Genomic DNA, 113,841 nt, shown 5'->3' with positions numbered 1-113,841 from the left:
AAGGCAATCGGCAAGGCCATCGATCTGCTACAAAAGAATGATCGTTATCTGAGGAGGGTTGAGTCCAAGCTTAAGAAGCTAACTACCTGAACGAGAATGGAAAAAATCAAAAATTGGGTTCGTTCTGCGATCTGCTGTTTGGGGCGCTTGTCGATTGCGCGTCGCATTACTTGCTCCTAGGTGCGCTCGTCCGCAATCACCTTGCCATCGTTCGGCAGCGAGCCTGCGCCGACCAGCTCCACGGCGCCGCCGAGTTTTGTCACGGCACGCAGCGTGGCCGCAACTTCGTTCAGCAGGGCATCCGGCGCTGAAGCACATTCGGCCTTCAGCGTCATCGCGTCAGCCTCGCCGGCGCGCGTGACCACGAGGCGCAGCCGTCCGAGCTCCGGATGGCGCTTGGCGATCTCGGCGATCTGCTCGGGGCGCACGAACATCCCCTTCACCTTGGTGGTCTGATCGGCGCGGCCCATCCAGCCCTTGATGCGCATGTTGGTGCGTCCGCACGAGCTGGCACCGGGCAGGGCGGCGGTCAGGTCGCCGAGCGCGAGGCGGATCCAGGGATGATGCGGATCGAGCGAGGTCACCACGATCTCGCCGACGTCCCCCGGCGTAACGGGATCGCCGGTGCCGGGCTTGACGATCTCCAGGATCAAATCCTCATTGACCGTCATCCCCTCGCGCGCCGGCGTCTCGAACGCGATCAGGCCGAGATCGGCGGTGCCGAACGCCTGGTAGGCCTCGACGCCGCGCGATTTCATCTCCTCCTGCAACGATTTCGGAAAGGCGGCGCCCGAGACCAGAGCGCGCTTGATCGAGGACACGTCGCGGCCATCAGCTGCGGCGGCGTCGAGCAGGATCTTCAGGAAATCGGGTGTGCCGCTATAGCCGACCGGGCGATAGGCCTCGATCAGCTCGAATTGCTGCTCGGTATTCCCTGGGCCAGCCGGGATCACCGCGCAGCCGAGCGCTCGCGCGGAGGTGTCGAAGATGAAGCCGCCGGGAGTGAGGTGATAGCTGAACGTGTTGAGCACCACGTCCCCCTCGCGAAAGCCCGCCGCAAACAGCGCCCGCGCGCCGCGCCAGGGGTCCGCCTGACGGCCTTCGGGCTCGAAGATCGGCCCGGGCGAGGTGAACAGCCGGGCGAACGCGCCGGGCTTGTCGGCCACGAAACCGCCAAAGGGCGGCGCTGCCTTGTGCAGGGCCGGCAGTTCCGATTTGCGCAGCACCGGCAGCCCCGCCAGCGCCTTCCGGCTGGCGATGGAGGCGGGATCGATGCCCCTCAGCAGGTTGGCGTAGGCGGGCGCCGCCATCGCCTTGCGCAGCACGTCCGGCAGCCGGGCGAACAGGGCGGCCTCGCGCTGGGCCGGATCGCGCGTTTCAAGGGCATCGTAATGATCGGTCATGGCAGGTCCTTGAGAGGATTTGCGCAGGTGGCGTGCCCGTCCGCCCGTGCTATCAAACGATGAGCGCTGACATGGGGACGGTTCCAGGGAGCACGATGGCTGAGGCAGAGAGCGTTGCGGCGGACGGGGCCGCCGACGTCGTCGCGAGGTTGAAGCGCCGCATCATCGACCACGCCTTGCCGCTGTGGTCGACGGTCGGCTGGGACGCCACGGCCGGCGGCTTTGTCGACCGGCTGCACCAGGATGGGACAGCCGACAACGCCGCGCCGCGCCGCCTGCTTGTGCAGGCGCGCCAGATTTATTGCTACGCCAAGGCGGCCCAAATGGGCTGGTATCCCGAAGGCCGCGCGATCGCGCTGAAGGGGCTGGAATATTTGCTGGCCAAGGCCAAGGCGCCGGATGGCCGGCCGGGCTTCGTGTTCAGCCTGACGCAGGATGGCGCCGTGCATGACCCGCTGCGCGACACCTACGGCCATGCCTTCGTGCTGCTCGCGCTGGCGACCGCCTACGGTCTCGACCAAGACGTCCAGATCCGCGCCGAGATCGACGCGCTGCTGTCGTTCCTCGACACCCAGCTGCGCTCGCCCCATGGCGGCTTCCAGGAAGGCCTGCCGCCGTCGATGCCGCGCCGGCAGAACCCGCAGATGCATCTGTTCGAGGCGATGATCGCCTGCTTCGACGCGACGCATGATTTGTCGTTCCAGAACCGCGCCGGCGATTTCTTCGCGCTGTTCCTGGCCAACCTCTACGACAAGCAGACGCACACGCTCGGCGAATATTTCGAGGAGGACTGGTCGAGGATCCCGCCGGTCAGCGTCGAGCCCGGGCATCTCGCGGAATGGGTCTGGCTGCTGAAGGGATTTGAGCGGATCACCGGCTGCCCCACGGGACGCCCGCGCGGCGAGCTGCTGGCCTCTGCGCTGCGCTATCGCGACGCCACCGGCTGCCTGATCGACGAGGGCGATACCGAGGGCAACATCCGCCGCCACAGCAGGCGGCTGTGGCCGCAGAGCGAGCTGGCGAAGGCCTGGATCGCGCAGGCGGAGTCGGGCGAAGTCGGTGCGGCGGACGAAGCCCGCGCGGCGCTGGTGCTGCTGGAGCGGCACTATCTCAGCCATCCCGTGGCCGGCGGCTGGTACGACCAGTTCGATCGCGACGGTAGCTCGCTGGTCGCCACGATCCCGGCGTCGTCGTTCTACCATGTGCTCTGCGCGGTCACCGAAGCCGAGCAGGTGCTCGGATAGAACCGCCTTCCTGGTCTGATGCGTTTTCTGCACACGCAACTCCGCCCGAAAACCCCCGATATCCTCACAGCCAGCGCTTGCGCCGCTTGAAGCTCTTCAGGTTCTTGAAGCTCTTGCGCTGGTCGCCGGCGCCGCCGAGGTAGAATTCCTTGACGTCCTCATTGTCGCGCAGCTCGTCGGCGGAGCCGTCGAGCACCACCTTGCCCTGCTCCATGATGTAGCCATGGCTCGCGACCGACAGCGCGGCGCGGGCATTCTGCTCGACCAGCAGGATCGTGACGCCGAGATCGCGGTTGATCTCCTTGATGATCGCGAACACTTCCTTGACGAGCAGGGGCGACAGCCCCATCGAGGGCTCGTCCATCAGGATCATCTTCGGGCGCGCCATCAGCGCACGGCCGATCGCGAGCATCTGTTGCTCGCCGCCGGAGAGATAGCCGGCCAGGCCCGTGCGCTCCTTCAAGCGTGGGAAATATTTGAACACCATGTCGATGTCGGACGAGACCTCGCCGTCGCGCCGGGTGAAGGCGCCGAGCCGCAGATTCTCAAGCGAGGTCATGTCGGCGACGATGCGGCGGCCCTCCATCACCTGGAAGATGCCGCGGCGGACGATCTTGTCCGGATCGATGCCGTTGATGCGTTGGCCCTCGAACAGGATCTCGCCGCGGGTGACTTCGCCGTCCTCGGTTTTGAGCAGGCCGGAGATCGCCTTCAGCGTCGTCGACTTGCCGGCGCCGTTGGCGCCGAGCAGCGCCACGATCGCGCCCTTCGGCACCTCGAGGCTGAGGCCGCGCAGCACCAGGATGACGTCGTCATAGACGACCTCGATATTGTTGACGCTGAGCAGTGGCGGCGGCGGGACGGCCGTCGGCACCGGGCGGGTGGCTTCGAGGGTTTCGTTCATGGTCTTGATCACTCTCCACTGTCGTCACCCGCGAAAGCGGGTGACCCAGTATTCCAGAGGCGCCAGCGATCAATCGACAGGCCGCGGCGTACTGGATCCCCCGCTTTCGCGGGGGATGACGACTTCCTGAGTTACAACCTCACCAGCCAAACCATTCCGGCTTGCGCGGCAGTTCGACGGTCTTCACCTTCTCAAGCTTGATCGTGCCCTTGCCCATCAGGTCGTTGATGTCGCCATCGGTCGCCCCGGAAACCTTGGCGCGATAGAGGTCGACCTTCGTCGTCGGGCGATGATCCTTTTCGGTCCAGGTCGAGGGATTGCAGACGCCGTCCATGCCGGCCGGCACCCAGTCCTTCTTCTGGTAGTAGCCCTTGGCGACGTTCTCGCCGGTGGCGCCGCCGTTCTTGGCGGCCCAATCCAGCGCTTCCTTCATGTAGAGCGCGCTGCAGACTGCGGCGATGTAGTGCACCGGGCGATAGACCTTGCCCGCCGGATCGGACATCTTCGAGATTTCCATCACCGTCTTCATGCCGGGCGCATTGCCGCCCCAGCCGACCGCCGTGCGCAGCGGGAAGATCACGCCGTCGGCGGCATCGCCCGCGGTCTTGGCGGCATTCTCATCCATGCCCCACACGTTGCTGAGGAACTGGACGTCGACGCCGGCGGTCTTGCAGGCCTTCATGACCGAGATGTTGGAGGCCGCGGTGTTGCCGAGATAGGCGTAGTTGGCGCCGGAGCTCTTCAGGCTCAGGCACTGCGCCGAGTAGTCGCCGGGCGACAGTGCGAACACCAGCGGCGGCAGCACCTCGAAGCCGAGCTCGGTCGCGAGCGCTTCGCCTGCGGCCTTCGGCGCGTTCGGATAGGGGTGGTTGGCGCCCATGTGGACGAACTTCGGCTTGCCGGGCTTGCCCTTCGCCTTCCAGTCCTCGGCCGCCCAGGTCAGTTCGGCGCGCAGCGCATCCGAGTAGCTCGGGCCGTAGAAGAAATTGTACGGCGCGGGCTTGGCCTTGCCGCTGGTGCCTTCGGGATCGGTCAGTGCGGCGGCGTAGGAGCCCGACATGTCGGGGATCTTGTCCTGCGCGAGGAAGCCGGTCAGCGCCTCGGTGTCCGCCGTGCCCCAGCCCATGATCGCCGCGACCTTGGCGTCGGACGCCGACCACTTCTTGTACAGCGCGATCGCGCGCGGCACCTGATAGCCGTAGTCGTTGCTGTCGACGCTGAGCTGCTTGCCGCCGACGCCGCCGTTCTTGTTGACCCAGGCGAAGGTGTCGGCGACGCCCTGGCCATAGGGCGTGCCGACGTCGGAGGTGCCGCCCGAGAGGTCCTGCAGATGGCCGATGGCGATCTGCGCCTGCGCGGTGGCGGCCGCGCTGCTGATCAGCAGCGCAAGTGAGACCGAGCTCAAAAGGGATCTAATCGTCATTGTTGTTTCCTCCTGCTTTTATTCGTTGAACCGAATTTGAGTTGTTCCAAGCGTCAGTGCGAGAACGGATAGAGCTTCCAGTAGGCCTTGATCTGCCTCCAGCGATGCGCGAGGCCATCAGGCTCGAACATCAGGAAGCCGATGATGATCAGGCCGATCGCGATTTCGCGCAGGAAGGTGATGTTGTTGTTGAGCTGCAGCGCCTTGTCGATGGCGCTGCCCTTCAGCCAGGCGCTCAGCCATTCCATCGATTCCGGCAGCAGCACCACGAAGGCCGTGCCCATCAGCGTGCCCATCACCGATCCGGTGCCGCCGATGATCACCATCGCGAGGAACAGCACCGAGCGCTCGATGCCAAAGCCTTCCTGGGAGACCACCAGCTGATAGTGCGCGTAGAGCGCGCCGGCGATGCCGGCGAAGAAGGCGGCGAGTCCGAACGACAGCGTCCGGTACTTGGTCAGGTTGATGCCCATGATCTCGGCGGAGAGATAGTGATCGCGAATCGCAACCAGCGCACGGCCGTCGCGGGTGCGCATCAAATTGGTGACCAGCAGATAGCTGATCACCATGTAGGCGAGCACGACGTAGAAATACTGTTTGTCGCCGCGCAGCGTGTAGCCGAAGATCGAGAACGGATTGGCGCTGGCCGGCACCGAACCGCCCGAGAACCAGTCGGCGCGCGAGAAGAAGTCGAGCAGGATGTACTGCGCGGCGAGCGTTGCGATGACGAGGTAGAGCCCCTTCAGCCGTGCCGCCGGCACGCCGAACACCAGGCCGACCAGCGCCGTGATCACGCCGGCGAGGGGGATCGCGAAGAACACCGGGATCGGTGCGTTGTTGGAGATGTAGGCCGAGGTAAAGGCGCCGAACAGGAAGAACGCGGCGTGGCCGATCGAGATCTGGCCGGTGAAGCCGACCAGGACGTTGAGGCCGAGCGCTGCGATCGCGAAGATGCCGATCTGGATCGCGATCGAGAGCAGGTAGTTGGACAGCAGCATCGGCGCGCAGCAGGCGAGCGCGATGCCCAGAATCGCGAAGTTGCGGCTGGTCGCGGTCGGGAAGATCGTGGTGTCGGCCGCGTAGCTGGTGCGGAAATCGCCCGACGGAATGAGGGTGCTCGTTGCCATTGATCAGACCCGCTCGATGTCCTTGGTGCCGAACAGCCCGTACGGCTTGATCATCAGGATGATGATCAGGACGTAGAACGGCGCGATCTCGTACAGATTACCCCAGTGCAGATATTCGCTGTCGATATACTGGGCGACGTTTTCCAGCAGCCCGATGATGATGCCGCCGAGCACGGCGCCGCCGACCGAGTCGAGCCCGCCGAGGATCGCGGCCGGAAACACCTTGATGCCGTAGGCGGAGAGGCCGGACGACACGCCGTTGACCACGGCGACCACGACGCCGGCGACCGCCGAGACCGTGGCCGAGATCGCCCACGCCATCGCAAACACGTTCTTCACGGAAATGCCGAGCGACTGCGCGACCTGCTGGTTGAAGGCGGTGGCGCGCATCGCCAGGCCGTATTTGGATGCACGGAAGAACCAGGCCATGCCCACCATCATGGCGAGCGAGACCACGAGGCTCATCACATAGACGGTCTGGATCTGCAGTCCGAACAGGCTGACCGACTGGCTCTGGAACACGCGTGGGAACGGCTGCGGGTTGACGCCGAAGATCCACTTCAGCGCGGCCTGGAACACGGTCGAGAGGCCGATCGTCACCATGATCACGGAGATGATCGGTTCGCCGATCATCGGCCGCAGGATCACGACCTGGATCGCGATGCCGAAGATGAACATGAACACCAGTGTGATCGGCATGCCCACCCAGAACGGCACCTGGTACTTCGTCAGCAGCGCCCAGCACACCCAGGCGCCGACCAGCAGCAATTCGCCCTGCGCGAAGTTCACGACCTGCGTCGCCTTGTAGATCAGCACGAACGACATCGCGACCACGCCGTAGAGCGTGCCGACCACGAGGCCATTGACGATCAGCTGGATCAGGAACTGGATGTTCATGGGGTGTTGCCAATCTTGCAGATCGTCATCGCCGGGCTTGACCCGGCGATCCATCGCGAAAGAGGACCCTTGCGAAGGGGATGGATGCGCGGGTCAAGCCAACGCACGACGGCCGAATATGCGGATCGCGCGGCTTGAATGGTCATTCCGCGGCCTCCGCGATCACGGCACGGCCGAGATCGACGACCTCGAGCGTGGTGCGGATGCGCTGCGTGGTGCCGTCCTGGAAGCGGATCACGGTGTCGACGGGAATGTTGGCCTTGCCGCGGTAGATCGCCTCGATGATGTCGGCGTATTTCTCGTTGATGACGCCGCGGCGGACCTTTCGGGTCCGCGTCAGTTCGCCGTCGTCGGCATCGAGCTCCTTGTAGAGCAGCAGGAAGCGCGAAATGCGTTGCGCCGGCGGCAAAGTGGCATTGACCGTCTCGACCTCTTTCTTCAGCAGCGCGTAGACTTCGGGCCGCGAGGACAGATCGGTATAGGTCGTGAACGAGATCCGGTTCTTCTCCGCCCATTTCGAGATGATCGAGTAGCGGATGCAGATCATCGCGGCCAGCGCGTCGCGGCCGGCGCCGAGCACGACCGCCTCGGCGACGTAGGGCGAGAACTTCAGCTTGTTCTCGATATATTGCGGCGAGAAGCGCTCGCCGCGCGAGGTCTCGGCGAGATCCTTGATGCGGTCGATCACGACAAGCTGTCGATTGTCGTTGTAGTAGCCGGCATCGCCCGAATGCATCCAGCCGTCCTTGATGTCGGCGATCGATGCTTCGGGGTTCTTGTAATAGCCGTGGAACATGTTGGGATGCCGCACCACGATCTCGCCGACGCCGTTGACATCGGCATTGTCGATGCGGATCTCGATGTCATCCGCCATCGGAACGCCCGTGGTATCGGGATCGACCTTGCCTTCGGGATGCAGCGTGTAGGCGCCGAGCAGCTCGGTCTGGCCGTACAGCGTGCGCAGTGGCACGCCCATGGCCTGGAAGAACTTGAAAGTATCCGGCCCGAGCGCCGCGCCGCCGGTTGCCGCCGAGCGCAGCCGCGTGAAGCCGAGCCGGTCGCGCAGCGCACGGAACAAAACCTTGTCGGCGAACATCGAGTGCTTGCCTTCGGCGAGCGCCGCGAGCCCGGCCTTCATGCCGAGATCGTAGAGCTTCTGCTTGAACGGCGAGGCATCCATCACACCGGCGCGGACATCCGCCGCGATCGATTCCCAGACCCGCGGCGCGAACAGCACGAAGGTCGGCGCGATCTCGCGGAAGTCGTTCATCATGGTGTCGGGCTCTTCGACGAAGTTGACCTTCATCCGGGAGAGCAGCGCTTTGCCCAGCGCGTAGATCTGTTCCATGATCCAGGGCAGCGGCAGCACCGAGACGTATTCGTCGTCCGGCCCCTTCGGATCGAAGGCGAGATAGGTCGCGCAGTGCCGCAGCACACGTCTGGCCGAGAGCATCGCAAGCTTCGGATTGGCTGTCGTGCCCGAGGTCGTGCAGAGGATCGCGACGTCTTCGCCACGCGTGGCGTCGACCAGCCGGTCATACAGTCCGGGCTCGCGCGCGGAGCGGTCGCGGCCCAGCGTGACGAGCTTGCTCGCCTCCATCAGCCGCGGATCGTCGTATTTCCGCATACCCCGCGGGTCGGAATAGACAATGTGCTTGAGATTGGGCACGCGGTCGGCAAGGGCGAGCAGCTTGTCGACCTGCTCCTCGTCCTCGGCGAAGACCAGCTTGGCCTCGCCATAGATCAGGAGATAGGAAGCTTCCTCGTCCAGCACGTCGCGGTAGAGGCCGAGGCTCATCGCGCCGATCGCGTGGGCCGCGATCTCGGCGGCGACCCAGTCCGGCCGGTTGTCGCCGATGATGCCGATCACGTCGCCGCGGCCGAGGCCGAGCTCGACCATGCCGAGCGCGAAATCATGGGTGCGGGTCTGGTAGTCGCTCCAGGTGAATTCGCGCCACAGCCCTAAATCCTTCTCGCGCAGCGCGATCTCGCCGCCGTGCTCCCTCGCGTTGAGGCGCAGCATCTTGGGAAAGGTGTCGGCCTGCGCGGCGCGACCGGCATAGTCCATCATGCCGCGCTCTCCCGCACCGCCGGCTTGTCGTCGGGATCGACCAGCACCTCGTCCTCTTCGCCGAGATAGGCGCGCTTGACGTGGGGATCGGCGAGCACGGCGGCCGGATCGCCCTCGGCGATCTTGCGGCCGAAATCCAGCACCATGACGCGGTGGGAGATGTCCATCACGACGCCCATGTCGTGCTCGATCATCATCACCGTCATGCCGAACTCTTCGTTGAGATCGACGATGTAGCGCGCCATATCTTCCTTCTCTTCGAAGTTCATGCCGGCCATCGGTTCGTCGAGCAGGATCAGCTGTGGCTCCAGCGCCATCGCGCGGGCGAGCTCGACGCGCTTGCGCAAGCCGTAGGGCAGGGTGCCGGCGGTCGCCTTGCGCACCGACTGCAGATCGAGAAAGTCGATGATCTCCTCGACCTTGCGGCGGTGCTCCAGCTCCTCGCGGCGCGCGCCGGTCAGCCAGTACAGCGATCCCGTGATGAAGTTGTTCTTCAAGAGATGATGGCGGCCGACCATGATGTTGTCGAGCACGCTCATATGGTGGAACAGCGCGAGATTCTGGAAGGTCCGGCCGATGCCGAGACGGGGCCGCGCATTCGGGGTGAGGGCGGTGATGTCCTGGCCGCGATAGAACAGTTGGCCTTCGGTCGGCCGGTAGCGGCCGGAGATGCAGTTGACGATCGAGGTCTTGCCGGCGCCGTTCGGGCCGATGATGGAGAACAGCTCTCCCTCGTTGACGCCGAAGCTGACTTCGGTCAGCGCGCGGACGCCGCCAAAGCGCAATGAGACTCCGCGCACCTCGAGACTGTTGGCCACCCTGTTCCCTCCAGATAGGGGCGCTTCGGCGCGCTCTTTATCTTCGCTTCGATCTTACACTTCGATCTTACATGGGCCACCGGAGGGAGACCATCCGACTAATGAAGCCGGCGTTCGGGAGCATCGCTCGCCCCGATCGCCTGCGTCATGCGCGGTAACGCCGCACCCCGCCTGCAAGCCCGTCTCTCGCGTCATCCGTGGTCAGCGATCCATCAAGGCGCTGCACGCGGCGTTAGGCGAGGTGGCTCTGAATACGAGAAAGCGATAGGTTGAATTGTCATGTGCCCGACAATTGGTCAGGAATTTTCGTTGGCATTCCAGGAAGCGGGTTCCTGGCTTCGCACGGCGTTGCTGCGGTGCAATATCGTGCCAGTATGTTGGTCAGTATCTTGGGGTGGGATGCCGTCGCTAGAATGATTGCTGCTGATTACCTGAAGCGCATCGCGGCCTGGTCGCGCGAGCTGAGCGAGCAAGAGATCGAAATCGCGCGCGCCGGCATTTCCGAGAAATCCTATCGCGCCAACGAATTCATCTTCATGCGCGGCGACAATTTCCAGTACTGGACCGGCATCGTCACCGGGCTGGCGCGGATGGGCATCGTCTCGCGCGGCGGCAAGGCGGCGAGCTTCGCGGGCCTGACCGCCGGCGCCTGGTTCGGCGAGGGCACCGTGCTCAAGAACGAACTGCGGCGCTACGACGTGGTCGCGCTGCGCGACACGCGGCTGGCGATGATGGATCGCCGGACCTTCGTCTGGCTGTTCGAGAACAGCGTCGGCTTCAACCGCTTCCTGGTGGGACAACTCAACGAGCGGCTCGGCCAGTTCATCGCGCTGCTCGAATATGGCCGCACGCTGGACGCCACCGCGCGGCTGGCACGCTCGATCGCCTCGCTGTCCAATCCGATTCTCTACCCCGAGCTCACCTTGCACCTGGAGATCACCCAGGAGGAGATCGGGGCGCTGTCCGGCATCTCCCGGCAGAATGCCAACCAGTGCCTGAAACGGCTCGAGCGCGAGGGCCTGCTGCGGCTCGAATATGGCGGGGTGACGATCATCGAGCTCGACCGGCTGCGCCACTACGGGGAGTGACCGGGGCCCGACCGCACCTGGCTATTTCGCGATGCTCTAAAGTCCTGATTTCAAACGATTATGCCATTAGACTTGAAGCAGATCGGATGCTACAGACCGGCCTCGTCGGGACCGCGCGGTTTTCGCGCTCTCTGGAGATGACATGGCGGTTAAGGATTCGGCGGCTCAGGACTCAAAGCGGCGCGTTGCGCTGATCACTGGCATCACCGGGCAGGACGGCGCGTACCTCGCCGAATATCTGCTCGGCCTCGGCTATACCGTGCACGGGATCAAGCGCCGGTCCTCCTCGTTCAATACCGCGCGCGTCGACCATCTCTACCAGGATCCGCACGCCGGCAACGTGCCGTTCCTGATGCACTACGGCGACATGACTGATTCGACCAATCTGATCCGGTTGGTACAGCAGATCCGGCCGACCGAGATCTACAACCTCGCCGCTCAGAGCCACGTCCAGGTCAGTTTCGAGAGCCCGGAATACACCGCCAACGCAGATGCCATCGGCGTGCTGCGCCTGCTGGAGGCGATCCGCATCCTCGGCATGGAAAAGGAGACCCGGTTCTACCAGGCCTCGACCTCGGAGCTCTACGGCCTCGTGCAGGAGGTGCCGCAGAAGGAGACCACGCCGTTCTATCCGCGCTCGCCCTATGGCGTCGCCAAGCTCTACGGCTACTGGATCACGGTGAACTACCGTGAGGCTTACGGCATGTTCGCCAGCAACGGCATCCTGTTCAACCATGAGAGCCCGATCCGCGGCGAGACCTTCGTGACGCGCAAGATCACCCGCGCCGTCGCCCGCATCGAGGTCGGCCTGGAGAACAAGCTCTTTCTCGGCAATCTCGATGCCAAGCGCGACTGGGGCCACGCCCGCGACTATGTCGAGGGTATGCACAAGATCCTGCAGGTGGACGAGCCCGGCGACTTCGTGCTCGCGACCGGCGAGACGCGCTCGGTCCGCGAATTCGTCGAGCTGGCGTTTGCGGAGGTCGGCCGCAGCATCGAATGGCGCGGCAAGGGCGTCGAGGAGATCGGCGTCGACAAGGCAACCGGCAACACCGTCGTGCAGATCGACCCGGTCTATTTCCGTCCGACCGAGGTCGATCTTCTGATCGGCGACGCCAGCAAGGCGCGCGCCAAGCTCGGCTGGACGCCGAAGACGCCGTTCGCGCAGCTGGTGAAGGAAATGGTCGCCAGCGATCTCGTCGAGGCCAGGCAGGATGCGGCCAATGGCAAGCACGGCGTTTGAACTGAAGGGCAAGACGGTCCTCGTTGCCGGCCATCGCGGCATGGTCGGCTCGGCGCTGATGCGCCGGCTGGCGCGCGAAGGGGCCGAGCTGCTGACGGTGTCGCGCGGCGAGGTTGATCTGCGCGACCAGGCTGCGGTCAGCGCCTGGTTTGCCGCGAAGCGGCCGCAGGCCGTGTTCCTCGCCGCCGCCAAGGTCGGCGGCATCGTCGCCAACAACACGCTACGGGCGGAATTCCTCTACGACAATCTGGCGATCTCGACCAACGTGATCCAGGCGGCTCATGCCAATGGGTGCGAGAAGCTGATGTTCTTCGGCTCGTCCTGCATCTATCCGCGCCTGGCGCCGCAGCCGCTGCGCGAGGATTCGATGCTGACCGGCCGGCTGGAGCCGACCAACGAGCCCTATGCCATCGCCAAGATCGCCGGCATCAAGATGGCCGAGGCCTATCGCAGCCAATACGGCGCCGATTTCATCAGCGTGATGCCGACCAACCTCTACGGTCCCGGCGACAATTATCATCCCGAATACAGCCACGTCGTCGCCGCGCTGATCCGCCGTTTCCACGAGGCCAAAGTCTCCGGTGCCAGCAGTGTCGTGGTGTGGGGCACCGGCACGCCGCGCCGCGAATTCCTCTATGTCGACGACCTCGCCGACGCCTGCATCCATTTGATGAAGACCTATTCCTCCCCGGAGCTGGTCAATATCGGCACCGGCGAGGACATCACCATCGCGGAATTCGCCCGCGTGGTCGCCGCTACCGTCGGCTATCGCGGTGAGATCAGTTTCGACACCTCGCGCCCTGACGGCACGCCGCGCAAGCTGCTCGACGTCAGCCGGCTCGCAAAGCTCGGCTGGCGTGCCACAACCTCGCTCGAGGATGGCATCAAGCTCGCGTACCAGGCCTATCTGAACGAGACCAAGCAGGCTGCGGAGTAGCGCCGAGCGTTACTTCGCCGTCGCGCGCGGCGGAGCCTTCGACAGCGCCGTCGCCATCGCCGAGATCAGCGGCTTCATAAAGAACGCATCGTTCGGCGGGTAGATGTCGGTGCGCAAGCCGTAGGTCTTCAATTCGTCCGACACCACGGGCCCAACGGAGGCGATCGGGGTCTGCTGCAGGCCCTCGCGCAATTGCGCCTCGCATTTGTGCGCCTGCGCCACCTCGAGCAGGCGGCGAACCTGGCCGGAACTCGTAAGCGCGATCGCGTCGATGCGGCCATGCGCCATCTCCTCGATCGCGGTCACGATGTTGGCGTCGGCGGCTTGCGCGTCATAGACATAGGGCAGCACCGTATCGACCTCGACACCCTGCGCCTTGATCGCGCCGATCAGGGTGGCGTGATCCTTGTCCGGATAGAGCTGCAGGCCGAGCCGATGGCCGGCGAGGTCGAACTTCGACAGCATCTCGGTGACGCCTTCCGAGGTCGGCTTCTCCGTCGTCATTTGCGGCTCCAGGGCGATCTCGCGCAGCGCGCGGCCGGGCTTGGGGCCGCGGGCGAATTTGCGCGCCTTGCCGAGGCTCGCGACGAACTCCGCCTCGACCCCGATCCGGCGCACCACCTTCATCAGCCGCCGCAGGCCCTCGCCGGTCATCAGCACGAGGTCGTCGAGCGGCCGCTCGATGGCGCGGCGAATCCAGGCCTCGATCGGCGCCGGATCCGGCGCGTCGTGGATGGTGAACATCGGGCATTGCAGCACGTCGGCGCCCTGCTCGGCGAGCAGGCGGGAAAACTGCGCCTCCTCGCGCGTCTCGAGGATCAGGATGCGGTAGCCGTTCAGCCGGTCAGCCATGATGGTCCCTAACAAACATTGTCGTCATTTGTTCGATTTGACCCCCGCGCCGGGATTGGCGCAAGGCCGCCTGCGGTGTAGACGAGGGCCGAAAATGACCGTTCCACATATCTGCTCAAGCTTTGGTCAATTGGCATGCCCGACCATCAATTCGTTCTGACCCTGTCCTGTCCGGATCGACCGGGGATCGTCTCTGCGGTCTCGACGTTCCTGGCGCATAACGGCCAGAACATCCTGGACGCCCAGCAATTCGACGACATCGAGACCGGCAAGTTCTTCATGCGCGTGGTGTTCACCGCGGCCGATCTTGCGGTGGAGCTGGCTGCGCTGCAAACCGGCTTTACTGCGATTGCCGAACGCTTCGGCATGGATTGGCAGATGCGCGATCGCGCCAGCCGCCGCCGGGTCATGCTGCTGGTGTCGAAGTCCGATCACTGCCTGGTCGACATCCTTTATCGCTGGCGCACCGGCGAGCTCGAGATGATCCCGACCGCGATTGTCTCCAACCATCCGCGCGAGAGCTACGGTTCGCTCGATTTCGGCGATATCCCGTTCCATCATCTGCCGGTGACCAAAGAGACCAAGCGGCAGCAGGAAGACGCGGTGTGGAAGCTCGCCCAGGACACCAACACCGATCTCGTGGTGCTGGCCCGCTACATGCAGATCCTGTCGGACGAGATGTCGGCGCGGCTGTCCGGCCGCTGCATCAACATCCATCATTCCTTCCTGCCGGGCTTCAAGGGCGCCAAGCCCTACCACCAGGCGCATGAGCGCGGCGTCAAGCTGATCGGCGCCACCGCGCACTATGTCACCAGCGATCTCGACGAGGGGCCGATCATCGACCAGGACGTCGAGCGGATCAGCCATCGCGACACGCCCGAGGATCTCGTGCGCAAGGGCCGCGACATCGAGCGTCGCGTGCTGGCGCGGGCGATCCGCTACCATCTCGCCGACCGCGTCATCCTCAACGGGCGCAAGACCGTGGTGTTCGTGGACTGATCCGCCGTTCACCCGGTTGTCGTGCTGACGGCCGTGGTGTCGCCCTGCATCGAGGTGCTGCATGAAACTCATCCACATGAGCGACATTCATCTGACGGCGCCGGGGCGGACGATCTTCGGCCGTGATCCTCTGCTGAACCTCGAGCGTGCGCTCGACCATGTGCTTGCCGATCATCGCGATGCCGAGCTCATGGTGATCTCGGGTGATCTTTCCGATCTCGGTGACCTCGCCGACTATCAATTGCTGCGCGAGCGCCTGAGCCGGTTTCCGATCCCTGTGCGGCTTTGTATCGGCAACCACGACCATCGCGAGACGTTTCTCGGCGTGTTTCCCGAATGCGCCGACGCCGACGGGTTCGCTCAAGGTGCGCACGACGCCTCGTTCGGCCGCTGCCTGCTCCTTGACACCTACGAGCCGCAGACCGCCGCCGGCAGTTTCTGCGAGAGGCGGCAGGCCTGGCTGGAGCGGGAGCTATCGCAGCATGACGGTCCGTTCTTCCTGTTCATGCATCACAATCCATTCCCGACGCATATCGCCCCGGTCGACCGGATCGGCCTGCTCGACGATGCCGCGTTCCGGTCGATCGTCGCGAAGCACCGGAGCAAGATCAGGCATATCTTCTTCGGTCACTGCCACATGGTGCTGAGTGGTTCGGTTGCCGGTGTCCCCACGACCTCGCTGCGCGGAACGAACCACGCCGGCGACCCCGTGTTCGCGGAGGTCCTGACCGTCGCCGATCTGCCGGAGTCCTACGGCGTGGCGTTCATCGGCGCGAACTACGTCACCGTGCATATGGTGGAGTTCGGTTACCGCGGCGAAATCCTTAGCGAGGATTCGCCGGGCTAGGCAGTCATTGGGTCGGGTTCTGCGCGGGCGCCGCCGCGGCCGGCTTGGAGCCATCGCCGCGCTCCGCCGCCGGCATCAGGCGCTTGCGTTCCCGCTCCTGCATGAACTTGTCGTATTCCGGGGTGCCCGCCCGCGGCGGCGCGTCGGCAGGCAGGCCGCCGGCCCAGGCCGGAATGTAGTCGGCCATGCCGGCCGAGACCTTTTGATTCACGGTGCTGCATCCCCCGAGCGCGCAGGCCGCGAGCGCGAGGGCAGTCAGGACAGGGACGTGGCGTGTGAAGATCGGCATTGGCGGCAGCATACAGCCCTGGTCTTTATGGATGATGATCTCAGGCGCGACCGTTCGGCTGCAATTGTGCTTGTTTGTTGACATTGCTGCTTGATTTGTACGATCGTACAAATGAAATGAGCTGGCGGCCGCCTGAGCGAGCGAGACCGGTACTCGTGGCGGCGTTGAGTTTTGGGAACGGATTCTGGTATCCTGATACTTGTTTCTGCGACTGGGCCAAATCGCGGCGCGCGCGACCCACGCCCATCGTCCGATTGACAGAGGACGCGGGGAAACGCCTTGTCGCGTTACGGCTCGGCCGTGACTTGGTTGGGCTAAGGTAAGGCAAGGGCCGGGCACTCGGCTCGACGCAGAACAATGGAAGGGGGAGGGATGCCGATGTTCAATCGTCGCAAAATGTTGCTGTGGGGCGCCGCTTCGGCCGTGCTTCCGGGTTTGTGCGCCAGCATGCCGGCGTGGGCGGACGACGCCGTCAAGATTGGCCTGATCCTGCCGATGACCGGCGGCCAGGCCTCGACCGGCAAGCAGATCGATAACGCGATCAAGCTCTACATGCAGCAGAAGGGCGACACCGTCGCCGGCAAGAAGATCGAAATCATCCTGAAGGATGACGCCGCGGTGCCCGACAACACCAAGCGGCTCGCGCAGGAACTGATCGTCAACGACAAGGTCAATTTCATCGCCGGCTTCGGCGTGACGCCGGCGGCGCTGGCCGCGGCACCGCTGGCGACGCAGGCCAAGATCCCGGAAGTCGTGATGGCCGCCGGCACCTCGATCATCACCGAGCGCTCGCCCTATATCGTGCGCACCAGCTTCACGCTGGCGCAGTCCTCCACCATCATCGGCGACTGGGCGGTCAAGAACGGCATCAAGAAGGTCGCGACGCTGACCTCCGACTACGCGCCCGGCAATGATGCACTGACCTTCTTCAAGCAGCACTTCACCGCCGGCGGCGGCGAGATCGTGGAAGAGATCAAGGTCCCGCTCGCCAATCCTGACTTCGCGCCGTTCCTGCAGCGTATGAAGGATGCCAAGCCCGACGCGATGTTCGTGTTCGTGCCGGCCGGGCAGGGCGGCAACTTCATGAAGCAGTATGCCGAGCGCGGGCTCGACAAGAGCGGCATCAAGGTGATCGGCCCCGGCGACGTCATGGACGACGACCTGCTCAACAACATGGGCGATGCCGCGCTTGGCGCGGTGACCGCGCATCTCTATTCGGCGGCGCATCCGTCCGCGATGAACAAGGACTTCGTCGCCGCCTACAAGAAGGCATACGGCAACCGTCCGGGCTTCATGGCGGTGAGCGGCTATGACGGCATCCATCTGATCTACGAGGCGCTGAAGAAGACCAATGGTGCGACCGATGGCGACAAGCTGATCGAGGCGATGAAGGGCATGAAGTGGGAGAGCCCGCGCGGCCCGATCTCGATCGATCCGGAAACCCGCGACATCGTCCAGAATATCTACATCCGCAAGGTCGAGAAGGTCGACGGCGAGCTCTACAACGTCGAGTTCGCGACCTTCGAGGCCGTCAAGGATTCCGGCAAGACCAAGAAGTGACGCGCGAAAGCTCCGCTCGCTGCACATCATGGCCGGGACGAGTCCGGCCATGACGATCCTGTTGACGTGGTGTCGTTTGCGCCCTCTCGCTTAAGCTGACTTCATGGCCTCAATTCTCACCAATTTGTTCGACGGCGTCGCCTACGGCATGCTGCTGTTCGTGCTGGCCTGCGGGCTTGCGGTGACGCTCGGACTGATGAACTTCGTCAACCTCGCGCATGGCGCCTTCGCGATGGCCGGCGGCTACATCTGCGCCGTGCTGGTCAATAATTCCGGCTGGCCGTTCTTCGCAGCGTTGCCGCTTGCCTTTGTCGGGAGTGCCGCGATCGGCGTCGCGCTGGAGCGCACGCTGTACCGCCATCTATATGCCCGCAGCCATCTCGACCAGGTACTGTTCTCGATCGGCTTGGTGTTCATGTCGGTCGCGGCGGTCGACTACATCATGGGATCGTCGCGGGTCTTCATCAAATTGCCGGCGGTGCTGGAAGGGCAGATCGATCTGTTCGGCGTCGGCATCGGACGCTACCGGCTGATGATCGTCGTGATCTGCGGCCTGCTGACGCTGGCGCTGCAGCTCATCCTCGCCAAGACGCGGTTCGGCAGCCGCCTGCGCGCCGCGGTCGACGATCCGCGCGCCGCGATCGGGCTCGGCATCAACGTGCCGCAGGTGTTCGCGTTCACCTTCGCCTTCGGCTGCGGCCTCGCCGGGCTCGGCGGCGCGCTGAGCGCGGAGATCCTCGGGCTCGATCCGTACTTCCCGCTGAAGTTCATGATCTACTTCCTGATCGTCGTGACGGTCGGCGGCTCCTCCTCGATCACCGGGCCGTTCCTGGCCTCGCTGCTGCTCGGCATCGCCGACGTCGCCGGCAAGTATTACGTGCCCAAGGTCGGGCCCTTCGTGATCTACACTGTCATGATCGTGATCCTGCTCTGGCGCCCGAACGGTCTGTTCGGCCGCACCGCGGCGCGGTGAGACTGATATGACCGCGCTGTCCGACGTCTCCACTCACGCGATGGCCAGCGCGCGCTGGCGGATCAGCGAGGTCGCCTTCTGGGTGCTGGCGCTCGCCTGTGCGTTCCTGTTCCCGTCGCGCTATCTGATCATGACCGACATCGTGCGGCTCGGCCTGTTCGCGCTCTCGCTCGACCTGATCCTCGGTTATGCTGGCATCGTCTCGCTCGGCCATGCGGCGTTCTTCGGCGTCGGTGCGTATTCGGCCGGCTTGCTGGCGCTGCACGGCATCATCAACGAGCCGGTCATTGCGCTGGTCGCCGCCGGTCTCGTTGCGGCGGTGCTCGGCTTTCTGACCAGCTTCCTCGTCATCCGCGGCGTCGACCTGACCCGGCTGATGGTGACGCTCGGCATCGCGCTGCTGCTGGAAGCGCTCGCCGAACGCTTCTCGGATGTCACCGGCGGCACTGACGGCCTGCAGGGCATCGAGATGCAGCCGATCCTCGGGCTGTTTGCCTTCGATATGTTCGGCAAGACCGGGTTGTTCTACTCGCTCATCGTGCTGTTCATCCTGTTCCTGTTTGCCCGTCGCGTGGTGCATTCGCCGTTCGGCCTGTCGCTGCGCGCGATCAGGAACAATCCGCTGCGCGCGGCCGCGATCGGCATACCGGTCAACCGTCGTCTGATCGCGGTCTATGCGCTCGCCGCCTTCTATGCCGGGATCGCCGGCGCGCTGTTCACCCAGACCACGGCGTTGGCCTCGCTCGACGTGTTTTCCTTCGAGCGCTCCGCCGATTTGATGCTGGTGCTCGTGATCGGCGGCACCGGCTATCTCTATGGCGGCCTGATTGGCGCCGTCGTGTTCAAGATGCTGCAGGAGCTGTTTCAGAGCATCACCCCGCAATACTGGCTGTTCTGGATCGGTCTCGTGCTGGTCGTGATCGTGATGGTCGGCCGCGCGCGCATCCACCGCTGGGTGCTGTTCGTGCCGAACCTGATCATCCGCCAGTTCGCCGGCCGCAAGGCCGCCGTAGCCATGCCCGAGGGCGACGCGCCATGACGATCGCGCTCGAAACCCGCGGCCTCGAGAAAGCCTTCGGCGGCCTTCGCGTCACCCGCGACCTCTCGCTGAAGGTGATGCAGGGCGCCCGCCACGCGCTAATCGGACCGAATGGCGCCGGCAAGACCACCGTCATCAATCAGCTCACCGGCGTGCTGATGCCGAACAGCGGACGCATCCTCCTCGAAGGCAGCGACATCACCGGCCTCTCCGTGCACAGGCGGGTGCTGCGCGGGCTGTCGCGCACCTTCCAGATCAACCAGCTTTATGCCGACCTGACCCCGCTCGAAACCATCGGGCTTGCGGTCTCCGAACGGATGGGCCGCGGCGGCGACTGGTGGCGGCGGATGGGAACGCGTAGCGACGTCAACACCGAGATCGCCGAGATCCTGTCGCGCTTCCATCTGCTCGATGTGATGACCGAGCTCACCTCGACATTGCCCTACGGCAAGCAGCGCCTGCTCGAGATCGCGGTCGCGATCGCCGCCAGGCCGCGGGTGCTGCTGCTCGACGAGCCCGCGGCCGGCGTGCCCGAGAGCGAGCGCCACGATATCCTGGCGGCGGTCGCGGCGCTGCCGCGCGACGTCACGGTGCTGCTGATCGAGCACGATATGGATCTGGTGTTCTCCTTCGCCGACCGCATTTCGGTGCTGGTCAATGGCGGCCTGCTCACCGAGGGTGCGCCCGACGAGGTCGCGCGCGATCCGCAGGTGAGGGCGGTCTATCTCGGCGAGGCCGCCGATGCCTGACCTGCTCTCCATCAAGGGCTTGCGCGCCGGGTACGGCGAGGCGGTGGTGCTGCCTGACATGTCGCTGGCGCTTGCCGAGGGACAGGTGCTCGCGCTGCTCGGCCGCAACGGCACCGGCAAGACCACGCTGATCAATTCGATCGTCGGCATCGTCAGGCGCCTCAGTGGCAGCGTCGTACTTGCGGGCCAAGACATCACGGCGCTGCGGCCCGACCAGCGCGCCCGCGCCGGGATCGGCTGGGTACCGCAGGAGCGCAACATCTTCCGCTCGCTGACGGTGGAAGAGAACATGACCGCGGTGGCGCAGCCCGGGCCGTGGACGGTCGAGCGGGTGTATGAGATGTTTCCGCGGCTGAAGGAGCGGCGCGGCAATTTCGGCAACCAGCTGTCGGGCGGCGAGCAGCAGATGCTGGCGATCGGCCGCGCGCTGACGTTGAACCCGAGGGTGCTGCTGCTCGACGAGCCGACCGAGGGCCTCGCGCCGATCATCGTTGAGGAATTGTTAAAGGCGATCGGGACTATCACGCGCTCGGGTGGCATCTGCTCGATCATCGTCGAGCAGAATGCACAAAAGATTCTCGGGCTCGCCGACCGCGTTGTGATATTGGAACGCGGGACGATCGTGCACGATGCAGCAAGCAGCGCGCTGAAGGCCGATCCCGCCGTCCTCGAGCGCCATCTCGGCGTCGCCGGGACCAAAAAACACTGACGCCCTCAGGGAGTTCACCATGCAGCGAACCAAGCCACCGTTCCGCGCCGACGAGGTCGGCAGCCTGTTGCGTCCGCCGAAGATCAAGGAAGCGCGCGCCAGGCTGGAGAAGGGCGAGATCTCGGCCGACGAGCTGCGCAAGATCGAGGACATGGAGATCGAAAAGGTCGTGCACAAGCAGGCCTCGGTCGGCCTCAAGCTTGCGACCGACGGCGAGTTCCGCCGCTCCTGGTGGCACTTCGATTTCCTCAGTCATCTGACCGGCTGCGAGCTGTTCCACCCCGACATGGGCATCCAGTTCGCGGGCGTGCAGACCCGGCACGACGCCATCCGCGTGATCGGCAAGTTGGACTTTTCCGATCACCACCCAATGCTCGATCACTTCAGGTTCCTGAAGAAGTACGCCGACCAGGCGCATGTCACCCCGAAGATGACGATCCCGTCGCCGGCGGTGCTGCACTTCCGCGGCGGCCGCAAGCTGATCTCGAAGGAGGTCTATCCGGACCTTGAGGAGTTCTATCAGGACCTCGGCAAGACCTATCGCAAGGCGGTGAAGGCGTTCTACGACGCCGGGTGCCGTTATCTGCAATTCGACGACACGGTGTGGGCCTATCTGTGCTCGCAGGAGGAATTGCAGAAGTCGCGCGACCGCGGCGACAATCCCGATGGCCTGCAGGAGATCTATGCGCGCGTCATCAACTACGCGATCGCCGATCGTCCGTCTGACATGGTGATCACGACGCATGTCTGCCGCGGCAATTTCCGTTCGACCTGGATTTCTTCCGGTGGCTACGAGCCGGTCGCCGAGACCATGCTGGCCGGCACCAATTACGACGGCTATTTCCTCGAATATGATTCCGATCGTGCTGGCGGCTTCGAGCCGCTGCGCTTCCTGCCGAAGGGCAACAAGGTCGTGGTTGTCGGCGTCATCACCTCGAAGTTCGGTGAGCTTGAGAAGAAGGACGACATCAAGCGGCGACTGGAGGAGGCATCGAAGTTCGCCCCGATCGAGCAGCTTGCAGTGTCCCCGCAATGCGGCTTCGCCTCGACCGAGGAGGGCAACATCCTCTCCGAGGAAGAGCAGTGGGCCAAGCTGCGGCTTGCGGTCGAGGTCGCGAACGAGGTGTGGGGGAAATAGGTTTCGCTCTATCCCCGCGTCATTGCGAGGAGCGATAGCGACGAAGCAATCCATCGTTCCTATTTCTGGAGGCATGGATTGCTTCGCTTCGCTCGCAATGACGGGGAAGGAGTTCTGCATCACTGCTCCGCCAGATAGACCTCCCCGAGCAGCGAGGAGTTCGACCACGGCACCTGCTTGCCCTTGGTCGCGGCGACGACTTCGGCGCGGACCCGCGTCAGCATCTGCTGCACTTCGAGGCCGGGCGTGCCGACATGGCGTGACAACGCCGCCGAGAACGGGCTGTTGGCGCCTTCGCCGTCGAGCGCGACCTGGCCCGGTGCGGTCGCGAACGCGATCAACGTGCCCGCGCCGAGCGTCGAGCCCGATCCGAGCGACGCGGGCGCGGCAAGGCCTGAGCCGGCTTCGATACCGCGGCTCGGCCCTGCGGACGCCACCTGCGGCGCCATCGGATTGTTGCGGCAGGCATCGAGGATCAAAATGTTGGTACGGATCTGATCGTCGAGGCCGGCCATGATGGTGTCCATGTCGACCATCGCGTCGGTCATACGGGCTCCCGCCTTGAACGCGATATCGACCGGCACAAGGTAGTTGCGGCCGTCGACCTGCACGCCGTGACCGGCGAAGTAGACCACGGCGATCTGTGACCGCGCCGCCTCGCGCAGGAAGTCATGGATCGTCGTCTGCATCGCGTCGCGATCGAGATCGAGACCCTCCGAGACGGTGAAGCCGATGTCGCGCAGGCTCTTGGCGATGGCGCGGGCATCGTTCGGCGGATTGGGCAGCGCCTTCACATGCGCATAGGCGCCGTTGCCGATCACCAGCGCCACGCGCCGGACGGTAGCTGCGGCCTGCACGCGTGCCGCTGGTGCGGCAGGAGCTGCTGCCGCCGGCGCTGGCGGTGCAGGCGCAGGGCTGCTCTCGGCAGGCGCCGCCGCGGTCTTGCGCGGCGCCGCGTCGGTCTCCTTCAGCAGCGCGAGCCGCACCTTGGCGGTGGCCTGGTTGGCCTTGCTGCCGGCGTCGGATGCCACGCCCTCGAGCACTGACGCGTAATCTTCCTTGGCGTGCGCAGCGTCGCCCTTGGCCTCATAGGCGAGACCGCGCTGGGTGTAAGCCGAGATCAGCACGCTGCCGGGCGGCGTCATGATGTTGACGGGCGCCTTCGCCTTCGCGAGCCGGATCGCTTCCGTCGTGTCCGCAATCGCGCGCGCGATGTCGCCTTTGGCGCGCCAGATCACGGCGCGGCTGATCAGCGGCTGCGGCAGCGACGGGTCGATCCTGACGGCCTCGTTGATGTCGGCGAGCGCGCCGTCGAGATCGCCAAGCGCCTGCTTCGAGGCGCCGCGGTTCTGATAGGAGAACGCCGATTTCGGGCCGGCCTTGATCGCGGCGTCGTAGTCGGCGATCGCCCTCGCGTAGTCCCCCTTGCCGCGATAGGCATTGCCGCGGTTGTGAAAGATGATGCCGCTCAGCGGCCCCATGCGCAGCGCGTCGTTGAAGTCGGCGATCGCGATGTCGTACTCGCCCTTGTCGTAATAGGCCGAGCCGCGCAGATTGTAGACGGGGGTGCTGGGCTTCAGATGCAGCGCCTCGGTGGCGTCAGCGATCACCTGCGCGTAGTTGCCCTTCTTGTTCCAGCCGACTGAGCGCCAGAAATAGATCGTCGCAAGCTTCTCGCCGGAAAACACCTTCAACGCGATGATCTTGGTGCAGGCGTCGATCATCTGGTCGGCCGGCGTGGTGTCGGTCGTGCAGAGTGGGCCGAGCTGGGAGCGCGCCTGCGCGAAGCAGGGTGCCGACCACAGGGTGGCCGTGAGCAGGCAGGGGATCAGGAGCAGGCGGCGCATTGGTCATCCAGGGGTAAGGGCATCACGGTGGTCGGCGGCGAGGCGGTCCGGGAGATTGTCCATGACTGTTTGGTGATTGGCCGTGGAGGGGGGTTCAACTGGTGGGAAAATGGTGATAAGACATCGCCGCACACTATCTCTGCCCACTCTTGTCCCACTGGCCGCTGCCCACTCCAGGCACCATGAAGAACGACGAAATCCTCAGTCAGATCACGGATTTCTGCCGTCACTCCGACATGGCGGAGACGACGTTTGGCCGCCGTGCCGTCAACGACGGCAAGCTGGTGCACCGGCTGCGCGAGGGCAAGCGCATCACCATCGATACGCTCGACCGCATCAATGCGTTCATCGCGACCTCGACGCCGGGCGGCGTCGCGCCGCCGCGCGGCCTCGTGGTGCCGCCGGAAAAGCGCGATCCGAGGGGCAATTTCCGCTTTTTCGAGAACCGCCAGCGCTATCTGCTTTTCGTGCACACCTGCAGCGAGAAGCGGGTGATCGCCGACCGGGTCGCTCTGGAACTGGCCGCGATCCACCCGCGGCCGCCGGCGCTGCGGGTATTCGATGCCGGGATGGGCGACGGCACGGTGCTGGCGCGGGTCCTGCGTGCCATGCATGGCCGCTTCCCACATATGCCGTTCTATGTCGCCGGCAAGGAACTGAGCCTGGAGGACGTCCGCCTCACCCTCGACAAGGTGCCCGACCGCCTGTTCGAGCATCCGGCGAGCGTCTTCGTGTTCACCAACATGTATTACGCCGAGGCGCCCTGGCTGACGCCCAAGAACTCGGCGGCGGCCGCCAGCATGATCTGGCACGAGGTGGCCCTGCGGGGCGCGTCCTCGGGGGAATTCGAGACCCAGATCGCGGAACTCGGACCCTTCCTGGAGCAGAACTGGCGGGCCAATCTCAGCCCCGGCAATGCGATGCCGATCTATGAGCGGCCGGTAGCGCTGGTGCTGTACCGCGACGATCACCGGTTCCTGCTCGATTCCATCATTCCCCGCGCCGGCCGGACCGAGGCCAATTTCGACCTGGTGATCGCCTCGCAGCCCTATCGCGCCAAATCCTCGGTGAATTTCCGCGCCAAGCGGATCATCGCGCCGCTGGCCCGCGCGCTGCGCGGCGGCGGGCGGCTGATAGGAATCCACTCCCACGGAAGCGATCCCGGACTTGAAATCATTCAAGCCGTCTGGCCCGGAGAAAATCCTTTCGCCGTCAGCCGTCATGAGATACTGCGCGCGGTGAAATACGAGCTGGGCTCGGCCGGCCGCGAGCTGAATTTCAACGCCTACGCCGATAACCGTTCGATCTTCCGATATGATATGGAAGCGCTGCCTAATGAGGTGACCGGCTCGATCGGAACCTCGACCGCCTTCGCCGCCTGGAACGCAGCAGTGTATGTCGCGCAGATCGAAGATGAGCGGTTGACTGAAACGACCGAAAACGGACGAGCTCTCGAGGCCACACGCGAGGTTCTCCGTAAACACAACGGGCTGTGGTTTTACGACGAATCCTACGTCATCTCGCGGCGACGAGACTGACATTCCGGGGACATATTCACCAACCAACGTCGGACTTCGACGAAACAAGGGGTTTGCTTGATGCGCGCGTCTTATCTCTTCACCAGCGAGTCGGTCTCGGAAGGCCATCCGGACAAGGTCTGCGATCGCATCTCGGATGAGATCGTCGATCTGTTCTATCGCGAGGGGCCGAAGGCGGGCATCGACCCGTGGCAGATCCGCGCGGCGTGCGAGACGCTCGCGACCACCAACAAGGTGGTGATCGCCGGCGAAACGCGCGGTCCGGCCTCGGTCACCAACGAACAGATCGAGGGCGTGGTTCGCTCTGCGATCAAGGACATCGGCTACGAGCAGGACGGCTTCCACTGGAACACCTGCGACATCGAGATCCTGCTGCATCCGCAGTCGGCCGATATCGCGCAGGGCGTCGACGCGCTGCAGCCGGGCGAGGTCAAGGAAGAGGGTGCCGGCGACCAGGGCATCATGTTCGGTTACGCCACCAACGAGACGCCGGACCTGATGCCGGCGCCGATCTTCTACGCCCACAAGATCCTGCGGCTGATCTCCGAAGCGCGCCACTCCGGCAAGGAGAAGGTGCTGGGTCCGGACTCCAAGAGCCAGGTCACGGTGCAGTACGAGAACGGCAAGCCGGTCGGCGTTCGCGAGATCGTGGTGTCGCATCAGCATCTGGTCGAGGACCTCTCGTCCAGCCAGATCCGCGACATCGTCGAGCCGTATGTCCGCGAGGCGCTGCCGAAGGAGTGGATCAACGGCAAGACGATCTGGCACATCAATCCGACCGGCAAGTTCTTCATCGGCGGCCCCGATGGCGACTCCGGCCTGACCGGCCGCAAGATCATCGTCGACACCTACGGTGGCGCGGCTCCGCATGGCGGCGGCGCGTTCTCCGGCAAGGATCCGACCAAGGTCGACCGCTCGGCCGCCTACGCCGCGCGCTATGTCGCCAAGAACATCGTTGCAGCCGGTCTCGCCGATCGCTGCACGTTGCAGCTCGCCTACGCGATCGGTGTGGCGCGTCCGCTGTCGATCTACATCGACACCCACGGCACCGGTAAGGTGTCCGAGGATGAGCTCGAGAAGGCGGCAGCCAAGGCGATGGATCTGACGCCGCGCGGCATCCGCACCCATCTCGACCTCAACCGTCCGATCTACGCGCGCACCTCGGCCTACGGCCATTTCGGCCGCACGCCCGACAATGAGGGCGGCTTCTCCTGGGAGAAGACCGATCTCGTCGAGCCGCTGAAGCGCGCGCTCTGACACTTGCGTCATTCCGGGGCGCTCGTGCGAGCGAGCGAACCCGGAATCCCCTTTCATCAATTCGAGATTCCGGGTTCGCCGCTGCGCGGCGCCCCGGAATGACCAGTTCAACAATAGGACGCTCAAATGAACGCCCCCACGAAGCCCGGCTTCACCGACTACATCGTCAAGGACATTGCGCTCGCCGATTTCGGCCGCAAGGAGATCTCGCTGGCCGAGAGCGAGATGCCCGGCCTGATGGCCACCCGCGAGGAGTACGGCCCCAACCAGCCGCTGAAGGGCGCGCGCATTGCGGGCTCGCTGCACATGACGATTCAGACCGCCGTGCTGATCGAGACGCTGGCCGCGCTCGGCGCCGATATCCGCTGGGTCTCTTGCAACATCTATTCGACCCAGGATCACGCCGCGGCCGCGATCGCCGCCGCCGGCATTCCGGTGTTCGCGATCAAGGGCGAGACCCTGACCGAGTACTGGGACTACACCGCAAAACTGTTCGACTGGCATGGCGGCGGCACGCCCAACATGATCCTCGATGACGGCGGTGACGCCACCATGCTGGTGCATGCCGGCTATCGCGCCGAGCAGGGCGACACCGCCTTCCTCGACAAGCCGACCTCCGAGGAAGAGGAGATCTTCTACGCGCTGGTCAAGCGCCTGCTGAAGGAGAAGCCGAAGGGTTACTTCGCGGAGATCGCCAAGAACATCCAGGGCGTCTCGGAAGAGACCACCACGGGCGTGCATCGTCTCTACGAGATGGCCAACAAGGGCACGCTGCTGTTTCCCGCGATCAACGTCAACGACAGCGTCACCAAGTCGAAATTCGACAACCTCTATGGCTGCCGTGAATCGCTGGTCGACGGCATCCGTCGCGGCACCGACGTGATGATGTCGGGCAAGCTCGCGATGGTCGCGGGCTTCGGCGACGTCGGCAAGGGCTCGGCTGCCTCGCTGCGCCAGGCCGGTTGCCGCGTCATGGTCTCCGAAATCGATCCGATCTGCGCGCTGCAGGCGATGATGGAAGGTTATGAGGTCGTGACCATGGAAGATGCCGCGCCGCGCGCCGACATCTTCGTGACCGCGACCGGCAACAAGGACATCATCACCATCGAGCATATGCGCGCGATGAAGGATCGCGCCATCGTCTGCAACATCGGCCACTTCGACAACGAGATCCAGGTCGCGACCTTGAAGAACCTGAAGTGGACCAACATCAAGCCGCAGGTCGACGAGATCGAATTCCCCGACAAGCACCGCATCATCCTGCTGTCGGAAGGACGCCTGGTGAACCTCGGTAACGCGATGGGCCACCCGTCGTTCGTGATGTCGGCGTCGTTCACCAACCAGACGCTGGCGCAGATCGAACTCTGGGCCAACAACAAGAGCGGCAAGTACGAGAAGAAGGTCTACGTGCTGCCGAAGACGCTCGACGAGAAGGTTGCCCGCCTGCACCTCGCCAAGGTCGGCGCCAAGCTGACCGAGCTGCGCAAGGACCAGGCCGACTACATCGGCGTCAAGCAGGAAGGCCCGTTCAAGTCGGACCACTACCGCTACTGATCTGCGCTGACCGCGATCGATGAAGTGAAGAGCCCCGGCGTCGTCCGGGGCTTTTTGCTGTGCTGACTTGCAGCGGCTCTCTCCATTCGTCGTCTTGGTGAAAGTTAGGACCATAGCCACCGCACTTGATTGTGAAGGGGATCGCGGCCCCAGCATCGCGCAACAATTGGGATTTGGGGTAGTGGGTCCTGGCTTTCGCCAGGACGACGATGAAGATGAGGCGCAATTCAAGATGTCAAACAGTGCGGTGTCATCACCCGCGCATGCGGGTGATCCAGTATTCCAGAGACGCCTGTGCTTGAGCCGAGAGGCCGCGGCGTACTGGATCGCCCGGTCGAGCCGGGCGATGACAGATGGGTGCTGGGACGCAGCTTCGCATTCGCACCGGGGAATAACGGCGGAAACGCTGGAGTATTATCCCGGCACCCGCACCGAGCCGTGCCCGAGCTGCCGCGAAATGTCGTTCGCACAATCACGTAGTGCGGCTGCGATCGCGCTGTCCCAGCCGGCGTCGAAGGTGCCCTCCGGTCCCATCGCCGTGATGACCAGCGCGACGTGGCCGGCGTGGTCAAACACCGGCGCGGCGAAGGCGTTGACGCCGGGCAGGGGATCGCCGATCGCGCGCGCGAGACCGCGGCTCTGCACCTCGGCAAGCATCTCCGTGGTCTTCGCGGTGATGGTCTCGCGTTTCGGATTGTAGCCGACGCCGAGGCGATCGAGGCCGCTCTCGAGCGCCGTCTTGACGGCGTTCGGCGGCATGAAGGCGGCGAAGGCGCGGCCGGTCGCGGTTTCGAGCAGCGCCACCACCGATCCGACGCGCATCGCGATATGCACGGGGTGGCTCGGCTCCTCGAGCCGCACCACGGTCGCGCCGTGGGTGCCCCACACCGACAGCGACACCGCATGATTGATGCTGTCGGCGAGTGTTGCGATCCGCGGCGTTGCGATCCGAACGGCGGACAGCCGGCGCAGGCTGATCAGCCCGAGCTCGAGCGCCAGCGCTCCGATCTCATAGCGACCGGTGGTCTCGTCCTGCTCGATCAGGCCGATGCGGGAAAAGCTGACGAGATAGGGATGCGCCTTGGCCGGCGGCATGCCGGCCTCGCGGGCGAGATCGCGCAGCATCATCGGCTCGCCGCTGCGGGCGAGCGCGCGGAGCAATTCTCCGCCGACCTCGATCGATTGGATGCCGCGGCTTTCTCTCGTCATGTCGCCCTGTCAGTTCTTCGACAATGTGCTTATACGGCGAGAAACCCTCCGTCGACCGGCAGGGTCACGCCGTTCACATAAGATGCCAGCTCCGACGCCAGGAACACCACCGGGCCGACCAGCTCCTCCGGCTGTCCGACGCGGCCGAGCGGCGTGCGGCCCAGAAAGCCGGCGAGCCGGGCAGGGTCGTTGCGGGTTGCTTCGGTCATCGCGGTTTCAATCACTCCGGGCGCGATCGCATTGACGCGAATGCCGTCCGCGGCAAGCTCGCGGGCCAGCGCCTGGGTGAGGAGCTTTACGCCCCCCTTGGACGGCGCGTAGCCCAGCGTATCGGCAACGCCGAGGAAGGAGGCGATCGAGCCGAGATTGATGATCGCGCCGCGTGTCTCGCGCAGTGCCGGCAGGAAGGCGTGGGTGACGTTGAATGTGCCGGTCAGGTTGACGTCGAGCACCCGCCGCCAGTTCTCCTGCGCACGGGGCGAAGAGATGCCCTCACGGATGATGATGCCGGCATTGTTGACCAGGATCGCGATCGGCCCGACCTCGCGCGCTACGTTCTGCGCGAGAGCGTGACAGGCTTCGGCATCGGTCACGTCGAGTTCGAACGGCCACGCTGCGCGGCCGCGCTGGCGAATGTCGGCTGCGGTCTGCTCGGCGCCGGCGCGATCGATGTCGGCGACCACGATTTCGGCGCCGTGCGCCGCGAGGCCGAGCGCGATGGCGCGTCCGTTGCCGTGCGCGGCGCCGGTCACCAATGCGCGCTTGCCCGCCAGCAGCGTCGCCATCGTGCTCATGCCGCGTTGCTTTCTGCCGCCGCGCCGGCGATGTGCTTGCCCGCGATATAGCCGAAGGTGAGAGCAGGGCCGAGCGTGATGCCGGCGCCGGGATAGTTGCCGCCCATGATGCTCGCCATGTCGTTGCCGGCGGCATAGAGTCCGGCAATCGGCTGGCCGTCGGCGTCGAGCGCGCGGGCATTGGCGTCGGTGCGGATGCCGGCATAGGTACCGAGATCGCCGACCACCATCTTGATGGCGTAGAACGGCCCGTGCTGGATCGGCGCGATGCATGGATTGGGGCCGTGCAGCGCATCGCCCTGGTAGCGGTTATAGGCGCGAGAGCCCTTGCCGAAGGCAGGGTCGCGGCCCTCTGCCGCGGTCGTGTTGAACGCCGCGACCGTCGCCTCGAGCGCTTTCGCATCGATGCCGGACTGCGCGGCAAGCTCGGACAGCGTCGCGCCGCGCTTGAGATAGCCGGTCTTCAGATGGTGGCCAAGCGGCATCGGGCGCGGCGGCACGCAGCCGAGGCCGTATTTGCGCAGCGTCTCGTGATCGCAGACGAGATAGGCCGCGATCTCCTCGCCCGGCTTCGCCGCCTTGATCATCTCCTGCACGAAGTCGTGGTAGGAGTTGCCCTCATTGGCAAAGCGCTTGCCGTCGCGCATCACCGCGATCACGCCGGGCTTGGCGCGGTCGATGAAATGCGGCATCACGCCCTTCGAGCCGTCCTTGCGGGTGGTGACCGAGACCGGCACCCAGGCCGCGGCATTCGGCAGCGAGTCCTCGACACGGCCGCCGGCCGATTCCGCAAGGCGCAAGCCGTCGCCGGTGTTGCCGACAGGGCCCGGCGAATAATGTTCCTTGCCGGTCGGCGCGTGCGGAAACATTTTCTGCCGCCGCGCGACGTCATGCGGGAAGCCGCCGCAGGCGAGCACGACGCCACGCTTGGCGTTGACGCGGATGGTGCGGCCTTCGCGCGCGATGATCGCGCCGCGCACCACGCCGTTCTCGACGATCAATTCGCGCACCGGCGAATTGAGCCAGAGCGGGATCTTCAGGTCGAAAGCGGATTTCGCCAGCCGGCCGGCCAGTGCATTGCCGTTGGTCAGCGTCATGCCGCGGCCGTTGCGCATCACGTCGATCGCATGCTTCGACAGCCGCTTGGCGACATAGGCTGCCGAGGTCAGCGACCGCGTCGCGCGCATGAAGTGGACGATCTCCTTGCCGGAGCCGAGCATCATGCCGAACACGGTGAGCTCGGGCAGGGGGCTGCCGAGATCCTTGATGGCATCGCCGAGCTCGTGGCCGTCGAACGGCCGCGTCACCATCGAGCGGCCGCCCTGCGCGCCGCCGGGCGCTTCCGCGTGATAATCCGGGAAGGTCAGCGGCATGTCGAAGCGCACCGCGGTCTTGGTCGTGAAGAAGTCGACCGCCTTCGGCCCTTCGGTCAGGAACGCATCGACGCGCGCGGCGTCAAAGCTGTTGCCGGCCTCGTGGCGCAGATAGGTTTTGGCCTGGTCGGGGCTCTCCTCGATGCCCCAGGCCTTGGCCAGCGAGGTGCCGGGAATCCACAGCCAGCCGCCGGAGCGCGCGGTGGTGCCGCCGAAGCGCGGCTCCTTCTCGACGACGAGGACCCTGAGGCCGTGATGGCCGGCGGTGACCGCCGCCGACAGCCCGGCGCAGCCGGAGCCGACGACGAGCGCGTCGCAGTTGTACGTTTCTTGCGTTTCTTCGTTGGCCACGCGATCGATCCTATTTCTTGAGCAGCGGGCACTTGGATTCGGAGACCGGGCGGAAGGCGTCCTCGCCCTTCACCGTCTTGATGATGTCGAGATAATCCCACGGCTCCTTGGATTCCGAGGGCTTCTTCACCTTCGCCAGATACATGTCGCGGATGACGCGACCGTCCTCGCGCAGCTTGCCGCCATGCACGAAGGTGTCCTCGATCGGCAGCTCGCGCATCTTGGCCATCACCTTTTGCGGATCATCGGTGCCGGCGGCCTGGATCGCCTTGAGATAATGCAGCACCGAGCCATAGACGCCGGTCTGGATCATGGTCGGCATTACGTTGGTGCGGGCGTAGAATTTCTTCGACCAGGCGCGGGTCTTCTCGTCCATGTTCCAGTACGACGCCGTCGTCATGTAGGTGCCTTGCGCAGCGTTGAGGCCGATCGCATGCACGTCGGTGTCGAACATCAGGAGGCCGACAAGCTTCTGGCCGCCCTGCACGAGGCCGAATTCGCCGGACTGCTTGATCGAATTGTCGGTGTCCTGGCCGGCATTGGCGAACGCCACCACATCCGCTTTCGAGCTCTGCGCCTGCAGCGCGAACGAGGAGAAGTCGGCGGTGTTGGTCGGATGGCGCACGCTGCCGAGCACCTTGCCGCCCATCTCGTTGATGAAGCGCGTCGCGTCCTTCTCGAGCTGCTGGCCGAAGGCATAGTCCGCGGTGATGAAGTACCAGGACTTGCCGCCTTCGGCGATCACGGCCGAGGCCGTCACCTTCGACAGCGCGTAGGTGTCGTAGGTGAAGTGCACGGTATTGGGGCTGCACAGCTCATCGGTCAGCGAGCTTGCGCCGGGGCCGGACAGCAGCGCGATCTTGTTGCGCTCGCGCACCATGTTGTGCACGGCGATCGCAATGCCGGAGTTGGGGATGTCGACGACCGCGTCGACCTTGCCGTTGTCGAACCAGCCGCGCACGATCTGGACGCCGACATCGGTCTTCATCTGGTGGTCGGCGGAGATGATCTCGATCGGCTTGCCGAGCACGGTGGGGCCGAATTCCTCGACCGCCATCTTGGCGGCTTCGACCGAGCCCGGACCGGAATTGTCTCGTCCCCAGCTCGACAGGTCGGTGAGCACCCCGATGCGCACGACGTCATCGGAAACCTGGGCGTGAGCGGCCGTCGTCATCGCCGCGAGAATGGCTGCCGCCAAATAATGTCTCATCATTCCTCCCTCTGGATGTCCGCATTCTCAGGCGGAGCGTCCTTCGATTAGGAATTATCTAATCAGTTTGTCAATGGCGAATTAGACGTGTGTGAATGATGTCACACGGTTGCCCGCTCGAATGTGACGGTGCTTCACATCTGGTGAGTAGACGCTTACATGGCTCATCCGGGATGGCATCGCGGCTGGGCCTCGGGCTCGCGCCAGAATACAGCGGCAATGCCAAGTCACTATGAAACAAGGGGAATTTTCGCGGACGGCGTTGCTATTCGCCGCCCGGGGCTAAGCCGCCCATCAAGGGTCCAGGCTGCTACGGGACGGTGTATGGAGAGCATCGGCGGGCCGTGATCATAGGCGGATCATGTTGAGACAACTCTTCGCGCCGCAGCTCGTCATTCTCTACGTGCTGGTGGCCTCTACACTCTACGTCCACTTCCGCGGCAAGCAGCGCCTGCGGTTCGCCCGCCAACTCGGCGATCACTCGACCTACCTCGCGCCCTACAATGTGCTGATGTATGCGGGCTCCGCCGTGCCCAACACGCCGGTGATTCCGGTCGAGCAGTTTCCCGAGCTCAAGCACCTCTCCGACAATTGGGAGACGATCCGCGACGAGGCGACTCGCCTGTTCGACGAGGGCTTCATCCGCGCCGCCTCCAGGAACAACGACTGGGGTTTCTATTCGTTCTTCAAGAGCGGCTGGAAGCGCTTCTATCTGAAATGGTACGACGACTTTCTGCCGTCGGCGCGGACGCTGTGCCCGAAGACGGTGGAGCTGTTGAATTCGATCCCGAACGTGCACGGCGCGATGTTTGCGATGCTGCCGCCCGGCGGCAAGCTCGGGGCGCATCGCGACCCCTTCGCCGGCTCGCTGCGCTATCACCTCGGCCTGGTGACGCCGAACTCGAACGCGTGCCGCATCCTGGTCGACGGCGTCGAATGCGTCTGGCGTGACGGCGAAGCCTTCATGTTCGACGAGACCTTCATCCACAGCGCCGAGAACAAGACCGACGTCAACCGTATCATCCTGTTCTGCGACGTCGAGCGCCCGATGAAGTACGGCTTCATGACCCGGATCAATCGCTGGGTCAGCCACAACATCGTCAAGGCGTCAGCCACCCAGAACGTCGACGGCGAGCATGTCGGCGCGCTGAACAAGGTGTTCGGCAAGCTCTACGAGGTCCATCTCGCCAGCCGCAAGGTCAAGGAATGGAATCGCAACGTGTATTACACGCTCAAATATTCCGCGACCGCGCTGATCCTCGGGCTGATCGTGGTGTCGGCGCTGCGGTGATGTGAATGCGGAGGGCGGATCAGCCCACCGGGTCCGCGCGAAGCGCGGCCCGTTGCTCCGCGTCATCGATAGTGAAGCATGGCGGATCAAGCCTCGCGGCTAATCCGTGCCTCGATCCCTGAATAGCGCTGGACAAGGACAAGGCCTGGAGCGAACTCCAGGCCTTGCTTCTGACGCGCATGGTTCCGGGGCTGCGGCGCGATGCGCTCAGAACCTGAGCATGGACAGTCCAGGGAGTGAAGAGCGCCGCTGCTCAGTCCAATTCGTTCGGCCGGATCGAAAGTCTGCTTCGTGCCGATGCGCGGCCGTTTCGGTGATATCGCCAGTTCCGCAAATACAAGCTGAGCCGCAATGGCTGAAATCAGTCGCGTTCGAAGACCTTGGCGCCGGGGTAGACGCGCCTGGCGTATGCGACGACCCACTCGCGGTTCTGGGTTTCCAGGAACGGAGTCCGGATCGTGCACGACCCGACGATGAGGTGCCACAGGCCATTCAGCTTCTGAATGTTGACGATCATGTGAGTGTTCCTCGAGAACCCGCGTTCCAGTCGGCACTTGCTACGCGTGATAATCCTGCGATTCACGCCTCGGGGCAGTGATCCCGATCACAGATTTCGGATCGCAGTTCGCGCCGCTCAGAATTGCTATCGTTCGTCGCACCCCGGAGAGAAGTTGTGAGCTGCACATCCGTTGGAGTAGTCGCGAGTATAAAAGTCGCGCGCCATCGCTCAACTGTACGAGGGTAAGCACGGGGCATCACAAGGAGTCAGAGAGGCTATACCAAGGTATATTCTGTCCGGAGGTGCGGCGGGAGTGCGTTGCCTTGTGCGGGCGGACGCCGATGGCTCCTTAGCCAAAATTCGGCGGGGCTGCTCCGGTCTTCCACGGGGTCCATCTCGCCAGCCGCAAGGTCGGGCGCCGTTCAACTTTGTGCGGCGCGGGGCCTTCGCACTCCGATCCGTTACACGGGCGTGATAGGGTCTCATCAGGTATTTCGCATTGAGGGGGCCTTGTCATGTCCGAGACCACTGGAGCTTTTGCCACCACTGCGCTGAGCGGCTACGAGCTGTTGGCCGATCCGCAGTTCAACAAGGGCACGGCGTTCTCCGAGGCCGAGCGCGAGGCGTTCGACCTGCATGGCCTGCTGCCGCCCAATATCCTGACGCTGGACGAGCAGGTCTCGCGCCGCCTCGAGGCGTTGCGCGGCTACGAGACCGACATTGAGCGTTATGCCTTTCTGCGCGAATTGCAGGACACCAACGAGACGCTGTTCTACGCGCTCCTGGTCGGCAATCTGGAAGAGCTGCTGCCGATCGTCTACACGCCGACGGTCGGCGAGGGCTGCCAGAAATTCAGCCGGCTGTTTCGCAAGCCGCGCGGGCTGTTCCTCAGCATTCCGCACCAGCACCGGATCGACCGCATTTTCGCTCATCCGCGCTTCGATCATGTCGAGGCGATCGTGGTGACCGACGGCGAGCGCATCCTCGGCCTCGGCGATCAGGGTGCCGGCGGCATGGGCATCCCGATCGGCAAGCTTTCGCTCTATACCGGCTGCGGCGGCCTGCATCCGGCAACGACGCTGCCGATCCTGCTCGACGTCGGCACCGACAATCCGGACTGCCTGGCCGATCCGCTCTATATCGGCTGGCGCAACGAGCGCGTCCGCGGTCAGGCCTATGACGACTTCATCGAGGCGTTCGTCTCGGCGGTGGTGAAGCGCTGGCCGCGCGTCCTGCTGCAATGGGAAGACTTTGCCAAGAACAACGCGACGCGCATGCTCGAGCGCTATCGCGACCGCCTCCTGACCTTCAACGACGACATCCAGGGCACGGCGGCGGTCGCGACCGGCGCCTTGCTCTCGGCCATCAACGTCACCGGCGTGCCGCTGACCGAGCAGCGCGTCGCGGTGTTCGGCGCGGGCTCCGCCGGCTGCGGCATCGCCAGCCTGATCCGCGCTGCGATGGTCGATGCCGGCCTTTCCGAGAGCGAAGCGGCGAAACGCTTCTTCATGGTCGATCGCGATGGGCTGCTGCTCGAGGGCATGAGCGGGCTCGCGCCGTTCCAGCTTCCGTTCGTGCAGAGCAAGCAGGCGATCGCGGGCTGGCCGCTCAGCCATCCCGACAAGATCGCGCTGCTCGACGTCGTGCGCAACGCCAGGCCGACCGTGCTGATCGGCGTCTCCGGCCAGGCCGGCGCGTTTTCCGAGCCGATCGTCCGCGCGATGGCCGAGTGCAACCAGCGGCCGGTGATCTTTCCGCTGTCGAACCCGACCTCGCGCGAGGAAGCGACGCCTTCCGACATCGAAGCCTGGACCGAGGGACGGGCGCTGATCGGCGTCGGCAGCCCGTTCCCGCCGATCACGCGCGACGGCGCGCGGTTCAAGGTCGACCAGACCAACAACTCCTACATCTTCCCGGGCGTCGGCGTCGGCGCGCTCGCGGTCGGCGCCAGCCGGATCAGCGACGGGATGTTCATGGCGGCCGCCAAGGCGCTGGCCAGCGTCTCGCCGGCCCGCAACAACCCGAAGCACAATCTGCTGCCGCCGGTCAGCGCGCTGCGCGATGTGTCACTGACGGTGGCGCTGGCGGTCGCGCTGCAGGCGCACAAGGAAGGGCTCGCCAAGGATATTCCGATCGACCAGGTCGACGCGCGCATCCAGGCCAAGGTCTGGACGCCGCGCTACGTTCCGTATCGGCGCACGGGAGCCGGCGCTTCCTGATCGCGGATGCAGGTTGCATTTTGCGGTGCGTGTATCCTAGCAGCCGCGGCAAATGCCCTTGATCTTGCGGTCGACGATCGCGTCTTCCTGATCGATGATCTGCTGCGATGACGCCGCCGCTGCCGGAATGTCGGCGGCGCGCGGCTGCCGATGACCGACCGGCGCCAACCATGGCCGCGTCGCGGTTTCATTTGATGCAAATACACCGGGCTCCTGCACCGTCGCCTGTGCGAAGCAAGATGTCGCCATGGCTGCGGACAGGATTGCGGCCAGGCCAAGTGCTCTGCCAAGTCGTCGAAGATCGCTCATCAGAATCTCCATACCGTCATCGCCGCGTTTGTGCGCGGCCTTGATGAAATGGAGTGGCTCTCGCGTTCCGGTATTCCCCGGTCGATCTGATGTGATCAGGCGCTCGCGGTTCGGTGATCGCGCGTGATGAAATAATTCTTCGGAATCCACACTCATTGATCACAGGAGCCGAGCTTGTCGGCTTCATCCACGTGCGGAGAAACCCAATGACCAAATTGACCTTCGTGACGCTTGCCCTGGTTGCGGCAGCTGCGTATTCGGCTCAGGCGTCCGCGGCCAGCAACAATGCTGCGGTGCGGCGCGCTCATGCTTCGATGACGACGACAACGACGACACCGGTCAGCAGCAAGACGACCGATTGCGTGCGCGCGCCGAACGTCGGATCGTTCGCGACCGCTCCGTTCACCGAACCGCCCTGCATGCCCGGCACGATGCGCTGATCGCGCGCAGCAAAAAAGCCCCGGACCGAGGTCCGGGGCTCTTGGCTTGAGCTCAAGTCTTGAAGTCGGTTATTCCGGCTTGCCGATCGACACCTTCAGCGTACCGACGCCGTCGACGCCGCATTCGAGCTTGTCGCCGGGCTGCAGCTGCGACACGCCGGCGGGCGTGCCGGTCATGATGATGTCGCCGGCGGCGAGCTTCACCTGCTGCGAGAGCTGCCAGATGATTTCAGGCACGTTCCAGATCAGTTCGGTGAGGTCGCCCTTCTGCGCTTCCTTGCCGTTGACGGTGAGCCAGATCTTGCCCGCGGCCGGGTGGCCGATCTTCGAGGCCGGCTGGATCGCCGAGCAGGGCGCCGAATAGTCGAACGACTTGCCGATCTCCCAGGGCCGCTCCTTCTTGCGCGAGGCGATCTGCAGGTCGCGGCGGGTCAGGTCGATGCCGACGGCATAGCCGTAGACATGCTCGAGCGCCTTGTCGGCGGGAATGTTGAGCCCGCCGCTCTTCATCGCCACCACCAGCTCGACCTCGTGGTGCAGGTCCTTGGTCAGCGGCGGGTAAGGGATCGTCGCACCGTCCGGCACCAGCATGTCGGCATGCTTGCCGAAGAAGAACGGCGGCGCACGCTCGTCATTACCCATCTCCCTGATATGCTCGAGATAGTTGCGGCCGACGCACCAGATGCGGCGGACCGGATAGGTGCCGGATTCGCCGACGACGGGAAGCGAGGGCTGCGGGGGAAGCGGAATGACGGTGGAGGCGGCGTTCATGAACGGGTCCCGGAGGGTTGAAGGAGGGAGCGCGGGCCGTATTTACGCGGTTACGGCGCTGGGGGCTAGGGGCTGCGGCTGCACCCGGCGCAGAGGTGAGGCCAGCTTTCCGCCGAGCGCGGCCGGCCTTGGCCGGCGAGAGCGGTGATGCCGATGCGCAGATGGCTTTCGGTCGGCCTGGCGCTGGTTGTCGCGGTCCTGTTCGCTTCCGCTGTTCGCTTCTTTGTGGTGACCCCGGAACGGATCGACCGGGGCCAGAACAACGTCCAGCGCGTGGCGCTGGAGATCACGCCGGCCGCGCAGGCCTTGCAGGCGACGCTCGATGTGGCGGACATGCACGCGGACAGCCTGTTGTGGAAGCGCGACCTGATCGCGCGATCCGATCGCGGCCATATCGACCTGCCGCGGCTGATCGAGGGCCGCTATGCGCTGCAGGTGTTCTCGTCGGTCACCAAGTCGCCCAAGGGCCAGAACTATGATGCCAACGCCGGCGACACCGACACGATCACGAACCTAGCCATCATCGATCTGCAGCCGGTGCGGACATGGTTCTCGTTGCTGCAGCGCTCGCTATGGCATGCCGAGAAACTGCGCAGCTTCGCCGACAAGTCCACTGGGCGGCTTCGCGTGATTACGACACCGGCCGACATCGATCGCCTGCTGGCGGATCGCAAGAACGGCACGACGGTGGTCGGCGGAATGCTGTCAATCGAGGGCCTGCAGGATCTCGAGGGCAACATCGACAATCTCGACGTGCTCTACGCCGCCGGATTCAGGATGGCCGGTCTCGCGCACTTCTTCGACAACGATGTCGCCGGCTCGATGCACGGTGTGGCAAAGGGCGGACTGACGCCGCTCGGCCACCAGGTGGTGCAGCGGATGGAGACGAAGGGAATGGTCGTCGATCTCGCCCATGCGAGCCACGCGGCGGTCGCCGACGTGCTGGCGATAGCGACGCGACCGGTGGTCTCGAGCCATGGCGGCGTTCAGGCGACCTGTAAGGTCAACCGCAATCTCACCGATGATGAGGTCAGGGGTGTCGCGCGGACCGGCGGCGTGGTCGGCATCGGCTTCTGGCAGGGTGCCGTCTGTTCGCTCGATCCAAAGAATGTGGCGCGGGCGATTGCCCATGTCCGCGACCTGGTCGGGATCGACCATGTCGGCCTCGGCTCGGATTTCGACGGCTCGACCACCACGGGATTCGATGCGAGCGGGATTGCCGCCGTGACCCAGGCGCTGATGTCGAGCGGGTTCTCCGAGGATGACATCCGCAAGGTCATGGGCGGCAATGTCCTGCGCGTGCTGCGCGCAGGCATTGCGGCCAAGGAATGAAAAGCAATGAGCCCTAGCCGGTGGCGCTGATCGGCGCCAATGCCAGCGGCGACGGGTCGTGGTGATGCTGCAGGCGGAAGAACGAGGCGTAGCGGCCGCCGCGGCGCAGCAGCTCCTCGTGACGTCCGCGCTCGACGATCGTGCCGCCCTCGACCACCAGGATCGCATCGGCGTGCATGATGGTGTGCAGGCGGTGCGCGATCACGATCGTGGTGCGGCCCTGGCAGAGATGCTCGATCGCCTCCTGCACCTGTTTCTCGGACTCCGAGTCGAGTGCGGCGGTGGCCTCGTCGAGCAGGATGATCGGCGCGTTCTTGATCAGCGCGCGCGCGACCGCGATGCGCTGGCGCTGTCCGCCGGACAGTTGCGCGCCGTGCTCGCCGACCGGCGTGTCGTAGCCCAGCGGGAAGCTCATGATGAAGTCGTGCGCGCAGGCGGCCTTGGCGGCGTCGACGATCTCGGCCTCGGTGGCGCCTGGCTTGCCGAAGGCGATGTTGGCGCGGATGGTGTCGCGGAACAGGTAGACATCCTGGCCGACATAGGCGGTCTGCCGGCGCAGCGACTTGCGCGAGACCGACAGGATCGACTGTCCGTCGATCAGGATGTCGCCCTCGCGCGTCTCGTAGAAGCGCAGCAGCAAAGCGAGCACCGTCGATTTGCCGCCGCCGGACGGACCGACCAGTGCGGTGACCTTGCCGGGCTCGGCCATGAAGCTCATGCGGCTCAGCACCGGCTCACCGGGGCGATAGGCAAAGCTGACGTCGCGCAGTTCGATCCGCGCATCGGAGAGTTTGAGCGCCGGCTTGTCGTCGTCGGCCTGCTCGCTTGCGGGACTGTCGACGACCTCGAGCAGCATCCGCGCGCCGACCAACTGGCTGTTGAGGTCGATGTTGAGCCGCGCCAGGCGCTTGGCCGGCTCGGTCGCCATCAGGAAGGCGGTCAGGAAGGTGAAGAACTGGCCCGGCGTGGAGCCGAGCGCCACAACGCTGTAGCCGCCATACATCAGGCAGCCGGCGACCGCGAAGCCGCCGAGCATTTCCATCAGCGGATTGGAGCGGTTGGCGACATGCGCCATCTTGTTGGCGTTACGCTCGACGATCGCGATGTTCTCGTCGATCCGCTGCTGCATGGCGCCTTCCAGCGTGAACGCCTTCACGGTGCGGATCCCCTGCAGCGATTCCTGCATCGTCTCCATGATGTCGGCGGTGCCGGTGAACTGGTTGTAGGCGAGGCCCTTGATCCGCTTCACCAGCTTGCGCAGCACCAGCATCGCCGGCGGCACGGCGACCAGCCCGATGAACGACATCAGCGGGTCCTGCCACACCATGACGGCGACCATGCTGATCAGCATCAGGAAGTCGCGGCCGATCGCATTGACCAGCATGTTGAGCACGTCGGTGATCGACTTGGCGCCGGCGGTGAGCCGCGCCAGGAATTCCGACGAGTGCCGCTGCGAGAAGAAGCCGATGCTTTCGCTCATCAGCTTGGCGAACAATTGCCGCTGGTTCCGCGCCAGGATGGCGTTGCTGATCTTGGACAGGATCACCATGTGGCCGTAGGTCGCCACGCCCTTGATGAACAGCAGCACAACCGTGACGCCGGCAAACATCGCGATGCCGGGGATGTTCTTGTCGACATAGGCCTGGTTGATCACCTGGCCGAGCACGTAAGTGGCGCCGGCCGTCGAGCCGGCCGCAACGGCCATCAGGGCGAACGCCGTCAGATAGCGTCGCCAGTAGGTGATCCCCTGTTCCGTGACCAGGCGGCGAATCAGGATCGCCGCGCCATAGGGATCGTCGGTAATTTTCTTTGGAAACTGAGCCATCCGCGTTCCATTGACGGCGGGCAGCGCCGGCCATCAGGGTTGCGGACCTCCTTGCCCGCTTGGCGGGGCTTTTTCAAGCATAATAACAGCGTGATAACGGCTTGATTTTTAGGCCGATTCTGCCTGTCGCGCGGAGCCTCCGCGGTCCCGGAACAGCTTCTCCTCCCAAGCCAGCGCATGGCTCGCGATGGTCTCGAGATCGTCATACCGAGGCGTCCAGTCGAGCAGCGAGCGGATCCGGGTCGTATCGGCCACCATGGTCATGATGTCGCCGGGCCGGCGTGCGGCATAGGCGACCGCGAAATTGCGCATCGAGACCCGGCGCACCGCCTCGATCGTCTCGAGCACGGAATAGCCGCGGCCGTAACCGCAGTTCATCGTCACCGATTGCCCGCCGCCGCGCAGATAGGACAGCGCCGAGCGATGCGCCTCGACGAGGTCGCTGACATGGATGAAGTCGCGCACGCAGCTGCCGTCCTGGGTCGGATAGTCGGTGCCGAACACGTCGATCTTGGCGCGCTGGCCGGTCGCGGCCTCGACCGCGATCTTGAGCAGATGGGTAGCGCCGATGGTGGCAAGACCGACGCGGCCCTTCGGGTCGGCGCCGGCGACATTGAAATAGCGCAGCACGACGTAGCTCATGCCGTGGGCGGAGGCGACATCGTGCAGCATGATCTCGGTCATCAGCTTCGACGAGCCGTAGGGCGACAGCGGACGGGTCGGCGCGATCTCCGGCACCGGCACCTGGTCGGGATTGCCGTAGACGGCCGCGGTCGAGGAGAAGATGAAGCGGTTGACGCCGCCCTTCACCGCCGCGTTGAGCAGGCTGCGCGTCGTCATGGTGTTGTTGCGGTAGTAACCGAGCGGATCGCGCATCGAATCCGGCACCACGACAGAACCTGCGAAATGGATGATGCTGTCGATACCGTGCTGTGCGATCACGCCCTCGACGAGGTTCTCGTCGCCGGCATCGCCGATGAACAGCGGAACACCTTCGGGCAGGAACGCGGAGAAGCCGGTGGAAAGATTGTCGACGACGACGACGCTCTCGCCGGCATCGACCAGCGCATGAACCATGTGACTTCCGATATAGCCGGCACCGCCGGTCACAAGCACGGTCATGGATAGAGCTCTCCCGATATCTTTAACCGACGATGCTAGCGGGAGTGCGGTGAAGAGGGGGTTTCGCGGCGGCCGAACTGGCCACTATGCTTAATGTTGCGTATAGGAACTGGCACGAAACGGAGACTTGCGTGCCGATCGAGAACACACCTGCCGGCGAGCTCGTGCTCATCGTGCCCAATCTGCACCGACGCTATTCGGGTGTCACCGCGACCAATCGCATGGTCGCGCCGAAGCTTGCCAAGATGTTTCGCGCAGGCTGGCTCGGCTCGCATCGGCCGGACGGCATCGACGCGATCGGATTTGTCGATCTGATGCGGCTGTGGCGGCGCGCCCGGCCTGTGATCTGGCACTCGCGACGCAATAACGAGATGATTGTCGGGCTCGCGCTGCGCGCGCTCGGCTGGCCGCTGAAGCTGCTGTTCACGTCAGCCGCGCAGCGCCATCACACCTGGCTGACGCGCTGGCTGATCCGCCACCAGGATGCGATCATCGCCACCAGTCCGCTGTCGGCCTCCTATCTGAAACGCGACGCCACCGTGGTGATGCACGGCGTCGATACCATCAGTTATGCGCCGCCGGCTGACCGCTCCAGTGCCTTCGCCGAAAGCGGCCTACCCGGGCGCTATGCGATCGGCTGCTTCGGGCGGGTGCGCGCGCAGAAGGGCAGCGACGTGTTCGTCGAGGCGATGTGCAGGCTGCTGCCGCGCTATCCCGAATTCACTGCGGTGATCGTCGGCGCGGTGGTGCCGGAGCAACTGGCCTTTGCCAATGAGCTGAAGCGGAAGATCGAGGCCGCCGGCCTGCAATCGCGCATCATCATCACCGGCGAGCTGCCGATCGAGGATGTCGTGCGCTGGTATCAGCGGCTGACGATCTACGCGTTCACCTCGCGCAACGAAGGTTTCGGCCTGACCTTGATCGAGGCGATGTCGGCAGGCGCGGCGCTGGTGGCCGCGCGCGCGGGCGCCGCCGAGTTCGTGGTCGAAGACGGCGCGACCGGCGTGCTGACGCCTGCAGGTGATGCCGACGCGCTGGCGGCCGCGCTCGAGCCGTTGATGCGCGATCCGGCGTCGGCCGCGGCAATGGGGGCGCGGGCGCGCCAACGAGTTGTGGATAAGTTCAGCCTCGATGCGGAGGCGAACGCGATCGCCGCGGTCTATCGCACGCTGATCTGAGCCAGCACGCGCTCGGCGATCCCGACGACCTCTTCGGGGGCGATGTCGCGCATGCAGCGATGGTCGTTCATGGTGCAGACCGTGCGCTGGCACGGCTGGCATGGCAGCTTGCTCCTGGTCTGCTGCACCGTGGCGGCGAGGCCGTTGAGGGGCGCCCAGAGATAGGGATCGGTCGGGCCGAAGATGCCCATCGTCGGCGTGCCGATCGCGGCTGCGATGTGCATCAGCCCGGAGTCGTTGGTAATGGCGACGCTGGCCGCGGCCATCGCCAGCGCGCCGTTGCGTAGGTCGGTGCCGGTGAGATCGCGGACCCGCGCGCCGGCGGCGGCGGCGATCTCCTGCGCCAGCGCCTTCTCGCCGGGGCCGCCGACCACCCAAACGTCGAAGCCGTGTTCGACGAACAGCCGCGCGGCTTCCGGATAATAGGTCCAACGCTTCGAGACGCCGACCGAGCCGGGTCCGAGTGCGATGGCCGGACCGGTGCCGAGGCCGTTGGCCTGCCGCCATCGGTTGACCTCGTCGGTGGGAACTCGCAGCTGCGGCACCGGCCATTCGGGCGGCCGAGCAGTGCCATCAGGCAGCGCCAGGATGGCGTTCTTGTCGATGAAGCGCGGCTGCTTCTTTTCGCCCCATCGCATGGCGTTGATCAGGCCGAACCGCGCTTCGCCGAAGAAGCCGACCCGCTCCGGGATGCCCGCCAGGGCCGGCGCGATGGCAGCCTTCCAGGTGCGCGGCAGCACCAGCGCGGTGGCGTAGTTCCGCTTCCGAAACTCGGCCGCCAGCGCCCGCTGCCGGGCCAGCGCCAGCCGGCTGCGCGGCAGGTCAAACACGACGGCGGCGCGGACGCCGGGCATATAATCGACCAGCGGGGCGCAAAGCCTAGATGTCAGGAGGTCGACCGGCCTGTTGGGCCAGCGCTTGCGGAGCACCCTGACCACGGTGTGGCCGCGCACGAAATCGCCGATCCAAACATAGGGCACGATGAGGATCGGTCTGGTATCCTCGGTATCCTGTGTTTCGATGTCAGATATTGAATCAATATTCATTTCTAAACGGGCCAAAGCCGGATCGGTGCGGCCAAGTCGGTAACCGGTTCGCGATGTGAGGTAAAGCCGTCGTTGCCTGCGGCGCAGGAGTGGGGCAAAGCTGGCGGCTGCAAAGGAATCTGGCGGGATTTCATCATGTTTCTGGTAACCGGGGGCGCCGGTTTTATCGGATCGAACGTCGTGGCCGCGTTGAATGACGCCGGGCGCAGCGACGTGACGGTCTGCGACTTTCTTGGGGACGACGGCAAGTGGCGGAACCTGGCCAAGCGCCAGCTCGCCGATTTCGTGCCGCCGGCCGAGTTGATGGCTTGGCTGCAGGGCCGGCGGCTGGATGCCGTCCTCCATCTTGGTGCGATCTCGGCGACCACCGCGACCGACGGCGATCTGGTGATCGAGACCAATTTCCGTCTCTCGATGCGGCTGCTCGACTGGTGTACCGCGAGCGGAACCCCGCTGATCTATGCCTCGTCGGCCGCGACCTATGGCGACGGCGACCAGGGTTTTGACGACGACGGTTCCGTTGAGGCGTTGAAGCGGCTGCGGCCGATGAACCTGTATGGCTGGAGCAAGAACCTGTTCGATCTCGCCGTCGCCGAGCGCGCGGCGAGAGGCGAGCCTCTGCCGCCGCAATGGGCAGGGCTGAAATTCTTCAACGTGTTCGGCCCCAACGAATATCACAAGGGCACGATGATGAGCGTGCTGGCGCGCCGCTTCGACGACATCAAAGCGGGCCGCGTCGTGCAGCTGTTCAAGTCGCATCGCGAGGGCATCGCCGATGGCGATCAGCGCCGCGACTTCATCTATGTCGACGACGTCGTGCGGGTGATGATGTGGCTGGTCGCGACGCCGCGGGTCTCCGGCCTGTTCAATGTCGGCACCGGCAAGGCGCGCAGCTTCAAGGATCTGATCGTCTCGGCCTATGGCGCGCTCGGCCAGCAGCCGAACATCCAGTATGTCGACATGCCGGAGCAGATTCGCGGCAGTTACCAATATTTCACCCAGAGCGTCGTCGATCGTCTCGGGCGCGCCGGATACAATGGCGGTTTTACGCAGTTGGAAGACGCGGTCGGGGCCTATGTGAACGGCTTTCTCGATTGCGCGGATCGCTATCGCTAGAGCGGATGACGGTGACTGATGTTCGATTTTGAAGCGATCTCGCGTGCAATGTCCGGCCAGACCGTGCTCTGCGTCGGCGACCTCATGCTCGACGAGTTCGTGTATGGCGAGGTGTCGCGGATCTCGCCGGAGGCGCCGGCGCCGGTGATCGCGGTCAGGCGCAGCGAGATCAATATCGGCGGCGCCGGCAACGTTGCACGTAATATCGCCGCGCTCGGCGGCCGCTGCATCTTCGTCGGCCTGATCGGCGAGGATGCCGCCGGGACGGTGTTGACCGAGGCGCTGGCGAAAGAGGCGGGGATCGAGACCGTGCTGGTGCGCGACGCCGCGCGCCCGACCACGCGCAAGGTGCGCTTCGTCTCCGAACAGTTCTCGACCCACATGCTGCGCTCCGATTGGGAGCTGGCCGCGCCGGCCGCGCCCGCCATCGAGCAGCAGCTGATCGACGCGATCCTGCCGCACCTTGCGCGCGCCGACATCGTGCTGCTGTCCGACTATGCCAAGGGCGTGCTGACCGCGCGCGTGATCCGCAATGTGATCGACGCCGCGCGCCAGGCGGGCAAGCGCGTGATCGTCGATCCGAAGAGCGCCAATCTCGCGATCTATCGCGGCGCGACCGTCTTGACGCCGAACCGCAAGGAATTCGCCGAGGCGACCCGTAGCCGCGCCGACAGCCAGGACAGCATCGCGCAGGCCGCGCCCGATGCGATGGTCCTCGCCGATTGCGAGGCGATGCTGGTGACACAGGGCGAGCGCGGCATGACGCTGGTGACGCGGACAGGGGAGTCGATCCATGTGCCGGCGCTGCCGGTCAAGGTGCGCGACGTCTCCGGGGCCGGCGATACCGTTGCTGCCGCACTGGCGCTGGCGCTGGCGGGTGGTGCCGACTGGGACGGCGCGCTGCGGATCGCGAGTGCCGCAGCCGCGGTTGCGGTCGGCAAGACCGGTACCGCGATCGTCAGGTCCGCCGAGTTGCGGCGAAGGATCCTGCCGCACGCTACGTTGGCCGCCGAGGACAAGATCGTCCCGGCCGGCGGCGATGTCGACGCGTCTCTCGAGGAATGGCGCAGGCAGGATCTGCGGATCGGCTTTACCAATGGCTGTTTCGACATCCTGCATCCCGGCCACGTCAAGGTGCTGACCGCCGCGCGCAGCGCCTGTGACCGCCTGATCGTCGGATTGAACAGCGACGCCTCGGTGAAGCGACTGAAGGGCGAAGGGCGTCCAGTGCAGAACGAGCGCGCCCGGGCCGAGGTGCTGGCGGCGCTGGAAGCCGTCGACCTCGTCGCAATCTTCGAGGAGGACACGCCGATCAATTTGATCACGAAGGTGCGGCCGAGCGTGCTGGTCAAGGGCGGCGACTACACCCGCGAGCAGGTGGTCGGCCACGAGATCGTCGAGGCCGCCGGCGGCGAGGTGGTGCTGGTCGAGATCCTGCAGGGCCACAGCACGACGTCGCTGGTTGCGCGGGCCCGCGAGGGCAATGCGTGAGCGCGAGCATGGCATCGCCGGCAGGCGCCGCGGCGTGCCCGGCCTGGCGCGATCCGGCGCGCTGGCAGACCACGACCGATGTGGTCGCGGTCCTGATTGCGGTGTCGCTGCCGTGGTCGACCTCGCTGGTCGGCATCTTCGGCGTGATGCTGCTGATCTCGATTGCGCCGACCGTCGACCTGCGGGCGTTCTGGACGCTGCTGAAGCGGCCGATCTGCGTGGCGCCGATCGCGTTGTTTTGCCTCGCGCTCACCGGCACGCTTTGGTCGGACGCCGCCTGGGGCGCGAGATTGTACGCGGTCGGGCCGACCGCAAAGCTCCTGGTGCTTCCTGTCCTGCTCTATCACTTCCAGCGCTCGAGCCGCGGGACATGGGTGTTCGTGGCCTTCCTCGTCTCCTGCACGCTGCTGATGCTGATGTCGTGGCTGGTGCTTGCCTATCCCCACCTCGCGCTGCGGGCGCCGGCCCCCGGCGAGCAGGGCGTCTTCGTCAAGAACTATATCGACCAGAGCCAGGAATTCACGCTGTGTGCGGTCGCGCTGGCCTATCCGATCGTGATGCTGTTGCGGGCCAATCGCGTCCTGCCGGCCGTGCTGCTGGTCGGGATCGCGCTCAGCCTACTTGCCAACATGGCGTTCGTGGTGGTGTCGCGGACCGCGCTGGTGACCATTCCGATCATGTTCGCGGTGTTTGCGCTGCTGCATTTGCGCTGGCGCAGCATCGCCCTGATCCTGTGTGCTGCCGGCGCGTTGTCCGTTGCGGCGTGGTATGCATCGCCACAACTGCGCGCGACGGCCGATTCATTCCAGCGCGATTACAAGCTCTACATGGAGCGCAACGAGCCGACGTCGCTTGGTCTGCGGCTCGAATTCTGGCGCAAGTCGCTCGGCTTCTTTGCCGAGGCTCCGGTCATCGGCCACGGCACCGGCTCGACGCGGGGCCTGTTCGAGCGCGTCGCGGCCGGCGGCGTGAACCAGGCTTCCGGCGAAGTGATCGGAAACCCCCACAATCAAACGTTGAACGTCGCCGTGCAGTGGGGCATTGTGGGTGTAGCGATACTGTACGCGATGTGGCTGCTGCACCTGTTGCTGTTCCGCGGCGACGGTCTCGTCAACTGGATCGGGCTTCTCGTCGTGGTACAGAATATTTCAAGTTCGTTGTTTAATTCACACATCTTCGACTTTCATGAAGGCTGGATGTACGTGCTGGGCGTCGGGGTTGCGGGCGGCATGGCGTTGAAGGGGCGATTGGGGACGGATATGGAACCCGAGCCTCCGATCCGTCCATGATCGCTGGCAAGGGCTCCGCAGATACGCTACAGCCTGCCCATGTCCCGTCGCCAACTCCCAGTTGCCAGTAACCCGTCCGTTAGATGACGCGCCTTTCACAATTCACCTCGCGCAACTTCCTGATCCTGGCACATGACGCGCTGGCGACGACGTTCGCGTTGCTGGCGAGCTTTTATCTGCGCTTCGAGGGCAGCCTGCTGACCGATCGGCTGCCGCATTTGCTGCGCATTCTGCCCTGGTTCGTGCTGTTCAGCATCGTGGTCAGCTATTTCTCCAATCTGACCACGGCGAAATGGCGCTTCACCTCGCTGCCGGACGCGATGAACATCCTGCGGGTCGCCGCGGTGCTGACGCTGGCACTGGTCGTGGTGGACTATGTCTACTTCTTCACCGGGGCGAATTCACCTAGTCCGGTGTTCCTCGGCCGGGTCACGATCATCCTGTTCTTTTTCCTCGAGGTGTTCGCGCTGAGCGCGCTGCGCCTCGGCTATCGCTACTTCCGCTATTCACGCACGCGTCTTCATGCCCGATCCGACGATGCCGCGTCGGCGCTGCTGGTCGGACGCACGGCCGACGCCGAAGTCGTGCTGCGCGGCATCGAGAACGGCGCCATCAAGCGGCTCTGGCCGGTCGGCGTGCTCTCGCCGTCGGCCGCGGACCGCGGCCAGATGATCCGCAACATTCCCGTGGTCGGCGGCGTCGACGATATCGAAGCCGTGATTCGGGATTTCGAGAGCCGCCAGCGGCCGATCAAGCGCGTGGTCATGATGCCCTCAGCCTTCGAGCCGGATGCGCATCCGGAAAGTGTGCTGATGCGCGCCAAGCGGCTCGGTCTGATGGTCAGCCGCCTGCCGTCGCTGGAGGGTGGCGATACGCCACGGCTCACCAATGTCGCGGTCGAAGACCTGCTGCTGCGCCCGAGCCAGAAGATCGACTACGCGCGGCTCGAGACGCTGGTGAAGGGCAAGTCCGTCATCGTGACCGGCGGCGGCGGCTCGATCGGCGCGGAGATCTGCGAGAGGGTCGCGACCTTCGGCGCGGCGCGCCTCTTGGTCGTCGAGAACTCGGAGCCGGCGCTTTATGCGGTCACCGAGGCGCTGTCCGCACGCGACATCGGCCCCGAGATCGAGGGCCGGATCGCGGACATCAGGGATCGCGAGCGCATCACGCGCCTGATGAGTGAGTTCAAGCCCGACATCGTGTTCCATGCCGCGGCGCTCAAGCATGTGCCGATCCTGGAGCGCGACTGGAGCGAAGGGGTCAAGACCAACATCTTCGGGTCCGTCAACGTCGCCGACGCGGCGCGTGCGGCGGGCGCGAGCGCCATGGTGATGATCTCGACCGACAAGGCGATCGAGCCGGTGTCGATGCTGGGCCTGACCAAGCGGTTCGCCGAGATGTATTGTCAGGCGATGGATCATGATCTGATGGCCGAGGCCAAGGGCAGGTCGCACATGCGGCTGATCTCGGTGCGGTTCGGCAACGTGCTGGCGTCCAACGGATCCGTGGTGCCGAAATTCAAGGCCCAGATCGAGGCCGGCGGACCGATCACGGTGACCCATCCGGACATGGTCCGTTATTTCATGACGATCCGCGAAGCCTGCGATCTCGTGATCACCGCCGCAACGCACGCCATGACGCCGGCACGGCCCGACGTCTCGGTCTATGTGCTGAACATGGGGCAGCCGGTGAAGATCGTCGATCTCGCCGAGCGGATGATCCGCCTGTCGGGCCTGCAACCGGGCGTCGACGTCGAGATCGTGTTCAGCGGCATCCGTCCCGGCGAGCGGCTGAACGAGATCCTGTTCGCAAGCCAGGAGCCGACGCTCGAAATCGGCGTTGCCGGCGTGATGGCCGCCAAGCCGAACCAGCCTCCGATGTCGACGTTGCGCAAGTGGCTCGCGGCGCTGGAAGATGCGATCGAGAGAGACGACCGCGTGACCATCCGTGCCGTCCTTCAGGACGCCGTGCCCGAGTTCGGATCGAATGCCGCCTGACCGCGCCGTCCTGCGGGCGATCAGGCAGGACCGTTTCGAAAGCTATTGATGCCCAGCTCCCGAAAAGTCGTGGTCGCCAGCCAGCATTATCCGCCGGACCACAGCACGACCGCCGCGATCATGGCCGCGATCGCAGAACGGATCGCGCAGGAGGCGGACGTGGTGGTGGTCTCCGGGATGCCGGGCTCGGCGCGGGCGCCGGCGCCGGGGCGGCCCGTCGTCGTCGAGATCAGGAACTGGCTGCCGGGCAAGGCGGCACTGCTCAAGCGCGCGCTGGCCGAGGCACTGTTCACGGTGCGGATGTTCTTTGCGTTGTTGTCGCGGCTGCAGCGCGGCGACGTGGCGCTGACGGTGACGGCACCCTTCGCGCTTCCCTATGCAGTTGCCGCCGCGGCGAGGTTGAAGGGGGCCAAGTCGGCGTTGATCCTGCACGACCTGTTTCCGGATGTTCTCGTGATGGCCGGGCTGCTGCGGCCGTCATCGCTGGTTGCGCGGGCGATGCGCGCGATCAACGCGCTGATGTTCCGTGCCTTGAACACCGTCATCGTGATCGGCCGCGACGCCGAGAAGCTGCTGCTGCGCTATCGCGGAATGACACCGGACAAGATCAGGTTCATCCCGAACTGGGCCACGCTCGCCCCCGGCGATCGTCCCGTCAGCCCCGACAATCCGTTTCGCAAGGCGATCGCTGCCCGCTTCGTCGTCGGCCTGTCCGGCAATCTGGGCTTCACCCACGATCCGGACATCGTCTTCGGGGCTGCGCGGCTGTTGCGCGACGAGCGCGATATCCATTTCCTGCTGTCGGGATGGGGCATGGGCTTTGCGCGATTGAAGGAGATGCAGGCCGAGGCGCAGCTCGCCAACGTCACGCTGGTCGAGCGCGTCGCGGATGGCGAGCTCGATGCGATGCTCTCCAGTGCCGACGTCTGGCTCATTCCCTATCGCAAGGACGTTGCCGGCGTATCGGTCCCGAGCCGGTTCTATAATCTGCTTGCAGCCGGCCGGCCCGTGATCCTGGTCTCCGAGCCCGAAGCCGAGGCCGCGCTGACCGTCAGCGAGAACCGGCTGGGCTGGGTCGTCACGCCGGGACGGCCCGACCAACTCGCCGATGCGATCAGGATGGCGGCGCAATCGCAGGACGCCGCGATGGCCGAGCGCGCCGTCGCGACCGCGCGGACCTTCAGTCCCGAGCGGGCGCTGTCGAGCTACGCCGCGCTGGTGGCGGAGCTGTTATCCAATCAAGATGTGGAGCGGACAGCATGAATGATCACCGGCCGACGGTTCTTGTGACGGGTGCGAGCGGCTTTGTCGGTCGCCACGTCGTGCCTGAGCTGGAGCAGAACGGCTGGTTGGTGCGGCGCGCGGTGCGTACCCCGCTGCAAGACGCAAACGACGTGGCGATCGGCTCGCTCAGTCCGGCCACCGATTGGCGCGCCGCGCTCGACGGGGTGGACGCCGTCGTTCATCTCGCGGCTCGCGTTCACCAGCAGTCCGACGAACAAGCGATCGAGCTCTACCGCAACGTCAATATCGAAGGCACGCTGCATCTGGCGCGTTCGGCGGTTGCGGCGGGCGTTCGGGATTTCATTTTTGTCAGCACGATCCTGGTGCATGGGCGCAGCAATTACGGCCGCCCGCCGTTTCGCGAGGACGATGTCCTGACACCGCGCGGCCTCTACGGAAACTCGAAGGCGGCCGCCGAAGTTGGTCTGAAGGGGATTGTGCCGGGCAGCGGCATGAGGGTGACCGTGATCAGGCCGCCGCTGATCTACGGCGCCGGCGCGAAGGGAAATTTCGCCCTGCTCAAGCGTGCGGTGATCAATCGCATGCCGCTTCCGCTCGCCTTTGTGAAGAACCGCCGCGCGTTCCTGTCCGCGGAAAACCTCGCGTCGTTCATCCTGTATCGGTTGTCGCGACCGGGAAATGATTTCGACGTGTTTCTGGTGGCCGACCGCGAGCAGGTCTCGACGCGGGAGTTCGTCGAGCGCCTTGCCCGCGCGGCAGAAACCTCGCCGCGTCTGTTCTGGCTGCCGTCGCCGCTCCTGAAGGTGTCGCTCACGGTGGGTGGCCGCAAGGAAGCCTACGACAGCCTGTTCGCCTCGCTTGAACTCGATCTGTCCAAGGTCGCGGGCACCGGATGGCAGCAGCCGATCAGCCTCGATGAGGGGCTGCGGCGCGCGCTGCGCCGAACGGATATCTAGATCTTATTTTGACGCGTTTTCTTCACGCGGCTGGAAAACGCTCTGGCCCGATCAGAGCGGCCGCGCGAACCGGCGCAGTTGCCAGGCGACGGCGAGCGCGCCGGCCAGCAGCAGGACGATGTCTGCTGCGAGGGAATTGAGGGCGACCGAGGCGAATGCGAGCAGCGCCAGCACCACGTTGAGCGCAAAGACCTCGCCGACGACGCGCCACACCACAAATCCGTGGTCGGTCGCGCGCTGATAGAAGTGCGAGCGGTGCGCGGACCAGAACGGCTCGCGCCGCGCGATGCGGCGAAACAGCGTGACCGTCGCGTCGGTCAAATAATATAGCGGCAGCAGCAGCGCGGCGGCGAATTGCTGATGCAGGGCAAGCTCAAGCAGGCACCAGCCCAGCAGCAAGCCGATCGGCAGGCTGCCGACATCGCCAAGGAATATCTTTGCCACCGGCCGGTTGAAGGGCGCGAAGCCGAGCAACGCGCCGCACAGCGCTGCCGCGACCAGCGCGCAAGCAGCGGGCACATGGCCGGAGCTGCCGAGCAGGGCGACGGCCACGGTGATCGGCACGGCCTCGGCCGCCGTCATCAGGTCGAGCCCGTCCATGAAGTTGACGAGGTTCACGAACCAGAGGCCGGCGACCAGCAGCAGGCCGCGTTCGAGCCAGACCGGGCAGGCCGCAACGAGCCTGAGATCGGCCGGCGCCGAAAACACCACGGCTGCGACGGCGGCGGCCTGCAGCAACAGCCGCGGGACGACGGGCAGCGAGCGGATGTCGTCGGCAAAGCCCACCACCGCGATGAACAGGCAGGCCGCGAACACAGTGAAAGGTATCGTGAGGTCCGGCGATCCGGCCAGCACGATGACTATCCCGCCCGCCAGCAGCGTGGCTGCGATGACCGCGATGCCGGCGCCCTGCGGCGTTGGAATACGGTGCGACGAGCGCGCGTTGGGCTTCGCCAGTGCCACGCGCAGCAGCAGGGGCCGCGTCGCCTGGATCAGGACGGCCGAGAGCGATGCGGCCAGCACCGCCGCGATCAATGACAGGAGGGTCTCGAAACTGCTCATTGGTCCGGTCACTGAGATCCCGGGACTTCGATCGGCTCGGCGCCCTTGGCGGCCTTTTCCGGGCTCAGGATCCACACCAGGCCGCCGAACACACCGACCACGAACGACACTGCGCCGAACAGCAGCGAGATGTTGACGCCTTCATTCGCGATCAGGCCGGCATAGCCGAAGGCGAGCGCCATCGTGGCCTCGCGCACGCCCCAGCCCGCGATCGAGATCGGCATCATCGTGATCAGCATCACCGGGGGCAACAATTGGAAGATCTCGCCGAAGGTGACTGGGGCCGCGATCGACTTTACCACGCACCAGCCGATCACGACGGTCACCACGTGAATGGCGATCGAAAGGGTCGCGACCCGCAATCCGTGCTGGCGGCTGAACAACACCCGGTTCGCGATCACCGCGCAGGCGTGGATGTGGTGCGTGGCCCACCACTGCTTCAGCCAGGGCCACGGCAACAGGCCGATCACGAGGAAACCAAATCCGGCCGCGAGCGCGGCGAGGTCGAGCAGCAGCAACGCCATCCAGCCGTTTGTATCGGCGATCAGCCGATAGCTCCAGGGCAGGGTGGCCGCGATGACGACGGCCAGGGCGATCAGTCCGACTGCGCGATCGACGAAGATCGAATAGGTGGCGGCGCGCCAGCCCGCACCGGCGCGCGCGACAAGCCAAAGCCGCACGGCGTCGCCGCCGATCGAGGACGGCAGTGTCTGGTTGAAGAAGGTACCGATCACGTTGAAGCGCATCGCCTGCGCGGTTTCCAGCGGTGCGCCGCACTCCACGCTGATCTCGCGCCAGCGCAACACCCCGAGGAAGATCTGCAGGAACGTGACCGCGATCGCGAGGCCGAGCCAGCCCAGGCTCTCGACCTGGATGCGGGAGGCGAGGTCATACAGGTTGACCTTGCGCAGCGAGAAATACAGCAGCGCAGCCGAGATCAGGATCTTGACGGTCGAAAGCAGGATTCGGCGCATTTCCGTTCGCGCTGCCAGGTTTTCAGAATGTGTCAAAAACAGCGCAAAACGCTTTCGCGCGCCCAAATTCGCCGCCTTGGTATGGTTTCCGCACCGATCTGGCAATACCCGTACTGGTCCCTATTGCGGCAGGTGCGAAGGGGCGGCTAAAGATGCCGGAACGGGGGACGGCCAGCCGTTCACCGGGAGTTTACAAGACCGGTAAGATCCGACCAGACGCGTGGGGGCGCGTGACTGCCCGGATCGTGCCTCCCAGGTAACAGGGCTGCCGGCCACGGCAGCCCGGGCCAATTTGGTGTGCCGCCTGCGGATGGATACGACTGGACTGGCACGACAGGACTTGAGGCATCGATGGACCAGCGAATTATTCCCCTGATCATGTGTGGCGGCGCGGGGACGCGGCTCTGGCCGGCGTCGCGCGAGGTGCATCCGAAGCAGTTCCTGTCGCTGTTCGGGGCGCGCTCGACCTTCCAGGAGACGCTGCTGCGGGTCTCCGACGCCGGCCTGTTCGAGCGGCCGATCGTGATCACCAATGAGGCCTATCGCTTCATGGTGCTGGAGCAGCTCGCCGAGATCGGCCGCGAGGCCGATGTGCTGCTGGAGCCGATGCGCCGCGACTCCGGGCCCGCGATCGCGGCCGGTGCGGCATTCGCGCAGAGCCGTGACGGCGAGGCGATCGTGCTGGCGCTCGCCGCCGACCATCTGGTGCGGGATACGCCGGCCTTCGTCGCCGCGTGCCGCGGCGGATTGGTGGCTGCCGAAGCCGGCCGTATCGTGACCTTCGGCGTCAAGCCGGAACGCCCCGCCACCGAATACGGCTACATCAGCCCGGGTGAGGTGGTCGCCGGCGAGGTGCGCGCGGTGGCAAAATTCGTCGAGAAGCCGGATGCCGCGACGGCGGCAGGCTATATCGATGCGGGCTATCTCTGGAACAGCGGCAACTTCATGTTCCGCGCAAGCGTGCTGCTCGACGAGTATCGCAATGTCGATGCCGACAGCATCGCGTCGGTCGAGCAGTCGGTCACTGCCGCGACGCGCGATCTCGGCTTCGTCAAGCTCGATGCGTCGGCGTTCGGCGCGGCGAAGGCGATCTCGATCGATTACGCCGTGATGGAGAAGACCGCGCATGCCGCGGTGGTGCCGGTGGCGTGCGGCTGGTCCGACATCGGCTCATGGCGCCAGGTCTGGGAGCTCTCCGACAAGGACAATCTGGGTAACGCGGCGCGCGGCGCGGCGGTGTTCGAGGACTCCCGCAATTGCAATGTCTCGACCGACCGGGCCCTGGTCGCGCTCGAAGGCGTCGACGATCTCGTCGTGGTGGCGACCCAGGACGCCGTGCTGGTGTCACGCCAGAAGGACGCCAATGGGCTGAAGCGGCTGGTCGCGAAATTGAAAGTGGCGGCGCCCGGGGTGACCGAGAACCACATCAAGGTGCATCGCCCCTGGGGCTCCTATCAGTCGGTCGACAATGGCGACCGCCACCAGGTCAAGCGCATCATCGTCAAGCCGGGCGGGCGGCTGTCGCTGCAGAAGCACCATCACCGCTCCGAGCACTGGATCGTGGTGCGCGGCACCGCGCAGGTCACCGTCAACGAGCTGGTCAAGACGGTGCATGAGAACGAGTCGATCTACATCCCGATCGGCGCGGTGCACCGGCTGGAGAATCCCGGCAAGATTCAGCTCGAGCTGATCGAGGTGCAGACCGGCAGCTATTTCGGCGAGGACGACATCATCCGCATCGAGGACGACTACCGGCGCAGCTGAGGCGAACCGGTTCCCGCGCCGATCGCCGGGCGCGGGACGATGTAACTCTTTGAATCAAAACGTGTCCGGATTTCGTCCTTGGCATTCGCCACATTTGTGACGCCGTGCTATAGCGGCTGCCAACGAAGCGGGGTGATTTGCGCCAGAGGCGCAGATCGGGACGAGGGGCCTTGGTCTGATTCCCTCGGAGCCGGGATGGCTCCCTGAGGAGCCGGGACAACCGCCAGAACGCTACTTGGGGTCTACGATATGAATGCAAAAGTGTCCGCAGCCGGCGCGAGGGCCGATATCGGCCGCGCATTGCGCGTCGGCGTGATCGGTGCCGGCGTAATGGGCAGCAACCATGCCCGCGTGCTGGCCGGACTGCCCGGCGTCGTGCTGATCGGCATCGTCGACCCGCTGCCGGAGCACCGCACGCGCGCTGTCGACCTGGTCGGTTGCCGCGCCTTCGAGAGCCTCGATCAGCTGCTTGCCGAGGGCGTCGATGCGGTGACGATCGCAGCCCCCACCCACCTGCATCACGAGATCGCGCTCGCCTGCATCGCGCGCAACATCCACATCCTGGTCGAGAAGCCGGTCGCATCCACGGTCGAAGAGGGCCGCGAGATCGTCGCGGCCGCCGAGCGGGCTGGCGTCACGTTGATGGTCGGTCACGTCGAGCGTTTCAATCCTGCGGTCGCCGCGATCAAGCAGGCGATCTCGGGCGAGGATATCCTGTCGATCGGCATCACCCGGGTCGGCCCGTTCCCGCCGCGGATGTCCAATGTCGGCGTCGTCATCGATCTTGCCGTGCACGATATCGATCTGATCCGCTGGTTCACCGAGTCCGACATCGTCGAGGTGCAGCCGCAGCTCTCGAGCGCGGTCGCCGAGCGCGAGGACATCGCGCTGCTGCAGTTCCGCACGGCGTCCGGCGTGCTCGCCCACATCAACACCAATTGGCTGACGCCGTTCAAGGCGCGTAACGTGACGGTCGCAACCCGCGGCAAATACGTGATGGGCGACCTGCTCACCCGTCAGGTCACCGAATGCTTCGGCTTCAAGCCGGACGGCAGCTATTCGATGCGTCATCTGCCGGTCGGTCACGACGAGCCGTTGCGCGCCGAGCTGATCGCCTTCCTCGATGCCGTGCGCAGCGGCAAGGTGCCGGCGGTGTCCGGCGACGAAGGCGTGGCGAGCCTCGAGATCGCGATCCGCTGCCTGGAATCGCCGGCGCGGCCCGCCGCATCGACGATGCGCAAGGGACCGCGCCGCATCGCCGGCTGATTGCCTTCACTGGCTGATTGTCATTCATTCAACACGTGCAAAGAGCTTCCATGAACCAGCATATGCAGCTTGAGCCCATTCCCTTCATCGATATCGCCGCGCAGCGCCGGCGGCTCGGCAAGTCGGTCGATGACGCGGTCGCGCGCGTGCTCGACCATTGCCAGTTCATCAACGGCCCGGAAGTCATCGCGCTGGAGAAGGCGCTGGCGGACTATAGCGGCGCCAAGCACGTGGTGAGCTGCGCCAGCGGCACCGATGCGCTGCTGATGGTTCTGATGGCGAAGAATGTCGGGCCGGGCGATGCGGTGCTGTGCCCGACCTTCACCTTCTGCGCGACCGGCGAGGTCGTGACGCTGACCGGTGCGACGCCGGTGTTCGTCGACGTCAACGAGGAAACCTTCAACATCGACGTCAATTCGCTGAAGCGCGGCATTGCGACGGCGCGGGCACGCGGGCTGAAGCCGGTTGCCGTGATCCCGGTCGATCTGTTCGGCCAGAGCGCCGATCACGACGCGATCGGCGCGGTCGCCGAGGCCGAGGGCCTGTTCGTGCTGGACGATGCCGCGCAGGGCTTTGGCGCAACCTACAAGAACCGCAAGCTCGGAACCTTCGGGCTCGCGACCGGAACCAGCTTCTTCCCGGCCAAGCCGCTCGGCTGTTTCGGCGACGGCGGCGCGATCTTCACCGACGACGAGGAACTGGCGCGCACGCTGCGCAGCATCCGCGTCCATGGCCAGGGCTCGGACAAATACGACAACGTGCGGCTCGGCCTCACGGCGCGGCTCGACACCATGCAGGCGGCGATCCTGCTCGAGAAGCTGAAGATCTTCGATGACGAGATCGCGGCGCGCAACAAGGTGGCGGAACGCTATTCGCGCGCGCTCGGCAATCTGGTCGCGGTGCCGCGCGTGGCTCCCGGCTGTACCTCGGTGTGGGCGCAGTACACCATCCGCCTGACCAACGGCATCGATCGTGACGCCTTCGCGGCCGCCTTGAAGGCGCAGGGCGTGCCGACCATGGTCTATTATCCGAAGTCGGTCCACCAGCAGACCGCCTACAGCCACTATCCGGTCGCCGACGGCGGCCTGCCGGTCAGCGAGCGCCTGTCAAAGGACGTCATCGCCCTGCCGATGCACCCCTATCTCGACGAGGCGTCGCAGGACCGCGTCATCGCGGCTGTGCGCAGCGCGCTACAGGCATGATCCCGAAAAGTGGCTTCCGGTTTTCGGGCTGGATCATGCCTAAATCGTTAGCGTCCTGATACGTCATTTTGACGTAGGATGATGATGCGCTAGAAGCAGCCATGCTTGGGCGCATCTTCACCGTCGGCGGCTATACCCTGCTATCGCGGGTCACCGGGTTCGCGCGCGACATCATGCTCGCGGCGATCCTCGGCGCCGGGCCGGTCGCCGACGCTTTCTTCGTGGCCCTGCGGCTGCCCAATCATTTCCGCGCGATATTTGCCGAGGGCGCGTTCAACGCCGCCTTCGTGCCGGCCTATGCCCATGTCCATGGCGAGCGCGGCGAGGCGTCGGCGCGGCTATTCGCCGACCGCATCTTCACATTGCTGTTCGCCTCGCAGGTGGTCCTGCTGGTCGTCGCGATGGCGTTCATGCCGCTGGCGATGAGCATTCTCGCGCCGGGCTTCACCGAGGACGCATCGCAGCGCAAGCTCGCGATCGAGCTGACGCGGATCACCTTCCCCTATCTGCTGCTGATCACGCTGGTGACGCTCTATGGCGGCATGCTCAACGTGATGCACCGCTTCGCCAGCGCCGCCGCGGCGCCGATCTTCCTCAACCTCGCCATGATGATGACGCTGGCGCTCGCGGCGTTCTTCCCCAGCGCCGGCCACGCCGCGGCCTGGGGCGTCCTGATCTCGGGCTTCCTGCAGTTTGCCCTGCTTGCCGGCGACCTCGGGCGTCACGGTGGCCTGCCGCGATTCGCGCCGCTCAAGCTGGACGAGGATGTCCGCGCCTTCTTCCGTGCGCTGGGGCCGGCGACCTTGGGCTCAATGGGAACGCAGGTCGCGCTGTTCGCCGATACCATCATCGCGACCTTCCTCCCCGCAGGCGCGCTGTCTGCGCTGTATTATGCCGACCGTCTGAATCAGTTGCCGATCGGCGTGATCGGGATCGCGATCGGCACCGTGCTGCTGCCGGAGATGTCGCGGCGCCTGTCCGCCGACGATCACACAGGCGCCATGGCCGCGCAGCGCCGCGCCTTCGATTTCACGCTGCTGTTCTCGGTGCCGTTCGTGGCGGCGTTCCTGACGGTTGCCGATCCGATCATGCGCGCGATGTTTGCCCGCGGCGCGTTCTCGAAGGCCGATGCCGCCAGCGCCGGCGCCACGCTCGCGGCCTATGCGGTCGGGCTGATTCCCTTCGTGATGATTCGCAGCGCGGTTGCGACCTTCTACGCCCGCAAGGATACCGCAACCCCGGTGAAGGCGGCGCTGACCGGGGTCGCGGTCAACGTCGCGCTGAAGATCGCGCTGGTCGGCTCACTGGCGCAGGTCGGGCTCGCGCTCGCGACCGCGGTCGGGGCCTGGGTTAATCTCCTGCTGGTGCTGCTGTTCGCGGTGCGCCGCGGCTATCTCGTGTTCGATCGCGCGCTGATCCGCTCGTTCGGCACTTTTGCGCTGTGCGGCGTGCTGCTCGCGCTTGCGCTGTGGCTGACCTCGCATTTCGCCTATGTGTGGTTCGCGCCGATGCAGATCTTTCGCGATGAGATGATCCTGCTGTTGCTGATCACGGTCGGCGCCTTCGTCTACGCGCTGCTGATCCTCACGCTGTTCGGTCGTGGCTGGTTGTTCGCGCTGCGGCGCGTATAGTTTTACCTGTCAAATCAAATGCATAGGGGCTGGCCGTGGGATAGCGCCGCGTGCGGCGGAAAGCGGTTTGCGCTTCGCTGGCAACCACGCCAATATGCGCGCAAACAACCAAGGCAATTGGAGAGACGATGGCAGCTCCCATCAAGTTCGGCGTCGGACAAAGTGTGCGGCGCAAGGAGGATGACGCTCTGATTCGCGGCAAGGGCCGCTATACCGACGACGTCGCCCCGTCTCCCGCATTGCACGCGCTGATGCTGCGTTCGCCGCATGCGCATGCGACCTACACGATCGATGCCGGCAAGGCCCGCGGCATGCCCGGCGTGGCGCTGATCCTGACCGCGGCCGATGTCGCCGAGCTCGGCGGCCTGCCGTGCCTGTTCAATCTCGAAACCGATCCGTTCACTGCACCGCCTTATCCGATCCTCGCCAAGGATGAAGTGCGCCATGTCGGCGACGCGATCGCCTTTGTGGTCGCCGATACCCTCGATCATGCCCGCGACGCGATCGAGGCGATCGACGTCAAATGGACGCCGCTGCCGGCGGTGGCCGGCCTGGTCAATGCGGTGAAGAAGGGCGCGCCGCAGGTGTGGCCGGACAAGCCCGGCAATCTGCTGTTCGACGTCTCGATCGGCGACAAGGGCGCGGCCGAGGCCGCCTTCGCCAAGGCGCATGCGGTGGCCGAGATCACCATCGTCAATCCACGCGTCATCACCAACTTCATGGAGACCCGCGCCGCGGTCGCCGAATACGACGCCAAGAAGGATCACCTGACGCTGACGATCGGCAGCCAGGGCAGCCACCGCCTGCGCGAGATCCTCTGCGACATGATCCTGAAGATGCCGAAGGAGAACATGCGGGTGATCTGCCCGGATGTCGGCGGCGGCTTCGGCACCAAGCTGTTTCCCTATCGCGAGTATGCGCTGATCTCGGTCGCGGCACGCAAGCTCAAGAAGTCGGTCAAATGGACGGCCGAGCGCTCCGACCATTTCATGGGCGACGCGCAGGGCCGCGACAATCTGACCACTGCGAAGATGGCGCTCGCGGAGGACGGAAAATTCCTCGGCATGGACGTCGACCTGATGGGCGACATGGGCGCCTATCTCTCGACGTTCGCGCCCTACATCCCGCATGGCGGCGCCGGCATGCTGCCGGGTCTCTATGACATCAAGGCCTTCCATTGCCGCGTCCGCACCGTGTTCACCAACACGGTGCCGGTCGATGCCTATCGCGGTGCCGGCCGCCCGGAGGCCGCTTACGTGATCGAGCGGCTTGTCGATGCCGCCGCGCGAAAGCTCGGCATGACGCCGGATGCCATCCGGCGGAAGAACTTCATCCCGCCGAAGTCGCTGCCCTATACGACGGCGACCGGCAAGGTTTACGACTCCGGCGACTTCGTCGCGCATATGAAGCGCGCGATGGAGATCGCCAATTGGAAGGAGTTTCCGAAGCGCGCCAAGGCCGCCAAGAAGGACGGCCTGGTGCGGGGCATCGGCATGGCGAGCTATGTCGAGGTTTGCGGCACCATGGGCGAGGAGACCGCCAATGTGGCGCTCGATCCCAATGGCGACATCTCGATCCTGATCGGTACGCAGTCGAGCGGGCAGGGCCACCAGACCGCTTATGCGCAGATCGTCGCCGAGCAGTTCGGCGTGCCGCCGGAGCGCGTCCATGTGCTGCAGGGCGACACCGACAAGATCGCGACCGGCCTCGGCACCGGCGGCTCGGCCTCGATCCCGTCCGGCGGCGTCAGCGTGCAGCGGGCGACGCACGAGCTCGGCAACAAGCTGAAGGAGCTTGCGGCGCAGGCGCTGGAAGCCGGCGCCGGCGACCTCGAAATCGCCGACGGCCGCATCCGCATCGCCGGCACCGACCGTTCGGTCAGCTTTGCCGATCTCGCCAAGCGTCCCGGCGGCGATACGTCGAAGATGAATTCGAGCGCGACCTTCGCCAGCGCCGACGGCACCTATCCGAACGGCACGCACCTCGCCGAGGTCGAGATCGATCCCGCCACCGGCATCATCAAGATCGTCAACTACGTCATCGTCGACGATTTTGGCGTGACGCTCAATCCGCTGATGCTCGCGGGCCAGGTGCATGGCGGTGCGATGCAGGGCATCGGGCAGGCGCTGATGGAGCAGGCGGTCTACAGCCCGACCGACGGTCAGCTCGTCACCGGCACCTTCATGGACTACGCGATGCCGCGCGCCGCCGACGGGCCGTCCTTCGTGTTCGAGACCAATAACGTGCCGTGCACGACCAACCCGCTCGGCGTGAAGGGCGCAGGCGAGGCCGGCGCGATCGGCTCGTGTCCGGCGGTCGTCAACGCGATCGTCGAGGGGCTGCATCGCGAGTTCGGGATCGACCACATCGACATGCCGGCTACGCCGGAGCGGGTCTGGATCGCGATCCGCGAGGCCCAGCGCCGCCATAATCTCTGATGAATTGTCGCAGGCGGAATGAAGATTCCGCCTGCGGTGTTTGCAAACCAGGCCGGCCGCGTCCTGCGGACCGGGACAGAGCAGGATTGAGGGGTTTTTCCGATGAAGCGGATTGTCGTCGTTGCAGCGGTGCTTGCGTTGAGTGCGGGGGCGGTGGTGGCCGACCAGGAGCAGGTCAAGGTGACCCAGGCCCAGATGAAGGAAACCGGCAAGAACGCCGGTGCGCTCGGCGCCATCATCAAGGGCGAGAAGCCCTACGACCAGGCAACGGTCGACGCCGCGCTGGCGAAGTTCGAGGACACCGCCAAGAAGCTGCCGACGCTCTTCCCTGATAGCAGCAAGGGCCTCAAGACGGATGGCGATTACTCCGCCGGGCCGAAGATCTGGGAAGACAAGGCCGGTTTCGAGCAGCACATCGCGAGCTTTGCCAAATCGGTCACCGACGCCAAGGGCAAGATCAAGGATGTCGACACGCTGAAGGCCGAGCTCACCGTGATCGGCAAGCAGTGCGGCGGCTGCCACGAGACCTATCGCCTGAAGAAGGGCTGATCGCCATTCGGTCAACGAGAAGGGCGGACGCTGTGAAGCATCCGCCCTTTTTTTTCCGGCCGTTTCTTGCTGGTGTGCCTCTACTTGGTGACCTGGCCGCGGATTTCGCCGCCTGGGTTGGCCGCGGTGTGGACGTTGACGTAGTACTTGCCGGCGAGGAGATCGGCGGCCTGCGCGTCGGTCAACGTCGCGCTGCCCTCGGCCGGGCTCGACGTCGCGTTCGGGATGGCAACCGCGACACCGGAATTCTTGCCGGCCTCGGCGGGGCCGTGGAAATGCGCGGCGGTCGCAGGGCCCGACAGGCCGGAATAGGTCAGCTTCCAGCTCAGCTTCTTGGAGGCCGCGTCGTAGTCGATGTCGGCGGTACCGGTGCCGGCGCTGGCGTTGGCAGGCACTTCGGACTTGCCGTCCAGCTTCGCCGTCAGCTTCTCGGCGAAGGCCGGACCGGCGAGGGCGATTGCGGCGCCCAATGTCAGCGTGGCAAGCAAGGTCTTGTTTGGCATGGTTCTCTCCCCTTTGACGTCACACGATGGTTGCAAATCTTCAAACCGCAGCTCTCCGGATTTATTCCCAAAATGATCGTGAGTGCGGCAAATTTGATGCGAGCTTGTGCGAACGGTTGCCATCATACTGGTTGATGAACTGACGCGACCAATGACGGATCGGTGAATGTTGCGACGAATTCTCCTCCTGGCCGGTTTGGCCGGCTTGATCGGCTTCGGTGTGTTCTGGTGGCTGACGATCCCCGCGACCGTCGCCGCGAGCGCGCTGCCTGCCTACCAGCCCAATCTGGCTAACGGGCTCACAACGTTCAATGCGGGAGGATGTTCCTCCTGCCACGCGGTGCCGAAGCAGGACGACCGCACCAGGCTCGGCGGCGGCCTCGCGATACCGTCGCCGTTCGGGACCTTCTATGCGCCGAACATCTCGCCCGACCCGAACGACGGCATCGGCCGCTGGAGCGAGGCGGATTTCGTCACCGCGGTCATGAAAGGCACCTCGCCGGCGGGGACGCACTATTTTCCGGCGTTTCCCTACACGTCCTATCAGCACGCCAGGGTCAACGACGTGCGCGACCTGTTCGCCTATCTGAAGACCCTGCCGCCGGTCGCTGGCAAGGTGCGCGACCACGACGTGCCGTTTCCCTTCAACATCAGGCGCAATGTCGGGGTCTGGAAATTCCTGTTCATGGACGGCAAGCCGTTCGTCGCCGATGCGAGCCGCTCGGCGCATTGGTATCGCGGCGCCTATCTCGTCAACAGCTTCGGCCATTGCGCCGAGTGTCACAGCCCGCGCAATTTGCTCGGCGGCATCATCACTTCGCAGCGCTTCGCCGGGGGCCCTAATCCGGAAGGCGAAGGCTGGGTGCCCAACATCACGCCGCGGGGGCTCTCGGACTGGAGCGCGAAGGACGTCGCCTATTTCCTCGAGAGCGGACAGACGCCGGACGGCGATAGCGCCGGCGGATCGATGGTGCGCGTGATCCGCAACACCTCGCAGCTCTCAACAAGCGATCGCGACGCAATCGCCGAATACATCAAGTCGCTGCCGCCGGTCGACGGGCCGCCGAAGCCGACGCGCAAGACGGACAAGACTGATCCTTCCTGATGGCGCCTGGTGATACTTGGCCTGCTATCCGCGCCAAGCACTGGCGGCAATGACCATCAAGCCGCCGGCAATCGCGAGGTCCTTGAAGAATAGCGTTCGTTCCACCTTGTTGGCGAGGTCGAGATGAAACCCGAACGCGGTCGCGAGGCAAAACAGCGCCAGCGCGCCGGCGGCGAATGACGACTGCCAGCCGATCAGCAACGCCAGGCCCGCACCAAGCTCGAGTGCGATGACCAGCGGCAGCAGCATGCCGGGAATATCGTGTGCCGCCATGTGGTCGAGGAACGGCTTCGGGCCGGCGATCTTGGCCCCGCCGGCAAGGATGAACAGCAATGCAAGCAGGCTTCGTCCGGCAATCGTGACCATCGTGATCGGCATCGGGGGATCCTCCGGGCTTGTTATTGGTTGTTTTGACCGTGGCTTCTGGCCTGTGAAGCGAACAGGACGGCGGACAGGATGAAGGCAAAGACGAAGAAGATCGTCCGTCCCAGGACCAGCGCCTTCGCCTGCTCCACCGGCGTGACCGAGATCAGCACCCCGAACGGGATGTAGCACCACAGCACAACGGCGATGGTCCTGCCGAGCCTGCCGAACTGCAGGAAGCCGAACGAGAACAGCAAGACTGCGAGATAGCTGGCGTGAAACTTGACCTGGGAAGCGATCATCTGCAGCTCCCCATCGGCCGGCGACAGCGGCAATCCGTTCTGGATCGCATGCACCATGGTCATGATGTGGTGGTTCTCGACGCAATCGAGGATCACCGTGAGCATCATGGAGGCGAGCGCGATGCCCAGCAGATACGGGTCCATGATGGTGCGCAGCCGGGCGGCCAGCACGGTGAAAAACGCGCCGTAGAAGATCATGAAGAGATTATCGAGCCCGAGATTGAGCCGCAGGCCGAACGGCACCAGGGGGGTCCCCAGATATGCGCCATAGGCTTCGACGGAGCGGGCGGTCTGGAAGAAATCCTGCGAACCCTTGGTGGTGAGGATACCGATCACCATGGCTGCGACGGTCGACGCCGCGAGCGTCGCCAGAATCGCGAGCGTGCGGTCCAATCGGCTGATCTGCATGATATAGCTACTCCGTGTGCGTTAAGCCGACTCGTCGAGTTACAAATATCAGCTGCTATCTGAAAGTAGATATCAGATGATATCTGAAAATCAATTGGTATTTGCAAGTTCGGGAGCCCTATCCGTTGCCCAGGCTAAATCGCGAGGAAAGTCAGGCCCGTACCAAGAGTCTCCTGATCGAGGCGGCGCGCGAGGAGATCATCAAGAAGGGGTTTGCGCAGGCCTCCGTGCGCGACATCGCCGACGCCGCCGGATTTTCGCAGGGCGCGTTCTATTCGAATTTTCCCGACAAGGAGGCGATCCTCCTGGAGCTGGTGCAACAGCACCAATCCGAGGAGCGTGCAAAAATCGAAAGCGTATTGGGGCAGACGCCGGGCGAGCCTGCCAAGGTGATGGCGGGCCTCGAAAAATGGGCCGCCACCGCCAATTCGGACCCGGGGTTTGCCGTGCTGGCGATCGAGTTGCAATTGCAGGCGCTGCGCAGCCCGACTTTCGCGCAAGGCTATAACGAACTCAACCGTAAGCACCGCCGCGCGCTCGGCGTGCTGGTGACGCGCCTGTTCGAGGTGCTTGGCAAGCAGGCGCCCGCCGATCCCGTGGAGATCGCTACCGGCTTCATCGCATTGGGCCGCGGCATGGCGCTGTTGTCGAGGGGCGGCGAAGTCAGTCGCAGCGGCCGGATCGTCGTCACGTTCCTGAAGGCGCTGATCGACTCGGCGCCGGCCGCCTAGCGGCGCGCGCCTCGCCAATCGGGCGTGTGTGAAGATCGATGCGCTACTTCGCGCCGAACGCCTTGAAGGTGATGATGGTGAGGGTGTCCTGGATGCCCGGGAGCACCTGAACCTTCTCGTTGATGAAATGGCCGATGTCGGTGTCGTGGTCGACGTAGAACTTGACCAGCAGATCGTAATTGCCCGCGGTGGAATAGATCTCGGACGCAATCTCGGCTTCCGCCAGCGCGTTGGCGACGGTGTAGGACTGGCCGAGCTTGCATTTGATCTGGACGAAGAAAGGAACCATCAAAGTCGTCTCCGGGGATTTCGGCGACTATAGGCCCAAAACGGGCGGTCAAGGCAAGGGGGCAAGGCAACGGGGCAACAAGGCCAACTCGCGGTAAAGTCAGGCGAACTTGCTGCCGATGGGCGGCCGGGCTAGGACAGGCCATGATCCTGTTCGCAACGGTCTCATTCGTCTCAACTGCCGGTGCCGCACAATGACGCCGGTTGCGCTCACCATTGCCGGCTCGGATTCTTCGGGCGGGGCGGGCATCCAGGCCGACCTCAAGAGCTTTGCCGCGCTCGGGGTCTATGGGGCCTCGGCGATCACGGCGCTGACGGCGCAGAACACCACCGGCGTCAGCGGCATCCATCCGGTGCCCGCTTCGTTTGTCACGGCGCAGATCGATGTGGTGTTCTCCGACCTCGACGTCGGCGCGGTCAAGATCGGCATGGTGGCGCAGGCCGAGACCATCGTGGCGATTGCCGACGGGCTGAAACGCTGGGCGCCGCGCCATGTCGTGCTCGATCCCGTGATGGTCGCAACCTCGGGCGATCGGCTGCTCGCCGCCGAGGCGATCGATGCGCTGAAGACCACGCTGTTTCCACTGTCGTCGCTGATCACGCCGAACCTGCCGGAAACGGCGGCGCTGCTGAACGAGCCGGTCGCCTCAAACGAGGCCGACGTCGAGCGACAGGGCAAGCAATTGCTGGCGATGGGATGTCGCGCGGTGTTGGTCAAGGGCGGCCACGGGCACGGTGCCGAGAGCATCGACTATCTGATCGATGGCGAGCGCAGCATCGCGCTCGCAGCGCCACGCATTGCGACCGCCAACACGCACGGCACCGGTTGTTCGCTGTCATCGGCGATCGCAGCCGGACTCGCGAAGGGCGAAGGCATGGAGACCGCCGTGCGCAATGCCAAGGCGTGGATCACTGATGCGATCGCCGCCGCCGATCGCTTCGCCGTCGGACATGGCCACGGGCCGGTGCATCACTTCCACAAATATTATTGAAGCGCGGCCGCTGCGTAGCCCGGATGGAGCGCAGCGGAATCCGGGAACAGACCATCCGCGGATGCAAGACCCCGGATTGCACATCGCTTCCTCCGGGCTACGTGTTCATCGCTGCACGCGCTGTTCCGCCGCGATATGGAGGCAACACAACGCCTGTTCCGCACAGCTTCGTCCACCCATGTCGCCAGATTGTCGCACGCCGCTGTTATCCGCAGGGAAGGGGGCGTGCTGCTGATTCTCGTTAACTGTTAGTGAGGCCTTGGGTCGCGGGGATCGTCATCGCCTTGTCACAGGAATCTGTTAGGTGCACAGGCATGGGAAGTGACTCCTTGAGTGAAGAAAGCCCCGAGCGGCGCTTTCGCACTTTGTTTATCTCCGATGTCCATCTCGGAGCCCGCGGTTCGCAAGCCGACCGCCTGCTGGACTTCCTCCGCTCCCACGATGCTGACACGATCTACCTCGTTGGTGATATCGTCGACGGCTGGGCGCTGAAGTCGAACTGGCATTGGCCGCAGACCCACAATGATTTCGTGCAGAAGATGCTGCGCAAGGCGCGCAAGGGTGCCAAGGTGATTTACGTCCCGGGCAACCACGACGAGTTCCTGCGCAAATATTACGGCACTCATTTCGGCGGCATCGACGTGGTGGAGAACACCGTTCACACCGGCGCCGACGGCAAGCGCTACCTCGTGATCCACGGCGACATCTTCGATCTCGTGGTGCAGAACGCGCGCTGGCTCGCCCATCTCGGCGACAAGGCCTACGACTTCGCGATCCAGATGAACCGCTTCGTCAACTTCTTCCGCAAGATGTTCGGCGTGCCGTACTGGTCGCTGTCGCAATGGGCCAAGCTGAAGGTCAAGAAGGCGGTGAACTATATCGGCGCATTCGAGGCGACGCTTGCAGGCGAAGCGCGGCGTCACGGCTGCGACGGCGTGATCTGCGGCCACATCCATTATGCGACGATTCATGACGAGCAGGGCATCCGCTACATGAATTGCGGCGACTGGGTCGAGAGCTGCACGGCGCTCGCCGAGCATGAGGACGGCCATTTCGAGATCATCACCTGGACCGACCCGGTGCGCCGGATCGCGCCAGTTCCGCGAGTGACGGCACGCGCTGCATGACGCATATCCTGGTCGCGACCGATGCGTGGCATCCCCAGGTCAACGGGGTTGTCCGCACGCTGACCATGATGGCACAGGCGGCGAAATCGCTCGGCGTCGAGGTGAGCTTCCTGACGCCGGACGAGTTCCGCACCTTCGCGATGCCGAGCTATCGCGACCTCCGGCTTGCGCTGCCGTACCAGGCCAAGGTCGCAAGCCTGATCGAGGCGGCCAAGCCCGACAGCATCCATATTGCGACCGAAGGCCCGATCGGGCTGTCGGTCCGCCGCTATTGCCGCAAGCACGGCCTGCCGTTCACGACAAGCTTCCACACCCGCTTTCCCGAATACGTCTCGGCACGGACGCCGGTCCCCGAGGCCTGGGTGTGGCGCGCGCTGCGCTGGTTCCACCGGCCGAGCCGGGCGGTGATGGCCGCGACCCCGGCGCTGGCCGCCGAATTGCGCCAGCGCGGCTTCCGCAACGTGGTGCTGTGGTCGCGCGGCGTCGACACCGCACTGTTCCATCCGCGCGATGTCGATCTCTGCTTGCCGCAGCCGGTCTATCTAAGCGTCGGCCGGGTGGCGGTGGAGAAGAACCTCGAGGCGTTCCTCGATCTCGACCTGCCCGGCACCAAAATCGTGGTCGGCGACGGCCCGGCGCGGGCGGCGCTGGAGCGGAAATATCCGGAGACCGTCTTCCTCGGCGCCCGCCATGGGGAAGAATTGGCCGAAATCTATGCCGCGGCCGATGTGTTCGTTTTCCCCAGCCGCACCGATACGTTCGGTTTGGTGCTGCTCGAGGCGCTGGCCAGTGGCCTGCCGGTTGCCGCTTTTCCGGTCACCGGCCCCCGCGACGTGATCGGCGCCGCGCCGGTCGGGGTGCTCGACGAGGATCTGCACCACGCCTGCCTGGAGGCGCTCGGCATCTCGCGGCAGGCTTGCGTCGATTTTGCCGCACTCCACACCTGGCAGGCGTCGGCCCGGGTGTTCATCGACCGCTGCATGAACGTCCGCCCCGTCGCGCCCGACGGCGAGGGCGAGGCGTTCGAATTCGGCGCCGAAGAGCATCATTTCGCGGCATTGCCGGCGCCTCAGCCAAACTCACGCTAAACAAGTCACGCTAAAGCGTCTTGCCGGGCTGCCCGCCGCCGCGATACAAATCGTGGATGACGGACATCACTCTCAATCCACCCGTCGCTGCCGCGGACATCGATGCCGCCGCACGGGTGGTCGCGCCGTTCGCGGTGCGCACGCCGCTCCTGACTTTCCCGGTTCTCAACGAACGCGTCGGCACCCAGGTCTTCCTCAAGCCCGAGATGCTGCAACGGACCGGATCGTTCAAGTTCCGCGGCGCCTTCAACAAGCTCGCCTCGATACCGCAGGACAAGCGGAGCGGGGGCGTCGTCGCGTTCTCCTCGGGCAACCATGCCCAGGGCGTTGCCGCGGCGGCAAAGATCCTCAACATGCAGGCGACCATCGTGATGCCTGCGGACTCCCCGATCACCAAGCGCGAGCGGACCAAGTCCTATGGCGCCGAGGTCGTGCTGTACGATCGCGATCGCGACGACCGGGAGGCGATCGCCAATGGCATCGCCAGCAAGCGCGGCGCGACGTTGGTGCGTCCCTATGACGATCCCTTCGTGATCGCAGGCCAGGGCACTGCCGGCCGCGAGATCGCCGAGGACATGGCCGCGCTCGGGCTCGTGCCCGACATCGTGGTGGCGCCGGCTTCCGGCGGCGGCTTGATCGCGGGTGTTGCCACCGCGGTGAAGGCGAAATATCCGGAGGCCCAGGTGATCGTCGCCGAGCCCGCGGGCTATGACGATCATGCTCTGTCGCTCAAGGTCGGCCATCGCGAGGCGCATGCGGTCGCGCCGCGCACCATCTGCGATGCGCTGATGGCAATGATGCCGGGCGAACTCACCTTCGCCATCAACAGCAAGCTGCTCGCAAACGGCGTCAGCGTCTCTGACGACGAGGTCGGTGCTGCCGTGGCTTTCGCCTATCGCGAGTTGAAGCTCGTGGTCGAGCCCGGCGGGGCGGTCGGCCTCGCGGCGTTGCTGGCGGGACGGATCGACGCCAAGGGCAAGAACGTCGTCATCGTGCTCTCGGGCGGCAATGTCGACGCCGACCTGTTCGCGAAGCTCGTCGCCTGAGAACAGCATCTTGAAGAGAAACGGGGCAGGGCGGTAGTCGCTCTGCCCCGTTTCGTTGTGCGACGCCGCTGATCAATGCCTGAAGCCGCCATAGCGATCGATGAAGCTTCGTTTGACCTGAAACCGTGTGACGAATTCGGCGCCGCTCGCGGGCACGTTCCAGTCGCGCGCAATCTTTGCGGCGTACTCTTCCGTCAGGACCGGATAGAAGATCGGTTGATCGGGAAGCCGCGGCGGAAAGGCACGCATGCCACCCTGTTCGATCAGCGCGAGCTCCTGGGGGCCCACCGGCCGCCAAAGAGTGATCGCGTCGGTTTCGTCGGGCATCGGACCGCGCTTACGAGAAGAACGCGGTTCTCTCGACCTGGCTCATACGGCGGATCGGCGCGAGCGGATCGTTGGCTGCGACGCTCGGCTTTTTCAAAAGCCCACTCGCGATGATGGTCGAGCCGAGTGAGATTTCTGCCGCGGGAGCCGCGGCAGCCTCGACGGCGGGCCGGAGGGGCGGCGGCACGGCGGCCGGAGTCGCGGCAACCGGAGCTGCAGCAACTGGCGCTGCAGCAATTGGTGCCGCAGCCGTCGGCGCTGCGGCCATCAGCGGCGCCTCGACCTTGACCTCGATCGGCTCGGGCGCCGGTGGGGGCTCGGGCTGAATCGCCGGTGCATCCATCTCGGGCTCGTCAGCCATTGCCTCGGCGACGCGCATCTCCTCGGCGGCGCGCATCTCTTCGGCGATCGCTTCTTCGTCGATCGGATCGGGCGCGCCCATCTCCATCGCGATGAGGTCGAGCATCGCTTCGTCCTGGGCGTCAGCGGCGGCCTCGGTGACACGGGCGAGCTCTGCGGCTTCGGCTTCGGCCAGCGCGGCCTCCGCCTTGAGCCATGCTTCGTTCGGCTCAGGCGTGGCGGCAGCCTCAATGCTCGGCGTTGCGGCAGGCACGGCGGCTTCGGCGGGCGGCGTCGCGACGGCTTCCTGAGGCGGCGCCGGCGGCGTGGCGGCGATCGTGGCTTCGGGCGCAGCGCTCTCGGCGGCAGTGCCTTCGGCTACCGGTTGCGGCGAGGGCGCAGCAACGAGCGGTTCCGTAATCGGTGCTTCGGCTACGGCTGCTGGCTCAGTCACGGGCGCTGCTGCCTGGTCCGGATCGAATTCGCTGAGCCGGCGGGCGAGTGCCGCGAAGGCGGCATCCAGCACGGCCTTGGCGTCGTCCATCGAAACCTCGGTCGCACCGGCCTCGATCGCGCTGGCCTGGGAATCGATGATGTCGCAGATCCGGCCGTCATTGCCGATCTCGCGCAGCCGCCAGGAGATCTCCCGAATCACCCGCACGCCCTTGCGCACCGGCGCGAGGTTCGGCTCGAAGCTGATGCCGTCGAGCGCCTCGATGGCGGAGGCCTGGGCGGCCTCGATCGCGCCGCGCAGGGCGGCCAGCGCCTGCGCCAGCTGCTCGTCCCTGATGGCCGCTGCGGCGGCTTGCCGCTGCGCGCTGAGGCTGTCCTCGATCCGCGCCACGGCATCGAGCACCATGCGGGTATCCGCATTGCGGTTGCGCTTGGCGTATTCGCCGAGGAACCAGCGGCCCCGCGAGGTCTCCATGAAGGCCGCGCTGATCGCAGCATAGTCCTCCTCGCTCGGCAGGGCCGCGCGGGCGGAAATCGGCGACAGGGCGAATGCTTCTTCGGCCATCACAATCTCTCCGCGCAAATCACTGCGCGTTACGCTAACGATCACCACGATATCGCGCGAATCGCAATTGAATTGATGTCTTCCGAATCACAAATCCCCATTGCAGCAAAGGTCGCGTCGCGGCGATTCGCGCGCAGCCTCGCGGCGTTCTATGCCACGACGTTCGGGATGACCGGGGTCCACCTGCCGTTTTTCACGGTGTGGCTGAAGGCGATCGGGATCGATGCCACCTGGATCGGCTTCATTACGGCAGTGCCGCCGGTGACGCGCTTCACCGTGCTGCCGCTGGTCACCGCGGCGGCGGAGCGGCGCCAGATGCTGCGCGGAGCGATGATTGCTACGGGATTCGCCACCGCGGTGGGCTTTGCCGTGATCGGCACCCAGCACCAGCCGTTTGTGTTGCTCGCGGTCTATGCGCTGACCTGCTGCGTCTGGACGCCGATGGTGCCGCTCACCGATGCCTATGCGTTGCGCGGCGTCAGGCAATTCGGCCTGAGCTACGGACCGTTGCGGCTGTGGGGCTCGGCCGCCTTCGCGGTCTGCGCGCTGATCAGCGGGTTCTTGCTGCGCTATGTCGCCGAGGTCGATCTGATCTGGATCATCACGGCCGTGACCGTGCTCGGCGCATTGGTCGGGCTGACGCTGCGGCCGCTGGGTCGCCCGACGGCAGCAGTCACGCCTACGGCCGGCGCCCCAAAACTGCTGCGCAATCCGACGTTCCTCGCCATCATCGTGTCCTCCGCGCTGATCCAAGGCAGCCACGGCGCCTATTACATCTTCGCATCGATCGCCTGGCAGCAGGCCGGCTTCAGCGGCCTGACCATCGCGGCCCTCTGGGTGCTCGGCGTGATCGCCGAGATCGTGCTGTTTGCGGCCTCGCCGCGCTTCACGCTGCCGTCGGCTGTGCTGGTGATGATCGCGGCCGCCAGCGCTATGGCGCGCTGGGCGATCACCGCGCAGGACCCGCCGCTTGCGGTGCTGGCCGTGGTCCAGCTCGGACACGGGCTGAGCTTCGGCCTGACCCAGGTCGGCATCATGGGCCTGATGGTGCATCACGTGCCGGTTCATGTGATGGCGCGCGCGCAGGGCTATCTCACCGCCTGCGGCGGCATCGTCGCCAGCACCACGGCGATCGTCAGCGGCTTGGTCTATGCGCGCTTCGGGCTTGGCGTCTACGACATGATGGCGGCGATGGCGGCGACGGGCGGGCTGGTGATGTGGCTCGCGCGCAAACGACTAACCCACTAGCCCCAGAGTGCGGCGTCGGGCGGATAGACCAGGCTGCCTTCATAGCGCAGGCCGTTGTCGCGGTCCCTGGCCAGCAGCAGCGGGCCGTCGAGATCGACGAAGCGCGCGGCTTGCGCGATCAGCATCGCCGGCGCCATCGCGAGCGAGGTCGCGACCATGCAGCCGATCATGATCTCGAAGCCGAGCGCGCGGGCGGCATCCGCCATCGCCAGCGCTTCGGTCAGTCCGCCGGTCTTGTCGAGCTTGATGTTGACGGCGTCATAGCGGCCGCGAAGGCCCTCGAGCGAGGCGCGGTCATGCACGCTCTCGTCGGCGCAGACCGCGACCGGGCGCTTGATCCGCAGCAGCGCCTCGTCCTTGCCCGCCGGCAGCGGTTGCTCGATCAGCGTGACGCCGGCATCGGCGCAGGCCGCGAGATTGGCGGCGAGGTTGTCCTCGGTCCAGGCTTCATTGGCGTCGACGATCAGTTCGCATGCCGGCGCCGCCTTGCGCACGGCGGCGATCCGCGCGGTGTCGCCATCCCCGCTGAGCTTGATCTTGAGCAGCGCGCGATGCGCGGCCTTCGCCGTGGCTTCCGCCATCGCCTCTGATGTCCCGAGCGAGATCGTATAGGCGGTGGTGCGCGGTTCGGGCGCGGGGCGGCCGAGCAGGTTCCAGATCCGCTGACCGGCGCGCTTGGCCTCGAGGTCCGCCAGCGCGCAGTCCAGCGCATTGCGGGCGGCGCCGGCGGGCATCCGGGCCTGCAAGGCGATCCGGTCCATGCCATTGGCGAATGGCTCCTGCATCGCCTGGATCGCCTGCAGCGTCGCCTCGGGCGTTTCGCCATAGCGCGGGTAGGGCACGCATTCGCCGCGGCCGGTGAGGCCACCCCGGCTCACCTCGGCCACCACGACGACAGCCTCCGTCTTGGCGCCACGGCTGATCGTGAAGGTCCCGGCGATCGGCCAGCGCTCGATCCGCGTGGTCAAGGAAATCGCTCCGGGAGGGGTGGAAGTCATTTTAAAGTCTACTATTTCCTGAACCGTAGCTTGCGACGCGCAACCAACTATGGCTGGTTAGCGGCAGATTCGACAAGCCGATCCGGCAAGCCGCCGGAGATCAACGGCCAGCCGGCTTGAGGGGTAGGCAAAAGGTGAGCGGCGACCCGACACTGGAGCGGATAGCCCAAGGCGAAGGACTGGCGTTGTGCGCGGCGGGTAACTGGACAGCCCGCTTTGCGCCCGCGCTCGAGCGGATCGTCTCCGACGCCGAGAAACTGCGCGGCAGCCGTTCCCACATCTTCATCGATGTGTCGCAGGTCGCGAGCCTCGACACGTTCGGCGCGTGGCTGATCGAGCGGCTGCGCCGCAGCCTGAGCGATGCCAGCGCCGAAGCGGAGATCGCGGGCCTCTCCGCCAATTATTCCAGCCTGGTCGACGAGGTGCGCCGCGTCGGCCCTGCGCCCAAGACCGCGAGCAACCAGCTCTTGATAGTAGGCATGCTGGAGCAGATCGGGCGCACCGTGGCCGGGATCAGCGGCACCATCATCGGCCTGGTGGATATGCTCGGCGCGGTGCTGGCCGCCGCCGGCAAGGTGCTGATCCATCCGCGCAGCTTCCGCCTGACCTCGACGGTGCATCACCTCGAGCAGGTGTGCTTGCGGGCGGTACCGATCGTGGTGCTGATTACCTTCCTGATCGGCTGCATCATCTCGCAGCAGGGCATCTTCCATTTCCGCAGGTTCGGCGCCGACATCTTCGTGGTCGACATGCTGGGCGTGCTGGTGCTGCGCGAGATCGGCGTGCTGCTGGTTGCGATCATGGTCGCGGGCCGCTCCGGCTCGGCCTATACCGCCGAGCTCGGCTCGATGAAGATGCGCGAGGAGATCGACGCGCTGCGCACCATGGGCTTCGATCCGATCGAGGTCTTGATCCTGCCGCGCATGCTGGCGCTGGTGCTGGCGCTGCCGATCCTGGCCTTCCTCGGCGCGATGGCCGCGCTCTATGGCGGCGGCCTGGTGGCCTGGCTCTATGGCGGCGTCGATCCGGAGGCGTTCCTGCTCCGCCTTCGTGATGCCATATCGATCGACCATTTCATCGTCGGCATGGTCAAGGCGCCTGTCATGGCGGCGGTGATCGGCATCGTCGCCTGCGTCGAGGGGCTTGCGGTGCAGGGCTCGGCGGAGTCGCTCGGTCAGCACACCACCGCGTCGGTGGTGAAAGGGATCTTCTTCGTGATCGTGATGGATGGCGTGTTCGCGATCTTCTTCGCCTCGATCGGGATGTGATCATGGCCGAGCAGGATATCGACGCCGTCATCCGGGTCCGCGACATTACCGTTCAGTTCGGCAACACGCGCGTGCTCGACGGCCTCGACCTCGACGTCAAGCGCGGCGAGATCCTCGGCTTCGTCGGCCCGTCTGGCGCCGGCAAGTCGGTATTGACGCGCACCATCATCGGCCTGGTGCCGAAGGTCTCCGGCCGCATCGAAGTGTTCGGCGTCGATCTCGATGCCGCGAACTCGGCGCAGCGCCGCGGCGTCGAGCGGCGCTGGGGCGTCTTGTTCCAGCAGGGCGCGCTGTTCTCCTCGCTCACGGTGCGCCAGAACATCCAGTTTCCGGCGCGCGAATACCTGCGCGTCTCGCAGCGGCTGCTCGACGAGATCGTGGTGGCGAAGCTGGTAATGGTCGGGCTGAAGCCCGAGGTCGCCGATCGGTATCCGTCGGAACTGTCCGGCGGCATGATCAAGCGCGTCGCGCTGGCGCGCGCGCTCGCGCTCGATCCCGAGCTCGTGTTTCTCGACGAGCCGACGTCCGGCCTCGATCCAATCGGCGCCGGCGATTTCGACGAGCTGGTGCGCACCCTGCAGCGCACTTTGGGGCTGACCGTTTTCATGGTAACCCACGATCTCGACAGTCTTTACACGGCGTGCGACCGTATCGCGGTTTTAGGGAACGGTAAGATCATTGCTGCAGGATCGATCGCCGACATGAAGGCATCGCAGCATCCGTGGCTGCAGCAATATTTCAACGGCAAGCGCGCCCGCGCCGTTGTGGCCTAGCTCATGATCCCGAAGCGAAAAGACCGGTTTTCGGACGAGATCATGCGCCAACAGGGAATTCGACGGGCTCGAACGCAGGCTGACTGCGCGAGCGCCCAAGAGTGATGAACGCGAGCAGTTGATGGAAACGCGGGCGAACTACGTCTTGATCGGGGCTTTCACGCTGGCGGTAATCGCCGCGGCGTTCGGCTTCGTGCTGTGGTTCCAGAGCCTGCACACCACCAAGCAGCGCAGCCCCTTGCGGGTGATCTTCGAGGGGCCGGCGTCGGGCCTGCGCAACGGCGGCAACGTCAATTTCAACGGTATCAGGATAGGGGAGGTCGTCTCGGTCAAGCTCGACAACCCCCGCCGCGTGGTCGCTCTGGCGATGATCGAGAACAACGCACCGCTGCGCAAGGACACCCTCGTCGGCCTCGAATTCCAGGGCCTGACCGGCGTCGCCGCGATCTCGTTGAAAGGTGGCGAGGAGGCCGCCCCGCCGGTGCCGCTGGATGAGGACGGCATCCCGGTTCTGACCGCCGACCCGAACGCGTTGCAGGACGTCACCGAGGCGATCCGCGCCACGCTGCAAAACGTCAACCGCATCGTCGCCGACAACCAGCAGTCGGTGAAGAATTCGCTGAAGAATCTCGAGGTCTTCACCCAGGCCTTAGCGCGCAATTCCGAGAAGATCGACAACGTCATGCTCAAGGTCGACGGCGTGATGGGCAAGGCCGACAATCTGATGCTGGGCCTCAACGCGATCGCTGGCGGCAACAATGGCAGCGAGCTGAACCTGATGGTGAAGTCGATCCGCGAGCTCGCCGACAACGTCGACAAGCGGTCCAATCTGCTGATCAACGACGGCCGCCGCACACTGTCCGACATCAGCCGCGCCGTGAACAATTTCGACCGCAACCCGAGCCGGGTGATCTTCGGCGGCAGCAACAACGCCGCACCCGAGCCCGCGCCGGCTCCCGCCGCAGCGCCGACCGGGCCGCGGCGGCGGTAGTGGGTTGCGCGAGTAGCGAGTAGCTCTTTTCCCCGCTGCCAGGCCCGTCATTGCGAGGAGCGAAGCGACGAAGCAATCCATCGTGCGCCGAGTCGAGAGGTGGATTGCTTCGCTCCGCTCGCAATGACGATTGTTCTCCATCGCGTCTCCGCGAGCCGTTCGCCTTAGCCAAAACAAAAACGGAGACCTTTAGGTCTCCGTTCTCCATTCGCTAGTCGCAGCTTACCCCAGCCGTCCTGCCGCGTGGGCGAGCAGGGTGTAGACCAGCCCGGTCTCCGAGGTCAGGTGGCTGCTCAGCTCCTGCTGGCCGCGGCCTTCGCGGGCGACTTCGTCGAGCAGGCGCTCGAACTCCGCGATGTAGCGGTCGACCGTCTGCTTGAAGCCGCGGTCGGCGCGGTACTTGCGGGCCACTTCATCGAAGGCCTTCTGGCCGGCCGGCGTGTAGAGGCGCTTGGAGAACGCCTTGTTCTCGCCGCGCTGGTAGCGATCCCACATCTCGGCGGCGAGCGTGCGGTCCATCAGCCGGCCGATGTCGAGCGACAGCGACTCCAGCGGATTGGCGGCCGGCTGCGGCTGCGGCTGCTGCGGACGCGGGCGCTGCTGGGCGTCGCGGCCCTGCGGGGCAGGCGGCGGCGCGTCGCTGCGGTTGAGCAGGTCGGACAGCCAGCCATCACCGTTGTTGGGGCCGGCCGGGCTGACCGACGGAGCTTCGGTGCGGCGCGAGGTCGACATGCCGAGATCCGGCGGCGGCAGCGTCGAGGCGCTGTTGCCATTGTCGCGCACGCTGTCCCGCATGCGCACGTCGGCGCGGCCGCCGGCGGCAGCCATCACCGCCGGCTCCTCGTGGCGGACGCTGGCGCGGTTGGTCGAGACCACGTCGAGGCCGCGGCCGTGATGGGCGACGATGCGGTTCAATTCGGCCAGGGCCTCGATCTGGTCGACGATCACCTTGCGCATTTGCGCAGTGTTTTCGGCGGCCTCCTGCGGCATTTCCAGCACGCCGCGGCGCAGCTCGTTGCGGGTGGCCTCGAGCTCGTTGTGCATCTCGCTCGCCATCTGCTTCATCGCCGTGACCATCGCGGAGAACTTCTCCGTCGATTCCCTGAACATCGCATCGGTCTCGGCATTGCTCTGCTGGTAGAGGTCGTTCATGGCGTCGACGGTCTGCTGACGCTCGTTCTCGGCGGCCATGCGCACCGCCTCGAACTGCTTGCTGATCGCAGCCGAACCTGCGCCTGCGGTCTCCGCCACCACGCGCGCGATGTCGCGGGCGCGTTCCTCGGCCGCGCCGAGCGATTCATCGAGCAGTCCGGTGAAGCGCGACAGCCGCTGGTCGAGATCGGTGGTGCGCAGGTCGATGGTCGTGACCAGCGATTCCAGCGCCGACTTGCGCTCGCTGACGGAGGTCGTCGTCGAACGGTTGGCCTGCTCGACCACGGCAGCCGCATCGATTAGCGCCTTGCCATGGGTCTCGAACTGGCTTGACAGCGCGCCGAGATCTTCCAGCGCCTTGCCGGTCTTGCTGTTGAACACCGTGAGCTGGTCTTCCAGCGTCTGGGTCGCCACGCCGTTGCGCGAGGTGACGTCGTTCATGGCGGACACGAAGTCGGCCACGCGGGTCACCAGCGCGCGCTCCAGCGAGTTGAGGTTGTCGTGGGCGCCGGTCAACACTTCCTGCAGCAGGATGTTGCCCTCGCGCAGCCGCTCGAACAGCGCCACCGTGTCGGTGCGCAGGATCTTGCTGGTCTCCTGCATCTCCGTGACGGCCGAGATCGAGACCTGGCGCGACTGGTCGATCGCCGCGCGGGAGGCATGCTCGAGCTCCTTGAGCGACTTCGCCACGGCACCGGTCGCCTGATCGCCGGCCGAGGTGATGTTGCGCGCGACGTCGCCACCGTGCGCCGCCATCGACTGCGAGAAGGCGAGGCCGCGGGTTTCGATCGCCTTCAGCGCGTCCGCGGTGGCGCGATCCATGTCGTTCGACAGCTGCGTGGTCTTGGCGGTCAGCGCCTCGACCAGCGAGCCGCGGCGGCCGTCGACCATCTGCGACAGCCGCTCGGTCTGCTGCTGCACATAGGTGACGATCTCGTCGGTCTTGCCGGTCATCGCCGAGCCGAATGCGCTGGAGGCGGACAGCACCGAACGTTCGATGTCGGCGGAGGTCGTCTTGACCTTGGTCGAGACCTCGTTGGACATCGTGATCAGCGCGGCCTGTGCGTTCTGCGCAGAGGTCTGGATGTTGTCGGTGGTCTTGGCCGTGACCGAACCCAGCGCGCGCTCGATATCGGTCGAGAGCGTGCGGATCTGGGCGGCGGCATCGGCGGAGGTCGCCGCAAACGAGCTCTGGGCCTCGCGGGCGCTGCCCAGGATGGTCTGTGCGGTCTCGGCGCTGGCCGCGGTCAGCGAGCGCTCGATCTCGACCGAGATCGCGCGCATCTGGCTTGCGGCCTCGCTCGACGTTGCCACGAACGAGTTCTGGGCATCGCGGGCACTGCCGACGATCGTCTGGGCGGTGTTGGTGCCGACCGACGTCAGGGTGCGCTCGACATCGGCTGCCAGCGACTTGACGTGGTTGGCTGCTTCGGTCGACGCGGTGACGAGGGTGTTCTGCGCCTCGCGAGCGCCGGCCGTCAGCGCCTCGATGGTGCCGGAACCGGCCATCGACAGCGCGCGCTGGATATCGGCGGCAAGCGCCGACACCTTTGTCGCAGACTCGGTCGATGCGTTGACCAGCATGCTCTGGGCTTCACGCGCGCCTGACGTGATCGATTCCGCGGTGGCGGAGCCGGCCATCGACAGCGAACGCTCCATGTCGGCGGCCAGGGTGCGGACCAGATCGGTGGCCTCGGTGGATGTACTCGCCAGCGTGCTCTGGGCCTCGCGCGCCGAGGCGACGATGGCTTCCGCGGTGGCGGAGCCTGCCATCGACAGCGAGCGCTCGATATCGGCCGACAGGGTGCGGACCAGATTGGTGGCGTCGGTGGACGCACCGGCCAGCGTGTTCTGGGCCTCGCGGGCGGAGGCGACGACGGCTTCCGCGGTAGCGGTGCCGGCGGTCGAGAGCGAGTGCTGGATGTCGGCCGCGAGCGTGCGGGCGAGGTTGGTGGCTTCGGTCGACGCGCCGGCCAGCGTGCTCTGAGCTTCGCGAGTGGAGGCGACGACGGCTTCCGCGGTAGCGGACCCGGCCATCGACAGCGAGCGCTCGACGTCGCTGGCGAGCGACTTGACCTGGCCGGTGACGTCGTTCGACGTCGCGATCAGCGTGGTCTGGGCCTCGCGGGCACCGGTCATGATCGCTTCGGCAGCGGCAGAGCCGGACATCGATAGCGATTGCTCGACGTCGGCGGCAAGCGACTTGACCTGGCTTGCGGCTTCGATCGAGGCCGAGACCAGCGTGGTCTGCGCGTCGCGGGCGCCGGACAGCACGGAGGCCGCGGTGGCGCTACCGGCCGCCTGCAGCGTGCGCTCGACGTCCTCCGACAGCGCCTTGATCTGCGAGGCGACGTCGCCGGATGCGGAGACCAACGACACCTGGGCGTCGCGGGCACTGGTGAGGATCGAGTTGGCGGCGCTGGTGCCGACGGCGGTCAGCACGCCCTCGACCTCGGCCGAGCTCAGCTTGAGCTGGTTGCCGACATCCGCGGACACGGTGAGCAGCGCCTGCTGCGCGGTGCGCGCGCCGGTCTGGATGGTTTCGCTGGTGTTGACCACGAGGTTGGTCAGCGAGCGCTCGGCGTCCTCGACATGGGACTTGATGCTCGACGACAACATTTCGGCGCGGGACATCATGTCCTCGCTCGCCTGGCGGCCGCTGCTCTCGATGCGGCCGGCGACGGCCTCGACGCGCGAGCCCAGCAGGTCCTCGAACTGCGCGACGCGGGTGTCGATGTCGCCGGCGATGGCGCCGACGCGGCTCTCGATGCCCTGCTGGATGTCGGCGAAGCGCGCCGAGATGGTGTCGGTCACGTTCGAGCTATGACCACTGATGGTCTCGACGAGGCGGGTGTTGTGACCGTTGATGGTATCGGCGAGGCGGGTGCTGTGACCGTCGATGGTATCGGCGAGGCGGGTGCTGTGGCCGTTGATGGTGTCGACCAGGCGGTTGCTGTGGCCGTCGATGGTCTCGGTGACGCCGTTGATGCGATGGTCGACCGCGGCGATCGCCTGCACGGTGCCCTCGGTCAGGGTCGTGGTCAGCAGGCCGAGGCGCGAGTCGATCGAGTGGATCGCCTGGGTGGCGCCTTCGGTCAGCTGGGTCGCGAGCGTGCCGAGATGGCCGTCGATGGTGTCGGTGACCGACTTGGCGCGGCTCTCGAAGGTGACTTCGAGCGACCTCATGCGGCCGTCGATCGCGTCATCCAGCGACTGCAGGCGGCCGTCGAACGAGCCGATCTTGGTGGCGAGCGATGAATCGAACGACGACAGCTTGTCGGTCAGCGAGGCGTCGAGATTGGTGACGCGGCTGCCGAGCGTGGTCTCGAACTGCAGCAGGCGCTGGTCGAGCGAAGCGGTGATCTCGCCGCTATTCGAGGTGACCCGATTGTCGAAGGTGTCGACATAGGTCTTCAGGCTGTCGGCGATGTCCTGGGTCCGCTGGCCCATGCGCTCGACGATGTCGCCGCCGAAGGTCTTCACGGTGCGGTCGAATTCCGAGATGTGGCGGGTGATCAGCGCGCCGAGCGTGCCGGAGTCGCGGGCGAATTTCTCGGCGAGCTCGCTGCCGTGGTTCTTCACCAGGTCATCGAACGCGCTCATCTGCAGCGACAGCGAGTCGTGCGCGGTCTCGGTCTGGCCCACCACCTTGGCGACCAGCGAGTTGACGGTGACGTCGAGCGCTTCGCTCGCCCTGTCGCCGGACGTCATGATCTGGCCGGCGAGGCGGTTGCCGGCGTCGTCGATCTTGCTGACGAGGTCGTTGCTGCGCAGCTCGAGCTCGAGCAGCAGCGAGTCCGCGGAGTTCTTCAGGGAGTCGTGGACCTCTTCGGTGCGGTCGGAGATGCCGTCGACGATCGCGGACGAACGCTGCTCGAACTCGCCTGTGATGCGGTCGATGCGCTCGTTCAGCATCTCGTGGACGCGGTCGGCCAGATCGACGAACTCGTCATGGACGTGACCGGTCTTGAAGTTGAGGCTGGTGGTGAGTCGCTCGGAGGCGTCCATCACCGCGCGCGTGGTCTCGGCGCTGGCTTCCTCGAGGCGGTCGAGCAGGTCGCCGCCGCGTTCGCCGAGCGCGAGGATCATGTTGTCGCCGGCATGGCTCAGCGCGGTCGTGATGTGCTGGCCGCGCTCTTCCAGCGCGCCGGTGATGCTCTTGGCGACCTCGTCGACGCGCGAGGCAATCGCGTCCGAGATCAGCGCGATGTCGTGGCGCAGGTCGATCTGCACGCCGGAGATCGCGCTACGCACCTGCTCGGCCTGGCCGACCAGATTGTCGCGCTGGTGGGCGATGTCCTGCAGCAGCGCGCGGATGCGCACCTCATTGTCGGAATAGGCGCGCTCCAGCGCCGCCACCTCGTTGGCAACGAGGGTCTCGAGTTCGCCGGCGCGCGCGATCGCGCGCTCGACGCCGTCGCCCATCGCCGCGACTTCGCGGCGGATCGCCTGGCCGACCGTCACCATGGAATCGGCGGCGGCGTTTTCCGGCTCGGAGAATCGCATCGCGACCTGCGCCATCGATTGCGCGATCATCTGCATGCGCTGGCCGTGCGAGGCGAGGCTGGCGAGGTAATAGAACAGCAGCACCGGAACGGCGAACAGCGCGGCGAGGCCGGCGAGCACCAGCACGCCGGTGCCCTGGGCCATCGAAGCCTGCAGGGCCGGCCAGAACGCGATGGTGAGGATGACGCCGCCGAGCAGCCAGGCGCCGGAGCAGACGAAGAACAGCGTGAAGGCGTTGCGGGCGCGGCCTCCCTGCAGCGTCTGCAGCATCTGGCCGATGGTCTCGCGATCATCATTGGCGGCGCGGCGCGGCGCGCGCGGTTCCTCGCTCGGCTCGAACACCGAACGATCGCTATTCGAGCGGGACTCGAACGATGCGGCTGAAAAATCCGGAGCTGATGGCGGCAGGTTCGGCGGCGCGGCGCCTTCGTTGAGGGGGCTGCGGCTCTCAGCGCCTTGCTCGCCGATGTTGAGGGCTTCCTGGATGGCAGAAAGCGCGACCTCGGTGGGATCTTTGACCTTCTTGGGAGTGTTCGCCATGTTCAGTCTGAGCCCTCTCACTATTTTACGCGTCGGCGAGCCTGCGAAACGTCCCCGCGCAAGCTCGAAGCCGGTGCCCACAAGCGGAGCGCAAGCGCCCCCTCGGCGGCTTGTCCGCTACATCCGCAAACATCCTATTGGGAGAGCGATGCGAATGAAATGCTTGCGATTAATACTTTCTTAATCATCGTTAACAGCTTTGCGCCATAAGGCCTTATGGGTGCTCGAAATTCCCGCCGGAGAGGGCCGATTGTGTCCGGAAATTGTCCAGAATCGGGCGGTTTTGCCGATCATCCCGACAACAATTCGTTAACCAGTTTCGTGATTGGCTGGGCGAACGGTCCGCCGGTGAAGCCCGGCAGAGACGACAGGGACAGGCCATGCCGCTTCATCTCGAACGGGTTGAATGGACGCAATCGCCGCCGCTCGCGCCGGGCGACGGGCCGATCGACGTCGATCACCTTCGACGGATGACGCTGGGCGACCCGGGCTTGGAGCGGGAAGTGCTGGCGATGTTCTCGACCCAGTCGGCCCGGATCCTTGGCGAGCTGGCTGCCTTGCCGCCCGAGGCTCCGACCCACGCCCACACCCTGAAGGGATCGGCGCGGGCGATTGGCGCCTTCGGTGTCGCCGAGGCTGCCGCCAACCTGGAAACCGCGCTGATCGCCGGTTCCGACCCGGCCCAGCCGCTCGCCGCGCTCGGGGCCGCGATCGCCGAGGCGCGTACGGCGATCGAGCTGATTCTGGGCCGCTCCTAGGCTTTCCAGCAACTCCACGGCCTGCGGCAATGGTCTGGGCGCCGTCCCGGCCGGCCGGCAGGTTTTCGGTCTCCGCGCTAGCGCTGTGAAGATCGACCCGTTATACGACTGCCCGGGACCTTTCCAACCATCGTCCGGCGCATTCCGGCAGCACGAGCAATCATGGCCAAAATCCACTTTATCGACCATTCCGGAGAGAAACGCTCCATTGATATCGAGAACGGCGCGACGGTGATGGAAGGCGCGATCCGCAACGCCATTCCCGGCATTGAAGCCGAATGCGGTGGCGCCTGCGCCTGTGCGACCTGCCATGTCTATGTCGATGACGCGTGGCGCGAGAAGGTCGGCGCGCCGTCGCCGATGGAAGAAGACATGCTGGATTTCGGCTTCGACGTGCGTCCGAATTCCCGGCTGTCCTGCCAGATCAAGGTGACCGACGATCTCGACGGACTGGTCGTGTCGACGCCCGAGCGCCAAGCCTAGAGCCTTTCGTTCCGATTGAATCGGAACGAGGCTCTAGATCTTGTTTTGACGCGTTTTCTTCACGCGAACCGGTATCCACTTCGCTCGAAAACGCTCTGTCGTCTCTATTCGCCGTCCGGGTTCACACCGCGACGGACCCAGCGGCGGAAGTTCTCCTTGACCTCCGCCGGCAGCGGCGTCGGTCTGCGCGTGGTCTCATCGATCATCACGGTGACCGCCTTCGCCGACGCCACGCATCTCCCTTCCGAAAATACCACCTGATCGAAAGTGGTCGACGTCCGTCCGAACTTGACGAGACCGAGCCCGAGTTCGATCTGGCCCGGCCAGTGCAACTCGGCGCGGAAATGGATGTCGAGCCGTACCATGATCCAGCCAAGCCCGGCCGGCATCAGCCCCATGCTGAGGTCCTTCACCAGCGTGACACGGCCGGTTTCAAAATAGCTCGCATAGACGGCGTTGTTGACGTGCCCGTTCGGGTCGAGATCGGCAAAGCGCACATTGTCGGACAGGCGATAGGGAAAGTCTTCCAGGCGCAGCGCCTCGTCGGCGCGGACAGGGGCATTCACGAGGGGGATCTCCATCGGTTTCCCGCCCATACAGCCGAGTTACGCAGGCTCGGCAAGGGGTTGCCGCGCCAGCCACTGTCCCTATTATGCATGTCCCGATCCGGCCCATTTGGCTGGGCAGGCGAGAGCCGTCCAGTCGATCTCAACTGAAAAGAAGCGGACATGAGCGAAGCGATCAAGACCGATGTGCTGATTATTGGCGCGGGCCCCTGCGGTCTGTTCGCCGTGTTCGAACTGGGCCTGCTCGACATGAAGGTGCATCTGGTCGACATCCTCGACAAGATCGGCGGGCAGTGCGCCGAGCTCTATCCCGAGAAGCCGATCTACGACATTCCCGGCATTCCCTTTGTCACCGGCCAGGGCCTGACCGAGCAGCTGCTGGAGCAGATCAAGCCGTTCGGCCCGACCTTCCATCTCAACGAGATGGTGGAGAGCATCGAGAAGATCGGCGATCCGCTGTTCCGCGTGAAGACCGATGCCGGCAAGGAGTTCGAGGTCAAGGTCGTCGTGATCTCCGCGGGCGGCGGTTCGTTCCAGCCGAAGCGTCCGCCGGTGCCGGGCATCGAGGCCTATGAAGGCACGTCGGTGTTCTATGCCGTGCGCAAGATGGAGCAATTCCGCGACAAGAACATCCTGATCGTCGGCGGCGGCGACTCTGCGCTCGACTGGACGCTCAATCTGCATCCGATCGCCAAGCGCATCACGCTGCTGCATCGGCGCGACGATTTCCGCGCAGCGCCGCACAGCGTCGAGCAGATGCGCTCGCTGGTTGCCGACGGCAAGATGGATCTGAAGATCGGCCAGGTCACCGGGCTCGAGGGCGCCAACGGTCAACTCTCGGGCGCCGCGCTGAAGGCCAACGACAATGCGATGTCGACGATCGCCTGCGATACGATGCTGCCGTTCTTCGGGCTCACCATGAAGCTCGGTCCGGTCGCGAACTGGGGCGTGGCGCTGGAGAACAATCTGGTGCCGGTCGACACCGCAGCGTTCGAGACCAACGTTTCAGGCATCTTCGCGATCGGCGACATCAACACCTATCCGGGCAAGCTGAAGCTCATTCTGTCCGGCTTCCACGAGGGCGCGCTGATGGCGCAGAAGGCGCATCGCTACGTGTATCCGGACAAGCGCCTGGTGTTCCAGTACACAACCTCGTCATCAAGTTTGCAGAAGAAGCTTGGAGTGAACTGATTCCACTTCAGCAGCGACCAATGCCAGGGGCATGGGTCATTGACCGTGCGGCGCGGGTACTGGAACACTTCGCGAAATGGCCGTAGTCTGCTCGTAGTCGGGTTTGTCGATTGATCAGGTGATGATGATGCGGAACACGCTATCCAGACTTCGGCTGATCCTGGCGATCGCCTCGGCCTTTGCGCTAGCTGCTCCGCTTGCAGCTTCCGCGGCCGAGCTGTCGGCGGCCGGACTCTGGCAGAAGATCGAAGACGGCAAGCCCGAGGGCTGGTTCCTGGTGATCGAGCGCAACGGCCTGTTCGAAGGCATGATCGCAAAGATGTTCTCGGCGCCCGGCGATCCGCCCAATCCGGTCTGCTCGAAATGCACCGACGATCGCAAGGACATGCCGTGGCTTGGCATTCCCCTGATCCGCGACATGAAGCGCAACGGGCTCGCCTATGAAGGCGGCAACGTGCTCGATCCGCGCAACGGCAAGATCTATAAGGCCAAGATGACGCTGAGCGCCGATGGACAGACGCTAACCATGCGCGGCTATCTCGGCATCTCGCTGTTCGGCAAGGACGAGGTCTGGACCCGGCTGCCGGATACGGCGATGGCGCAGCTCGATCCTACAATCGTCGCCAAATATCTGCCCGCGCAAGCCGCAGCGATGAAGCCGCCGCCTCCGCCGGCGCCTTTGCCCGCGACGAAGCGGCACTAGGACCCTCATTGGGATCGGGTTCGTTCGCGGCCGCACGCGCGCGGCCTCGCGAGCGTGCAGCGTTCAGCGTTGCTCCGGTGCGGTCGGCAACGGCGCGACGGGCTCGGAAATCACCTCAGGCACCGTGGTGTTCAAGCGCAGCACGGCGGCGGCTGCGGGGACCGCAGCATCGGCCATCGCCGCATGACCTTCGGCGCTCGGATGCACCGCGCCGCCATACACCGCCGACAGAATGCCCCACGTCGCATCGTGGATGTCGGTAGGCTGCATCGACGACGGCAGCCCCTGCGGGTAGGTCATCGCCGCGAAATAGCTGTCATTGGCGTCGCGGATCCAGCGTGCACGCGGCAGATAGGCGCGGTATTCGCCGGCGCTGCGGCCGCATTTGAGCGGCTGACTGGCTGCGGCGACGATGTCGGAGACGAAGCTGTCGCCGTTGGCGGCGAAGCAGTCGCGGTCGAACTCCGGATCGGTCGACGCGCGTGCGCAGAAGCCGTGGCTTGCAAACGCATCCTGATGCGCATCGACGAAGGTCATGCGGTCGGCCTGCGGATTGCGGCAGATGATGCCGGACTGGCACTGCGCGATCGCCTTGAGCTGCGGAAGGAACTCGTTCTGCACGAAGCCCGAGACCGCGGCGAGCCGCTTCGGATCGGCGTTGAACGAGGGATGGATCTCGAAGCCGGCGCGGCCGCCGGGGCAGGGCGCGCCGCCATTGGCCAGCGCCGGATTGGCGTAGGCCGTGTAGACCACGTGCGAGAGGTCGCCGCCGACCAACGGCTTCAGCGCATCGCGCAGCTTGGCGAAATCGGCAGGCAGGTCGCGCGCCAAGGCTGAGCGGGCATCGTCGACGCTGGCCATCGAGCCGCCCTGGCTGAACAGTGCGCGTTCGGTCGGTGTGTCGACGATCACGTTGGCGACGAGGCCGGAGAAGTAGATGTCGTTGGCGCCGACCGACAGCAGCACGAGATCGAGCGTGCGGTCCGGCTGCCGGCGCTTGGCGGCTGCGAGTGCCGTGCGCAGCTCCGCGATCTGGCCGTTGACGGTGCCCGAGCAGGTGTTGGCGGTTTTCGTCGGCAGACATTCCCGCGCCTGTTGCGAGCCGAGCAGGCCGTCGGGGATGGTGGCGCCAGTGCAGGCCAGCGGCAGATAGGTCACCGCGATATGCGGATATTGCACGGCGAGCGCAAGCGCGGTGCGGGTCTGGTAGCTGTACAGCGAACGGTGACAGGCCGAGTTGAGCCACAGTGCGCTCTGGCGCTGCCAGTTGGTCAGGGTGTCCGGCGCTTCGCAGGCGCGGCCGCCTTTGAACCCGGCGCGGCTCGGCCGGTAATATTGCGCGCCGCCGAGATAGGAGCGGAAGCAGAACCCCTCGTCGGAGAGGGCGATGGCGCGATCGGGATTGCCTTCGCCGGATGCGATGCTGTCGCCGAGGCCGGCGATCAGCAAATCGCGTACCGCGATCTGGGTCGTCACGCGCTGGTTGGCATCCGAGCCGCTGGCGACGTCGACGGTCGCGACCGTGGTACGGCCATAGCGGACCCGCAGATTGACCGGCTCGGCGCAATCGAATGTCGAGGATTGCGGCCCGTCGCCGTCGTCGAACGACCAGGCGCAGGTCGCGCCGACCGGAACCGGACCCGCGAGCCGCACCACGATCGGGTGATCGATCGGCGTCAGATAGCTTTCCTTGACGTTGTCGCGGGTGCAGGGCTCGCTGACGCGGCCTTGCAGATCGATGCAGAGCCGGTTGACCGTGTTGCGCGCCCAGCCGCGGCCGTCGCTTTGCAGTTCCAGCGCCTGTTCCGAGGCCAGCACGCTGCGGCCGAGCCCGCCTTCGACATGCAGGCGGAAGTCGCGTTCCTCGCGGAACAGCCGGAAGCGGTTGCGGACCTCCCAGGAGATCGAGAGCTGGCTATCCTGCGCGTCCGCGGCCGAAGCCAATACCGCCGCGAGCGCGCTGCCGAGCAGCACGCTGCAGACCGTTGCACGAAACGAAAATCGAACCAAAGAGCCAATCATGGCGCGGTTTGACGCGAGTGGTACGGCGAAAATAAGAGAAGCGGCTGCAGAGACCAAAATCCGGGACCGAGACACCGGGGCGAGGGACCGATAACGTTCGCTGTTACCGTCTCAGCCGCCTGATCTGCTGCTGCCGGCTTTCGATCGGTTGCCGCACGGTCGCCGAAGCCGTGCAGGCTTGGCTGAGTCTTTTTCGTTCCTGCCATGGCCGCACCACGTTGAGCCACAGCTCGCGCATGCCCATGATCGAGATCGAGATCCCGAACGGGATCAGGAAATAGAGGATACGGAACACGACCAGCGTCGCCAGCAATTGCTCCTTGCTGAACTCCGGCAGCGCCACCAGCATCGCAGCGTCGAACACGCCGATCGAGCCGGGGGCGTGGCTCGCAAAGCCGAGCAGCGTCGCCAGGATGAACACCACCGCCAGCGAGACGAAGTCGATATGCGGCTCGGTCGGCATCAGGAGATACATTGCGAGCGCGCAGAACCCGAGATCGACCACGCCGATGATGATCTGCAGCAGCGTCAGCTTCGCCGAAGGCAGCACCACCTTCCAGCCGTTCTGGCCGAGCTCGCGGCGCTTCTCGCCGGTCAGGAGCCAGACGAAATAGGCGCCGATGCCGGCAAGGCAGCCGAGCGCGATCAGCCGGTTCATCGCCGGCGGCAGCAGGTCCATCGCCGATGCCGCCGCGGGGTGCCAGGCCATGCCGAAGCCGAGCACGAACAGATTGCCGAGCCAGAACGTCAGGCCCGAGAGAAAGCAGATCTTGGCGACGTCGATCGCGGAGAGGCCGTAGTCGGAATAGATCCGGAAGCGGATCGCGCCGCCGGTAAAGACGGTGGCGCCGATATTGTGGCCGATCGTGTAGCTGGTGAAGCTCGACAGCGCTGCGATGCGGTAGGGGACGTGGGTCTTGCCGATCGTGCGCAGCGCGAAGAAGTCATAGAAGGTCAGCGTGCAGAACGCCCCGACGACGCAGAGCGCCGCGAGCGCGATCCGGTGCGGCGCGATGTCAGTCAGCGCGGTGAGGATGATACCGGTGTCGACGCCCTTCAGGGTGTGGACCAGCGTCGTGACCGCGAACACGATGATGAGCACGCTCGCAGCGATCCCGAGCCGTTTCCAGCCGATCTTTTCCTTGAAGCCACGCCCAAGCGTGGTCAGCAGCCGAAGCATTCATCCTCCCGGCAGGGACAATTTCAGTGGGACCCGGTCACGAACAGCGACGGGTGACGGGCAACCGCACCGTACGCGATGACCCATAAGGCAAAACCGATGCGTTGTGCAGCCCTTGACAATCCAACCTTCGGCTCCCGTCCAGCGTTGTTGTCATACTGGCTACATATGTTCTCGCTCTGCGGAATGTGAGTCGCTGCCATGTCGTGGTCCGCGACGAGACCACTGCATGTTCCACCGTCCCTCAGCCGTTCCAGGCGATTTCGTCGGTATTTTTGCCGATTTCGCCGCTGTCGCAGCGGCACTGCGGAGCCGTCGGAGCGGAGCGAATAGACGATATGCATCAGCGTGGGGGAGGTCCGGGCCGGCTGCGGCGTTTACCAAAGTGTGAAGTCGCTGTGCGCAACTGCGTGATCGGGCTGTGGACCGCGGTTCGGGCCGCAATGAGGCGGCCGCGGGGCGGTCCGTAGGTCTATTGAGGCAAAACGCCGCGCACATCGCGCGGCCACATGGTCACGGCCGGCACCACGACGCCACACTTCGATCCGCAGCGAAGTATCATCGAGAAACGAAGACCTATCTCTCGCATTGGTTGCCGAGAAGCGAGGTCAAGACCATGCAACAGACATCCCTGAACCTCCGGCGCGTGCCGGACCAGCGCGCGGTGTCGCATCAGCAGCCGACCGGGCTTGCGGCGACGTTGACGCTCGCAGCGATGAGTCTCGGCTACGGCGTCGTGCAGCTCGACGTCACCATCGTCAACACGGCGCTCAACGCCATCGGCGGTTCGCTCGGCGGCGGCGTCGCCGAGCTGCAATGGGTGGTCAGCGCCTACACCATCGCGTTCGCCGCCTTCATCCTGACCGCGGGCGCGCTCGGCGACCGGATCGGCGCCAAGCGCATTTTCATGGCCGGCTTTGCCATCTTCACCGCGGCGTCGGTTGGCTGCGCCGTCGCGCCTGATGCCGTGACGCTGATCGCCGCGCGCTGCGTGCAGGGGCTGGCCGCGGCCATCCTGGTGCCGAACTCGCTCGCGCTGCTCCGCCACGCCTATGCGGACGAGAAGGCGCGGGGACGCGCGGTCGGCATCTGGGCCGCAGGCGCGAGCCTTGCGCTGACCGCGGGCCCGTTCGTCGGCGGCGGGCTGATCACGCTGGTCGGCTGGCGCGCGATCTTCATCGTCAATCTGCCGATCGGCCTGGCCGGGCTGTGGCTTGCCTGGCGCTTTGCCGGCGAAACCACGCGCCATCACCAGCACCGGCTCGATCTGCCGGGACAAATTGCGGCGATCGCCGCGCTCGGCATGCTGGCCGGCGCGCTCATCGAAGGCGGTGCGCTCGGCTGGGGCAATCCGTTCGTGGTCGCAGGCTTCGTTCTGGCGGCCGTCTTCTCCGTGCTGTTCGTCTGGCGTGAGGCGCGCGCCGCGCGGCCGATGTTGCCACTCTCGCTGTTCAGCCACCGGATGTTTGCTCTGACCTCACTGGTCGGCCTGCTGGTGAACGTTGCGTTCTACGGGCTGATCTTCGTGCTCAGCCTCTACTTCCAGCAGGTCAACGGGCTGTCGGCGCTCGCCACCGGCCTCGCGTTCGTGCCGATGCTCGGCGCCGTGCTGCCCGCCAATTTGATCGCGCCGCATGTCGCGGAGCGGATCGGCGCGCCGCGGACGATCGCGCTCGGCGCCGCGCTCTCGGCCTCCGGATGCCTGGCGATGCTGTTCATCGGTCCCGCTACCAGCTATCTCGCGATCTGCCTGCAACTGCTGGCGATCAGCGGCGGCCTCGGCCTGCTGGTGCCGCCCCTGACATCGGCGCTGCTCGGCAATGCCGAGCCGCAGCACGCCGGGATCGCGGCCGGGGTGCTGAACGCCACCCGGCAGACCGGCAGCGTGCTTGGTGTCGCGTTGTTCGGCTCGATGGTCAGCCGGTCCGCGGTCTTCATTTCCGGCCTGCATGCGGCACTCGTGATCTCCGCCGGCGTGCTGCTTGCCGCCGCCGCGCTGATCTGGATCGGAGCATCATCACAAGCGCGGCAATGAGCGAGGCCGTCGTTGCGCGGTCACGGCGCGGCATCTAACCTTGCGGCGTCGGGGACTGTCGCCGAGGGGGCTGACCAGATGCCTGCGCCGATCGACCGTCGTCTGCTGCTGCGCCGCGCCGCCATGCTCGGGGCCTCGCTGCCGTTTGCCAACCTGATCGCTCCGGCGCGCGGAGAGGCGTCCGCTCTGATCGCGCGCAGGGTGTTCTTCGACAATCCCGATTACATCAATGTCCGCCTCAGCCCGGACGGGACGCAGCTGTCCTATGTCGCGCCGCTCGACGGTGTGAACAATCTCTGGGTCGCCCCGCTGTCCGATCCCAAGGCGGCGCGGCCGGTGACCCGCGTCACCGATCGCAACATCTCGGCCGGCTATCGCTGGGCGCATACCAACCGCCATGTGGTGTTCTTCCGCGAGCGCGACGGCGACGAGAACTGGCGTGCCGCCAGCGTCGACATCACCGACGGCAAGATTGTGCCGTTGACGCCGGAAACCGGGGTCAAAGCCTTCTTGCAGGAGTCCGATCGCAGATTCCCCGAGGAGATGCTGCTGCGGCACAACCAGCGCGACAAGCGCTACTTCGACATGTACCGCGTCAACATCGTGACCGGCGCGAGCGCGCTCGTCTACGAGAACCACGACTATATCGCGCTGATCACCGACAGCACATTCCAGTTGCGGCTGGCGTCGCGCCTGATCGCAGACGGCTCCGCCGAGGTGTTCGAGCGCGGTCCGGACGGCAGCTGGGCGCCGTTCATGACGGTGCCGATCGCCGAGACCGATACGACCCAGCTGCTGGATTTCAGCGAGGACGGCAAGACGCTGTACCTGATCGATTCACGCGGCCGCGACAAGGCGGCGTTGTTCGCCCTCGACATGGCGACGCGCCAGACCACGCTGCTTGCCGCCGATGACGATGCCGACATCGTGCGGGCGATGTTCGACGAGAATCGCCGGCCATTGGCGGCGCTGGCGATCACGGACCGGATGCGCTGGCACGCCGTCGATCAGAGCGTCGCCAACGACCTCGCCGATCTCAGCCGCTATGGCGCGGGCGACATCAGCTTTGTCAGCAACAGCGACGATCGTCGGCTCGGCACGGTCCATTTCGAGCGCGACACCGAGAGCGGTGAATTCGCGCTGCTCGACCGCAAGACCCGTCAGGTGCGCAAGCTCTTCACCCAGCGCCACACGCTCGACGGCGTTGCACTGCGCAAGCTCGAGCCGGTCGTGATCCCCTCGCGCGATGGCCTGCGCCTCAACTGCTACCTGACCCGGCCGGTCGAAGCCGCGGCCGGACCGGTGCCGCTGGTGCTGGTGATCCATGGCGGGCCGTATTACCGCGACACCTGGGGGTTCAGCCCGGTCCATCAATGGCTCGCCAACCGCGGCTATGCGGTGCTTGCCGTCAACTACCGCGGCTCGACCGGCTTCGGCAAAGCCTTCATCACGGCCGCCGACCACGAATGGGGCGGCAAGATGCATGACGACCTGATCGACGCGGTCGATTGGGCGATCGCGCAAGGCATCGCCGATCCGAAGCGCGTCGGCTTCTTCGGCGGCAGCTATGGCGGCTACTCGGCGCTGGTCGCGGCGACCAAGACGCCCGATGTCTTCGCCTGCATCGTCGACCTGTTCGGCATCTCCAATCTCGTCACCTTCATGGCGACGATCCCGCCCTATTGGGGCCCGTGGATCAGCGTCTGGAAAAATCGGCTCGGCGATCCCGGCACCGAGACCGGTCGCGCGTTCCTGGTCGAACGTTCGCCGCTGACCCACATCGAGCGTGCGGTGAAACCGATCCTGATCGCGCAGGGCATGCGTGACGTGAGGGTCGTGGCGGCCGAATCCGAGCAGATGGTCAATGCGCTCAGGCAGCGCAGCGTCCCCGTGACCTACATCACATTTGCCGACGAGGGGCACGGTTTTGTGCGGCCGGAAAATCGGCTTGCCTTCTATGGCGTCACCGAAGCGTTCCTCGCCAAACATCTCGGCGGCAATTGCCAGCCGATCGGAAACGATTTCACCGGCTCATCGCTCAAGGTCGAGACCGGGGCTGAACTGGTGCCCGGGCTGCGCGGTTAGGGCCAATTACATCGGCGGATTGCGGTTTTCGCAGGTCGTCTCGCGTGCATTCAAGGCTTCTTCACCATGCGTGGAGCCTTGTTGCGGTGCGGTTACCGTTCGTACACGAATGCGCCTGTTTTTATGGGTCCATAAATGGGGCCTATAATGTATCGCGTTTTTACCTGTCTCACCCTGGAACATGACTGGCGGTTGCTCGTCCTCGGTGGTGTGATCTGTCTGCTCGCCAGCGCCGTCGCGATCAGCCTGTTTCACCGGGCGCGAGCGGCCGAAGGCCGGGCCCGCGAGATCTGGATCGGTCTCGATGCGGCGGTCGGCGGTTGCGGCATCTGGGCCACCCATTTCGTCGCCATGCTGGCCTACGATCCCGGCATCGAGGCCGGATACAACATTCCGATCACGCTGCTGTCGCTGGTGCTCGCGGTTGCGATCCTGGCCGTCGGCCTGGCGGTCGCAACGCTCAACGAACGTTGGCAGACGGTTGCGGCCGGTGGCGCGATCGTCGGCGTCGGTGTCGCGGCGATGCATTACACCGGCATGCTGGGGCTGGAGTTGCCCGCGCGCATTATCTGGTCGCCGGGCATCGTCATCGCATCGATCGTATTCGGAAGCCTGTTCGGCGCGATTGCGCTGGTCGTCGCCACGCGCGGCGAACGCCTTGGCACCACGGCGGCTGCGATCGGTCTTCTGACCGTTGCGATCGTCTCGCATCATTTCACCGGGATGGGTGCGGTGACGCTGGTGCCGGATCCGACCATCGCTCCCGACGGACTTGCGGTCTCGCCGCGCGTGCTCTCCTTCATGACCGCGGTTGCGGCCTTCGCGATCCTCGGCCTCTCGCTGATCGCCTCCATCCTCGATCGTCGCGCTAAGACCGAGCTTCACAAGCAGAAACTGGTGCTGGATACCGCGCTCGAGAACATGTCGCAGGGACTGTGCATGTTCGATGCCGACGGCCGCATCATGCTGTTCAACGAGCGCTACAGCGAGATCATGGGGCGCAATCGCGTGCCGCTGCAGGGACGCCTGTTGATCGACGTGCTGCAGGACCTGCATTCGATCGGTGAATGGGACGGTGAGCCCGAGGAATTCTGCAACGCGCTCGTCGCCGAGGCAAAGGCCGGCCACGGCGCGACGCGGATCGTCAGCCGCAACGAGCGCGCGATTCGTGTCGTCGATCAGCCGATGAAGGGCGGCGGCTGGGTCGCGACCTTCGAAGACATCACCGAATGGCAGCAGGCCCAGGAACAGATTTCACACATGGCGCGGCATGACGCGCTGACCAATTTGCCGAACCGGACGCTGTTCCGTGAGCAGCTCGAGAAGGCTTCGAGACTGGCCAAGCGCTCCGACCAGCTCGCGGTGCTGTGCCTCGACCTCGATCATTTCAAGGAGATCAACGACACGCTCGGACATCCGATCGGCGATGCGCTGCTGCGCGAGGTCGCGCGCCGGCTGGGCGAATGCGTAACCGAGCACGACACCGTGGCGCGGCTCGGCGGCGACGAATTCGCCATCGTGCAGTTCTGCAGCAACTGCGAGCCGTCGGTGGTGTCGTCGCTGGCAAGCGCGGTGGTCGAGCGGATCGCCGCACCCTATGAGATCGGGGGCCATCAGCTCGTGATCGGCGTCAGCATCGGCATCTCGCTCGCGCCCGAGGACGGCAAGGATCCCGACGAACTGCTGCAAAAGGCTGATCTCGCGCTCTACCGCGCCAAAGCCGACGGTCGCGGCACCTATCGGTTCTTCGAGACCGGGATGGATGCGCGGGCACAGGCGCGCCGTCTGCTCGAGCGCGACCTGCGGCTTGCGCTGCAGCGCGACGAGTTCGAGGTCTATTATCAGCCGATCCGTGATGTCGTGGGCGACCGGGTCGTCGCCTTCGAGGCGCTGGTGCGTTGGAATCATTCGCTGCGTGGCCTGATCGCGCCGAACAATTTCATTCCGGTCGCCGAGGAAACCGGGCTGATCGTTCCGCTGGGCGAGATCGTGCTGCGCAAGGCCTGCGCGGAGGCCGTGAGATGGCCTGCGGACATCGCGGTCGCCGTCAACCTGTCTCCGGTGCAGTTCAAGAATCCGAACCTGGTGTCGTCGGTGAAGGCGGCGCTGGAGGCGTCAGGCCTGTCGGCGGACCGGCTCGAGCTCGAGATCACCGAATCGGTGCTGCTGCAGAACAGCGAGGCGACGCTCGCGGTGCTGCATGAGCTGCGCGGTTTCGGCGTCCGGATCTCGCTGGACGATTTCGGCACCGGCTATTCCTCGCTGAGCTATCTGCGCAGCTTCCCCTTCGACAAGATCAAGATCGACCGTTCCTTCGTGACGGACCTTGCGACGCGCGAGGACTCGATGGCGATCGTGCGCGCCGTCACCGGTCTCGGCAAAAGCCTCGGCATCGTCACCACCGCCGAGGGAGTCGAGACCGATACCCAGTTCGACCTGCTGCGTCAGGAAGGCTGCACGCAGGCGCAGGGCTACCTGTTCAGCCCGCCGCGGCCGGCGGCTGACGTCGCCAAGATGTTGCGCCGGGCGCCGGAACGATCGGTCGCCTAGCTCCTGCGCTGGGCAAAATAGGCACCGCAAAACGCCATCACCGCGCCGAGGCACAGGGCGGCGAGACCGGCGAGCACGGCGGAAATGGTCGAGACCGTGCTCGGCGCCGCCGCGGCCTGGCCGGCGCCGGCCAGCATCAGCACGCCGACGACGATCAGGAACTGCCGCATCCGCTGCGGGATCTGGCCGGCCGCCGCACTGTGCATCAGATTGGCGGTGAAGTAGCCACCCGAAAACCCGACGCTCGCGATCAGCCACCAAGCGATCGCCGCGCCTGCCGGCATGAACTCGTGGGTATCGGAGCGCCACAGGCCGCCGAGATCCAGCCCGTAGCGCGCGCCCAGCATGTGCACGGCAAGCGCCAGCAGCACGCCGGATATCATCGCGCCGCCGAGGATGAGGTAACGTGGAAAATAGGTCGTCTCAGGCATGGCTCGCTTGTAGGATAGGCGTGACATCCCATGCAAGCGCGCGGATGCGTCTGAACAGGTGGAACGGCGGTTGCCAACAACGTTGCAGGACCGGTCGGAGGCAGGCGAGGGTTCGCCGGTGCGCTATGCCTACAAGGCCTCATTGGTCGGCTCGGCGCACCAGTTCGAGCTGACCGGGGCCGGGCTGTCGTGGCGGATCGCCGGCAGGTCGGGCGTGTGGGATTACAAAGACATCTCCGCCGTCAAACTGTCCTACCGTCCGGTCTCGATGCAGCAGCAGCGGTTTCGCGCCGATATCGACAACGCCAAAGGCGGGCGGATCGCGATCCTGTCGACCACCTGGCAGACCGCGACGCTGGTCGCGCCGCAAGGACATCTCTACCGCGAATTCATCGTCGAGCTGCATCGCCGGATGCAGGCGGCGGGCAGCACGGCGAGGCTGGTCGGAGGCCTCGGGCCGAAGACATATACCGCCGCGCTGGCGCTGCTGGCGTGTCTTGCGGTGGCAATGACCGGATTGCTGGTGATGGCGCTGCTGGCTGCGAACTGGATGGGCGCGCTGTTCCTGGTCGGCTTTGCCGCGCTGTTCACCTGGCAGGTCGGCGGCTTCGTCACCCGCAACCGCCCGCGGCGCTACAGCTTCGATCAGTTGCCCGATGCGCTCTTGCCGAAGGCTGATCGCAATCAAGCGCAATGAAATGTGACTTCGTGCGGCCGTCCGTGCGCGGCATCGTCGGCGCATGGTGTGGCCGGCGGAGCGAGCATCGGGATGGACGATCGAAGTTTGCGGATGCCGTCACGCGCGGAGATCGCCGCGATCAATGCCCGGCACCTGATCGAGACGCCGCTCAAGCCCGCCGATCTGCTGTTCGTGTTCGGCACACGCGGCGATGTTGCCGGTCGGGTCGACGCGGCGGTCCGGCTCTGGCGCGACGGCTTTGCGCGCTGGTCGATCGTCAGTGGTGGCGTGACGCCGGGCGACGACCGCTCGGAATGCGAGATCATCAAGGCTGCGATGGTGGCGGGCGACGTACCCGCCGAGCGGATTCTTGAGGAGCATCGCGCGCACAACACTGGCGAGAACGTGATCTTCTCGCTGCCGGTGATCGACGCGGCGTTGGGGCTCGCCAATATCAGGAGCGTGATCTGCCTCGGCAACAGCTGGACCGCGCGGCGCTATCCGATGACGCTGCACCGGCACTGGCCGGAGGTCGAGAAGATGCTGGTGACGGTAGATCATTTTGCGGTGCCGCGTACGCATTGGCACACATTCCCGAGTTTCGCCGCCGGGTCCTCAGCGAATGGGACAAGATCGAGCCGTACAAGGCGAGGGGGTTCATCGCGGAATGGCCGGTTGCCTGAAGGCACCGCTCGCGACCGAACTGTAAGCAGGCTGTAAGCAACGCGCTGTAAACTCGGCGCCTGATCTGCTTTTGGCTGGAGTGTCAGATGACAATCCGGACTCCATTCTTGGCTCTATGCCTCGTGCTCCTGAGCATCGCCCCGGCTCTTTCCAAGGGCAGCGTAGGCAACAAACATGATCCGCTTGACCACAATCACGTCGACAACCTGCCCCTCGATGTGCGGCAGTACGTTGCCGGAATTTGCAAGGGCACGCCTGTCGCACAGCACGACTTCGCGACCTACTCGCCGCAAGAAAAGCGCTGGCGGATCAACCTCGAATATCTGCAGTGCGGCGTGATCGGGGAATATCGCAGAGGCAACCAATGCCTGGATGTGGACTTCGTCGCCGAGGGCGGGCATTTTCGTCTCGCCAGAAAGACCTATGCGGCCTGTGGCTTTTGAAGCCTAGCGCTCCGACCACCACGAATAGGCCGCTGCAACAGCTGTGATCGCGAGCGCGACCAGTATCCAGTTCTGAACTGTTGCGCCGCTTACGAGCCAATCGCCCATCAGAGCCCCCTTGCGCGACGCTACCTTCCGCCGCTGACGGGGGACTTACGGGGCGCTGACGACGTATCGGGCCGAGGTCGTGCTCGACAAGAATTGCGGAGGTGAGAGTGTTCACCGGACTGCTATTGCGGACGGAAGCAGGCCGCTACCCCGCGTGCAGATGCGACGTCATTCCGTCGAATCAAAATCCTCCTCGGTCGCGCTCAGCATTCCCGCCAAGGTCCGCAGGCCGAGGTCGAGTTGCTCCATCGGCGGCGCGGCAAGCGCGAGCCGCACCGCATTGGGCGCGTGCCCCGGCGTGGCGGCGAAGGTTGTCGACGGCGTCAGTGCGATGTCGCGTCGCGCCGCCGCCGCGACCAGGGTCTGCGAGCGCCAGTGCGGCGGCAAGGTCAGCCACAGATGATAGGATTTCGGGTTGGTCTGGATCTCGAAATCGGCCAGATGCTTGGCCGCGATCTGCTGGCGGCGGCCGGCGTCGATCCGCTTCAGTCGTGACAGTTCGGCGGCGGTGCCGTCGGCCATCAGACGCTGCCCTGCGGCGAAGGCGTAGCCCGATGCGGTCCAGCCGCCCGAGCGCACCGCGGCCATGATGTTTTCGCGCAGCCGCGGCGGCGGGACGATGAAGCCGAGCGCGAGACCGGGTGCGACCTTCTTCGACAAGCTGTCGAGCACGATGCAGCTGTCCGGCGCGAGCGCGGCGAGCGGCACCTCATCGTCGAGGAATCCGTAGACGCCATCCTCGATGACGACCAGGCCGAGCTTCTCCACCACGCGCAACAGCTCGGCGCGGCGCTCGGCCGGCATCGTGATGCTGAGCGGGTTCTGGATCGTGGGCTGGATGTAGAGCGCGGACAGATGCGCCTCGCGGTGCGCCTTCTGCACTGCGTCGGGGCGCACGCCGTGCTCGTCCATCGCGAGCGGCACCAGCGCGATGCCGAGCCGTGCGGCAATGCCTTTGACGAAAGGATAGGTCAGCGCCTCGACGCCGCAGCGTCCGCCCGGCGGCACGACGGCGGCGAGCGCCGAGGCGATGCATTGCCGGCCATTGGCGGTGAACACGATCTGGTCGGGATTCGGCGCCCAGCTCTTGCGCGTCAGGAATTCCGCGGAAATGGTTCGCGCCGCCCGCGTGCCGAAACTGGTCGCCGGCCGCAGCGCGCCCTCGAGCACTTCGGGCCGCTCCAGCCCTTCGAGGCTCTTGGCGATCATCGTCGCCTGATGCGGCAGCAGCGGATAGTTGAATTCGAGGTCGATGCGCGCGCCGCGCGGTTCGGGCGGAGCGGCGATGCCGCGACGCGCTTCGCCGGATACGAAGGTGCCGCGGCCGACTTCACCGACCACCAGCCCGCGCCGCAACAGCTCGGTATAGACCCGGCTCGCGGTCGAGACCGCGATGTTGCGGTCATAGGCGAAATGGCGCTGCGGCGGCAGGCGGTCGCCCGCCTTCAGTGCGCCGCTGGCGATCTCGGCGGCCACCGCATCCGCCAGCTTCAGATATTCGAACCGCGACATTATTGCACCGAGAGCAATGTTTTACTTGCTCCGAGCAATGTACCGGATCATTTAAGAGGGAACAAGCCCATGATTGCACCGAAGAGCGCGCAAGCGATCCGAGGTTACGACGGCGCAGGTGTCGAAACGACATTTGCGTCAACGGCATAGCTTTGCCGTTTGGGCATCGAAGGAGATGACAATGACGATGATATCCTCAGCCGCCGCATCGCCCGCGCGGTCCATTAAGTTGGGCGGATTGCTCCGATTGCTCCGATCGTGGGGCGATGCACTCGCGACCTATTGGGTGCGCCGCGAGGCGATCAAGACGCTGCGGCAGCTCGATGACCGGACGCTGCGCGATATCGGAATCTCGCGCTGCCAGATCGAGCCCGCCGTCACCGGTGATTTCGATATCGAGCTGGTGCGCATCCGCTGAGCAGCGGCGTGGTGCGACGGCTTCGCGTGATCGGAGCGGTCGCATCGCAGACGGCCGCGATGGTCCATGTGTTTGAGCGTGGCGAAGGACTGTTCAGATTGGGCCGCGCCCCGGACACCAGGCCGGTTGCAGAATTCACCGAAACTACACCAAAGATGCGGAAGAGCCTCGGTATGTGATCGCCGTCGCTGCAAGGTTGTGACGCTCCATGCTAGCGTATTGGTTGCGTACGCTAGCGTTGTAGTTGGGGACCGATGGCCGCTCGCAAATTGTCGCAAGGGCAGGCCCCGACCCGGGAAGCGCGCCGCCGCTGGCACGAGGAGCGGTCGCTGCGGTGCGCCATCAGATTGGCCCGCATGGGCTACTGGGAATCGCAGAGCGCCGCCGCGACCGATCTCTGGATATCGCCCGAGCTTGCTGCCTTCTACGAATTCGAGACGGTCGACGGCTACATCCCCATCGCCACGGTGCGCGCGCGCTATTTGCCCGAGAGCCGGAAGGTCCTGGAGGCGCATTACGCGGCCTGCTGGGCGGAGGGACAGCCCTATGCGGTGCGGACGAGGCTCCGCAGCTCCGATGGCAGCGTGCTCGACTGCGTGGTGCAGGGCGAGCCGGAATTCGACGCGCGCGGTCAGGTCCGGCGCGTGTCCGGCATCGTCCGCGACGTCACGGAAGAGACGTCCGCGCTGCGGCGCCTGACGGAGAGCGAGCAACGGCTGGCCGATTTTGTCTCGACCGCCTCGGACTGGTGCTGGGAGAGCGACGCCGCCCACCGGCTGCTGCCCTATCCCAAATCGCTGGCCGGCAATGCGGCCTTCCAGACGGTGGCCTCCGGCGGCAAGGCGCGCTGGGAACTGGCTTATGCGCCCGAGGACGGCGAGGCCATGGCGCGGCACCGGGCCGACATGGAGGCCCATCGCCCTTTTCGCGACTTCATCTATACCCTGATCGGCCAGGACGGCTCGCGCGTCAGTATCTGCACCAGCGGCAAGCCGATCTACGCCGATGATGGCAGCTTTCTCGGCTATCGCGGCACGTCCAGCGACATCACCCAGCTCAGGGCGGCCAAGGCGTTGCTCGACCAGCGCACGCGGGCGCTGGAGGAAGCCCACCGGCTCGGCAAGATCGGCACCTGGGGCTACCGCCTGGACACCGGCCGCACGACCTGGGCGCCCGAGCTCTACCAACTGCTCGGCTTCGACCCCGACACGTTCGAGCCGACCGACGAGAGCATGGGCCCCTATTTCCTGGACGGCGACGCCGACCGCTTCAAGGACCTGCAGAGGAGGGTCGTCCGCACCCGAAGGACCGAGGCCACCGACCTGCGCATCCTGCACGCGGACGGCACAGCCCGCGATCTGGCTGTCATCTGCAAGGCGGAGATCGCCCACGACAAGGTTATCGGCATCATCGGCACCGTGCAGGACGTCACCGAGCGCAAGGAGGCCGAACGCCAGCTCGAGCAGCTCGCCTATACCGACCCTTTGACCGGCCTCGCCAATCGCGCGCTGTTCACGCGCCAGCTTGCAGCATCGATCGAGGGCTGCACCCGGCAAAACCGACGCGCCGCGCTGCTGCTCATCGACCTCGACCGCTTCAAGGAGGTCAACGATTCCCTCGGCCATGCCGCCGGCGACAAATTGCTGATCCAGGTGGCGGCTGCGCTGCGGCAGGAGTTGGGGCCGCGCGCCTTCATCGCCCGGCTCGGCGGCGACGAATTCGCCGTGCTGGCGGAGGGATGCGGCACGTCCGACATAGCGCTCACCAGGCTTGCTGATCGGCTCATCGGCAAGCTGTCCGTCCCGGTCGATCTCGCCGAGGGCGAGGCCTTTGTCGGCGCCACCATCGGCATCGCTCGCCTGCCGGAGCATGGGGCGACGGCGGAGACCGCTGTGCGCAATGCGGACCTGGCGCTCTATATGGCCAAGGAGGCCGGGCGCGGCCGCGCGCAACTGTTCGAGCCGGTCTATGCCCAGGCCGTCGATCAAAGGCTCGATCTCGGCCGGCATCTGCGCCACGCGGTTGAGGCCGGCACCCTCGAGGCCCACTACCAGCCGCAGGTGGACCTGAGGACCGGCCGCGTCACCAGCTTCGAAGCGCTGCTGCGCTGGACCCATCCCGAGCGCGGACCAATCTCGCCGGCCGAGTTCATCCCGATCGCCGAAAGCACCGGGCTCATCGTCGATCTCGGCCTGTGGGTGCTGCGCGAGGCCTGCCGGCAAGGCCGCGCCTGGCTCGATGCCGGGTTGCCGCCGCGCTCCGTCTCGGTCAACGTCTCACCGGCGCAGATCTGGAACGTGGATTTCGATGCGGCCGTCTCGGCGGTGTTGGCTGAGACCGGCTTTCCGGCGAAGCTGCTCTGCCTCGAGCTGACCGAAAGCCTGTTCGTCGATCATACCGAGCAGCGGATCAGCCGCACGCTGACGGCGCTCTCCGGTCTCGGCGTCCGGCTGGCGCTCGACGATTTCGGCTCGGGCTATTCCTCACTCGGCTATCTGACGCGCCTGCCGTTCCACTGGCTGAAGGTGGACCGCGCCTTCGTGGATGGCATTTCCACCGCGCCGGAGAAACGCAAGCTGCTCGGCGGCATCATCGCGCTGTCGCACGGGCTCGGCATGACCGTCGTGGCGGAGGGCGCCGAACTGCCGGCCGAAGTGGACGTGCTCGGCGGGCTCGATTGCGACCTGGTGCAGGGCTTCGTGTTTTCCCCGCCGGTCGCCGCCGACAAGGCGCCGCTGGTGGCCGCCGGCATCGAGCGCGAGGCGCGCCGGATCGAGCCAAAACGGAATCGCCTCTAGGCGAAAACTGCTTCCGCAGCATTCTTTTGCCCGTGGCTTTGCCTCGGATTGCGACAACTCCCCGCCGTGCAATCCTCCCGCGCTCCAGCGAAAAGAGCGCGGATAGGAAGCTATCTAATTGACCAAGCTATCAATTTCATCAGTCGGGCCTCTATCGACGCAACCGGGCATTGGCCTGACTCGTGAATCGCGCAGGGTTTCTCTCGTCTACTCAGACGCTTACTAATACGCCTGTGCACCGCGCGGGGCATCAGCGCTCTTTTCTCATGAGCGCTGATGGGCCGCCTCCTTTGACATCTTATTGATTCTACGTCGGTTCTCACTTTCCTCGCTAAGTCTGATTGCTTGAAGCGCGGATCGAATGTCACCCATAAGCAGCGCCCACTTGGGCCGCCGCATTCTCGCAGAGGGAGACAGATCGTGAGCGAAACACCGCGCATCGAATTCAAGTTTGTAGGAACATACGTTCATGCCGAAGGCATTGCAGGCATCATCGGAGCTGTTGCGATTGCCGCCATTGTGTTGGCTTTTTACTTTGGAAGTTGAAGCCGGAGACGCGAATGAAGCTCGGGAAGCTGATTGAGGAATACCGCGCGGACCCGGACTCGGACTTTCGCAAGCTCAAATACGAAGTCCGAGTCAAACACGAGCGATTGTTGTCGCGGATTGCTCGCGAACATGGGAGCAGTTCGCTCGAGCGTATTCGAACACGCAACTTGATCTCCTGGTACAACGAATGGCTCGGCGACGACGACAAGGTAGCAATGGCGCATTCGCTCGTGGGGCGGCTTCGTGTCCTGTTTCGATTTGGCGCGGCAATACTTGAAGACAAAGAGTGCGCCCGGCTGTTCGATGCACTATCGAGCGCCCGCTTTGAAATGATCGGTCCTCGCTATCAGACCATGACCTTAGATCAGGCCAACGCAATCCGCTTGGCGGCACACGGTCTTGGTTGGCCATCGATAGCACTCGCACAGGCGCTGCAGTTTGAGCTCCTGCTTAATCAAAGAGACGTGATCGGAGAATGGGTGCCCCTCACCGAAGAAGGCGTATCCGATGTTAGATGGCGAGAGCAAAAGTGGCTACGGGGCCTGCGCTGGTCGAACATCGATTCAAACAATGTGTTGCGGCACTCCGTTGGCAAACAACAGCGGCAGATCCAAGTCGACCTCCAGACGGCCCCTATGGTCATAGATGAACTGCAGTACGTGATCCACCGGACAACCAGCGGACCTCTCGTGATCAACGAGATCACCGCCATGCCGTGGAGCGCTGCAGAGTTTAGACGCAAGTGGCGCCTTGTCGCTAAGGAGGCTGGCGTACCTGACGACATCACCAACAGAGATAGTCGGCCTGCGGGTATGATTAGAGGAGGTGGTGAGCGAGCGCGCATAGTTCAGGGGGTTACGCTGCGAATGCTTCGAGAAAGCATCCGTGCATCGCGTCACAGAAATGAGCTGTTATCGGACTAGGGCGTGTACTCATGAACTCGCCGCGTCCCCTTTGGTCTCGAAAGCTGACGTTGAAGCCGACGTCGCTGCGTGTCGGCCTCGGGCCAACAAGCGCCATGGCAACCGGACGGTGATGAGCACATCGATGCAACGATCCGCCTTTCGCAGTGTCTTGAGGCCTTGCATCCGGTTATTGTTCAAGTCCGATAGGCTTTGAAGGGTCGTCAATGCTGCTCGAAACGGGGCTCCGAGGCGCCGCACTGGCGCTGCTCGGCTTACTTGCGATCATTGGTCTTCCTGGCACGCTTCGATCGTCGATCGGTCGCGCCACACTGCTATTCGACCTGTGCGTCATCGCGTTTCTCATCGAAACAGCTCCCGGAATACACGAAGAGCTCGTCTGGTGGATCATTCCACTGCGGATTCTCAGCAACTCAATCGCAGGCATCTTCGTTGTGTGGGCCGAGACAGTGTTCGGTGATGCATCCGCGGCGACGCCATGGCGGTGGGCGGTCTTCGTTGTCGTTTTGCCGCTCGCGGCCGTGGCAACCTTATCCGGCTCGAGCCTGGCGTGGAATGCGACGCATGCCGTGACGCTGATCGTGGTCGTCATCGAAACCGCTCGGGTACTTGCAGGACGTAAGGCAGACTTGGTTGAGGGGCGACGGCGCTTTCGGATTATTTTCGCCTGTGCTGTGGGTCTGGTCATTCTGGCAACAACGATGCTCGATGCAGCCGGTGTCCGCTGGCTCCCTGGGCTTTCGGCCGTGCTGGGCTTGGCCATAGTCGCCGCCATGACACGTCTGCGTGCTGTCTTGCCTGAGCCAACGCTTGAACCGGCGCCGGCTGCGCGAGCGGGCCTTACGATCCCCATCGCGGCAACGGAAATGAGCGCTGAGGAGCGCCAACTGGCGGAGCGGCTGCGACGGGCGATGGAGCAAGACCGTGCCTACCGCGACCCGGACCTCTCGGTGGATCGACTGGCCGAGCAGTTGGGAGTGCCTGAATATCGTCTCCGGCGAACGATCAACCAGCGCCTCGGCTATCGGAACTTCACTGATTTCGTCAACGAGCACAGGTTGAGAGAGGCGCGGGAGGCGTTGTCTGACCCCGCGCAATCGCGCGTCCCGGTCCTGACCATCGCCCTCGATGCCGGTTGGGGATCGATCGGTCCGTTTAATCGCGCCTTCAAGGGTCAAACCGGGCAGACCCCCACTGAGTTTCGCCGTCGCGCGCTGGCCGATTTCGCAATCGGCCATGTTTTGCCAGTATCAGCCAGGCCCGACGCGACTTCTGGCAAGACCCCGACCTCGGCTTAAGGCCTGATCCCGGCGCAAACCGGAGGACAGGTCATGCCTGGAGAGAGGCCGAGCCATCGCCTTTTATATATCGACAACCTGCGTTGGTCAGCGATCAGCATGGTTGTCGTCATGCACGCGGCCGTGACCTACTCGCCGTTTGGCGAGTGGTACTACCGTGAGCATCCGGAGCTGGGTATCGGAGCGAAGATTGCCTTCGCTGCCTATCAATCGTTCCAGCACGCGGTGGCAATGGGTCTGCTGTTCGGCCTCGCAGGCTTCTTTTCAGCCGGCGCCGTTGCACGCAATGGCGTCCGTAGCTTCATCTGCGAGCGGCTACAAAGACTTGGCCTGCCATTGCTGCTCTATGTGACCTTGATCGGTCCGCTGACCGAATATTTCGTCGCAGGGTCGTGGCGGTCGAACCCGCCGCGAACGTTCATCCAGGACTGGTGGCTGCACCTTCGTTCCGGGGAACTACTCGACGGCTCGGGACCCCTATGGTTCTGCCTGGTCCTTCTCCTGTTCTCCGGCGCCTACGCAGCGGTGTGCCAGGTGCGCCCGATACGGTTCGCTCCGCGTGATCCGCCTTCGGCAGGGGCCGTGTTAGGTTACGCGGCCCTGATTGCCATCGTGACCTTTGTCGTCGGCGCTGCTTTTCCGAACGCGACGACTGTTCTCAACATCGATGTGCACGACTTTCCGCAATACCCCTTCATGTACGTTGCCGGTATTGCCGCATGGAAAGGTGACTGGTTGCGCCAGATACCATCACGCGTCGGCAGGCGTTGGTTGTGGAATGGCATTTGGATCGGTGGTGCGCTGTGGATCATCCTCGTCGCTGCGGGCGGTGCCATGCGCGGCGACGTGTCCCCCTATGGCGGGGGCTGGCACTGGCAGGCTGCTGGCATCGACGCCTGGCGCTCATTCACCTGTCTTGCTCTCTCGCTTGGGGCAATCGTCCTCTACCGAGACCGCTTTGACGGCCAAGGACCCGTCGCTCGCTTCCTCACGCGCAGCGCGTTTGGCGTCTACGTCTTGCACGCGCCGATCCTGGTCGCGATTACGCGTTTGCTGCACTTTTTATCGGCTTCAATTGCCCTCAAGTTCGCGCTCGCCAGTCTGGGCGGCATCTTGGCAAGCTTTCTCATTGTCGGCTTTGTGGCCCGGCGAACGCCTGTTTTGCGTGCAGTTCTCTGAACGTCTGCTGTGGGTCAAAAGCCGCCTGTTGCGGCCAAACCGAGCAACGTCCGCTCTGCCCAAACGAGCTGACGTGCTGACAAGCGAGTGGACTTCGGCGGCGAGCCAACAAGAGATGTCGCTATGAGAACGCGTTGACGGGAATCCAATGAAAACACTTCAACAGGCGTTCTGCCTGGCTCCGTTCTAGCTTCGTTAATGAGTATTGTGCTGCGATCAGGCCAAGCTCGCAGTACGTGGGATCCAATGTATATTCGCCAGGTTGTTTTCGCCGTCGTGCTGCTCGGCGCTTTGGTTCGGTTCGGGGCTGCCGCAGCTGAAGATGGCTTCCCGGCAGCGGAGTGGGAGCGCGTCACCCCTGCAGAACTGGGTTGGTCAGAGACCGAATTGGCCCAAGCGCGATCCTTTTCGGATCAGATTCGCTCGAGCGCGGTTGTGATCGTTCAGCACGGAAAGGTGGTGGCCGAGTGGGGCGATACGACGAAGCCAACGGAGCTCGCTTCAATCCGCAAGAGCCTGCTCAGCGCCCTGATCGGCATCGCAGTGTCGGATCACCTGATCAACCTCGACAGCACGCTTGGCGAACTCGGCATCGACGATAATCCACCTGGCTTGACCGGGATCGAGAAGGGCGCGACGGTGCGCGAACTCCTCGAAGCGCGTTCCGGGGTCTACCACGCGGCGCTCTATGAGACGCCGGACATGGCCAAGATGAGACCGCCGCGCGGCAGCCACCCGCCCGGCACCTTCTGGTATTACAACAATTGGGACTTCAACGCGCTGGGCACGATCTACGAGCACGCAACCGGCAGCGGCATCTTCGAGGCGCTCGACCAAAAGATCGCAAAGCCAATCGGCCTGCAGGACTACCGGCAACAGGATGGCAGCTACGTCCGCGGCGAAGCGTCTATCCACCCTGCCTATGCGATCCGCATGAGCGCACGGGACTTGGCGCGTTTTGCACTTCTCTATCTGCACAAAGGCAATTGGGCCGGACACCGGATCGTGCCGCGGGAGTGGGTGGAAGAGAGCACGCGTGGCTATTCGAGAGCGACGTCCGGGATGGGCTATGGCTATCTCTGGTGGATCGGTTTTCTGGGCGGCGCCGTTGCGCCTACGGTGACTTTGCCGGAGGGCAGCTTTTTGGCCGAAGGGTTCGGTGGCCAATACGCCTTAGTCGTGCCCGCGCTCGACCTCGTCGTGGTGCATCGTGTCGACCAGGACATGCCGTTCACCGAGCCTTCTATGCGTAGCGTTGGCAGGCTCTTCTGGCTGATCCTGAAGGCCGAGGGCTATGATCCGGGGCCCGATGCCTCGCTCACCGCAGCGACCGGAGAACGACCGACAGGAGAGACCCTGGCCGCAAAATTCCAGGGCAAGACGATCAGCTTCGGTACCAGGCTCAAGGATGGTCCGTTCACAATGCGATTCGAGCCCGACGGCCGGATGACCTATCCGCACTGGAACGAGGCCCTTGGACCTGCAGCCGGGACATGGACGGTCGCGGAGGATAAGCTCTGTATCTTGGGTGCCAGACGTCGCTGCTACATTCCAGTGCTTAACGGTGAACAGATTGAGTTGTTCGACCAGCTTGGCGTCATGCAAATCGCCGGGGTGGCGCTGTCTCAGTAATCTGCATGCAGCAATCGGCTCGCGACGTCCGTTCAGGGTCAATCGCGTCGTTTTTTACAGTCGGCCAGCTATATCGAGCTTTCGATCCCGGATAAGCAGGCGCTGCTCGCGACCCTCGATCCCGTACGGCGGCTCGAAAGGGTTGGGGACCTTCTGCAGGGAACGCTTGAGGACAGCTAAGGGAGCCGCCCTTGTAGCCGAACCGGTGACAGCGCACTCAATTGACTCGCTTGGCAAACGCGGGCGCAAGCTATCCGCGGCGTAGGACGATTGATCATCGGAAATTGAGTGCACTGTCACCATCATTCGCCCGCTAAGGCCGGACTCCGCAACTATGCGAGTTCCAGCACATCGGCCACCGGACGGCGCGGCTTCTGCGGCCAGTTTCCCGTACGCACCGGACCCACGCACAACAGCATGACCGGCACTTCGTCCTCGGCCAGTTCGAACTCGCGGTGCACTGCTTCGGCATCGAAACCGATCATCGGCGTCGAACCCAGGCCCAGCGAGCGGGCCGCGTAGATCATCGCCGCCGCGCCGAAGGTGCCGGAGCGTACTGCTTCGTCGCGTTGGCGCTGCGGGTACTCCATATACAGATCGCGTGCGGGGATCTCCCAATCCGGCACCATCTTTGCCGGCATGATGCCCGCTTCCACCAACGGTGCCAGGCGCCCTGGTATTACGCTGGCATCGGCCAACTGGCCGCAGACGATGAAGGTAACGGCGGCTTCGGTGATCGCAGGCTGATCCCAGGCAATCGGACGCAACCGAGCCTTGGCTTCAGACGTGCGTACGGCGATGAAGCGCCAGTTCTGCAAGTGGAAGGACGTCGGCGCGGTGGTGCCGATCCGCACCAGCTCGCGGATTTGGCCGTCGCTCAAGGTGGCATCGGGGTCGTAGTACTTGGCGGCGCTGCGGCTCAGGATGCATTCGATGACGGCGTTGGTCATGGTGATTCCGTCGCTCGTGGGGATTCCGTCGGTCATGGTGATTCCTCTTGGTGGAAGGGCTAGGTTGAAGTACGGGAGTGTTTTCGCTGTATGGGACGCGCGCCAGCCGGCTGCGTGGATCAATGGGCGTGTGTCGCTCAGGGACGCACGCGGATGATCGTCTTCCCGCTGATCCGCTTGGTCGGATTGAGAGCGGCGACGGCATCGTCGAGGATCGCCACGGTGCCGATGTTCGTCCGCAGTCGTCCGTCACGCACCCGCTGGACGATCTCACTCAGCTGGGCGCGATCAGACTCGACAACGAAGTCGACTGCCTGGCCGTCGGTGGGCCGTGCCTCGCATGGTCCAACGACGCACACCAGCGTTCCCCCGGCTCGAACCAGACGCGCGGATCGCTTCCCGATGTCGCCGCCGATGAGATCGAACACCAAATCGACGCCGCCGACGTCTCCCAAGGCGTCGTTCTCGAGGTCGACGAATTCCTGCGCGCCGAAGTCGAGCGCCTTCTGACGGTCGGCGGCGCGTCCGGTGCCGATGACGTGGGCGCCGAACTCTCGTGCGAGTTGCGTCACCATCGAACCGACTGCGCCAGCCGCGCCGTGCACGAGGACGCTCTTGCCTGCCCGAAGGCGGCCGTGCTGGAACAGTCCCTGCCACGCCGTGAGGCCCGAGATTGGCAGACTCGCGCCCACCGTGAAATCGACGTCGCCCGGGAGCGGCGCGAGGTTGCGAGCCTCCATGGCTACATACTCCGCCAGGGTGCCGTCGCGATACCAGTCGGCGAGGCCGAACACTCGCTGTCCCAGCGACAGCCCCGTCGTGCCGTAGCCGAGAGCGGTGACCACTCCGGCCAGTTCGTGTCCGAGGATCGACGGTGTTCGATCGCGGTCGAGGCGATCGGTCCAGGTCGAGGGCCACTCCAGCTCAGTCCCGACGAATCCCGACGCATGAACCTGAACGACGACGTCGTTTATCGCTGCCTGCGGTTTGGGCCGCTCCGCCAGCTTCGTCCCGACCTTTCCCGCAGCCTGGTCCGTTACCACAATTGCCTTCATGGTTATTTCTCCCGAGTCTTCTGTCTCTTTGCTGGACATGT

Annotated in this window: 95 protein-coding genes and 2 pseudogenes (1 of these 97 only partly in view); 60 read left to right on the top strand and 37 right to left on the bottom strand. The window is 65.1% G+C overall.

Going from position 1 to position 113,841, the window contains the following annotated elements:
- On the top strand, positions 1 to 90 hold the end of the coding sequence (locus tag ACE103_RS28125) for a hypothetical protein (RefSeq protein WP_375775700.1). 258 nt of this gene lie to the left of the window's left edge; only the last 90 of its 348 coding nucleotides appear in the window; the start codon falls outside the window, past its left edge; its stop codon occupies positions 88 to 90.
- An 86-nt stretch (positions 91 to 176) separates the two neighbouring features.
- On the opposite strand, the gene ACE103_RS28120 is transcribed toward ACE103_RS28125, so the two are convergent.
- Positions 177 to 1,403, bottom strand: a complete 1,227-nt coding sequence (locus tag ACE103_RS28120) for a phenylacetate--CoA ligase family protein (protein WP_375775699.1) — start codon at positions 1,401 to 1,403, stop codon at positions 177 to 179.
- A gap of 95 nt (positions 1,404 to 1,498) precedes the next feature.
- Here ACE103_RS28120 and ACE103_RS28115 point away from each other — a divergent pair, with 95 nt between their 5' ends.
- Positions 1,499 to 2,647 carry an AGE family epimerase/isomerase gene (locus ACE103_RS28115; RefSeq protein ID WP_223969200.1) on the top strand — a complete coding sequence of 383 codons (1,149 nt, stop codon included), beginning with the start codon at positions 1,499 to 1,501 and terminating at the stop codon, positions 2,645 to 2,647.
- A gap of 64 nt (positions 2,648 to 2,711) precedes the next feature.
- Here the strand turns inward: ACE103_RS28115 and ACE103_RS28110 are convergent, their stop codons facing one another.
- From ACE103_RS28110 to ACE103_RS28085, 6 genes are all read right to left on the bottom strand, one after another.
- The gene (locus ACE103_RS28110; RefSeq protein ID WP_223969202.1) at positions 2,712 to 3,551 is read right to left on the bottom strand and encodes an ABC transporter ATP-binding protein; all 840 of its coding nucleotides are present in this window, start codon (positions 3,549 to 3,551) and stop codon (positions 2,712 to 2,714) included.
- A gap of 139 nt (positions 3,552 to 3,690) precedes the next feature.
- A complete protein-coding gene (locus ACE103_RS28105; RefSeq protein WP_223969203.1) occupies positions 3,691 to 4,974 on the bottom strand; it encodes an ABC transporter substrate-binding protein in 1,284 nt (427 codons plus the stop codon).
- Positions 4,975 to 5,027: 53 nt separating this feature from the next.
- Positions 5,028 to 6,101: a branched-chain amino acid ABC transporter permease gene (locus ACE103_RS28100; RefSeq protein ID WP_375775698.1), complete on the bottom strand. Its 1,074-nt coding sequence runs from the start codon at positions 6,099 to 6,101 to the stop codon at positions 5,028 to 5,030.
- Between the two features lie 3 nt (positions 6,102 to 6,104).
- Positions 6,105 to 6,998: a branched-chain amino acid ABC transporter permease gene (locus ACE103_RS28095; protein ID WP_375775697.1), complete on the bottom strand. Its 894-nt coding sequence runs from the start codon at positions 6,996 to 6,998 to the stop codon at positions 6,105 to 6,107.
- Between the two features lie 142 nt (positions 6,999 to 7,140).
- The gene (locus tag ACE103_RS28090; RefSeq protein WP_375775696.1) at positions 7,141 to 9,069 is read right to left on the bottom strand and encodes a long-chain fatty acid--CoA ligase; all 1,929 of its coding nucleotides are present in this window, start codon (positions 9,067 to 9,069) and stop codon (positions 7,141 to 7,143) included.
- A complete protein-coding gene (locus ACE103_RS28085) occupies positions 9,066 to 9,887 on the bottom strand; it encodes an ABC transporter ATP-binding protein (protein ID WP_375775695.1) in 822 nt (273 codons plus the stop codon). Before ACE103_RS28085 ends, ACE103_RS28090 begins: the two co-directional genes overlap by 4 nt.
- Before the next feature lie 413 nt (positions 9,888 to 10,300).
- On the opposite strand from ACE103_RS28085, the gene ACE103_RS28080 reads away from it, so the two are divergent.
- The 3 genes from ACE103_RS28080 to ACE103_RS28070 all read left to right on the top strand — a co-directional run bounded on the left by ACE103_RS28080 (position 10,301) and on the right by ACE103_RS28070 (position 13,155).
- The gene (locus ACE103_RS28080) at positions 10,301 to 10,975 is read left to right on the top strand and encodes a Crp/Fnr family transcriptional regulator (protein WP_375775694.1); all 675 of its coding nucleotides are present in this window, start codon (positions 10,301 to 10,303) and stop codon (positions 10,973 to 10,975) included.
- A 142-nt stretch (positions 10,976 to 11,117) separates the two neighbouring features.
- Entirely contained in the window at positions 11,118 to 12,218 is a 1,101-nt protein-coding gene (gene gmd / locus ACE103_RS28075; RefSeq protein ID WP_375775693.1) for a GDP-mannose 4,6-dehydratase, read from the top strand.
- Positions 12,199 to 13,155: a GDP-L-fucose synthase family protein gene (locus ACE103_RS28070; RefSeq protein ID WP_375775692.1), complete on the top strand. Its 957-nt coding sequence runs from the start codon at positions 12,199 to 12,201 to the stop codon at positions 13,153 to 13,155. The genes gmd and ACE103_RS28070 overlap by 20 nt, the downstream gene beginning before the upstream one ends.
- A gap of 9 nt (positions 13,156 to 13,164) precedes the next feature.
- Here the strand turns inward: ACE103_RS28070 and ACE103_RS28065 are convergent, their stop codons facing one another.
- Positions 13,165 to 14,007 (bottom strand): uroporphyrinogen-III synthase, encoded by an 843-nt coding sequence (locus ACE103_RS28065; protein WP_375775691.1) that lies wholly within the window; start codon positions 14,005 to 14,007, stop codon positions 13,165 to 13,167.
- A 135-nt stretch (positions 14,008 to 14,142) separates the two neighbouring features.
- Here ACE103_RS28065 and purU point away from each other — a divergent pair, with 135 nt between their 5' ends.
- The gene (purU, locus tag ACE103_RS28060; protein WP_375775690.1) at positions 14,143 to 15,006 is read left to right on the top strand and encodes a formyltetrahydrofolate deformylase; all 864 of its coding nucleotides are present in this window, start codon (positions 14,143 to 14,145) and stop codon (positions 15,004 to 15,006) included.
- Between the two features lie 61 nt (positions 15,007 to 15,067).
- A complete protein-coding gene (locus tag ACE103_RS28055; RefSeq protein WP_375775689.1) occupies positions 15,068 to 15,853 on the top strand; it encodes a metallophosphoesterase in 786 nt (261 codons plus the stop codon).
- 4 nt (positions 15,854 to 15,857) lie between these two features.
- Here the strand turns inward: ACE103_RS28055 and ACE103_RS28050 are convergent, their stop codons facing one another.
- Positions 15,858 to 16,142: a hypothetical protein gene (locus ACE103_RS28050; protein WP_375775688.1), complete on the bottom strand. Its 285-nt coding sequence runs from the start codon at positions 16,140 to 16,142 to the stop codon at positions 15,858 to 15,860.
- 378 nt (positions 16,143 to 16,520) lie between these two features.
- Between ACE103_RS28050 and ACE103_RS28045 the strand changes: the two genes are divergently transcribed.
- From ACE103_RS28045 to ACE103_RS28020, 6 genes are all read left to right on the top strand, one after another.
- Positions 16,521 to 17,702: an ABC transporter substrate-binding protein gene (locus ACE103_RS28045; protein WP_375775687.1), complete on the top strand. Its 1,182-nt coding sequence runs from the start codon at positions 16,521 to 16,523 to the stop codon at positions 17,700 to 17,702.
- A gap of 103 nt (positions 17,703 to 17,805) precedes the next feature.
- Positions 17,806 to 18,675 (top strand): branched-chain amino acid ABC transporter permease, encoded by an 870-nt coding sequence (locus ACE103_RS28040; RefSeq protein ID WP_375775686.1) that lies wholly within the window; start codon positions 17,806 to 17,808, stop codon positions 18,673 to 18,675.
- Between the two features lie 7 nt (positions 18,676 to 18,682).
- Positions 18,683 to 19,714 carry a branched-chain amino acid ABC transporter permease gene (locus tag ACE103_RS28035; RefSeq protein ID WP_375775685.1) on the top strand — a complete coding sequence of 344 codons (1,032 nt, stop codon included), beginning with the start codon at positions 18,683 to 18,685 and terminating at the stop codon, positions 19,712 to 19,714.
- Entirely contained in the window at positions 19,711 to 20,463 is a 753-nt protein-coding gene (locus ACE103_RS28030) for an ABC transporter ATP-binding protein (RefSeq protein ID WP_375775684.1), read from the top strand. The genes ACE103_RS28035 and ACE103_RS28030 overlap by 4 nt, the downstream gene beginning before the upstream one ends.
- Complete coding sequence (locus ACE103_RS28025) at positions 20,456 to 21,172, top strand: ABC transporter ATP-binding protein (protein WP_375775683.1); 717 nt, start codon at positions 20,456 to 20,458, stop codon at positions 21,170 to 21,172. Before ACE103_RS28030 ends, ACE103_RS28025 begins: the two co-directional genes overlap by 8 nt.
- Positions 21,173 to 21,191: 19 nt before the next feature.
- Positions 21,192 to 22,310 (top strand): cobalamin-independent methionine synthase II family protein, encoded by a 1,119-nt coding sequence (locus ACE103_RS28020; RefSeq protein ID WP_342727975.1) that lies wholly within the window; start codon positions 21,192 to 21,194, stop codon positions 22,308 to 22,310.
- A gap of 119 nt (positions 22,311 to 22,429) precedes the next feature.
- Here ACE103_RS28020 and ACE103_RS28015 read toward each other — a convergent pair whose 3' ends face one another.
- Positions 22,430 to 24,157: a caspase family protein gene (locus ACE103_RS28015; protein WP_375775682.1), complete on the bottom strand. Its 1,728-nt coding sequence runs from the start codon at positions 24,155 to 24,157 to the stop codon at positions 22,430 to 22,432.
- Positions 24,158 to 24,339: 182 nt separating this feature from the next.
- Here ACE103_RS28015 and ACE103_RS28010 point away from each other — a divergent pair, with 182 nt between their 5' ends.
- The 3 genes from ACE103_RS28010 (at position 24,340) to ahcY (ending at position 28,506) form a co-directional block, all read left to right on the top strand.
- Positions 24,340 to 25,695: a hypothetical protein gene (locus tag ACE103_RS28010; protein ID WP_092115496.1), complete on the top strand. Its 1,356-nt coding sequence runs from the start codon at positions 24,340 to 24,342 to the stop codon at positions 25,693 to 25,695.
- 60 nt (positions 25,696 to 25,755) lie between these two features.
- A complete protein-coding gene (gene metK, locus ACE103_RS28005) occupies positions 25,756 to 26,952 on the top strand; it encodes a methionine adenosyltransferase (protein WP_223969238.1) in 1,197 nt (398 codons plus the stop codon).
- 126 nt (positions 26,953 to 27,078) lie between these two features.
- Entirely contained in the window at positions 27,079 to 28,506 is a 1,428-nt protein-coding gene (gene ahcY, locus ACE103_RS28000; RefSeq protein ID WP_375775681.1) for an adenosylhomocysteinase, read from the top strand.
- A 414-nt stretch (positions 28,507 to 28,920) separates the two neighbouring features.
- Here the strand turns inward: ahcY and ACE103_RS27995 are convergent, their stop codons facing one another.
- The 4 genes from ACE103_RS27995 to ACE103_RS27980 are packed head-to-tail and all read right to left on the bottom strand — an operon-like array spanning position 28,921 to position 33,446.
- Positions 28,921 to 29,715, bottom strand: coding sequence for an IclR family transcriptional regulator (locus ACE103_RS27995; RefSeq protein ID WP_375775680.1), 795 nt, complete (start codon positions 29,713 to 29,715; stop codon positions 28,921 to 28,923).
- 29 nt (positions 29,716 to 29,744) lie between these two features.
- Entirely contained in the window at positions 29,745 to 30,509 is a 765-nt protein-coding gene (locus ACE103_RS27990; protein ID WP_375775679.1) for an SDR family NAD(P)-dependent oxidoreductase, read from the bottom strand.
- Entirely contained in the window at positions 30,506 to 32,233 is a 1,728-nt protein-coding gene (locus ACE103_RS27985) for an FAD-dependent oxidoreductase (RefSeq protein WP_375775678.1), read from the bottom strand. Before ACE103_RS27985 ends, ACE103_RS27990 begins: the two co-directional genes overlap by 4 nt.
- A gap of 10 nt (positions 32,234 to 32,243) precedes the next feature.
- Entirely contained in the window at positions 32,244 to 33,446 is a 1,203-nt protein-coding gene (locus ACE103_RS27980) for an ABC transporter substrate-binding protein (RefSeq protein ID WP_375775677.1), read from the bottom strand.
- A 358-nt stretch (positions 33,447 to 33,804) separates the two neighbouring features.
- Here ACE103_RS27980 and ACE103_RS27975 point away from each other — a divergent pair, with 358 nt between their 5' ends.
- Complete coding sequence (locus ACE103_RS27975) at positions 33,805 to 34,734, top strand: aspartyl/asparaginyl beta-hydroxylase domain-containing protein (protein WP_375775676.1); 930 nt, start codon at positions 33,805 to 33,807, stop codon at positions 34,732 to 34,734.
- Positions 34,735 to 35,095: 361 nt separating this feature from the next.
- Here ACE103_RS27975 and ACE103_RS27970 read toward each other — a convergent pair whose 3' ends face one another.
- A complete protein-coding gene (locus tag ACE103_RS27970; RefSeq protein WP_198964751.1) occupies positions 35,096 to 35,251 on the bottom strand; it encodes a hypothetical protein in 156 nt (51 codons plus the stop codon).
- Between the two features lie 497 nt (positions 35,252 to 35,748).
- Here ACE103_RS27970 and ACE103_RS27965 point away from each other — a divergent pair, with 497 nt between their 5' ends.
- On the top strand, positions 35,749 to 37,452 hold the full coding sequence (locus ACE103_RS27965) for an NAD-dependent malic enzyme (protein ID WP_375775675.1): 1,704 nt from the start codon (positions 35,749 to 35,751) through the stop codon (positions 37,450 to 37,452).
- A gap of 36 nt (positions 37,453 to 37,488) precedes the next feature.
- Here the strand turns inward: ACE103_RS27965 and ACE103_RS27960 are convergent, their stop codons facing one another.
- On the bottom strand, positions 37,489 to 37,911 hold the full coding sequence (locus ACE103_RS27960; protein WP_375775674.1) for a hypothetical protein: 423 nt from the start codon (positions 37,909 to 37,911) through the stop codon (positions 37,489 to 37,491).
- Between the two features lie 56 nt (positions 37,912 to 37,967).
- Between ACE103_RS27960 and ACE103_RS27955 the strand changes: the two genes are divergently transcribed.
- Complete coding sequence (locus ACE103_RS27955; RefSeq protein WP_097674796.1) at positions 37,968 to 38,201, top strand: hypothetical protein; 234 nt, start codon at positions 37,968 to 37,970, stop codon at positions 38,199 to 38,201.
- Positions 38,202 to 38,270: 69 nt separating this feature from the next.
- Here ACE103_RS27955 and ACE103_RS27950 read toward each other — a convergent pair whose 3' ends face one another.
- The gene (locus ACE103_RS27950; protein ID WP_375775673.1) at positions 38,271 to 38,972 is read right to left on the bottom strand and encodes a fumarylacetoacetate hydrolase family protein; all 702 of its coding nucleotides are present in this window, start codon (positions 38,970 to 38,972) and stop codon (positions 38,271 to 38,273) included.
- Positions 38,973 to 39,119: 147 nt separating this feature from the next.
- Here ACE103_RS27950 and ACE103_RS27945 point away from each other — a divergent pair, with 147 nt between their 5' ends.
- The gene (locus tag ACE103_RS27945; protein ID WP_375775672.1) at positions 39,120 to 40,304 is read left to right on the top strand and encodes a dipeptidase; all 1,185 of its coding nucleotides are present in this window, start codon (positions 39,120 to 39,122) and stop codon (positions 40,302 to 40,304) included.
- Positions 40,305 to 40,317: 13 nt separating this feature from the next.
- On the opposite strand, the gene ACE103_RS27940 is transcribed toward ACE103_RS27945, so the two are convergent.
- A complete protein-coding gene (locus ACE103_RS27940; protein ID WP_375775671.1) occupies positions 40,318 to 42,129 on the bottom strand; it encodes an ABC transporter ATP-binding protein in 1,812 nt (603 codons plus the stop codon).
- A gap of 108 nt (positions 42,130 to 42,237) precedes the next feature.
- Positions 42,238 to 43,251, bottom strand: a complete 1,014-nt coding sequence (gene galE, locus ACE103_RS27935; protein WP_375775670.1) for a UDP-glucose 4-epimerase GalE — start codon at positions 43,249 to 43,251, stop codon at positions 42,238 to 42,240.
- A gap of 137 nt (positions 43,252 to 43,388) precedes the next feature.
- Between galE and ACE103_RS27930 the strand changes: the two genes are divergently transcribed.
- On the top strand, positions 43,389 to 44,429 hold the full coding sequence (locus tag ACE103_RS27930; protein ID WP_375781194.1) for a glycosyltransferase family 4 protein: 1,041 nt from the start codon (positions 43,389 to 43,391) through the stop codon (positions 44,427 to 44,429).
- Here ACE103_RS27930 and waaF read toward each other — a convergent pair.
- Positions 44,411 to 45,475, bottom strand: coding sequence for a lipopolysaccharide heptosyltransferase II (gene waaF, locus ACE103_RS27925; protein WP_375775669.1), 1,065 nt, complete (start codon positions 45,473 to 45,475; stop codon positions 44,411 to 44,413). The two genes, ACE103_RS27930 and waaF, sit on opposite strands and share 19 nt — an antisense overlap.
- 135 nt (positions 45,476 to 45,610) lie before the next feature.
- On the opposite strand from waaF, the gene rfaD reads away from it, so the two are divergent.
- From rfaD to ACE103_RS27895, 6 genes are all read left to right on the top strand, one after another.
- Positions 45,611 to 46,591: an ADP-glyceromanno-heptose 6-epimerase gene (rfaD, locus tag ACE103_RS27920; protein WP_375775668.1), complete on the top strand. Its 981-nt coding sequence runs from the start codon at positions 45,611 to 45,613 to the stop codon at positions 46,589 to 46,591.
- Between the two features lie 18 nt (positions 46,592 to 46,609).
- Positions 46,610 to 48,082 carry a D-glycero-beta-D-manno-heptose-7-phosphate kinase gene (gene rfaE1 / locus ACE103_RS27915; protein WP_375775667.1) on the top strand — a complete coding sequence of 491 codons (1,473 nt, stop codon included), beginning with the start codon at positions 46,610 to 46,612 and terminating at the stop codon, positions 48,080 to 48,082.
- 8 nt (positions 48,083 to 48,090) lie between these two features.
- The gene (locus tag ACE103_RS27910; RefSeq protein ID WP_375775666.1) at positions 48,091 to 49,371 is read left to right on the top strand and encodes an O-antigen ligase family protein; all 1,281 of its coding nucleotides are present in this window, start codon (positions 48,091 to 48,093) and stop codon (positions 49,369 to 49,371) included.
- Positions 49,372 to 49,454: 83 nt separating this feature from the next.
- Positions 49,455 to 51,368 (top strand): SDR family NAD(P)-dependent oxidoreductase, encoded by a 1,914-nt coding sequence (locus ACE103_RS27905; protein ID WP_375775665.1) that lies wholly within the window; start codon positions 49,455 to 49,457, stop codon positions 51,366 to 51,368.
- 48 nt (positions 51,369 to 51,416) lie between these two features.
- Entirely contained in the window at positions 51,417 to 52,631 is a 1,215-nt protein-coding gene (locus tag ACE103_RS27900; protein WP_375775664.1) for a glycosyltransferase family 4 protein, read from the top strand.
- The gene (locus ACE103_RS27895) at positions 52,628 to 53,569 is read left to right on the top strand and encodes an NAD-dependent epimerase/dehydratase family protein (RefSeq protein WP_223969274.1); all 942 of its coding nucleotides are present in this window, start codon (positions 52,628 to 52,630) and stop codon (positions 53,567 to 53,569) included. Before ACE103_RS27900 ends, ACE103_RS27895 begins: the two co-directional genes overlap by 4 nt.
- 51 nt (positions 53,570 to 53,620) lie before the next feature.
- Here the strand turns inward: ACE103_RS27895 and ACE103_RS27890 are convergent, their stop codons facing one another.
- Positions 53,621 to 54,631, bottom strand: coding sequence for a glycosyl transferase (locus ACE103_RS27890; RefSeq protein WP_375775663.1), 1,011 nt, complete (start codon positions 54,629 to 54,631; stop codon positions 53,621 to 53,623).
- Positions 54,632 to 54,639: 8 nt separating this feature from the next.
- Entirely contained in the window at positions 54,640 to 55,605 is a 966-nt protein-coding gene (locus tag ACE103_RS27885) for a lysylphosphatidylglycerol synthase transmembrane domain-containing protein (protein ID WP_223969277.1), read from the bottom strand.
- A 351-nt stretch (positions 55,606 to 55,956) separates the two neighbouring features.
- On the opposite strand from ACE103_RS27885, the gene ACE103_RS27880 reads away from it, so the two are divergent.
- The 6 genes from ACE103_RS27880 (at position 55,957) to ACE103_RS27855 (ending at position 64,455) form a co-directional block, all read left to right on the top strand.
- On the top strand, positions 55,957 to 57,369 hold the full coding sequence (locus tag ACE103_RS27880; protein ID WP_375775662.1) for a mannose-1-phosphate guanylyltransferase/mannose-6-phosphate isomerase: 1,413 nt from the start codon (positions 55,957 to 55,959) through the stop codon (positions 57,367 to 57,369).
- A gap of 249 nt (positions 57,370 to 57,618) precedes the next feature.
- The gene (locus ACE103_RS27875; RefSeq protein WP_375775661.1) at positions 57,619 to 58,635 is read left to right on the top strand and encodes a Gfo/Idh/MocA family oxidoreductase; all 1,017 of its coding nucleotides are present in this window, start codon (positions 57,619 to 57,621) and stop codon (positions 58,633 to 58,635) included.
- Between the two features lie 50 nt (positions 58,636 to 58,685).
- Complete coding sequence (locus ACE103_RS27870; RefSeq protein WP_375775660.1) at positions 58,686 to 59,837, top strand: DegT/DnrJ/EryC1/StrS family aminotransferase; 1,152 nt, start codon at positions 58,686 to 58,688, stop codon at positions 59,835 to 59,837.
- Positions 59,838 to 59,938: 101 nt separating this feature from the next.
- Positions 59,939 to 61,468 (top strand): murein biosynthesis integral membrane protein MurJ, encoded by a 1,530-nt coding sequence (gene murJ / locus ACE103_RS27865; protein WP_375775659.1) that lies wholly within the window; start codon positions 59,939 to 59,941, stop codon positions 61,466 to 61,468.
- Between the two features lie 128 nt (positions 61,469 to 61,596).
- Positions 61,597 to 63,906, top strand: coding sequence for a xanthine dehydrogenase family protein molybdopterin-binding subunit (locus ACE103_RS27860; protein WP_375775658.1), 2,310 nt, complete (start codon positions 61,597 to 61,599; stop codon positions 63,904 to 63,906).
- Between the two features lie 102 nt (positions 63,907 to 64,008).
- Positions 64,009 to 64,455 (top strand): c-type cytochrome, encoded by a 447-nt coding sequence (locus ACE103_RS27855; protein WP_375775657.1) that lies wholly within the window; start codon positions 64,009 to 64,011, stop codon positions 64,453 to 64,455.
- A gap of 80 nt (positions 64,456 to 64,535) precedes the next feature.
- Here ACE103_RS27855 and ACE103_RS27850 read toward each other — a convergent pair whose 3' ends face one another.
- Positions 64,536 to 64,958 (bottom strand): CHRD domain-containing protein, encoded by a 423-nt coding sequence (locus tag ACE103_RS27850; protein WP_223970130.1) that lies wholly within the window; start codon positions 64,956 to 64,958, stop codon positions 64,536 to 64,538.
- 166 nt (positions 64,959 to 65,124) lie between these two features.
- On the opposite strand from ACE103_RS27850, the gene ACE103_RS27845 reads away from it, so the two are divergent.
- Positions 65,125 to 66,063: a c-type cytochrome gene (locus ACE103_RS27845; protein ID WP_375775656.1), complete on the top strand. Its 939-nt coding sequence runs from the start codon at positions 65,125 to 65,127 to the stop codon at positions 66,061 to 66,063.
- A gap of 24 nt (positions 66,064 to 66,087) precedes the next feature.
- On the opposite strand, the gene ACE103_RS27840 is transcribed toward ACE103_RS27845, so the two are convergent.
- Complete coding sequence (locus ACE103_RS27840) at positions 66,088 to 66,441, bottom strand: DoxX family membrane protein (RefSeq protein ID WP_375775655.1); 354 nt, start codon at positions 66,439 to 66,441, stop codon at positions 66,088 to 66,090.
- A 20-nt stretch (positions 66,442 to 66,461) separates the two neighbouring features.
- Positions 66,462 to 67,136, bottom strand: coding sequence for a hypothetical protein (locus ACE103_RS27835; protein WP_375775654.1), 675 nt, complete (start codon positions 67,134 to 67,136; stop codon positions 66,462 to 66,464).
- A 227-nt stretch (positions 67,137 to 67,363) separates the two neighbouring features.
- Here ACE103_RS27835 and ACE103_RS27830 point away from each other — a divergent pair, with 227 nt between their 5' ends.
- Positions 67,364 to 67,867, top strand: coding sequence for a TetR/AcrR family transcriptional regulator (locus ACE103_RS27830; protein WP_249788346.1), 504 nt, complete (start codon positions 67,364 to 67,366; stop codon positions 67,865 to 67,867).
- 43 nt (positions 67,868 to 67,910) lie between these two features.
- On the opposite strand, the gene ACE103_RS27825 is transcribed toward ACE103_RS27830, so the two are convergent.
- Positions 67,911 to 68,156, bottom strand: coding sequence for an Lrp/AsnC ligand binding domain-containing protein (locus ACE103_RS27825; RefSeq protein WP_044539700.1), 246 nt, complete (start codon positions 68,154 to 68,156; stop codon positions 67,911 to 67,913).
- A gap of 193 nt (positions 68,157 to 68,349) precedes the next feature.
- Here ACE103_RS27825 and thiD point away from each other — a divergent pair, with 193 nt between their 5' ends.
- The 4 genes from thiD (at position 68,350) to ACE103_RS27805 (ending at position 72,408) form a co-directional block, all read left to right on the top strand.
- Positions 68,350 to 69,147, top strand: a complete 798-nt coding sequence (gene thiD, locus ACE103_RS27820) for a bifunctional hydroxymethylpyrimidine kinase/phosphomethylpyrimidine kinase (RefSeq protein WP_375775653.1) — start codon at positions 68,350 to 68,352, stop codon at positions 69,145 to 69,147.
- A gap of 314 nt (positions 69,148 to 69,461) precedes the next feature.
- The gene (locus ACE103_RS27815) at positions 69,462 to 70,274 is read left to right on the top strand and encodes a UDP-2,3-diacylglucosamine diphosphatase (protein ID WP_375775652.1); all 813 of its coding nucleotides are present in this window, start codon (positions 69,462 to 69,464) and stop codon (positions 70,272 to 70,274) included.
- Positions 70,271 to 71,362 (top strand): glycosyltransferase family 4 protein, encoded by a 1,092-nt coding sequence (locus tag ACE103_RS27810; protein WP_375775651.1) that lies wholly within the window; start codon positions 70,271 to 70,273, stop codon positions 71,360 to 71,362. The genes ACE103_RS27815 and ACE103_RS27810 overlap by 4 nt, the downstream gene beginning before the upstream one ends.
- A 56-nt stretch (positions 71,363 to 71,418) precedes the next feature.
- On the top strand, positions 71,419 to 72,408 hold the full coding sequence (locus tag ACE103_RS27805) for a threonine/serine dehydratase (RefSeq protein ID WP_375775650.1): 990 nt from the start codon (positions 71,419 to 71,421) through the stop codon (positions 72,406 to 72,408).
- 90 nt (positions 72,409 to 72,498) lie between these two features.
- On the opposite strand, the pseudogene ACE103_RS27800 reads toward ACE103_RS27805, so the two are convergent.
- Positions 72,499 to 72,735: pseudogene (locus tag ACE103_RS27800) on the bottom strand (ADP-ribosylation/crystallin J1); the annotation flags it as partial.
- 10 nt (positions 72,736 to 72,745) lie between these two features.
- Entirely contained in the window at positions 72,746 to 74,092 is a 1,347-nt protein-coding gene (locus tag ACE103_RS27795) for a hypothetical protein (RefSeq protein WP_375775649.1), read from the bottom strand.
- Positions 74,093 to 74,167: 75 nt separating this feature from the next.
- Between ACE103_RS27795 and ACE103_RS27790 the strand changes: the two genes are divergently transcribed.
- On the top strand, positions 74,168 to 75,340 hold the full coding sequence (locus ACE103_RS27790; protein ID WP_375775648.1) for an MFS transporter: 1,173 nt from the start codon (positions 74,168 to 74,170) through the stop codon (positions 75,338 to 75,340).
- Here the strand turns inward: ACE103_RS27790 and dgcA are convergent.
- Complete coding sequence (dgcA, locus tag ACE103_RS27785) at positions 75,337 to 76,338, bottom strand: N-acetyl-D-Glu racemase DgcA (RefSeq protein WP_375775647.1); 1,002 nt, start codon at positions 76,336 to 76,338, stop codon at positions 75,337 to 75,339. The genes ACE103_RS27790 and dgcA overlap by 4 nt on opposite strands.
- Before the next feature lie 134 nt (positions 76,339 to 76,472).
- Between dgcA and ACE103_RS27780 the strand changes: the two genes are divergently transcribed.
- From ACE103_RS27780 to ACE103_RS27770, 3 genes are all read left to right on the top strand, one after another.
- The gene (locus ACE103_RS27780; RefSeq protein ID WP_223970149.1) at positions 76,473 to 77,606 is read left to right on the top strand and encodes an ABC transporter permease; all 1,134 of its coding nucleotides are present in this window, start codon (positions 76,473 to 76,475) and stop codon (positions 77,604 to 77,606) included.
- 2 nt (positions 77,607 to 77,608) lie between these two features.
- The gene (locus ACE103_RS27775) at positions 77,609 to 78,379 is read left to right on the top strand and encodes an ABC transporter ATP-binding protein (RefSeq protein ID WP_375775646.1); all 771 of its coding nucleotides are present in this window, start codon (positions 77,609 to 77,611) and stop codon (positions 78,377 to 78,379) included.
- Positions 78,380 to 78,500: 121 nt separating this feature from the next.
- Positions 78,501 to 79,370, top strand: a complete 870-nt coding sequence (locus ACE103_RS27770; RefSeq protein WP_223970151.1) for an MlaD family protein — start codon at positions 78,501 to 78,503, stop codon at positions 79,368 to 79,370.
- Positions 79,371 to 79,592: 222 nt separating this feature from the next.
- Here ACE103_RS27770 and ACE103_RS27765 read toward each other — a convergent pair whose 3' ends face one another.
- A complete protein-coding gene (locus ACE103_RS27765) occupies positions 79,593 to 85,568 on the bottom strand; it encodes a negative regulator of septation ring formation (protein ID WP_375775645.1) in 5,976 nt (1,991 codons plus the stop codon).
- 380 nt (positions 85,569 to 85,948) lie between these two features.
- On the opposite strand from ACE103_RS27765, the gene ACE103_RS27760 reads away from it, so the two are divergent.
- Together ACE103_RS27760 and ACE103_RS27755 are read left to right on the top strand one after the other, a co-directional pair.
- Positions 85,949 to 86,326, top strand: a complete 378-nt coding sequence (locus ACE103_RS27760; RefSeq protein WP_375775644.1) for an Hpt domain-containing protein — start codon at positions 85,949 to 85,951, stop codon at positions 86,324 to 86,326.
- A 162-nt stretch (positions 86,327 to 86,488) separates the two neighbouring features.
- Positions 86,489 to 86,809, top strand: a complete 321-nt coding sequence (locus ACE103_RS27755; RefSeq protein ID WP_092115454.1) for a 2Fe-2S iron-sulfur cluster-binding protein — start codon at positions 86,489 to 86,491, stop codon at positions 86,807 to 86,809.
- Between the two features lie 104 nt (positions 86,810 to 86,913).
- Here the strand turns inward: ACE103_RS27755 and ACE103_RS27750 are convergent, their stop codons facing one another.
- Positions 86,914 to 87,375, bottom strand: coding sequence for a thioesterase family protein (locus tag ACE103_RS27750; protein ID WP_223970153.1), 462 nt, complete (start codon positions 87,373 to 87,375; stop codon positions 86,914 to 86,916).
- A gap of 162 nt (positions 87,376 to 87,537) precedes the next feature.
- Here ACE103_RS27750 and ACE103_RS27745 point away from each other — a divergent pair, with 162 nt between their 5' ends.
- A complete protein-coding gene (locus ACE103_RS27745) occupies positions 87,538 to 88,566 on the top strand; it encodes an NAD(P)/FAD-dependent oxidoreductase (protein WP_223970154.1) in 1,029 nt (342 codons plus the stop codon).
- A gap of 127 nt (positions 88,567 to 88,693) precedes the next feature.
- Positions 88,694 to 89,269: a DUF2147 domain-containing protein gene (locus tag ACE103_RS27740; RefSeq protein WP_223970155.1), complete on the top strand. Its 576-nt coding sequence runs from the start codon at positions 88,694 to 88,696 to the stop codon at positions 89,267 to 89,269.
- A 63-nt stretch (positions 89,270 to 89,332) separates the two neighbouring features.
- Here the strand turns inward: ACE103_RS27740 and ACE103_RS27735 are convergent, their stop codons facing one another.
- A complete protein-coding gene (locus tag ACE103_RS27735; RefSeq protein ID WP_375775643.1) occupies positions 89,333 to 91,279 on the bottom strand; it encodes a hypothetical protein in 1,947 nt (648 codons plus the stop codon).
- A 115-nt stretch (positions 91,280 to 91,394) separates the two neighbouring features.
- Positions 91,395 to 92,471: a YbhN family protein gene (locus tag ACE103_RS27730; protein WP_092115450.1), complete on the bottom strand. Its 1,077-nt coding sequence runs from the start codon at positions 92,469 to 92,471 to the stop codon at positions 91,395 to 91,397.
- A gap of 616 nt (positions 92,472 to 93,087) precedes the next feature.
- Between ACE103_RS27730 and ACE103_RS27725 the strand changes: the two genes are divergently transcribed.
- From ACE103_RS27725 to ACE103_RS27715, 3 genes are all read left to right on the top strand, one after another.
- On the top strand, positions 93,088 to 94,506 hold the full coding sequence (locus ACE103_RS27725; protein ID WP_375775642.1) for an MFS transporter: 1,419 nt from the start codon (positions 93,088 to 93,090) through the stop codon (positions 94,504 to 94,506).
- A 78-nt stretch (positions 94,507 to 94,584) separates the two neighbouring features.
- A complete protein-coding gene (locus ACE103_RS27720; protein WP_375775641.1) occupies positions 94,585 to 96,591 on the top strand; it encodes a S9 family peptidase in 2,007 nt (668 codons plus the stop codon).
- A 147-nt stretch (positions 96,592 to 96,738) separates the two neighbouring features.
- Entirely contained in the window at positions 96,739 to 99,141 is a 2,403-nt protein-coding gene (locus ACE103_RS27715; protein WP_375775640.1) for an EAL domain-containing protein, read from the top strand.
- Here ACE103_RS27715 and ACE103_RS27710 read toward each other — a convergent pair.
- The gene (locus tag ACE103_RS27710) at positions 99,138 to 99,572 is read right to left on the bottom strand and encodes a hypothetical protein (protein WP_223970159.1); all 435 of its coding nucleotides are present in this window, start codon (positions 99,570 to 99,572) and stop codon (positions 99,138 to 99,140) included. The genes ACE103_RS27715 and ACE103_RS27710 overlap by 4 nt on opposite strands.
- Before the next feature lie 70 nt (positions 99,573 to 99,642).
- On the opposite strand from ACE103_RS27710, the gene ACE103_RS27705 reads away from it, so the two are divergent.
- The 3 genes and pseudogenes from ACE103_RS27705 (at position 99,643) to ACE103_RS27695 (ending at position 101,378) form a co-directional block, all read left to right on the top strand.
- On the top strand, positions 99,643 to 100,269 hold the full coding sequence (locus tag ACE103_RS27705; protein WP_375775639.1) for a hypothetical protein: 627 nt from the start codon (positions 99,643 to 99,645) through the stop codon (positions 100,267 to 100,269).
- A gap of 72 nt (positions 100,270 to 100,341) precedes the next feature.
- Positions 100,342 to 100,934: pseudogene (locus ACE103_RS27700) on the top strand (YdcF family protein).
- A gap of 87 nt (positions 100,935 to 101,021) precedes the next feature.
- Positions 101,022 to 101,378 carry a hypothetical protein gene (locus ACE103_RS27695; RefSeq protein ID WP_375775638.1) on the top strand — a complete coding sequence of 119 codons (357 nt, stop codon included), beginning with the start codon at positions 101,022 to 101,024 and terminating at the stop codon, positions 101,376 to 101,378.
- Between the two features lie 276 nt (positions 101,379 to 101,654).
- Here ACE103_RS27695 and ACE103_RS27690 read toward each other — a convergent pair whose 3' ends face one another.
- Positions 101,655 to 102,998 carry a PLP-dependent aminotransferase family protein gene (locus ACE103_RS27690; RefSeq protein WP_223970165.1) on the bottom strand — a complete coding sequence of 448 codons (1,344 nt, stop codon included), beginning with the start codon at positions 102,996 to 102,998 and terminating at the stop codon, positions 101,655 to 101,657.
- A 247-nt stretch (positions 102,999 to 103,245) separates the two neighbouring features.
- On the opposite strand from ACE103_RS27690, the gene ACE103_RS27685 reads away from it, so the two are divergent.
- The 7 genes from ACE103_RS27685 to ACE103_RS27655 all read left to right on the top strand — a co-directional run bounded on the left by ACE103_RS27685 (position 103,246) and on the right by ACE103_RS27655 (position 111,795).
- Positions 103,246 to 103,416 carry a DUF1127 domain-containing protein gene (locus ACE103_RS27685; protein ID WP_375775637.1) on the top strand — a complete coding sequence of 57 codons (171 nt, stop codon included), beginning with the start codon at positions 103,246 to 103,248 and terminating at the stop codon, positions 103,414 to 103,416.
- Between the two features lie 254 nt (positions 103,417 to 103,670).
- Positions 103,671 to 106,214, top strand: a complete 2,544-nt coding sequence (locus ACE103_RS27680; RefSeq protein ID WP_375775636.1) for an EAL domain-containing protein — start codon at positions 103,671 to 103,673, stop codon at positions 106,212 to 106,214.
- A 420-nt stretch (positions 106,215 to 106,634) separates the two neighbouring features.
- A complete protein-coding gene (locus ACE103_RS27675; RefSeq protein WP_375775635.1) occupies positions 106,635 to 106,760 on the top strand; it encodes a hypothetical protein in 126 nt (41 codons plus the stop codon).
- A 14-nt stretch (positions 106,761 to 106,774) separates the two neighbouring features.
- On the top strand, positions 106,775 to 107,686 hold the full coding sequence (locus ACE103_RS27670) for a hypothetical protein (protein WP_375775634.1): 912 nt from the start codon (positions 106,775 to 106,777) through the stop codon (positions 107,684 to 107,686).
- 206 nt (positions 107,687 to 107,892) lie between these two features.
- Complete coding sequence (locus ACE103_RS27665; RefSeq protein WP_375775633.1) at positions 107,893 to 108,984, top strand: helix-turn-helix domain-containing protein; 1,092 nt, start codon at positions 107,893 to 107,895, stop codon at positions 108,982 to 108,984.
- 33 nt (positions 108,985 to 109,017) lie between these two features.
- Positions 109,018 to 110,163, top strand: a complete 1,146-nt coding sequence (locus ACE103_RS27660; protein ID WP_375775632.1) for an acyltransferase family protein — start codon at positions 109,018 to 109,020, stop codon at positions 110,161 to 110,163.
- Between the two features lie 246 nt (positions 110,164 to 110,409).
- Complete coding sequence (locus tag ACE103_RS27655) at positions 110,410 to 111,795, top strand: serine hydrolase domain-containing protein (RefSeq protein ID WP_375775631.1); 1,386 nt, start codon at positions 110,410 to 110,412, stop codon at positions 111,793 to 111,795.
- 332 nt (positions 111,796 to 112,127) lie between these two features.
- Here the strand turns inward: ACE103_RS27655 and ACE103_RS27650 are convergent, their stop codons facing one another.
- Together ACE103_RS27650 and ACE103_RS27645 are read right to left on the bottom strand one after the other, a co-directional pair.
- Entirely contained in the window at positions 112,128 to 112,781 is a 654-nt protein-coding gene (locus ACE103_RS27650; RefSeq protein ID WP_375775630.1) for a nitroreductase family protein, read from the bottom strand.
- 101 nt (positions 112,782 to 112,882) lie between these two features.
- The gene (locus ACE103_RS27645) at positions 112,883 to 113,800 is read right to left on the bottom strand and encodes an NADP-dependent oxidoreductase (protein ID WP_375775629.1); all 918 of its coding nucleotides are present in this window, start codon (positions 113,798 to 113,800) and stop codon (positions 112,883 to 112,885) included.
- Positions 113,801 to 113,841: the final 41 nt, after the last annotated feature.

The organism is Bradyrhizobium sp. ma5, assembly GCF_042258955.1.
Lineage (GTDB): Bacteria > Pseudomonadota > Alphaproteobacteria > Rhizobiales > Xanthobacteraceae > Bradyrhizobium.
This window is presented reverse-complemented; position numbering and strand designations above follow the sequence as displayed.

What these genes read in the sequence shown, in the direction of transcription:
- ACE103_RS27795 (WP_375775649.1), bottom strand. Translation starts at nt 74,092, where the DNA reads ATGGCCGAAGAAGCATTCGCCCTGTCGCCGATTTCCGCCCGCGCGGCC.
- ACE103_RS27775 (WP_375775646.1), top strand. Translation starts at nt 77,609, where the DNA reads ATGGCCGAGCAGGATATCGACGCCGTCATCCGGGTCCGCGACATTACC.
- ACE103_RS28090 (WP_375775696.1), bottom strand. Translation starts at nt 9,069, where the DNA reads ATGATGGACTATGCCGGTCGCGCCGCGCAGGCCGACACCTTTCCCAAG.
- purU (WP_375775690.1), top strand. Translation starts at nt 14,143, where the DNA reads ATGCCCGACCATCAATTCGTTCTGACCCTGTCCTGTCCGGATCGACCG.
- ACE103_RS27850 (WP_223970130.1), bottom strand. Translation starts at nt 64,958, where the DNA reads ATGCCAAACAAGACCTTGCTTGCCACGCTGACATTGGGCGCCGCAATC.
- ACE103_RS28055 (WP_375775689.1), top strand. Translation starts at nt 15,068, where the DNA reads ATGAAACTCATCCACATGAGCGACATTCATCTGACGGCGCCGGGGCGG.
- ACE103_RS27940 (WP_375775671.1), bottom strand. Translation starts at nt 42,129, where the DNA reads ATGGCTCAGTTTCCAAAGAAAATTACCGACGATCCCTATGGCGCGGCG.
- ACE103_RS28040 (WP_375775686.1), top strand. Translation starts at nt 17,806, where the DNA reads ATGGCCTCAATTCTCACCAATTTGTTCGACGGCGTCGCCTACGGCATG.
- ACE103_RS28080 (WP_375775694.1), top strand. Translation starts at nt 10,301, where the DNA reads ATGATTGCTGCTGATTACCTGAAGCGCATCGCGGCCTGGTCGCGCGAG.
- ACE103_RS28025 (WP_375775683.1), top strand. Translation starts at nt 20,456, where the DNA reads ATGCCTGACCTGCTCTCCATCAAGGGCTTGCGCGCCGGGTACGGCGAG.
- ACE103_RS28110 (WP_223969202.1), bottom strand. Translation starts at nt 3,551, where the DNA reads ATGAACGAAACCCTCGAAGCCACCCGCCCGGTGCCGACGGCCGTCCCG.
- ACE103_RS28105 (WP_223969203.1), bottom strand. Translation starts at nt 4,974, where the DNA reads ATGACGATTAGATCCCTTTTGAGCTCGGTCTCACTTGCGCTGCTGATC.
- ACE103_RS27790 (WP_375775648.1), top strand. Translation starts at nt 74,168, where the DNA reads ATGTCTTCCGAATCACAAATCCCCATTGCAGCAAAGGTCGCGTCGCGG.
- ACE103_RS27695 (WP_375775638.1), top strand. Translation starts at nt 101,022, where the DNA reads ATGACAATCCGGACTCCATTCTTGGCTCTATGCCTCGTGCTCCTGAGC.
- ACE103_RS28095 (WP_375775697.1), bottom strand. Translation starts at nt 6,998, where the DNA reads ATGAACATCCAGTTCCTGATCCAGCTGATCGTCAATGGCCTCGTGGTC.
- ACE103_RS27895 (WP_223969274.1), top strand. Translation starts at nt 52,628, where the DNA reads ATGAATGATCACCGGCCGACGGTTCTTGTGACGGGTGCGAGCGGCTTT.
- ACE103_RS27645 (WP_375775629.1), bottom strand. Translation starts at nt 113,800, where the DNA reads ATGAAGGCAATTGTGGTAACGGACCAGGCTGCGGGAAAGGTCGGGACG.
- ACE103_RS28120 (WP_375775699.1), bottom strand. Translation starts at nt 1,403, where the DNA reads ATGACCGATCATTACGATGCCCTTGAAACGCGCGATCCGGCCCAGCGC.
- ACE103_RS27760 (WP_375775644.1), top strand. Translation starts at nt 85,949, where the DNA reads ATGCCGCTTCATCTCGAACGGGTTGAATGGACGCAATCGCCGCCGCTC.
- ACE103_RS27835 (WP_375775654.1), bottom strand. Translation starts at nt 67,136, where the DNA reads ATGCAGATCAGCCGATTGGACCGCACGCTCGCGATTCTGGCGACGCTC.
- rfaD (WP_375775668.1), top strand. Translation starts at nt 45,611, where the DNA reads ATGTTTCTGGTAACCGGGGGCGCCGGTTTTATCGGATCGAACGTCGTG.
- ACE103_RS27890 (WP_375775663.1), bottom strand. Translation starts at nt 54,631, where the DNA reads ATGAGCAGTTTCGAGACCCTCCTGTCATTGATCGCGGCGGTGCTGGCC.
- rfaE1 (WP_375775667.1), top strand. Translation starts at nt 46,610, where the DNA reads ATGTTCGATTTTGAAGCGATCTCGCGTGCAATGTCCGGCCAGACCGTG.
- thiD (WP_375775653.1), top strand. Translation starts at nt 68,350, where the DNA reads ATGACGCCGGTTGCGCTCACCATTGCCGGCTCGGATTCTTCGGGCGGG.
- ACE103_RS28015 (WP_375775682.1), bottom strand. Translation starts at nt 24,157, where the DNA reads ATGCGCCGCCTGCTCCTGATCCCCTGCCTGCTCACGGCCACCCTGTGG.
- ACE103_RS27660 (WP_375775632.1), top strand. Translation starts at nt 109,018, where the DNA reads ATGCCTGGAGAGAGGCCGAGCCATCGCCTTTTATATATCGACAACCTG.
- ACE103_RS27840 (WP_375775655.1), bottom strand. Translation starts at nt 66,441, where the DNA reads ATGCCGATCACGATGGTCACGATTGCCGGACGAAGCCTGCTTGCATTG.
- ACE103_RS27665 (WP_375775633.1), top strand. Translation starts at nt 107,893, where the DNA reads ATGCTGCTCGAAACGGGGCTCCGAGGCGCCGCACTGGCGCTGCTCGGC.
- ACE103_RS27805 (WP_375775650.1), top strand. Translation starts at nt 71,419, where the DNA reads ATGACGGACATCACTCTCAATCCACCCGTCGCTGCCGCGGACATCGAT.
- ACE103_RS27855 (WP_375775657.1), top strand. Translation starts at nt 64,009, where the DNA reads ATGAAGCGGATTGTCGTCGTTGCAGCGGTGCTTGCGTTGAGTGCGGGG.
- ACE103_RS28020 (WP_342727975.1), top strand. Translation starts at nt 21,192, where the DNA reads ATGCAGCGAACCAAGCCACCGTTCCGCGCCGACGAGGTCGGCAGCCTG.
- ACE103_RS28045 (WP_375775687.1), top strand. Translation starts at nt 16,521, where the DNA reads ATGTTCAATCGTCGCAAAATGTTGCTGTGGGGCGCCGCTTCGGCCGTG.
- ACE103_RS27880 (WP_375775662.1), top strand. Translation starts at nt 55,957, where the DNA reads ATGGACCAGCGAATTATTCCCCTGATCATGTGTGGCGGCGCGGGGACG.
- ACE103_RS27755 (WP_092115454.1), top strand. Translation starts at nt 86,489, where the DNA reads ATGGCCAAAATCCACTTTATCGACCATTCCGGAGAGAAACGCTCCATT.
- ACE103_RS27815 (WP_375775652.1), top strand. Translation starts at nt 69,462, where the DNA reads ATGGGAAGTGACTCCTTGAGTGAAGAAAGCCCCGAGCGGCGCTTTCGC.
- ACE103_RS28035 (WP_375775685.1), top strand. Translation starts at nt 18,683, where the DNA reads ATGACCGCGCTGTCCGACGTCTCCACTCACGCGATGGCCAGCGCGCGC.
- ACE103_RS27885 (WP_223969277.1), bottom strand. Translation starts at nt 55,605, where the DNA reads ATGCGCCGAATCCTGCTTTCGACCGTCAAGATCCTGATCTCGGCTGCG.
- ACE103_RS27905 (WP_375775665.1), top strand. Translation starts at nt 49,455, where the DNA reads ATGACGCGCCTTTCACAATTCACCTCGCGCAACTTCCTGATCCTGGCA.
- ACE103_RS27715 (WP_375775640.1), top strand. Translation starts at nt 96,739, where the DNA reads ATGTATCGCGTTTTTACCTGTCTCACCCTGGAACATGACTGGCGGTTG.
- ACE103_RS27875 (WP_375775661.1), top strand. Translation starts at nt 57,619, where the DNA reads ATGAATGCAAAAGTGTCCGCAGCCGGCGCGAGGGCCGATATCGGCCGC.
- ACE103_RS27965 (WP_375775675.1), top strand. Translation starts at nt 35,749, where the DNA reads ATGTCCGAGACCACTGGAGCTTTTGCCACCACTGCGCTGAGCGGCTAC.
- ACE103_RS27810 (WP_375775651.1), top strand. Translation starts at nt 70,271, where the DNA reads ATGACGCATATCCTGGTCGCGACCGATGCGTGGCATCCCCAGGTCAAC.
- ACE103_RS27955 (WP_097674796.1), top strand. Translation starts at nt 37,968, where the DNA reads ATGACCAAATTGACCTTCGTGACGCTTGCCCTGGTTGCGGCAGCTGCG.
- ACE103_RS28115 (WP_223969200.1), top strand. Translation starts at nt 1,499, where the DNA reads ATGGCTGAGGCAGAGAGCGTTGCGGCGGACGGGGCCGCCGACGTCGTC.
- ACE103_RS27860 (WP_375775658.1), top strand. Translation starts at nt 61,597, where the DNA reads ATGGCAGCTCCCATCAAGTTCGGCGTCGGACAAAGTGTGCGGCGCAAG.
- ACE103_RS27870 (WP_375775660.1), top strand. Translation starts at nt 58,686, where the DNA reads ATGAACCAGCATATGCAGCTTGAGCCCATTCCCTTCATCGATATCGCC.
- ACE103_RS27680 (WP_375775636.1), top strand. Translation starts at nt 103,671, where the DNA reads ATGGCCGCTCGCAAATTGTCGCAAGGGCAGGCCCCGACCCGGGAAGCG.
- ACE103_RS27970 (WP_198964751.1), bottom strand. Translation starts at nt 35,251, where the DNA reads ATGATCGTCAACATTCAGAAGCTGAATGGCCTGTGGCACCTCATCGTC.
- ACE103_RS27950 (WP_375775673.1), bottom strand. Translation starts at nt 38,972, where the DNA reads ATGAACGCCGCCTCCACCGTCATTCCGCTTCCCCCGCAGCCCTCGCTT.
- ACE103_RS28010 (WP_092115496.1), top strand. Translation starts at nt 24,340, where the DNA reads ATGAAGAACGACGAAATCCTCAGTCAGATCACGGATTTCTGCCGTCAC.
- ACE103_RS27910 (WP_375775666.1), top strand. Translation starts at nt 48,091, where the DNA reads ATGGCATCGCCGGCAGGCGCCGCGGCGTGCCCGGCCTGGCGCGATCCG.
- ACE103_RS27745 (WP_223970154.1), top strand. Translation starts at nt 87,538, where the DNA reads ATGAGCGAAGCGATCAAGACCGATGTGCTGATTATTGGCGCGGGCCCC.
- ACE103_RS28100 (WP_375775698.1), bottom strand. Translation starts at nt 6,101, where the DNA reads ATGGCAACGAGCACCCTCATTCCGTCGGGCGATTTCCGCACCAGCTAC.
- ACE103_RS27845 (WP_375775656.1), top strand. Translation starts at nt 65,125, where the DNA reads ATGTTGCGACGAATTCTCCTCCTGGCCGGTTTGGCCGGCTTGATCGGC.
- ACE103_RS27945 (WP_375775672.1), top strand. Translation starts at nt 39,120, where the DNA reads ATGCCGATGCGCAGATGGCTTTCGGTCGGCCTGGCGCTGGTTGTCGCG.
- ACE103_RS27995 (WP_375775680.1), bottom strand. Translation starts at nt 29,715, where the DNA reads ATGACGAGAGAAAGCCGCGGCATCCAATCGATCGAGGTCGGCGGAGAA.
- ACE103_RS27650 (WP_375775630.1), bottom strand. Translation starts at nt 112,781, where the DNA reads ATGACCGACGGAATCCCCACGAGCGACGGAATCACCATGACCAACGCC.
- ACE103_RS27770 (WP_223970151.1), top strand. Translation starts at nt 78,501, where the DNA reads ATGGAAACGCGGGCGAACTACGTCTTGATCGGGGCTTTCACGCTGGCG.
- waaF (WP_375775669.1), bottom strand. Translation starts at nt 45,475, where the DNA reads ATGAATATTGATTCAATATCTGACATCGAAACACAGGATACCGAGGAT.
- ACE103_RS27720 (WP_375775641.1), top strand. Translation starts at nt 94,585, where the DNA reads ATGCCTGCGCCGATCGACCGTCGTCTGCTGCTGCGCCGCGCCGCCATG.
- ACE103_RS27900 (WP_375775664.1), top strand. Translation starts at nt 51,417, where the DNA reads ATGCCCAGCTCCCGAAAAGTCGTGGTCGCCAGCCAGCATTATCCGCCG.
- ACE103_RS28030 (WP_375775684.1), top strand. Translation starts at nt 19,711, where the DNA reads ATGACGATCGCGCTCGAAACCCGCGGCCTCGAGAAAGCCTTCGGCGGC.
- dgcA (WP_375775647.1), bottom strand. Translation starts at nt 76,338, where the DNA reads ATGACTTCCACCCCTCCCGGAGCGATTTCCTTGACCACGCGGATCGAG.
- ACE103_RS28065 (WP_375775691.1), bottom strand. Translation starts at nt 14,007, where the DNA reads ATGGCTGACCGGCTGAACGGCTACCGCATCCTGATCCTCGAGACGCGC.
- ACE103_RS28070 (WP_375775692.1), top strand. Translation starts at nt 12,199, where the DNA reads ATGGCAAGCACGGCGTTTGAACTGAAGGGCAAGACGGTCCTCGTTGCC.
- galE (WP_375775670.1), bottom strand. Translation starts at nt 43,251, where the DNA reads ATGACCGTGCTTGTGACCGGCGGTGCCGGCTATATCGGAAGTCACATG.
- ACE103_RS27725 (WP_375775642.1), top strand. Translation starts at nt 93,088, where the DNA reads ATGCAACAGACATCCCTGAACCTCCGGCGCGTGCCGGACCAGCGCGCG.
- ACE103_RS27990 (WP_375775679.1), bottom strand. Translation starts at nt 30,509, where the DNA reads ATGAGCACGATGGCGACGCTGCTGGCGGGCAAGCGCGCATTGGTGACC.
- ACE103_RS28050 (WP_375775688.1), bottom strand. Translation starts at nt 16,142, where the DNA reads ATGCCGATCTTCACACGCCACGTCCCTGTCCTGACTGCCCTCGCGCTC.
- ACE103_RS27825 (WP_044539700.1), bottom strand. Translation starts at nt 68,156, where the DNA reads ATGGTTCCTTTCTTCGTCCAGATCAAATGCAAGCTCGGCCAGTCCTAC.
- ACE103_RS27975 (WP_375775676.1), top strand. Translation starts at nt 33,805, where the DNA reads ATGTTGAGACAACTCTTCGCGCCGCAGCTCGTCATTCTCTACGTGCTG.
- murJ (WP_375775659.1), top strand. Translation starts at nt 59,939, where the DNA reads ATGCTTGGGCGCATCTTCACCGTCGGCGGCTATACCCTGCTATCGCGG.
- ACE103_RS27670 (WP_375775634.1), top strand. Translation starts at nt 106,775, where the DNA reads ATGAAGCTCGGGAAGCTGATTGAGGAATACCGCGCGGACCCGGACTCG.
- ACE103_RS27710 (WP_223970159.1), bottom strand. Translation starts at nt 99,572, where the DNA reads ATGCCTGAGACGACCTATTTTCCACGTTACCTCATCCTCGGCGGCGCG.
- ACE103_RS27980 (WP_375775677.1), bottom strand. Translation starts at nt 33,446, where the DNA reads ATGATGAGACATTATTTGGCGGCAGCCATTCTCGCGGCGATGACGACG.
- ACE103_RS27655 (WP_375775631.1), top strand. Translation starts at nt 110,410, where the DNA reads ATGTATATTCGCCAGGTTGTTTTCGCCGTCGTGCTGCTCGGCGCTTTG.
- ACE103_RS27730 (WP_092115450.1), bottom strand. Translation starts at nt 92,471, where the DNA reads ATGCTTCGGCTGCTGACCACGCTTGGGCGTGGCTTCAAGGAAAAGATC.
- gmd (WP_375775693.1), top strand. Translation starts at nt 11,118, where the DNA reads ATGGCGGTTAAGGATTCGGCGGCTCAGGACTCAAAGCGGCGCGTTGCG.
- ACE103_RS27690 (WP_223970165.1), bottom strand. Translation starts at nt 102,998, where the DNA reads ATGTCGCGGTTCGAATATCTGAAGCTGGCGGATGCGGTGGCCGCCGAG.
- ahcY (WP_375775681.1), top strand. Translation starts at nt 27,079, where the DNA reads ATGAACGCCCCCACGAAGCCCGGCTTCACCGACTACATCGTCAAGGAC.
- ACE103_RS27765 (WP_375775645.1), bottom strand. Translation starts at nt 85,568, where the DNA reads ATGGCGAACACTCCCAAGAAGGTCAAAGATCCCACCGAGGTCGCGCTT.
- ACE103_RS27740 (WP_223970155.1), top strand. Translation starts at nt 88,694, where the DNA reads ATGCGGAACACGCTATCCAGACTTCGGCTGATCCTGGCGATCGCCTCG.
- metK (WP_223969238.1), top strand. Translation starts at nt 25,756, where the DNA reads ATGCGCGCGTCTTATCTCTTCACCAGCGAGTCGGTCTCGGAAGGCCAT.